Annotated in this window: 94 protein-coding genes and 2 tRNA genes; 52 read left to right on the top strand and 44 right to left on the bottom strand. The window is 34.1% G+C overall.

Annotation, left to right across the window (positions count from 1 at the left end):
* The first annotated feature begins 63 nt into the window (after positions 1-63).
* Positions 64-1,968, top strand: coding sequence for a S9 family peptidase (locus VHP32_02220; protein HEX2786691.1), 1,905 nt, complete (start codon positions 64-66; stop codon positions 1,966-1,968).
* A 280-nt stretch (positions 1,969-2,248) separates the two neighbouring features.
* Positions 2,249-3,331 (top strand): metallophosphoesterase, encoded by a 1,083-nt coding sequence (locus VHP32_02215; protein HEX2786690.1) that lies wholly within the window; start codon positions 2,249-2,251, stop codon positions 3,329-3,331.
* Between the two features lie 27 nt (positions 3,332-3,358).
* On the opposite strand, the gene VHP32_02210 is transcribed toward VHP32_02215, so the two are convergent.
* The 6 genes from VHP32_02210 to VHP32_02185 all read right to left on the bottom strand — a co-directional run bounded on the left by VHP32_02210 (position 3,359) and on the right by VHP32_02185 (position 11,051).
* Positions 3,359-3,709, bottom strand: coding sequence for a hypothetical protein (locus VHP32_02210; GenBank protein HEX2786689.1), 351 nt, complete (start codon positions 3,707-3,709; stop codon positions 3,359-3,361).
* Positions 3,710-3,725: 16 nt separating this feature from the next.
* On the bottom strand, positions 3,726-5,798 hold the full coding sequence (locus tag VHP32_02205; GenBank protein ID HEX2786688.1) for a T9SS type A sorting domain-containing protein: 2,073 nt from the start codon (positions 5,796-5,798) through the stop codon (positions 3,726-3,728).
* Positions 5,799-5,817: 19 nt separating this feature from the next.
* Positions 5,818-6,198 (bottom strand): hypothetical protein, encoded by a 381-nt coding sequence (locus VHP32_02200; protein HEX2786687.1) that lies wholly within the window; start codon positions 6,196-6,198, stop codon positions 5,818-5,820.
* 10 nt (positions 6,199-6,208) lie between these two features.
* A complete protein-coding gene (locus VHP32_02195; GenBank protein ID HEX2786686.1) occupies positions 6,209-7,630 on the bottom strand; it encodes an undecaprenyl-phosphate glucose phosphotransferase in 1,422 nt (473 codons plus the stop codon).
* Between the two features lie 91 nt (positions 7,631-7,721).
* A complete protein-coding gene (recG, locus tag VHP32_02190; GenBank protein ID HEX2786685.1) occupies positions 7,722-9,815 on the bottom strand; it encodes an ATP-dependent DNA helicase RecG in 2,094 nt (697 codons plus the stop codon).
* Positions 9,816-11,051 (bottom strand): YCF48-related protein, encoded by a 1,236-nt coding sequence (locus VHP32_02185; protein ID HEX2786684.1) that lies wholly within the window; start codon positions 11,049-11,051, stop codon positions 9,816-9,818.
* A gap of 186 nt (positions 11,052-11,237) precedes the next feature.
* On the opposite strand from VHP32_02185, the gene VHP32_02180 reads away from it, so the two are divergent.
* The 3 genes from VHP32_02180 (at position 11,238) to VHP32_02170 (ending at position 17,588) form a co-directional block, all read left to right on the top strand.
* The gene (locus VHP32_02180) at positions 11,238-13,619 is read left to right on the top strand and encodes a M14 family zinc carboxypeptidase (protein ID HEX2786683.1); all 2,382 of its coding nucleotides are present in this window, start codon (positions 11,238-11,240) and stop codon (positions 13,617-13,619) included.
* A 79-nt stretch (positions 13,620-13,698) separates the two neighbouring features.
* Complete coding sequence (locus VHP32_02175) at positions 13,699-15,936, top strand: M12 family metallo-peptidase (protein ID HEX2786682.1); 2,238 nt, start codon at positions 13,699-13,701, stop codon at positions 15,934-15,936.
* A gap of 107 nt (positions 15,937-16,043) precedes the next feature.
* Positions 16,044-17,588, top strand: coding sequence for an amidohydrolase (locus tag VHP32_02170; protein ID HEX2786681.1), 1,545 nt, complete (start codon positions 16,044-16,046; stop codon positions 17,586-17,588).
* Positions 17,589-17,598: 10 nt separating this feature from the next.
* Here VHP32_02170 and VHP32_02165 read toward each other — a convergent pair whose 3' ends face one another.
* Both VHP32_02165 and VHP32_02160 read right to left on the bottom strand, forming a co-directional pair.
* Entirely contained in the window at positions 17,599-17,817 is a 219-nt protein-coding gene (locus VHP32_02165) for a hypothetical protein (protein ID HEX2786680.1), read from the bottom strand.
* A 22-nt stretch (positions 17,818-17,839) separates the two neighbouring features.
* Positions 17,840-18,514, bottom strand: a complete 675-nt coding sequence (locus VHP32_02160; GenBank protein ID HEX2786679.1) for a hypothetical protein — start codon at positions 18,512-18,514, stop codon at positions 17,840-17,842.
* 169 nt (positions 18,515-18,683) lie between these two features.
* Here VHP32_02160 and VHP32_02155 point away from each other — a divergent pair, with 169 nt between their 5' ends.
* From VHP32_02155 to VHP32_02145, 3 genes are read left to right on the top strand one after another with little or no spacing between them, the layout of a single operon-like run.
* Entirely contained in the window at positions 18,684-20,432 is a 1,749-nt protein-coding gene (locus VHP32_02155) for a M1 family metallopeptidase (GenBank protein ID HEX2786678.1), read from the top strand.
* Positions 20,432-20,806, top strand: a complete 375-nt coding sequence (gene crcB, locus VHP32_02150; GenBank protein HEX2786677.1) for a fluoride efflux transporter CrcB — start codon at positions 20,432-20,434, stop codon at positions 20,804-20,806. The genes VHP32_02155 and crcB overlap by 1 nt, the downstream gene beginning before the upstream one ends.
* Before the next feature lies 1 nt (position 20,807).
* Positions 20,808-25,118, top strand: coding sequence for a S8 family serine peptidase (locus VHP32_02145; protein HEX2786676.1), 4,311 nt, complete (start codon positions 20,808-20,810; stop codon positions 25,116-25,118).
* 37 nt (positions 25,119-25,155) lie between these two features.
* On the opposite strand, the gene VHP32_02140 is transcribed toward VHP32_02145, so the two are convergent.
* Positions 25,156-25,437 (bottom strand): HU family DNA-binding protein, encoded by a 282-nt coding sequence (locus VHP32_02140; GenBank protein HEX2786675.1) that lies wholly within the window; start codon positions 25,435-25,437, stop codon positions 25,156-25,158.
* A 189-nt stretch (positions 25,438-25,626) separates the two neighbouring features.
* Between VHP32_02140 and VHP32_02135 the strand changes: the two genes are divergently transcribed.
* On the top strand, positions 25,627-26,271 hold the full coding sequence (locus tag VHP32_02135) for a sterol desaturase family protein (GenBank protein ID HEX2786674.1): 645 nt from the start codon (positions 25,627-25,629) through the stop codon (positions 26,269-26,271).
* Positions 26,272-26,468: 197 nt separating this feature from the next.
* Here the strand turns inward: VHP32_02135 and VHP32_02130 are convergent, their stop codons facing one another.
* Complete coding sequence (locus tag VHP32_02130) at positions 26,469-27,770, bottom strand: YCF48-related protein (protein HEX2786673.1); 1,302 nt, start codon at positions 27,768-27,770, stop codon at positions 26,469-26,471.
* A 94-nt stretch (positions 27,771-27,864) separates the two neighbouring features.
* On the opposite strand from VHP32_02130, the gene VHP32_02125 reads away from it, so the two are divergent.
* Positions 27,865-29,538 (top strand): hypothetical protein, encoded by a 1,674-nt coding sequence (locus VHP32_02125; protein HEX2786672.1) that lies wholly within the window; start codon positions 27,865-27,867, stop codon positions 29,536-29,538.
* Positions 29,539-29,548: 10 nt separating this feature from the next.
* On the opposite strand, the gene VHP32_02120 is transcribed toward VHP32_02125, so the two are convergent.
* The 13 genes from VHP32_02120 to VHP32_02060 form a co-directional block, all read right to left on the bottom strand.
* A complete protein-coding gene (locus VHP32_02120) occupies positions 29,549-31,336 on the bottom strand; it encodes a peptidase M61 (protein HEX2786671.1) in 1,788 nt (595 codons plus the stop codon).
* Positions 31,337-31,537: 201 nt separating this feature from the next.
* Positions 31,538-31,987 carry an NUDIX domain-containing protein gene (locus tag VHP32_02115; GenBank protein HEX2786670.1) on the bottom strand — a complete coding sequence of 150 codons (450 nt, stop codon included), beginning with the start codon at positions 31,985-31,987 and terminating at the stop codon, positions 31,538-31,540.
* A 33-nt stretch (positions 31,988-32,020) separates the two neighbouring features.
* Entirely contained in the window at positions 32,021-32,479 is a 459-nt protein-coding gene (locus VHP32_02110) for an SgcJ/EcaC family oxidoreductase (protein ID HEX2786669.1), read from the bottom strand.
* Between the two features lie 16 nt (positions 32,480-32,495).
* The gene (locus tag VHP32_02105) at positions 32,496-32,882 is read right to left on the bottom strand and encodes a VOC family protein (GenBank protein ID HEX2786668.1); all 387 of its coding nucleotides are present in this window, start codon (positions 32,880-32,882) and stop codon (positions 32,496-32,498) included.
* 17 nt (positions 32,883-32,899) lie between these two features.
* Positions 32,900-33,337, bottom strand: coding sequence for a DoxX family protein (locus VHP32_02100; GenBank protein HEX2786667.1), 438 nt, complete (start codon positions 33,335-33,337; stop codon positions 32,900-32,902).
* Positions 33,338-33,417: 80 nt separating this feature from the next.
* On the bottom strand, positions 33,418-33,843 hold the full coding sequence (locus VHP32_02095; GenBank protein ID HEX2786666.1) for a DoxX family protein: 426 nt from the start codon (positions 33,841-33,843) through the stop codon (positions 33,418-33,420).
* Between the two features lie 2 nt (positions 33,844-33,845).
* Positions 33,846-34,652, bottom strand: a complete 807-nt coding sequence (locus VHP32_02090) for a DNA alkylation repair protein (GenBank protein HEX2786665.1) — start codon at positions 34,650-34,652, stop codon at positions 33,846-33,848.
* 13 nt (positions 34,653-34,665) lie between these two features.
* Positions 34,666-35,070, bottom strand: coding sequence for a VOC family protein (locus tag VHP32_02085; GenBank protein HEX2786664.1), 405 nt, complete (start codon positions 35,068-35,070; stop codon positions 34,666-34,668).
* Positions 35,071-35,095: 25 nt separating this feature from the next.
* On the bottom strand, positions 35,096-35,599 hold the full coding sequence (locus tag VHP32_02080) for a VOC family protein (GenBank protein HEX2786663.1): 504 nt from the start codon (positions 35,597-35,599) through the stop codon (positions 35,096-35,098).
* 44 nt (positions 35,600-35,643) lie between these two features.
* Positions 35,644-36,141: a DinB family protein gene (locus VHP32_02075; GenBank protein HEX2786662.1), complete on the bottom strand. Its 498-nt coding sequence runs from the start codon at positions 36,139-36,141 to the stop codon at positions 35,644-35,646.
* 49 nt (positions 36,142-36,190) lie between these two features.
* The gene (locus VHP32_02070) at positions 36,191-36,574 is read right to left on the bottom strand and encodes a DUF1428 domain-containing protein (protein ID HEX2786661.1); all 384 of its coding nucleotides are present in this window, start codon (positions 36,572-36,574) and stop codon (positions 36,191-36,193) included.
* Positions 36,575-36,646: 72 nt separating this feature from the next.
* On the bottom strand, positions 36,647-37,075 hold the full coding sequence (locus tag VHP32_02065; GenBank protein HEX2786660.1) for a VOC family protein: 429 nt from the start codon (positions 37,073-37,075) through the stop codon (positions 36,647-36,649).
* 37 nt (positions 37,076-37,112) lie between these two features.
* The gene (locus VHP32_02060; protein ID HEX2786659.1) at positions 37,113-37,523 is read right to left on the bottom strand and encodes a VOC family protein; all 411 of its coding nucleotides are present in this window, start codon (positions 37,521-37,523) and stop codon (positions 37,113-37,115) included.
* A 181-nt stretch (positions 37,524-37,704) separates the two neighbouring features.
* Between VHP32_02060 and VHP32_02055 the strand changes: the two genes are divergently transcribed.
* Complete coding sequence (locus VHP32_02055) at positions 37,705-38,697, top strand: helix-turn-helix domain-containing protein (protein ID HEX2786658.1); 993 nt, start codon at positions 37,705-37,707, stop codon at positions 38,695-38,697.
* Between the two features lie 129 nt (positions 38,698-38,826).
* On the opposite strand, the gene VHP32_02050 is transcribed toward VHP32_02055, so the two are convergent.
* The gene (locus VHP32_02050) at positions 38,827-39,207 is read right to left on the bottom strand and encodes a VOC family protein (protein ID HEX2786657.1); all 381 of its coding nucleotides are present in this window, start codon (positions 39,205-39,207) and stop codon (positions 38,827-38,829) included.
* Between the two features lie 98 nt (positions 39,208-39,305).
* On the opposite strand from VHP32_02050, the gene VHP32_02045 reads away from it, so the two are divergent.
* Positions 39,306-39,392, top strand: a tRNA-Ser gene (locus VHP32_02045).
* 7 nt (positions 39,393-39,399) lie between these two features.
* Here the strand turns inward: VHP32_02045 and VHP32_02040 are convergent.
* From VHP32_02040 to VHP32_02025, 4 genes are all read right to left on the bottom strand, one after another.
* Positions 39,400-40,602 carry a PQQ-dependent sugar dehydrogenase gene (locus VHP32_02040; protein ID HEX2786656.1) on the bottom strand — a complete coding sequence of 401 codons (1,203 nt, stop codon included), beginning with the start codon at positions 40,600-40,602 and terminating at the stop codon, positions 39,400-39,402.
* A gap of 578 nt (positions 40,603-41,180) precedes the next feature.
* On the bottom strand, positions 41,181-41,417 hold the full coding sequence (locus VHP32_02035; protein ID HEX2786655.1) for a hypothetical protein: 237 nt from the start codon (positions 41,415-41,417) through the stop codon (positions 41,181-41,183).
* A 62-nt stretch (positions 41,418-41,479) separates the two neighbouring features.
* Positions 41,480-41,842, bottom strand: a complete 363-nt coding sequence (locus tag VHP32_02030) for a DUF2085 domain-containing protein (protein HEX2786654.1) — start codon at positions 41,840-41,842, stop codon at positions 41,480-41,482.
* Between the two features lie 131 nt (positions 41,843-41,973).
* Positions 41,974-42,060 (bottom strand) — tRNA-Ser (locus VHP32_02025).
* Between the two features lie 264 nt (positions 42,061-42,324).
* Between VHP32_02025 and VHP32_02020 the strand changes: the two genes are divergently transcribed.
* The gene (locus VHP32_02020; protein ID HEX2786653.1) at positions 42,325-42,735 is read left to right on the top strand and encodes a DUF6232 family protein; all 411 of its coding nucleotides are present in this window, start codon (positions 42,325-42,327) and stop codon (positions 42,733-42,735) included.
* Between the two features lie 177 nt (positions 42,736-42,912).
* Positions 42,913-43,566 (top strand): hypothetical protein, encoded by a 654-nt coding sequence (locus VHP32_02015; GenBank protein HEX2786652.1) that lies wholly within the window; start codon positions 42,913-42,915, stop codon positions 43,564-43,566.
* 2 nt (positions 43,567-43,568) lie between these two features.
* Here VHP32_02015 and VHP32_02010 read toward each other — a convergent pair whose 3' ends face one another.
* The gene (locus VHP32_02010) at positions 43,569-44,255 is read right to left on the bottom strand and encodes a serine protease (protein HEX2786651.1); all 687 of its coding nucleotides are present in this window, start codon (positions 44,253-44,255) and stop codon (positions 43,569-43,571) included.
* Positions 44,256-44,450: 195 nt separating this feature from the next.
* Here VHP32_02010 and VHP32_02005 point away from each other — a divergent pair, with 195 nt between their 5' ends.
* Together VHP32_02005 and VHP32_02000 are read left to right on the top strand one after the other, a co-directional pair.
* Entirely contained in the window at positions 44,451-45,257 is an 807-nt protein-coding gene (locus VHP32_02005) for an energy transducer TonB (protein ID HEX2786650.1), read from the top strand.
* Between the two features lie 141 nt (positions 45,258-45,398).
* Positions 45,399-46,829 carry a glycosyltransferase gene (locus tag VHP32_02000; protein ID HEX2786649.1) on the top strand — a complete coding sequence of 477 codons (1,431 nt, stop codon included), beginning with the start codon at positions 45,399-45,401 and terminating at the stop codon, positions 46,827-46,829.
* Between the two features lie 229 nt (positions 46,830-47,058).
* On the opposite strand, the gene VHP32_01995 is transcribed toward VHP32_02000, so the two are convergent.
* The 4 genes from VHP32_01995 to VHP32_01980 all read right to left on the bottom strand — a co-directional run bounded on the left by VHP32_01995 (position 47,059) and on the right by VHP32_01980 (position 54,604).
* Positions 47,059-49,950 carry a S8 family serine peptidase gene (locus VHP32_01995; protein HEX2786648.1) on the bottom strand — a complete coding sequence of 964 codons (2,892 nt, stop codon included), beginning with the start codon at positions 49,948-49,950 and terminating at the stop codon, positions 47,059-47,061.
* Between the two features lie 128 nt (positions 49,951-50,078).
* On the bottom strand, positions 50,079-52,037 hold the full coding sequence (locus VHP32_01990) for a M1 family aminopeptidase (protein HEX2786647.1): 1,959 nt from the start codon (positions 52,035-52,037) through the stop codon (positions 50,079-50,081).
* A gap of 4 nt (positions 52,038-52,041) precedes the next feature.
* Complete coding sequence (locus tag VHP32_01985; GenBank protein ID HEX2786646.1) at positions 52,042-53,049, bottom strand: DUF1028 domain-containing protein; 1,008 nt, start codon at positions 53,047-53,049, stop codon at positions 52,042-52,044.
* 49 nt (positions 53,050-53,098) lie between these two features.
* On the bottom strand, positions 53,099-54,604 hold the full coding sequence (locus tag VHP32_01980) for a hypothetical protein (GenBank protein ID HEX2786645.1): 1,506 nt from the start codon (positions 54,602-54,604) through the stop codon (positions 53,099-53,101).
* 82 nt (positions 54,605-54,686) lie between these two features.
* On the opposite strand from VHP32_01980, the gene VHP32_01975 reads away from it, so the two are divergent.
* A complete protein-coding gene (locus VHP32_01975) occupies positions 54,687-56,480 on the top strand; it encodes an FG-GAP-like repeat-containing protein (protein HEX2786644.1) in 1,794 nt (597 codons plus the stop codon).
* 143 nt (positions 56,481-56,623) lie between these two features.
* Here the strand turns inward: VHP32_01975 and VHP32_01970 are convergent, their stop codons facing one another.
* The 3 genes from VHP32_01970 to VHP32_01960 form a co-directional block, all read right to left on the bottom strand.
* Positions 56,624-57,031, bottom strand: coding sequence for an EVE domain-containing protein (locus VHP32_01970; protein ID HEX2786643.1), 408 nt, complete (start codon positions 57,029-57,031; stop codon positions 56,624-56,626).
* A gap of 79 nt (positions 57,032-57,110) precedes the next feature.
* On the bottom strand, positions 57,111-57,599 hold the full coding sequence (locus VHP32_01965) for a hypothetical protein (GenBank protein HEX2786642.1): 489 nt from the start codon (positions 57,597-57,599) through the stop codon (positions 57,111-57,113).
* Positions 57,600-57,643: 44 nt separating this feature from the next.
* Positions 57,644-59,863: a UvrD-helicase domain-containing protein gene (locus tag VHP32_01960; protein ID HEX2786641.1), complete on the bottom strand. Its 2,220-nt coding sequence runs from the start codon at positions 59,861-59,863 to the stop codon at positions 57,644-57,646.
* A 294-nt stretch (positions 59,864-60,157) separates the two neighbouring features.
* Between VHP32_01960 and VHP32_01955 the strand changes: the two genes are divergently transcribed.
* Positions 60,158-63,079 (top strand): S8/S53 family peptidase, encoded by a 2,922-nt coding sequence (locus tag VHP32_01955; protein ID HEX2786640.1) that lies wholly within the window; start codon positions 60,158-60,160, stop codon positions 63,077-63,079.
* A gap of 140 nt (positions 63,080-63,219) precedes the next feature.
* Here VHP32_01955 and VHP32_01950 read toward each other — a convergent pair whose 3' ends face one another.
* Positions 63,220-64,581: a serine hydrolase gene (locus tag VHP32_01950; protein HEX2786639.1), complete on the bottom strand. Its 1,362-nt coding sequence runs from the start codon at positions 64,579-64,581 to the stop codon at positions 63,220-63,222.
* 150 nt (positions 64,582-64,731) lie between these two features.
* On the opposite strand from VHP32_01950, the gene rlmN reads away from it, so the two are divergent.
* The 10 genes from rlmN (at position 64,732) to dapF (ending at position 73,902) form a co-directional block, all read left to right on the top strand.
* Positions 64,732-65,847, top strand: a complete 1,116-nt coding sequence (gene rlmN / locus VHP32_01945) for a 23S rRNA (adenine(2503)-C(2))-methyltransferase RlmN (protein HEX2786638.1) — start codon at positions 64,732-64,734, stop codon at positions 65,845-65,847.
* Between the two features lie 52 nt (positions 65,848-65,899).
* Positions 65,900-66,466, top strand: a complete 567-nt coding sequence (locus VHP32_01940) for an adenylate kinase (GenBank protein HEX2786637.1) — start codon at positions 65,900-65,902, stop codon at positions 66,464-66,466.
* 123 nt (positions 66,467-66,589) lie between these two features.
* A complete protein-coding gene (locus VHP32_01935; GenBank protein ID HEX2786636.1) occupies positions 66,590-66,937 on the top strand; it encodes an STAS domain-containing protein in 348 nt (115 codons plus the stop codon).
* Positions 66,938-67,037: 100 nt separating this feature from the next.
* Entirely contained in the window at positions 67,038-67,811 is a 774-nt protein-coding gene (locus tag VHP32_01930; protein HEX2786635.1) for a MotA/TolQ/ExbB proton channel family protein, read from the top strand.
* A gap of 54 nt (positions 67,812-67,865) precedes the next feature.
* Entirely contained in the window at positions 67,866-68,453 is a 588-nt protein-coding gene (locus VHP32_01925) for a biopolymer transporter ExbD (protein HEX2786634.1), read from the top strand.
* A 32-nt stretch (positions 68,454-68,485) separates the two neighbouring features.
* The gene (locus VHP32_01920) at positions 68,486-69,010 is read left to right on the top strand and encodes a biopolymer transporter ExbD (GenBank protein HEX2786633.1); all 525 of its coding nucleotides are present in this window, start codon (positions 68,486-68,488) and stop codon (positions 69,008-69,010) included.
* Between the two features lie 99 nt (positions 69,011-69,109).
* Entirely contained in the window at positions 69,110-69,892 is a 783-nt protein-coding gene (locus VHP32_01915; protein ID HEX2786632.1) for a TPM domain-containing protein, read from the top strand.
* 132 nt (positions 69,893-70,024) lie between these two features.
* Positions 70,025-70,483: a TPM domain-containing protein gene (locus tag VHP32_01910; protein HEX2786631.1), complete on the top strand. Its 459-nt coding sequence runs from the start codon at positions 70,025-70,027 to the stop codon at positions 70,481-70,483.
* A 25-nt stretch (positions 70,484-70,508) separates the two neighbouring features.
* Entirely contained in the window at positions 70,509-73,025 is a 2,517-nt protein-coding gene (locus VHP32_01905; protein ID HEX2786630.1) for a putative LPS assembly protein LptD, read from the top strand.
* 25 nt (positions 73,026-73,050) lie between these two features.
* Positions 73,051-73,902 (top strand): diaminopimelate epimerase, encoded by an 852-nt coding sequence (gene dapF, locus VHP32_01900; protein HEX2786629.1) that lies wholly within the window; start codon positions 73,051-73,053, stop codon positions 73,900-73,902.
* Here the strand turns inward: dapF and VHP32_01895 are convergent.
* Together VHP32_01895 and VHP32_01890 are read right to left on the bottom strand one after the other, a co-directional pair.
* A complete protein-coding gene (locus VHP32_01895; GenBank protein ID HEX2786628.1) occupies positions 73,889-76,045 on the bottom strand; it encodes a glycosyltransferase family 39 protein in 2,157 nt (718 codons plus the stop codon). The genes dapF and VHP32_01895 overlap by 14 nt on opposite strands.
* A gap of 176 nt (positions 76,046-76,221) precedes the next feature.
* The gene (locus VHP32_01890; GenBank protein HEX2786627.1) at positions 76,222-77,433 is read right to left on the bottom strand and encodes a HAMP domain-containing sensor histidine kinase; all 1,212 of its coding nucleotides are present in this window, start codon (positions 77,431-77,433) and stop codon (positions 76,222-76,224) included.
* Positions 77,434-77,537: 104 nt separating this feature from the next.
* Between VHP32_01890 and VHP32_01885 the strand changes: the two genes are divergently transcribed.
* The gene (locus VHP32_01885; protein HEX2786626.1) at positions 77,538-78,536 is read left to right on the top strand and encodes an iron ABC transporter permease; all 999 of its coding nucleotides are present in this window, start codon (positions 77,538-77,540) and stop codon (positions 78,534-78,536) included.
* Here VHP32_01885 and VHP32_01880 read toward each other — a convergent pair.
* Positions 78,533-79,189 (bottom strand): DUF2569 family protein, encoded by a 657-nt coding sequence (locus VHP32_01880; protein HEX2786625.1) that lies wholly within the window; start codon positions 79,187-79,189, stop codon positions 78,533-78,535. The genes VHP32_01885 and VHP32_01880 overlap by 4 nt on opposite strands.
* 54 nt (positions 79,190-79,243) lie before the next feature.
* On the opposite strand from VHP32_01880, the gene mnmE reads away from it, so the two are divergent.
* The 9 genes from mnmE (at position 79,244) to VHP32_01835 (ending at position 89,138) form a co-directional block, all read left to right on the top strand.
* The gene (gene mnmE, locus VHP32_01875; GenBank protein ID HEX2786624.1) at positions 79,244-80,632 is read left to right on the top strand and encodes a tRNA uridine-5-carboxymethylaminomethyl(34) synthesis GTPase MnmE; all 1,389 of its coding nucleotides are present in this window, start codon (positions 79,244-79,246) and stop codon (positions 80,630-80,632) included.
* 159 nt (positions 80,633-80,791) lie between these two features.
* Entirely contained in the window at positions 80,792-81,937 is a 1,146-nt protein-coding gene (locus tag VHP32_01870; protein HEX2786623.1) for a site-specific integrase, read from the top strand.
* Entirely contained in the window at positions 81,934-82,776 is an 843-nt protein-coding gene (locus VHP32_01865; GenBank protein ID HEX2786622.1) for a hypothetical protein, read from the top strand. The genes VHP32_01870 and VHP32_01865 overlap by 4 nt, the downstream gene beginning before the upstream one ends.
* Positions 82,777-82,868: 92 nt before the next feature.
* Positions 82,869-83,147, top strand: a complete 279-nt coding sequence (locus VHP32_01860; protein ID HEX2786621.1) for an excisionase family DNA-binding protein — start codon at positions 82,869-82,871, stop codon at positions 83,145-83,147.
* Between the two features lie 48 nt (positions 83,148-83,195).
* On the top strand, positions 83,196-84,107 hold the full coding sequence (locus VHP32_01855; protein ID HEX2786620.1) for a phage/plasmid replication protein: 912 nt from the start codon (positions 83,196-83,198) through the stop codon (positions 84,105-84,107).
* Positions 84,108-84,248: 141 nt separating this feature from the next.
* The gene (locus VHP32_01850) at positions 84,249-84,863 is read left to right on the top strand and encodes a hypothetical protein (GenBank protein HEX2786619.1); all 615 of its coding nucleotides are present in this window, start codon (positions 84,249-84,251) and stop codon (positions 84,861-84,863) included.
* Positions 84,863-85,069 (top strand): hypothetical protein, encoded by a 207-nt coding sequence (locus VHP32_01845; protein HEX2786618.1) that lies wholly within the window; start codon positions 84,863-84,865, stop codon positions 85,067-85,069. Before VHP32_01850 ends, VHP32_01845 begins: the two co-directional genes overlap by 1 nt.
* Before the next feature lie 677 nt (positions 85,070-85,746).
* Positions 85,747-86,754: an ATP-binding protein gene (locus VHP32_01840; protein ID HEX2786617.1), complete on the top strand. Its 1,008-nt coding sequence runs from the start codon at positions 85,747-85,749 to the stop codon at positions 86,752-86,754.
* Positions 86,754-89,138 carry a S8 family peptidase gene (locus tag VHP32_01835; protein ID HEX2786616.1) on the top strand — a complete coding sequence of 795 codons (2,385 nt, stop codon included), beginning with the start codon at positions 86,754-86,756 and terminating at the stop codon, positions 89,136-89,138. Before VHP32_01840 ends, VHP32_01835 begins: the two co-directional genes overlap by 1 nt.
* A gap of 41 nt (positions 89,139-89,179) precedes the next feature.
* Here the strand turns inward: VHP32_01835 and VHP32_01830 are convergent, their stop codons facing one another.
* Both VHP32_01830 and VHP32_01825 read right to left on the bottom strand, forming a co-directional pair.
* Complete coding sequence (locus tag VHP32_01830; protein ID HEX2786615.1) at positions 89,180-89,431, bottom strand: hypothetical protein; 252 nt, start codon at positions 89,429-89,431, stop codon at positions 89,180-89,182.
* Entirely contained in the window at positions 89,424-90,758 is a 1,335-nt protein-coding gene (locus VHP32_01825; GenBank protein HEX2786614.1) for a DNA polymerase IV, read from the bottom strand. Before VHP32_01825 ends, VHP32_01830 begins: the two co-directional genes overlap by 8 nt.
* A 115-nt stretch (positions 90,759-90,873) precedes the next feature.
* Here VHP32_01825 and VHP32_01820 point away from each other — a divergent pair, with 115 nt between their 5' ends.
* The 10 genes from VHP32_01820 to VHP32_01775 all read left to right on the top strand — a co-directional run bounded on the left by VHP32_01820 (position 90,874) and on the right by VHP32_01775 (position 105,353).
* Positions 90,874-91,542 (top strand): SOS response-associated peptidase family protein, encoded by a 669-nt coding sequence (locus VHP32_01820; GenBank protein HEX2786613.1) that lies wholly within the window; start codon positions 90,874-90,876, stop codon positions 91,540-91,542.
* 353 nt (positions 91,543-91,895) lie between these two features.
* Entirely contained in the window at positions 91,896-93,242 is a 1,347-nt protein-coding gene (locus tag VHP32_01815) for a sigma-54 dependent transcriptional regulator (GenBank protein ID HEX2786612.1), read from the top strand.
* 255 nt (positions 93,243-93,497) lie between these two features.
* On the top strand, positions 93,498-94,583 hold the full coding sequence (locus VHP32_01810; protein ID HEX2786611.1) for an outer membrane beta-barrel protein: 1,086 nt from the start codon (positions 93,498-93,500) through the stop codon (positions 94,581-94,583).
* 24 nt (positions 94,584-94,607) lie between these two features.
* Positions 94,608-94,790, top strand: coding sequence for a hypothetical protein (locus VHP32_01805; GenBank protein HEX2786610.1), 183 nt, complete (start codon positions 94,608-94,610; stop codon positions 94,788-94,790).
* A gap of 101 nt (positions 94,791-94,891) precedes the next feature.
* Positions 94,892-96,586 (top strand): potassium-transporting ATPase subunit KdpA, encoded by a 1,695-nt coding sequence (gene kdpA / locus VHP32_01800; GenBank protein ID HEX2786609.1) that lies wholly within the window; start codon positions 94,892-94,894, stop codon positions 96,584-96,586.
* A 24-nt stretch (positions 96,587-96,610) separates the two neighbouring features.
* Complete coding sequence (gene kdpB, locus VHP32_01795; protein HEX2786608.1) at positions 96,611-98,653, top strand: potassium-transporting ATPase subunit KdpB; 2,043 nt, start codon at positions 96,611-96,613, stop codon at positions 98,651-98,653.
* Positions 98,654-98,658: 5 nt separating this feature from the next.
* Complete coding sequence (locus VHP32_01790; protein HEX2786607.1) at positions 98,659-99,222, top strand: K(+)-transporting ATPase subunit C; 564 nt, start codon at positions 98,659-98,661, stop codon at positions 99,220-99,222.
* A gap of 2 nt (positions 99,223-99,224) precedes the next feature.
* Positions 99,225-100,367, top strand: a complete 1,143-nt coding sequence (locus VHP32_01785) for a sensor protein KdpD (protein HEX2786606.1) — start codon at positions 99,225-99,227, stop codon at positions 100,365-100,367.
* The gene (locus tag VHP32_01780) at positions 100,367-102,127 is read left to right on the top strand and encodes a histidine kinase dimerization/phospho-acceptor domain-containing protein (protein HEX2786605.1); all 1,761 of its coding nucleotides are present in this window, start codon (positions 100,367-100,369) and stop codon (positions 102,125-102,127) included. The genes VHP32_01785 and VHP32_01780 overlap by 1 nt, the downstream gene beginning before the upstream one ends.
* Before the next feature lie 346 nt (positions 102,128-102,473).
* Complete coding sequence (locus tag VHP32_01775; GenBank protein ID HEX2786604.1) at positions 102,474-105,353, top strand: hypothetical protein; 2,880 nt, start codon at positions 102,474-102,476, stop codon at positions 105,351-105,353.
* Here VHP32_01775 and VHP32_01770 read toward each other — a convergent pair whose 3' ends face one another.
* Positions 105,354-107,573 (bottom strand): YCF48-related protein, encoded by a 2,220-nt coding sequence (locus VHP32_01770; GenBank protein ID HEX2786603.1) that lies wholly within the window; start codon positions 107,571-107,573, stop codon positions 105,354-105,356. It abuts the gene before it with no gap.
* A gap of 138 nt (positions 107,574-107,711) precedes the next feature.
* On the opposite strand from VHP32_01770, the gene VHP32_01765 reads away from it, so the two are divergent.
* Complete coding sequence (locus VHP32_01765; GenBank protein ID HEX2786602.1) at positions 107,712-107,963, top strand: hypothetical protein; 252 nt, start codon at positions 107,712-107,714, stop codon at positions 107,961-107,963.
* A 46-nt stretch (positions 107,964-108,009) separates the two neighbouring features.
* On the opposite strand, the gene VHP32_01760 is transcribed toward VHP32_01765, so the two are convergent.
* Positions 108,010-109,452 (bottom strand): hypothetical protein, encoded by a 1,443-nt coding sequence (locus VHP32_01760; protein ID HEX2786601.1) that lies wholly within the window; start codon positions 109,450-109,452, stop codon positions 108,010-108,012.
* A 241-nt stretch (positions 109,453-109,693) separates the two neighbouring features.
* Between VHP32_01760 and VHP32_01755 the strand changes: the two genes are divergently transcribed.
* From VHP32_01755 to VHP32_01745, 3 genes are all read left to right on the top strand, one after another.
* Positions 109,694-109,993, top strand: a complete 300-nt coding sequence (locus VHP32_01755) for a hypothetical protein (protein HEX2786600.1) — start codon at positions 109,694-109,696, stop codon at positions 109,991-109,993.
* Positions 109,994-110,011: 18 nt separating this feature from the next.
* Positions 110,012-115,069, top strand: a complete 5,058-nt coding sequence (locus tag VHP32_01750; protein ID HEX2786599.1) for a hypothetical protein — start codon at positions 110,012-110,014, stop codon at positions 115,067-115,069.
* Positions 115,070-115,125: 56 nt separating this feature from the next.
* Positions 115,126-115,343, top strand: a 218-nt coding sequence (locus VHP32_01745) for a hypothetical protein (protein ID HEX2786598.1), incomplete at its 3' end; no start/stop codon positions are given.

Genomic DNA, 115,343 nt, shown 5'->3' with positions numbered 1-115,343 from the left:
TTGTAACTAATAATGACGATATTACGTTAAAACTAAGTAAATCCTTAAACTTAACCCCAAATTATGTACAAGGTATTACAGATAACTTTATTAATTTTAATAGTATTTATAATGAATGTAAGCTTCAAAGCACAAGCAGTAGTACAAATAAAAGAAATTCCTTTAAGAGATTTTTTCAAAAATCCTGAAAAAACCGGCTACCAGATTTCTCCCGACGGCAAATATTTATCCTATTTAGCTCCCTATGAAAACCGATTAAATATTTTCATAGAAGATTTGCAGACAGGCGAGACAAAAAGAGTAACCAATGCAACCGACAGGGATTTATATAATTATTTTTGGAAAGGGAACAATACAGTTCTTTATGTGAAAGATAACGGCGGCGACGAAAATTTTCAGTTGTATGCTTCGAATATTAATACGGGAGTTCCGAAAAACTTAACTCCGTTCGATAGCGTTCGTGTCGGAATAACCGATGACCTTCCTGAAATCGATGATTATATTCTGATTGAAATGAACAAACGCAACAAAGAAATTTTTGATGTTTACAGAATAAATGTTAATACGGGCGAAATGACAATGGTCGCAGAAAATCCGGGAAACATTTCGGGATGGGTAACAGACCATGAAGGAAAAGTTAGAGTTGCAACAACCACTGATGGTGTTAACACTTCATTATTGTATAGAGAAACTGAAAGTGAGCCCTTCAAAGAAATTTTAAAAACTAACTTTAAGGAAACATTAGCTCCGTTATTTTTTACCTTTGATAATCAAAACATATACGCTGCATCAAATCTTGGAAGAGACAAAGCCGCAATCGTAAAATATGACATTAAAAATGGAAAGGAAATTGAAGAGCTTTATTCACATCCTGAAGTTGATGTTGAAAATCTGAACTATTCACGAAAAAGAAAAGTTCTTACATCAATTCCTTACACAACATGGAAAAGACAGGTTCATTTCCTTGATGACAGAACAAAAGGTGTTTATGAAGATTTATATTCGCAGCTTGGAACTAATTATGAAGTTGTAATAGTGGACTTAACAAAGGACGAAAGCAAATATCTTGTGCGAACCTATAGCGACAGGTCATTGGGAAGCTTTTATTTATATGACTATGAAACAAAAAATTTAAAAGAACTTGCTGATGTAAGTCCCTGGTTGAATGAAAATGATTTAGCTGAAATGAAACCGATTCAATACACATCAAGAGACGGTCTAACGATAAACGGTTACTTAACGCTTCCAAAAGGCGTTGACCCTAAAAACCTTCCTGTAGTTGTAAACCCTCACGGCGGTCCGTGGTATAGAGACGTTTGGACTTTCAATCCCGAAGTTCAGTTTCTTGCAAACAGAGGGTTCGCAGTTCTTCAAGTGAATTTCCGCGGTTCAACCGGTTATGGAAGAAAATTCTGGGAAGATTCTTTCAAACAATGGGGTTTGAAAATGCAGGACGACGTTACTGATGGGGTTAATTGGTTAATCGAGCAGGGAATTGCTGACCCGAGCAGAGTTGCAATTTACGGAGGTTCTTACGGCGGTTATACAGCTCTTGCAGGTCTCACTTTTACGCCTGATGTTTATTCAGCTGGGGTTGATTATGTCGGTGTTTCAAACTTGTTCACATTCATGGAAACAATTCCGCCTTACTGGAAACCGTATCTTGAAATGATGTATGAGATGGTTGGAAACCCGAAAACAGACAGCGCGCAATTTATTGCCACTTCACCCGTATTTCATGCAGATAAAATAAAAGCTCCTTTGTTCATTGCTCAGGGAAAAAACGATCCGAGAGTAAAGAAAAGTGAGTCTGACCAGATGATTGAAGCTATGAAAAAACGCGGAATCGAAGTTGAATATATGGTAAAGGATAATGAAGGACACGGCTTTCATAATGAGGAAAACAGGTTTGATTTCTATGAAACTATGGAAAAATTCCTCAAAAAACATTTGAACAAATCTAACTAATTTATTGTTTAATAATTAAACGGGTTTGCCCAAGCCGTTCCGATTATTCGAGTAACGGCTTTTTTTATGATATAAATTAATAAACTTGAGTACATTTGTCTTAATAATTTTTTCGATAATAACTGTCCTTCAATTAACTTCTTTTTTAGTTTTCAGAAGTTATCTGAAAAGAAAAGGACTTTTAAATAAATTTTTCTGGAAATTTATTTCGATTTTCCCATTCGTTTTTTTCAATCTTCCTTACCTGTATTTAATTTTTTATAGAAATAATTTTTCACTTTTGCCGGGATGGGTTTTTGATTCTTATATACTTCCTTTTTATGTATTTCAGGGAGCAATAATTTTTATCGGACTATATCTTTTAATATTAAAAGTTATAAAAGCTCCTTTTTCTCTTTCGTTATTTTTGCTCAAAAAAATCGGTTCATTCAGAAACTGGTATAATAAAATAACTTCAAAGAAGCAGATTATAAAATATAATGCAGGCAGGAGAAAGTTCATTACAGGAACCACAATGGCAGTTTCAGGTTATGCATTTTTTGCTTCGGGTATGGGTGTCATAAAAAGAAATAAATATGAAATAACCAAAGTTGATATTGCCATACCGGATTTGCCAATCGAGATGAAAGGAACAACTTTCATTCTTGCAAGTGACTTTCACAGCGGACCTTATATGCCGGAAGAAATGATGAAAGAATATACCGATGCTATAAACAGCTTGCAGGGCGATTATATTATTCTGCCGGGAGATTTTACAAATTCAAATATAAAGGAAGTTGTTCCTTTTGCAAAAGCTTTCAGAGATTTGAAAGCCAAGAAAGGAATTTATGGAACTCTTGGAAATCATGACTATTTCTCCGACCCGAATTATATCGCAGAATATATTTTCAACGAAACTCCTATAAAGCTTTTGAGAAACAGCGCAGAGATTCTGAACATCAACGGCAAGCCGTTGTGTCTCCTTGGAATGGAAGACACGCGAGAAAGCGGTGTGAGATTTACAAATGAACTGCAGGCATATATGGATAAAACGCTTTTGACTGCGCAAAATGTAACAGCAGAAAACGGATTTGAATATGGTTCAATTCCGAAAATTATGATTTACCATAAACCGTATTTTATGGATAAAATGTCCGATGCTAATATGGATTTGGTATTGAGCGGTCATACACACGGCGGACAGGTTGTATTGTTTGATGCTATGGGAGTAAATCTTTCTTTGGCTTCAACAGTAAGTCCCTTCATAAGCGGATTTTACAAACACAAAAACTCACAGTTATATGTCTCCCGCGGTATTGGCATGGTCGGGCTTCCCATGCGACTTAACTGTCCTCCTGAGATAACAAAAATCACATTAGTTTAATCTGATTTATTAGTGAGATAAAAGATGTCATTTCCAATCACCACAATAAGTTCTTTTTTTGTTGTCAAGTATATAGCAGTCCATACACATTTTCAAAACCTTCTTATCTGTTGTCAATCTATTGCCTTCTTCATCAGCGAAAATTGACATTCCAATTTCATAACTTTTCCCTGAAGGAATGCTGTCAATATGTGCTTCATATTTATCGTTCACCGTAAGATCCACATTTTTATAACTGAATGCATCAGTATTTTCAATTCTAAATTTCAAACCATCAAAATAAATCTTAGGTTTTATATCGGGTGCACTTTCGCATGACAAAACTGCGAGTACGAGAACAGAAAAAGAAATTATAAATTTTATTTTTAAGTATCTCATATTTTTTTATTTTGATTTACTTCACTAACACCATTCTTTTAGAAACACTTGCATCATCAAGCTTCAAAGTATAAAAATACACTCCACTTGCAAAGTTAACTGCATCCCATTTGTATTCATACTGCCCTGCACTTAATTTCATGTTTACAAGAGATGCAATCTCTCTTCCCGTAATATCATAAATTTTCAATTTCACAAATCCTGTTTTATTTATATCGAATTTTATTTTTGTGGTCGGGTTAAAAGGATTAGGATAATTCTGATGCAAATTAAACGCAGAAGGAATTTGTGAGCTAATTTGGTTTATGTTCACCACGTCAAACAAACCAATTGAAAAAGTTTTCCACTGATTCGGATTTGTTGGCGCATATGCAATCGTTGTTGAGCCTGAGGTTGCTAAGCTTAATCCGCCTTTATTAAAAACCGGTTCAGGTAAATAAGTTTTTCCGCCATCGTTTGAAATTAAAACTTTCAAACTATCAATTGTCTGGCTTGAATATTGCGCATATGAATAATCAAACTTTATTGTATCAGTATTTTTAAGCCCGTAAATTTTGGCGGAAACCAAAGTATCTGTCTGACCTTCATATGAATAAAAATAAAAAGGCATTCTGACCGAATTATTGCCACCCAATTGTGGTCCATTTGAACCTGTGTATCTATCAAAAGTTATAAGCGCATCAGGATTTTTAATCCTCCATCCGGGCGGAGGAAAATAGGATTCAAAGTTTTGCGCAGTAAATTGAGTAGGATAGATAGTATCACTTAAACCGTTTACATAAATTCCGTTACTGAAGCTTAACGGCGCCTCGAAATCGACATCCCGTGGATTGATTGGTTTATATACAACGGGTTTTGCTATGAAAGGTACAGGAATATTTTTCGATTTTGCGGAATTTAAAATCTCACGGTTCGTTTCATTTTGCACAAAAGCCACAATATAAATTTTGCTGTAGTTCCATCCCGGCTGAACATAAAATTTGAATTGATAGGTATATATTCCCGAAACTGTCGGAAGTGTTATTCCGTTAATTCCCGGTACAGCGCTTCTGAAAATATCTATGAAGGTTGAGTCATACCATCCTGATGGCATTGGTATAAACGATTTATATTTTTCGATTACATTTAATTTAAGAGTATAACTTGCCTCCGTGGAGAGATTATAAATATTATTAACAGTAACGGTGCTCATAATAGTATCGCCGCTTGCAAGCAAGCTGTCTGAAACCTGAACCAGAACGGGTGAACCTTCATTGATTCTTGCATTAAATGGTTTAATCAGATTTGAGTCGATTGAATATGGAATTTGAACAAGATGTTTTCCGTCAACGATTGTCGAAGGAACCTGAAAAGTATTGTAATACAACCTCATGGAATCGGACTGCACCGTGTTTGCAAGATATAATGAGTCTGTTCCCGGCGGCGGAACTCCGCGGTGATATTTTATTGAAGCAACGTTATCGGAATTTGATGCAAGAAAAGAATTTAAAAAAATATTGTTAGACGCTGATGAAGGACTTGTTGCGCTTGTGAATTCCTGAAATAAAACTTTTCTTTTAATGCCCGCAAGATAATTCGAGAACTGAAAAAGCGTGTCATTGTTTCTTATGGTATCTGCAGGATATCTGATATATGCATGAACAAGAAACTCTGTTCCCGGAAAAATAACAAGGTTATCGAAAGTAACTTCATATGTCGCTCCGGAAGCAATTGAAGTAATTACTTTTACAGAATCCCAATAATCAAAATTAAAAACTCTAAAAAAAACTGTAACAGCATTTGCGGAATCTGTTGGAGTAGCAGTGAGCCCAAGATTTGTAATATTTAATTTAGGTGCAATTGTATCAGGGCTGTTATCAGGCAAATACGTAGTGCCGGGTTTTATGTTATTGATGGAAGATACCTTAACATCATTTGCTACTCGCCTGCCGGAAGTTAAATTATCGATGTATAAATTATTCCCAAAGTCATTATATGTAATAAACGCCAGAACAACTTCCTCGCCTGAAGATGACTCAGCAATGTCGTTTATCTTGCTTTCTGAAAAAGATATATAGATAAAAGAAACAACCACAAAGCACGAAAGCATTATTACAATGAATTTAATATTAAGCAGTTTTGCTTTTTTCGGCGTAGTCAAAATTTTTAAAATAAAATTTATAAAAGAAATATTCCATTATGGTTAAACATATTAATGATATCGTATCCTTCGGGACAAGCCGTCCTGTCCCGTCGTTATTGGGAACAAAAAATCCTGAAATTTTCAGAATAAACTGCCAGTAAGCATTTTTTGGAATTGTTATCAAATAGCCATTGTCTGAAATTATAATTCCGACAAGCAAGTCCGATATAACCCATCCGACAGAAAACAAAATTATTATGAAAGCAATATTCAGAAACGACTGCATCAAGCCGTCACTTTGATACGTTTTGCTGAAAACATATACCGCAAATATAACATGAATGAAAAAAATTACTACAGCAATCATAATTTAATGATTAAAAGGCATCTTTAGAAAAAAACATTTCTTTGAATGTCTTAAGAATTATTTTAATATCAAAAGTCAAAGACCAATTTTCTATGTAATAAATATCGTAGTCTATCCTTGTCTGAAGCGGTGTATTTGAACCTCTCAAACCATTTACCTGCGCCCAACCTGTGATACCGCATTTAACTCTATGTCTCTCCAAATAGTTCTTGAACGAATCTTTGAGAATATTTATAAAATATTCTCTTTCCGGTCTTGGTCCCACAATACTCATATCACCCAATAAAACATTAAAAAACTGAGGCAGTTCATCTAAGCTGTATTTTCGTAATATTTTTCCTATTGATGTATAACGGTCGTCATTTTTCATTGTCATTTTAGGTCCTTCTTCTTCTGCATCAGTTTTCATTGAACGAAATTTATACATCATAAATTTTTCGCCGTCTAAACCCACTCTTTCCTGCTTATAAAACAAAGGACCTTTAGAGCTTGTTTTGACAAGTATTGCTATCAAAAGCATTACGGGTGAAGATATTATTATTATGAATGCCGAAGTTATAATATCAAATAATCTTTTGACAATTTTGTTCCATATATTTAAAGGAAGAGATTTAAGCTTCATGAACGGGATGCCGTCAACTTCAACTACCTTAAGCTTGCTTGTAATTATTTCAACATAATCCGGTGCAAGCATGAACTCTATATTTATGCCTTCGCAAATTTTTATAAGGTCATAAATATCATCGTGTTCACTTGCCGATAAAGATATTAAAAGCTTTTCTAATTTTAATTGTTTAATTTTTTGAGGCAGCTCTTCATACTTCCCTAAAAGTTTTTTGTTTTTTAATAACGTAACATCTGCGTCTTCTCTTGAAAAATAACCCATAATATTAAACCCTGCAAATTTATCGTTAGAAAACTTTTCATAAATCTCTAATGCCATTTCATTAGTTCCAACGACAGCAACATTTTTAACACCGATATTTTTCTGATACAAGCTCTTCTCTATTTTTAACATTATATATCTGCCCAATGTTATAAGCACAATCGAGAAGAACCAGACAAGCACAAACGTTATTCTTGAAAATTCGAAATCTCTATAAAAGAAAATCATTGCCATTAATATAACAACGGATATAGTAACGCATTTAATAATTGCAGGGAGTTCATCCAGAATGAAAACATTACGGTTCAAACGGTACATCTTTCGCGTTTGAAATACATAAAACCAGACGGGCAAGCTGACTAAAACAAAAATAAAATAAGCCTGGAAATCAGGAAACCCTTTTGTTACTTCAAAATATTTTTCAAAAAAAGAATAGAACCTGAATTCAAATGCGAGATAAAACGCAAGAAAAATTGCTATAAAATCGGATAAAACCGTAAATAATGGAAGAAAAAACTCAACTTTTTTGCTCGAAGTATTTAACATTATTTAAAAACTAAAATAATTTGCTTTATATTCTTATTAGGTGAAAATATTGAGATAATATGAGTATTGAAATGATAAATTTTGGAAAAATTTATGCTATCTTCATAAGATATAGAGAATCCTTGTAATTTGTCATAAAATTATCCCTGATAATTTTATGTTCGGGTTTTCTGAGATAAGTATCACTTTGAATAATTTCAAATGCAATGTCCCTTGCCTGTTGAAGCAGGTCTTTATCCCTTGCTAAATCCGTGCAGGAAAAATTCAATACCCCCGATTGACGTATTCCAAAAAATTCACCGGGTCCTCTTATTTCCATATCTTTTTCTGCAATCTCAAAACCGTTATTTGTTTCACACAAAATATTAAGTCGTTTCATTGTTTCTTCTTCATTTCCTTTTGCAATTAATATGCAATAAGATTGCTCAGCACCTCTTCCTACTCTGCCGCGCAATTGATGAAGCTGTGATAAACCAAATCGTTGCGCTTCTTCAATTATCATTATGGTTGCATTTGGAATATCAATTCCTACTTCAATGACGGTTGTTGAAACCAGAACTTTTATTTTTCCGGTTTTAAAATCTTCCATTATTTCATCCTTTTCATACCATTGCATTCTTCCATGAATCATACCTGTTACATGTTCAGTAAACACATTTTCTTTCAGATGCACAAATTCCTTTTCGGCTGCTTTAAGCTCAAGCTTCTCCGATTCATCTATAATGGGGTATACAATAAATGCCTGTCTGCCATTTTTGATTTCTGTTTTTACAAAATCAAATATTTTTTCTTTATCAGCATCTTTGCGCAAAGCAGTTTTAATTTCTTTTCTGTTTTTAGGCATCTCATCAATTACAGAAACATCCAGGTCTCCATAATATGCAAGTGACAGTGTTCTCGGAATCGGAGTTGCAGTCATTATAAGCACATCGGGATTTAATCCTTTTTCTTTAAGCCTTGCTCTCTGCATAACTCCAAACTTATGCTGCTCATCAATGATAACGAAACCAAGTTTATTAAACTCCACTTTTTCCTGAATCAACGCATGAGTTCCGACTATTATATTTGCGTTACCCGATTTTATATCATTAAGAATTTCTTCGCGCAGTTTTTTCTTTTGTCCTCCGATTAGTAGTACTGTTTTTATTCCAAGCTTTGAAACAAAACTTGAAATAGTCTTATAATGTTGTTCGGCAAGTATTTCAGTTGGACACATGAATGCCGCCTGATAACCATTTTCAATTGCAATAAGCATTGCGTAAATTGCCACAATTGTCTTGCCGCTTCCGACATCACCTTGAAGTAATCTGTTCATGCACTTATCCGATTTCATATCCTCATAAATTTCATTCATAACTTTTTTCTGCGCTCCTGTAAGTTCAAATTCAAGAGCTTCTCTGAAACTCTTATTCAAATCCATTATATCATTGCTGAAGCTTATTCCTTTCTTTTCATTTTGGGTATGCTCTTTTCGCAAAGCCATTATCAATTGGAGATAGAAAAGCTCTTCAAATGCCAGACGCTTTCGTGAGTTTTCGATATCGTTATATTTTAAAGGGAAGTTTATTCTTATAACTGCATCTTTTTTAGATAATAAATTATTATTATCTAAAATATTTTGCGGTAAAGATTCTTCGATAAAATTTTTATTGTTTTTTGAAATAACTTTAAACGCATTAAAAACAATTTTTGCAAGAGAGAGGGTTTTAATCCAGGTTTTTTTTAAGACACAGGAAAGCTCATACACAGGCAGGTATGGATATTTCAAAAACTCAATATCATTTGCGTCATGCTCATTTATAGGAAGATGGTCGCGGTAGTTAAGGCATATGTTTCGTGAGTAATAATTTAATTCAAGCTTTCCGCAAAATATATACTTGCCGTATAACCGGAATTGTTTTGAGCGGAACTCAGTTGCGCCGAAAATAGGAATTTCTATCGTTCCTGTCGAATCTCTCAAAAAAACTTTTACAGGATGATTTAATTTGGAAGGAAGCTTAACCTGAATGACTTCACCATAAACGGCAATAAGCTCATCCGTATCTTTATCGATGTCAAGAATATTAACTTTGCGGATATAAGAGCGGGGAATGAAATTTAAAAAGTCTTCAATGTTTGATACGCCTATTTTTTTGAATGCTTCCGCACGTTTGTCGCCAATACCTTTGATGTATTTTATATCCAACTACTTTATAAGAGTAAATTTTTTAACCTGTGAATATTTTTCTGAACGCAGACGATAAAAATAAACACCTGAAGCAAGATTATCCGAAGAGATGTTGATAAAATAATTTCCTTTTTGTATGAAGCGGTTAATTACACTTCTGATTTTTCTTCCCGATAAATCAAAAATTTCCAAAGAATAATTATCATCAACGGGGACTTCATAGTTAATTTTTGTAAAACCGTTGAAAGGGTTAGGATAATTTTGAGCAAGATTGAAATTATAAATTACAGGAGGAACAGGTATAACCGATGTATCCGGCATCTCTCCGCCGGTAGTTGTTTTCAGAATCCTTCCGTAATAACCGCACGCATACCCAACGGTATCATTAACAAAAAATATCGAAGTGAGAAGATTATCAGTGTAAGGAATTTGTTGAATTTTCCAGTTAATTCCGCTGTTCGTTGTTTTTAAAATAAAGGTCATATATCCTGCAATGTAACCGGTGTTAGCATTCGGAAAATAAACAGACCTGAGTGAGTTTCCCACTCCACTGTTTTGGAAGTTCCAGCTTATTCCGGAATCTGTTGTCTTAAAAATATTACCCGGTAGTCCTACGAAATATCCTGTCGTCTGATTGAGAAAAAAAATTGAGTGTATGTTTTTATCTGTTCCGCTATTCACCTCTTCCCAATTTTCACCCGCATCCAGAGTTCGAAACATTTTTCCCGATAAACCTGCAGTATATCCAGTATTTTCATTTATGAATTTTATTGTGCTAAGAAAATATGAATTGAAAGCGTTATTAGACTCCCAGGTATCACCTCCGTCAATACTCCTTACTACAACACCGGAATCTCCGCATGCAAAAACATTTCGTTCTGTTATTGCATGAATTGATTTAAGTTCAAGAGTAGAAACTGTATTCTGTGTTACCCACGAATTTCCTGCATCAGTTGTTTTTAAAATTCTTCCGCCACTGCCGCAAATATATCCCGTTTGGTTGTTAAGAAAGCTTATTGCTGTTAGCCGGTCTCCGATTATTGTGATTATTCTTGTCCAGTTATTTCCGCCGTCAGATGTTTTTAAAATTATCCCGCCTTCACCGCAAACAATACCATTGTTTTCATCAAAAAAATATATACCGCCGTAAATTATTTCATAAGGAGTGTTCAGCTTTACCCAAGCTGAATCTGCATTTGCATTAACAAATGAAATAATTGACAAAAAAAGTATTATAACGGAATATAATTTCATATATAAATTTATTAAATAACTACGGCTATGACAATCCTATTTTTTAGGATTTCGGGGTCTTTTACAATGAATTTACACAATTAACCCGCTAAATCGGGATTGAATTAGAAACACTTTTTGTTTAGTTTATTTGTTACGCTCTGTAATGAGCGCAAATTTTGTAAAAACATAATATAGAAGCAAAAAATGGCATCAAAAATACTTAAATTAATATTCCTGTTTGTTTTAGTTTTAGGATTAAGTTCCGATATTTACTCGCAGGAAAAATATTCATTCATAAAAATATTCATTAACTCTGATAACGATATAAAAAGTATAAATAAACACGGTTTATTTTTTGACCACGCTTATTTCAATAACAATGAAATGGAAGTTTATCTTTCTGCAGGCGAAGTCGAATTACTGAAGAAATCCGGGGTTCCTTATCAGGTTGTTGTTGAGGACTGGAGTGCGTTTTACAACGAAAGAGTTAAATATGAGAATGCACTATTTAACGGAAACTTTCCTGATAATGTTGAGGATAATACTTTTAACATCAGTCATTCAATGAACGGGTCAATGGGCGGTTATTTGACTTATGACCAGGTTATTGCAAAGCTGGATTCAATGAGAATGCAATATCCGAATTTAATTTCTCAAAAATTTTCAATCGGAAATTCCGTCGAAGGAAGATCGATGTGGACTGTGAAAGTCTCAAGTTCTCCTAACGCTCCAGCCGGTAAGCCGGAAGTCTGGATTCACTCGCTTATACACGCGCGCGAACCGATGAGCATGATGAACATGGTATATTTTGTGTACTGGTTATTGGAAAATTATAATACTGACCCGGTAGCAAGGTATATCCTCGACAACAGAGAATTATATTTTACACCTGTCTTCAACCCTGATGGTTATGAATATAACCGTTCAACAAATCCTAACGGAGGCGGTATGTGGAGAAAAAACAGGAAAAACAACGGCAACGGTTCATTCGGAATTGATCTTAACAGAAATTTCGGAACTTTACAGTATTGGAATTCACCTAATGGCGGTTCAGATACAACAAGAAGCAGTGATACATACAGAGGAACCGCTCCGTTTTCCGAACCTGAAACTCAGAATGCAAGAGATTTTGTGAATTCGAGAAATTTTAAAAATGCTTTATCATATCATACCTACGGAAATTATTACATAAGACCATGGGGATGGCAGGACACACAGACGCCCGATGAAGCAATATTTCATGAGGTATCCGAAGACATGAATCTTCACAATCATTTTACGGTAGGCCGGTCATATAATACTGTTAACTATGGCGTGCGCGGTGTTACTGATGATTGGTATTACAATGATTCGGGTCATGCAAAAATTATTTCAATGACACCGGAAGTCGGTATAGGGTCAGACGGCTTCTGGCCGTCACAGGCAAGAATTTTACCGTTATGCAGACAGAACGTTTGGTCTAACATATATTTTGTGCTTGCAGCCGGAGGTTTTGTTATGCCGACTGCCGCAAAGCTTAATAAAGAAAATTATACTCCCGGTGAAAACGGCTCAATAAAAGTATTCATAAGAAATAAAGGTTTGATGCCGGCTTCGAATGTAAAAGTCGAATGCATTGCATCAAGTCCGGGATTAAATATTACTACCGGAACTTTTAATTATGCAAATATAAATTCGAGAGTATCAGATAGTGTTACGTTTAACTTTACCGTTCCTGCAAATGCTCTTAATAATTCCGCTTATGAAACTGTAATCAGAATTAAGCAAAATAATGATACAAGTTCAGTATATACTATGAAAGTCTGGGTGCCCGTCGGAAACGGAATTGCATCTTATCTTGATAGTGCTGAAAACGGTTTGACGGGAAGATGGACGCAGTCAGGAGGATGGGGAACTACTACCAGCCAATTTGTATCTCCAAATAATTCATTCACTGATAGTCCGACCGGAAATTATGGTTCAAGCAACACGAGAACTTTAACCTTAACGAATCCATTAAATATTTCTGCCAATAAAGTTACCATTGTAAGCTTCTTCAGAAGAAATACAATTGACCTTCTTGATTATGCATATTTCGATGTTTCGGCTGATAACGGCACTACCTGGAGCTCCGCAAAATTTTTCAATGGCACTCAATCAAGCTGGGTTAAAGAAGTTCTTGACATAACTTCACTTGCTAAAGCAACAGCACAGCTTAAAGTCAGATTCTCGCTTGTATCAAATGTCCAGACTAATGCAGACGGTATTTATATTGATAATATCAGAATAATGAATTACAATGCCGTGCCTACTTCCGTCATAGGAAACAATTCGGAAATTCCATTAAAATATAGTTTATTTCAAAATTATCCGAATCCGTTTAACCCATCAACTTCTATTAAATTTGATATACCTAAAACCGGGTTTGTAACTTTAAATGTGTATGATTTGTTGGGAAGACAGGTTGCTCAGCTGGTAAACGAAGTTAAAAATGCCGGGTCATATAATATGGAATTTAATGCATCGAATTTATCGAGTGGTGTATATTATTATAAGCTCGAAACGGCAGATTTTTCAGACACTAAAAAAATGATTTTAATTAAATAACAATTTAGCAGTTCCGCAGGTCAGGGACTGTTTATTAAACCAAACCGGCTTTATGCCGGTTTTTTTTACAGGACAACTTATGATAAAAAAAATATTTTTTATTTTTTCAATTGTTTTTTCAACGGCATTTTTGTTTGTTGTAAATGCCAATGCAAATAATCTTTTTACTTTAAACAATACCGATGCTTCATTAAAAGATAATCTGAGTCCATTTGTTGACAGCCCTGTTATATTAAAAATGGACTTCAATGAATTAAGAACCATCTATTCACAGAAACAATACAGTCTTGATTTGAATATTCCGGTAACCGAGTATCACTCGGTTCGTGTCCACCTCAACAAGTTTGATATATTTGATAAAAACGCACAGCTTGTTGAACGGACTGCGTCGGGAAATAAACCGTTTCAATTAACAAATGGAATCGTATCATATACAGGAGTAATTGAGGGAATGCCAAACTCTCTTGTAGTTCTTAACTTTTTTGAGAACCAGATTATAGGACTGCTTAGAACAGAAAATGATGTATACATAATCGGAAAAATCGGCAATGATTCGGAAATAACAGATAATTATGTAGTTTATCAGGAAACAAAGAAAAAATTTCACAGCGAATTGAAATGCGGCTCCGATGCGCTCGGAGTTCCGGAATCCGTTTATGAATCGATGAAAGAGCTTAAAAAGAGAATGGAACAGACTGACACCGGCTTTGATGTTATGCTTAATGCAAGTGTTGCCATTGATATAGATTTCTTTACTCATAATTGGTATGGTGGAACTCAAAATGCAACTAACTGGGCAACAGCTTTAATGACCGCAGTTTCAGCAGTTTATTTGAAAGATGAAAATGTAAAAATATCTATTGGTTATTTAAGAGTATGGACAACTCAAGACCCATATACTTCGACAAGCGGAATTGCAATGCTTAACCAGCTTCGCTCGGAATGGATTTCAACTCAGGGAGGCGTTCAAAGAGTGATAACACATCTGCTGTCAAGAAGAAATAATATTGATGTAGCAGGCATAGCTTTTCTTAATGTGCTTTGTGACAATACAAACGGATATGGCTTGAGTGCAACCCTTAATGGTCAAATAAATAACATTCCTAATTATTCATATGACGTTGTTGTTGTCGCCCACGAAATGGGTCATAACTTCGGCTCACCTCATACACATAACTGCAGCTGGGCAGGCGGTCCTTTGGATACCTGTGAGTTTATTGAAGGAGGTTGTTTCAGTGGTCCACCGCGTCCTGCAGTTGGAACGATAATGAGTTATTGCGACTTAATCGGAGGTGGTTCCGTCATTCTTGATTTTGGCGAGCAACCGGGTACTTTAATAAGAATCAGAGCTGAAAGCGCGGGATGTATAACAAATGCTAACACAAATATGCTTGTTGCATATCCGAACGGAGGTGAATCTTACAGAACAGGTCAAAATGTTGCTGTCTGGTGGGGCGGCTCTTTAACTGGGAATGTTAATATCGAATATACTTCCAACAACGGAAGCTCATGGAATTCAATTCAGAATAATGTCCCTGCCCAGAACAGAAGCGTGACATGGACGGTTCCGTATATTGCAACAACCACACAGGCAAAAATCAGAATTATCGATGCATCAAACCCTTCAGTTGGAGATACAACAGACGGAACTTTCAGAATAATTCTTAATCTGAATTTTATAAATTTATTGTTCCCTCCGACTTTAACAAAAGTAGAAACCGCTCCGAACAATACTGCAGTTCAGCAGTTCAAATGGTCAAGCTCGGGAACGCATCCATCAATAAGATATGCGTTTAAAATAAGAAAAGGCGGCGCTCCTCCTTCAAGTGATTTGAAGTTTGACAGCGATAACAACGGCACTGATACAGTAGTCAGTTTGCGTAAAAGCCTTCTTGATACAATTGCGCAAAATTTGGGAACTGTGAATGATTCTGTTTTATGCATCTGGAGTGCAGTCGCATATAATGGGTTTGATTCCACAACATCATCATCATTCATCGTAGTGCTGAAAAGAACCGGTGTCGGTATTACACAGATTTCGACTGAGATACCTGATAAATTTGAACTTGGAAATAATTATCCGAATCCGTTTAATCCGTCAACAAAAATAAATTTTGCAATCCCGAAAGCTTCTTTCACAACACTGAAAGTATATGACATAAGCGGAAAAGAAATTGCAACACTCGTAAGTGAATATACGCAGGCAGGTTATTATAATGTTGATTTCAATGCTATGAATATTTCATCAGGTGTGTATTTTTACAGGATACAATCAGGTGAATTTGTCGATACAAAACGAATGCTGTTGATAAAATGACGGAATTATTTTATCAACAGTCCCGCATTTGCGTGAATTTTTGAATTCAACCCGTTCGGTTTAACTGAACGGGTTTTTTTATAATTATTATTTATATTTGTTTTATAATGAAAACGCTATTTAAAAATTGTAAGGTTTGGCTCGGTAAAAATTCTTTTACGAACGAATTCGGCATTGATGATTCAAAGGGAAAAATCATTTACATAAAAGATAAAACCCCAAAACCGGATTTTGAAAACAAAATTGATTTAAAAAATAAGCTTGTTCTTCCATCATTTATGGACGGACATTGCCATTTGTTAAAGGCATCGATTGTTAATAGCGAGCTGAACCTTAGAAACGCAAAAACAAAAAAAGATTTTAAAAAAATTTTTGCAGAGTATAAAACTACGACGGAATGGATTACGGGGGGATATTTTTCCGACTCAGGCATAACGGACGGATTTTCCCCGGATGTAAATTTTCTTGATGCTGTTGCGCCTGATATGCCGGTTTTGATTTCGCGATTTGATATGCATTCGGGATTTGCAAATTCTAAAGCAATTGAACTTTCAGGTTTAAAATCAAAATTAAATGAATTCAAATCCGACGAGGTAGTGAGAGATGGAGACGGAAACTTAACCGGCGAACTGAAGGAAACCGCGCTTAATTACTTATTGAGTTTCATACCGCGCAAATCAATTGAAGAGCTCGCAAATAACGTTAAATCTGAAATAGAAAAACTCCATTCACTCGGCATAACATCTGTTGCAGATATAACATTACCTTTTGACCTCGATGTGTTTGAAGTATTATTGCAAAAAAATGAGTTTAATCTCCGCATAGACTCACGTTTGCCATTCAAAGAATTTCAGAATTTAGAAAATTATAAAAAAAGGTTTATTAAGTTTAATGATTGGATTAAGTTTCAATCCTTCAAAGCTTTTTATGACGGTTCATTGTCAAGCGAAACTGCATACTTCCATAAAAATTATGTTAACCGCAATCATAACGGCTTGCGAATGGAAATAATCAACAGCGGGGAATTTGAAGAGATTGGATTTGAAATTGATAAATCGGATTATCAGATGTCGGTGCACGCAATAGGAGATAAATCCGTGACTGAACTGCTTGATTTTAATGAACAGCTTATTTCAAAAAATGGAAATAAAGACCGGAGATTCCGCATTGAACATGCGCAGCATATTCAGGATAAAGATTTAAAAAGATTTAAAGAGTTGAACGTTATTGCTTCAGTTCAGCCGGCGCATTTGTTTAGTGATGCAAAAACTGCTTCTCAAAAAGTTGAGGATTTAAAAACAACCCATAGATATAAACAGCTTATTGATGAAGGAGCAAATGTTTGTTACGGAACGGACTTCCCGATTGTCGATGAAAATCCGTTTGAAACAATTTATTTCGCAATGACAAGAAAAGCCGAAGGATTCGACAAAGGGTTTTTACCGGAGTACAATATTTCTCTCGATGATTGCATTAAATGCTACACCGAAGAAAATGCTTATGCAAGTTATAATGAAAACAATTTTGGAACAATTGAGGTTGGAAAATCTGCTGATTTTATAATTTTGGATGATTTATTTCAGATGAATGCGGATGAAATCAGAACTGCAAAGGTGGAGCAAACTTATCTTAAAGGTAAAAAAATAAATTGAGCCTTTTTATTCAATCAAGCCATCGAACATTATCATTCTTATCTCTATAATTTATCATCGGCACAGATATTTCGTAAAATAATCTTTCATATCCATACGAAAACCATACATCGATTTTTATTTTAAAATATCCAATATGCTCGAAATAGTAGTCCTTTGTAAAAACTTCAACTAAACTACTTCCGAATTTTATATCTCTTCCAAATCCTTCATCATACAAGAATTCCAAAACTTCATTTCTTTATCTAAGTTTACTTCCTCAGCACTGCTTCCATAACAACAGGTTCTTTCATATTGTATAAATTTTCCATCGGGATATTCCATGTCACACTGTTTCCCTGCAACTGACCATTTGTGCTTATTACCGGATATGGAAAATTTACAGTAGTATGCGCCATATCGTTTTCAAATAATTTTCCTATTTCTTCCCGTAAAGCAGTTCCTGATGTATCATCGTCTCCCGTTTGTTTTTTGGAATAAATAATCCTGAATATAATGCTGTCTCCCTGAGTAATGTATGAAATATTGGAATTCATTGTAGAGCTTGCTTCACGGGAATTAAATAAATTTTGAATTGCATCCACCGAAATGAAATTATATGAAAAATAAATTGACTTTGATGAATCAGGGTTTGTCTGAGCGCTCATATTCGTTAAAGTAATTCCCTGAACGCTGTCAAAATCTTCCCTCATGTCATCAATAAAATTCTCATTGTCATAAATTGAGTCAATTATTTCCTGCCTGCGTGTTGAATCGAATGAAGCCGCAAATGATGTTATCATATCCATAAAAGTCTTATCGAATGTAATTGTCGATGTCTCGTTGCCTGAACCATCCGCATTTATTGTTATTGTTTGCGACAAATCTATGCAGGAATTAAAGGTTAAAAGCAGCAAAAGAAAAAGAGGAAGAATAAATCTTTTCATAAAATTTGTAGTATAAAGTTAGATTAGCTGTAAAAATAAGGAAATAAAATTACAGTTGTTATTTTATTTAAAATGCCTTTTTTGTATTATAATAAACATAATTTATCCCGGATTAACCTAATTTGACTAAGAAAAATTGCCGTTTGATAAAAAAAATCTTATCTCACTGATGAAAAAAATAACACTTTTCCTGTTCATTTGCTTTCTCATTTCCATTAATGTTATTTTATGGACAATCTTTACGCTTAACTCTGTCGCGTATATAAATGAAGACCTTCTTTATAATACTTTAAGAGACATTCAGCAAAAATACTACGAGCTTTCTTATGATGAGAATGACAGAAAAGACGACCCGGCAATTGTAAGACTGCAAAACCAATTTGATGTAATTAATAATAAGATAGAACTTTCATTTGATATACCTAATAAAACCCTTTTTGGGAACGTTACGATGACAGCAGTAAATAATTCGGATACGCTGAATAAGATTTGTATTAATTTTCTTGATAATATGAAAATTAATTTCATAAAGCTTAACGGCAGCAATGCTGTTTATGAAAGAAAAAATGATTACATAACAATTTCAAGCGCAGGACTTGTAAATAAAAATGATGAGTTCAAAGTAGAATTTAATTATCAGGGAACGCCTGAAAACGAGGGATTCGATGCATTTGCATTTAAATACATTAATGATAATATCGCAATATATAATTTAAGTGAGCCGACATACGCACCTAACTGGTGGCCATGCAAAGATTTACCAACCGATAAATTTACAATGGATATGATTCTCACCGTTCCGTCTGAGCTCACGGGGGTATCAAACGGCAAACTAATTAATGACAGTTTGATAAATGAAACAACCAGGTTATTTCACTGGAGCTCCGATTATCCTATTACAACTTATCTTGTTTCAATTGCAATCAGCAAGTATGATTTCTGGGAAGAAAAATATGTCTCACAAGACGGTTCAACAACAATGCCGGTTGTATATTATTCTTTCCCGCAATATACAGCCGAAGCAAAAAAAGATTGGGCGTATACTGTGGACATGATGAATTTTTATTCTAAGACTTTCGGAGAATATCCTTTCTTAAATGATAAATACGGAATGGCAATGTTCGGCTGGGTTGGCGGCGCTATGGAGCACCAGACCGTCTCAAGCATGGGCTACACTTTAACTACAGGAGACAGGCGCTATGAGGACGTCGTTGCCCACGAGCTTGTTCATCAATGGTTTGGTGATGCGATTTCTCCTGCAACCTGGAAAGACATCTGGCTCAATGAAGGCTTTGCAACTTATGGTGAGGCGCTCTGGCAGGAGCACCTCAAAGGTAAACAAGGTCTTATATCATATATGAGAAAGTCAGATTATGGAAGCTTTGCCGGGACGCTTTATGACCCTGAAGGATTTATTTTTGGGGCAACAACTTATGAAAAAGGTAGCTGGGTTTTGCATATGTTAAGAGGAACAGTAGGGGACAGTACATTTTTTAAAATCCTAAGGACATATTATAATGATTATAAATACGGAACGGCAACAACTGAGCAATTCAAACAGGTTTGCGAAACTGTTTCAGGAATGAACCTGACTTATTTTTTTGACCAATGGATTTATAAAGGAACTTCAAGACCCGAATTTGAATATTCGTGGAAAGCTGATGAATTCGACGGACAGGATGTCACAGACGCTTATATGTTGAGGTTGAATGTATATCAGGCGCAGGAAGACTGGCCTGTTTATAAATCGAATCTGAGAATTCTTGTAAAGACTGACAAAGGAAATGAAGAGTTTACATTCTTTAATGACAAAAAAAGGCAAACGTTTACTCAAACGATAAAAGGTAAACCGCTCGATGTTGTTGTTGACCCTGATGGATGGATTTTGAAAAAATTAAAAAAAGTGGATTATAAATAATGACTTACATTGCTCTGATAATAGGCGGTTCTGTGGGAACTCTCTTAAGATATTTTATCGGATATTTTTGTAATACTTATTTTGGAACAACTTTTCCATTAGGGACGTTTTTAGTCAACATAATCGGTTCTTTTCTTATAGGGATTGTCTTTGCGTTATCCGAACCGTTTAGTATGTCTCATAATCTGAGATTATTCTTGTTCACGGGATTATTTGGAGGCTTTACAACTTTTTCAGCTTTTTCGTTAGATACTCTGCATCTAATTCAGGTTCAAAACTATAAATTGGCATTTTTGTATGTCTTTGGAACAAACATTGTCGGTCTCGCACTTGTTTTCATAGGATATTATTTAACAAAAACTCTCCTGAAATAATTTGAAAATAAAATTAATTTTATTTTTCTTTTTTGCATTTTCTATTTTTTCCTCCTCCAGTGCTTATTCGCAGACACAGCAGATTATTGTTAAGCTAAAGAAAGATGCTTCTGCAGAAGTTTTCAATAACTTCGTTAACGAAAATCCCCGTGCGGGAACATCAGACATTGCGCGTCTCTGTGCACAATTAAATATCACAACTTCAAAACAATTATTTAAAAAAATCCTTCCACAGTTAAATGCTTTTGATAATTCAGGAAATTTTGAGTTAGACAGGATTTTTATTTTAAATATTCAACGGGAAAATCTCAGCTCTGCTTTGACATTGCTTTCCGGCTCAAAAGAAGTTGAGTATGTTCAGCTTAATAATCAATTAAAGCTCGAAGTAAATTCAAGCACTGCATTCACTCCTAACGATACATATTACAGTCAGCAATATTATCTTAGAACAACTGGACTGGAAAATGTCTGGAATACAACAAAAGGGGATTCAAATGTCTTAGTCGGTGTTATAGATTCAGGTCTGGATTTTCTTCATCCTGATTTGCAGACTTCATTCAAAATAAATCCAGGTGAAACAGGACTTGATGCGCAGGGACGCGACAAACGCTTCAATGGAATTGATGATGAGAATAACGGCTTTATAGACGATTGGAGGGGATGGGATTTTGTTGATGCTCCGTTTACAGGCGACCCCAGAAGAGGAGATTATTTGAATCCCGATAATAATCCTGAAGATGATAATAAATTTTCTCATGGCACTGCTGTAACAGGTATCATTAATGCGACTTTTAATAACGGTTTGGGCATCTCATCTGTTGCACCTGACTGCAAAGTGCTTGTAATGCGGGCATTTGATGCCGAAGGTCAGGGTGAAGAAGACGATGTTGCAAATGCGGTATTATACGGATTAATTCAGGGAGTTAAAGTGTTTAATTTCAGTTTCGGCGATTATGTCTTTTCAAATATGCTTAGAGACGTTGTAGAGTTTGCATATCAGAATAATGCTGTGATAATAACATCAGCCGGCAACGACGGTGGATTCAGACTGCATTATCCGTCTGCTTATGATGAGGTAATTTCCGTTGCTGCATCTGATGAGAATGATTTCAAGGCAGGTTTTTCTTCTTATGGCGAGACCGTTGATATATACGCTCCCGGCTTTCAGATTCTTACAACGACAAGAACAGGAAAAGGAAGCTCAGAGTTTGGCGGCAACTATGAAAAATTTAACGGAACGTCATTTGCGGCTCCACAGGTTGCAGCAATCGCAGCGCTTTTAATTTCACAGAATAATAATCTTACAAATGAAGAAATCCGCGGACTGCTTGTTTCTACAACTACATATTTAGGAGGACAAACTTCATGGACAGGCAGATTTGCATCAGGTAGAATAAATGCTTTAAATGCCTTAAATAATATTAACTTTACTTCCATAGCACGGATTTTTTATCCCTCGCAGGACTATACTTTCTATGATTCAAGCATTCCGGTTTGCATATCAGCAGCATCACCGTTATTTCAATCTTACTCGCTTTATTACGGCATCGGTGAGCTTCCCGATAATTGGATTCCTTTGCAATCGAATGTTTCTAATCAGGTTTTGAATGATACTGTTTACAACTGGAATACTTCATCGTTAAATGATACTTCATATACTCTCCGGCTTGCGATAAACAGCTCATCCGGCAGAACGATTGAACATCGAATGATTATATTTAAAGATTCGGCGGCTCCGGTAATAACCGATGTTGCATTCGGATTGCTTATTGACAAAAACACTTTTTCGGAATTAATTCTGTTCAATACAGACAAACGCAGTGTTGGAAAAATTTATTACCGACCTGCAAGCAGTTCCGAGCCATATAAACAAATTCTTGCAGACCTCGGAACCCCGAACATCGGATTTGTTTCACAAACGCATTTTGCAATTCTTCCGGGAAACACGCTTGAACAAAATATACCTTATAGTTTTTATCTGGAAGCAACGTCATTAAACGGAAAAACAGTAACTCTGTCGGATAAAGACTTTAATTTTACGACCGGAAACGCTATTAATGTATATGGTTATGATAAAAAGAATTATTCTCTTCCATATTCACAATCGTGTCAGAGAATTATTGACATAAATAACAACGGAAAGCCGGATATTTTTTTAAACGAAATTAAAAATAATCTTCAATTAAATGTATTTGAGCTTTCTAACGGAAGCTTCACAAAAATTTCAAATAATAACTGGACTGATTTTCATATAGCACGTGACTTAGCTGACATTGATAGCGATAATAAATATGAACTGCTTGTCTCCAAAAGCAGAAATGGTATTGTATATAAAGCGCCCGGCAAAAACGAACTGCCGACAAACATAATCTGGTCGGATACAGCGCAAAATAATTTCTGGTCGGCAAGATTTGCAGATTCAGATAATGACGGCAAGACTGAAATCATGGGGTTTGGAACAAACGGTCTGCGCATACTTGAATACGTCAATGGTGATTTTAATCAGACTGCTTCACTTGCATATCACGGCATAATAGAGCCTGTCGCAAATTCACAAAACGTTCTTATTGAGGACTTCAATAATAATGGCAGGAAAGAAATTGTTTTTATAAACACATATTATTTTTCTGGTGATGCTCTCCCTGACCTTGCTCTGAATGTTTATGAAAATACTACCGATAATAATTATCAAAGAGTTTATACTGATTCAATGAGCAGGTTTTTAAAAGGCGATAACATCATTGCGGGTGATTTTGACGGTGATGGTATAAAGGAATTTGCACTTGGGACTGTCAGTAAAGATGGCGAGCCGATTCAATATTATAGCTTGGTTGTTTATAAAGCAAACGGCGGCTCATATCATGTTATGGCTATTCAGGATATTTATAACTATAAGTCTTACACTGAAACTTCAACTCGCGCGGCAAATGTAGATGCAGATTCAAAAGATGAAATTTTAATTAACACAGGAACACATTTTTATATTTTAAAATATAATAACTTAACAACAACTTTTGAACCCATACTCTATAAATCCGATATTAATACTTTCAATCAGATTGCTTATGATTTCGATGCTGACGGTATTAATGAAATAGGATTAAATACCGTTAATGATACTTTATTGTTCTTTCAAAAAAACACGGTATTTGCAGGACCTCCTACACCGCTTAATCTGCGGGGACATAGTGAAGATTCAAACAAAGCAAACATAACTTTTGATGCTGTGCAGGGAGCTGAGTACTATAAGATTTACCGTTCAAATAATGATACTAATTTTATTTTAATTGATTCAACATTTAAACCAACTTACACAGATAATAATGTTTCCAACAAAACCTATTATTATTATAAAGTTTCTGCTATTGATACTTCTTTGACAGTAAAGGAAAGCAATCTGACAAATTCACTTTCGGTTTATGTCCATAATAAATCACGATTACTTTCAGCAACTTATCAAGGCAGCGGATTTGTGTTATTAAAATTTTCCGAACAGGTGCAATATACAATTCCGGATTTCAATAAATTTGTTTTGCAGGACACGGCTTTGTTTCCCGCAAGCGTCGCTGTTAATAATCCCTTTGAATATTTATTAAAATATAACGGTTTGCGTCAGGGAGCTCATAACATTGTTACCAGAAACCTTGTTGATTTATACAACTCACAGGTATCAGAAAACAGCGTTTCATTTGTTGTGAGTGATTCAGTTGTGGATGAGTTTTATATTCAGAATGCCATTCTTTTAAATAACAAACAAATTAAAGTTGAGTTTAATACCGCAGTTAATTTCGGTACAGCAAAAGAAATAATAAACTACAGATTTACTCCTTTTAATATCACTGTAGATTTAATAGGAAGAGATACATCTAATGCGAAAATCATTTATGTGAATCTCGGCAGCGGAACAATCGGTGCAACTGGAAAAAATTATGTTTTAAAAATCTCAAATGTATTTTCCTCGGACGGAATAAAAATAACAGAAGGTCCGGGAAGCACTTTTGGATTTGTGTTTAATAAACAAGATCTTGAAGATGTTTATGTTTATCCGAATCCATTTAAAATTGGTTCAACTGCCGCGATGCTGACTTTTGCAAATCTGACGGTAAAAGCAAAGATAGAAATTTTCGATTTGACCGGAAGATATTTAAGAACTGTTGAAGAGACTGATGGTAATGGAGGTGTTGAGTGGGACTTGAAGGACGACAAAGGCAAAGAAGTTTCGAGCGGAATTTATTTGTTCCGTGCCACCGGGTTTAATTCTGAGAACGTTGAAGTAAAAGAGAAAATCGGTAAGTTTGCAGTAATAAAATAAAAGCCGGTGTTCAGCCGGCTTTAAATTTATCTGCTATTTATTTCCCGCCATTAACAAAACTTGAAAATCCGCTTCCTGCTTTGAATCTTGCAGTCTTCTTTGCTGCAATGTTGATTGTTTCGCCTGTGCGAGGGTTTCTGCCTGTTCTTGCATTTCTCTTCCCTTGAGAGAATGTTCCGAATCCAACAAGTGAAACTCTGTCACCTTTCTTTACGGATTTTTTTACGGAAGTAACAAATGAATCTAAAGCGTCTTTAGCTTGTCTTTTAGAAATTTTTGCTGAAGAAGCCATTTGAGAAATGAGTTGTTCTTTGTTCATGCTATGTATTATTTTTGATTAAGTAATGTAAATACAAAAATAACACGATATTGTTAAAAATGCAAATTTATTAATAATTGCTAATTTTTACCCCCTTACCTGAAGTATTGAGAAGTAATAAAATTTTTGTGTATTTTTATAATTATAAATAAATTATTTTTGTAAAGAATTTTAAGGAGATTTTTTGCAATGGCAAACAGAATGTTTGTTTCGAATAAAGATGAAACCATAAGGTTATTTCAGAACCCTATACTGGAATATTTTTCTCATATACATCCTGCAACACCGTTAATAGTTTTTCTTCCTATTTGTGGTTATATGTACTATCTGGGAATCGGCGTATTGCCTTTCTGGCAAACGATTTTAGCATTTTTCTTCGGAGTGTTGTTCTGGTCATTATTTGAATATGTGTTTCATCGTTTTGCGTTTCACTACCATCCAAAATCCGAAACCGGAAAGAAAGTTCATTTTCTTGTTCACGGTATTCATCATGATTATCCCCGTGACAGCACGCGTCTTGTGATGCCTCTGCTTGTAAGCGCTCCATTAGCTATTCTTTTTTATTGGTTGTTCGCATTAGTATTTGGAGTTTATCATTACAATGTCTTCGCAGGATTTATTTTCGGATATGTATCCTATGACGCTATTCATTATGCAACTCATCATATGAAGATGGCAAGCGGTGTGGGAAAGTTTTTAAAGGAATATCATTTGCGTCATCATTATAACGATGACAATACAGCTTACGGTGTTTCAAATCCTTTATGGGATTATGTGTTCAGCACAGTTCCTAAACATGTGAAGGAAGCAAACAAAGAAGCAGTCAAAGAATAAAATTATTTTGAGAAATTTCAGATAAGTATAAAAACAAAAGCCGGCATCAACCGGCTTTTTTAGTTTTATGGTTAAATTTGTTTTAAGCGTGGGTTATTTGAAATGCAAATACCACAACCAGAACTGCGAACGCAATTACTATTCTCAGTTTTTCTTTTTTTCCTATTTTTTTCATTTTACTGTTTTATTGTTGAGGTTTATTTTATTAAAATCATTTTTTTTGTGTCCGTAAAGTTTTCAGTTGACAACCTGTAAAAATAAGTTCCGCTCGAAAAATTTGAAGCATTAAATCTCACTTCATAAACACCTTGTTGCAGTGTATTATTAATCAATTCCTGTGCCAATTCACCTTTTACATCAAAAACAGCTAAAATTACGCGATTAGTTTCCGTGATGCTAAATTTTATTTCTGTTGAGGGGTTAAATGGATTGGGATAGTTTTGACTTAAGAAATAACCTTCAGGGTGGTTATTTAGGGGCTGAATATCTGTCAAACTACCCCCTCCATTAATAGTTATGTAAATTCTTCCAAGTCCTCCGCAGGCATAAACAGTATCGGAAGAAAGGCAGTAAATATTTTTTATATCAACCGGAGGAAGCATTGATAAACTTTGTGAACCCCAAACTTGTCCTCCGTTTGTTGATTTAAGAACTTTTGAATTTTCACAGCCTACATACCACTCACTTGCAAGAAGTCCGGTATTAAAATGAGAAACGGAAAACAAATCATCAGTCGTAAAACCATTTTGGATTACCCAGTCTGCTCCACCATTTGTTGTGCGGTAAATTAATCCTTCAGCTCCGACCACAATACCGGTATTGGCATCTTTGAACTCGATATCGTAAAAAATCTGATTACCTCCGCCGACTGATTGCGATGTCCAGTTAGTTCCGCCGTTCGTTGTTTTTCTGATTCTTCTGTCAAGTCCGCATATCCATCCTGTATTGTTATTGATGAAATGCAAACCATATAAATCATCCGAACCAAGCGGATAGTCGGAAGGTGAGTCAAACCAAACTGTTCCGCCGTTTGTAGTTTTCAACAGAGTATTGTTTTTACCCGTAATATATCCTGTGTTGTTGGATGTAAACTGAATTGACGTCAGCTCATTAGTGGTTCCTGAGCTAACTGTTCCCGTGAGTCCGCTTGAATACCGGATGATTGTACCTCCTGTTCCGACCATGTAACCTGTATTTTCATTTATGAAATAAACTGCTTTCAGGTCAGAGGTTGTGTAAGTTGATGTCGACCAGTTTGCTCCTCCATTTGTAGTCTTCAAATATTTCCCGCTGCTGCTCACAGCAAATCCGGTGTTAATGTTAACGAAATATACTCCTGTCATTGTTGTAAGATTTCCGTTTGACTGTTGAGACCATTGCGCCTGTGCAATCTGGTTAATCATAAACAATAAAATGATTAGAATTAAAAATCCGATTAATACGGTTTTTGCTTTTGTTTTGTATGTCATTTTCATTCTATACTCCGATTTAAATTTCATAAATAAATTGTCTCAAAAAAGACTTTTATCATAATTAATTATTATATAGATTATTGCATATATATTATATAATATATTGAAATAACAATTATTAATGCTTTCTAAATCAATTTTATTTTATTTTAATGAATTTTCAGCAATTCCTCAGGAAATTCGAAAAAAATTTTATTTTTCTAAAAGCAAACGCATTAATTCTTTCAATCAAAAAAATTTAATTCTTTTAAGAATAATTGAAAACTACCTGGAGAGCGAAGAAGCAGGGACCTTATGGAATGAAACGTTGATATGCAAAAAATTGAAAATAAATATTAGCATGCTGAGATGTCATCGTTCAAGAATACTGAAAGAACTAAGAGAATATTATTTCAAATTTCAAAATAAAGAGACGAATGTTTTTGATAGAGGATTGCTATATTATAAAAATTCGATGGTTCGTGAAGCGAAGAATTGCTTTGACAGGTGCATATCTGCTCTGGAGAAAGAATCTAAAAGCAAAAAACAGTTTGATAAAGCAATTTTATTATCTGAAATTTACGAATTTTATTTTATTTACTATCACAGGCACAGAAATAAAAACAGATTTCGTGAGATTTATGAAAAGTTATCCGGGCTGAATAAATTTGTGTCAAAAAATTGTTATAATAAGAAAACAAAAAATATTTTAAAAATGCGGATGCATTATTGCGAAGCGCTAAGGTATCAGTTTCTTGTTAAAACACAAAAACCTTACCTGATTGCATTAAAAAATTTAGAACATGCATTGAACTATGTTGAAGCAATTAACTATACAAAATATATTTTAAAATTTTTATTTCTGAAGGGAAATCTTGAGCTTGAGGTCAATGGCGTGGATTCGGCAAGGATTTATTATACAAAAGGATTCGAGCTTGCTTCAAAAGAAAATGATGAAAATTTTGAGAATGAAAAAATAATTTTCCGTATAAAATTAATGCTGTTAAACTCATTCACGGATAAAAACCTAATTGAAAATTATATTCAGGAAATGGGGGAATATCATTTTAAAATGGATAAAAATTATGATGCCGACTACATTCTGCATCTTTTGTTTCATTACTTACGCTTTGCGTCAAGCTATGGTGATACGGGCATGTTTAACCGGTTATCGTATGAACTGGTTAACAATCTTTTTATTTATTCCCGTTCGGCAGATGCGTTCTTCAGGCTATATACTTTAAAAGCTGATAAATACATAAGCAATCTGACATACTGGGAAAGCAATAATTATGATTCGGATATAAAAATCAATAAAAACGTTCTTGAAAAATTCAGTTCATTCAATCAGAAAGCTCTCATTAATCTTGATAAGCTTTACAGCATTGACCAGTTATTTTTTATTTATATCACTCAGATAGAGCTTGAATTCTGGAAGTGGAAAAACGGAGATACCGAAAATGCTTTTTATTTCATTAACAAAATAGAAAGGTTAATAAAAAAAGGTCATACGATTTCAAACATTATTTATTTCAACACCCTTAAAATCTGTGTGAGAATTCTTGCCGATACATTTCATATGGACAAGAAACAACTAACATCAAAATACTATCCTGCTATAAAAAATCAGGTAAACATTTTAAAAAAGCGTGAAGATAATTATAATATTTTATATGATTATACGTTGTTAAAGCTTCTCTCACAAAATCTTGAAATAAAAGAAATTACGAAAGAAATTACTGCGCTTTATAACTGGATTAAAAAAGAACGCTATGCACTGATTAGTCATTTACAGAAAACCGGAAGCGCTGCTTGATAAACTAAAATTAATTTTTTCCCATCCAGGCATTTCTTATTTTTTCCTGTTCAGGTGTAATATTATCCATTATCTCAACTTTCTCATCATACATTGTTTTTAGCTTGCTGATTGTCGTGCTTGCTTTTATTAACTCAAACTTTCCCTCACTATTTTTTCGATAAACTTCAACTTCATATTTATCACCAATTTTTTGTTTATTGCCTTTTGGTGCAAGCTTTTCACGTATGTTCATGAAATTAATAACGTCGCCGTTGACTGAATAAAGCTCATCTCCCGCCTGAAGTCCGAGATTTTTTATGAATTCGTTTTCTTCGTCGAGTGCAATAATTATGAACCTGAAAGTTGATTCATTGAAACCCAGATTAAATCCGCCGGCATCGACAACTTCATATGGGGTTGCGGTATATTTTAAACCTATTTTGGAAAAAATATCTTTATAGGGAAGCTTATTATTTCCTCCTACATATGTATTCAAAAACTCACCGACTGCTGGAGAAGTTCTCTGAGTAATCTCCGCAAATAATTCTTCGTCCTTGAACGGTGTGTCTTTCCCGTACTTTGCCATAAGAGAATTAATAACATCCTGCAATCCCTGCTCTCCGTTAGATTCACTTCGGATTAAAATGTCAAGACACAATCCGATTAATGCGCCTTTTTGATATACGTTCTGATATTCCTTTTTATATGTTGTGAGAACGTTCTTGCTCATTTCAGTAAATGCAAGTGTATCATTATATTGTTTTGACTGTTCAAGTTTTTGTTCGACATCGCCAACATAATCCTTTAAATCAATAAGGTCTTCGTAAAGCTGAATGTAATGCGAGTTATATTCGGTAACACCTTCATAAAGCCATAAATGTTCCGACATCTGCGGATTATTAAAATCAAAATTTGCAATCTGTTCTGCATGCAGATTCAATGGAGTTATAATATGGTAAAATTCATGCGAGCTCATGTCACCAAGATAGCCGAGAACCATTTTTTTCTGAGCCGCAGGAGCGTCAGGAAAATAATAAAACGATGAAAGATTATGTTCAAGCGCTCCAGCTATTCCGAACTTATTTGGCTTAGCAGCAAAATAAAATATAAATGAATACCTGTCGGCAGGTAAAGTGCCTCCATAAAAATTTCTATGCGCAGTCAGCAAGTCATCAAGCTCATCTTTCAAATCTGCTGCTTTAATGCCGCCGCCGGGTGAGTAAGCCGATATAAGCACACGGCACTCAGGAAAATAAATGCTTGTTGTATCCGGCTTATTATACATAATCGGATTATCAACGAGAAACTGATAGTTAGGAGCAATTATGACATCAAGGTTTGGTTCCGATACTGTTTTAGTCAAGCTTGTTGAGCCGTAAAAGTCGGACGGCTTTGTAATGTTAAGCGCATATTCTCTTGCAAGATAACCATCGAAATAACCGAAAAATCCGTGATTGTTCAGAACATAATTTTTCCCCGGCTCGATGTTCGTTCCGCCCATCGGATAAACATAATTGTTCGGTAAAGTATCATTAAAGCTCGGATATCCGTTATATGTCAATTTATATAGTGAAGTAGCATTATCAATTTGCCATGAGTTTGTATCGAGACGGGTCACTGTCAGAGCATTTCCCTGTGCATCATATGCCATTACTTCGTTTACATATCTTCCGAAATCGAGAATGCGGTATGTGCCTGGAATCATTTCAGGCAGGCGGAAAATTATTGTCTCTTCATCGATTTTTGGAGTAATTAGTTCGATTTTAAGAACCGGCTCAGTAACATTGACAAGATTCACAAAATATTGATATGTCATATTTTGAGGAACTTGCGCGAAGGCAAAATTGCAAATAAAAAGAAATAATATTAAAAATTTTTTCATAATTGGATTAATCGGTTAAATAAAAAGGGCTGAATGCTCTGATATATAGATTATACTTAGGTTAAGCTATGTAAGTTACCTAAAAAATGAATTTTTCACTATGAATAAATGAGTTTAAAAATAGGTTTCAGATAATTATTTAATATATCCGAGCTCTTTAAAGATTTTTTCATAGTCAAAAGGAGGATAAAGGGGAATATCGCCGTTAAACACGTTTTCAATCGGGACCCATTCCGCATTTACGGTATAAGTATTTTCGACAATCGGGATAATTTCCTGCTCATGAAGTTTTTTGTTTTTCAATTCGCCTGCATAAAGAAAAACTATTTCATGTCCTTTTTTCCCCAGACAGACAAAAATATTTTCAATAACCTCAATTAATTTCAGGTTATCAATTTCACTCCCGATTTCTTCGATGATTTCTCTTCTTATTGCATCTTCATAACTCTCCTGAAATTCAACACTCCCTCCAAGCACACGGAAATAATACTGCTCTTTAACGTTGTCAAAATCTTTTGATGCAAGTATCTTTCCGTTATGATGAAAGATGCACATCGCTTTTACTTTTATGTAATCGTTTTGCAAAATTGTGATTTGAAAAAAACAGGTTTCAAAAAATTATTGTTTTTCTAATTTGGACTTCAGAACCTCTCTTAATTCATCGGTCAGTTGTTTCATTAACTCGGGACGTCCGTGATATGCTGCAGGTGTATTTTGAAAAATTTCAACGAGCCATTTGTCCTGGCGTTTGGCAGCAACTAATGTCTGAATCGCATTTACTTCAGGTATGATGTCATTACCTCCCTGGGGAACCATACTTACCACAGAACGAAGTATCGCAACATCATTGGATAAAAATCTTACTTCCCGGATTTTATAAATAAACGAAGGAACTTTGTGGTTTGAAAATATTTTTTTCATATCGGCTTCGATGACGCTTCGTCCGTTGTGCTGGCTCCCGTCAAAGCCGATGAAATTTGCGTTATTGGAACACAACTCTGCCATTGCTTTCGCATCGTTGTTGTTCCACGCATTTAACAAATTATCATATAAGTCTCTGATTTCTTGCTCGTTCATATTTAAATAAAATAAACTAAAGCTGATAAATCAAAATAAGATTTCCGCAGGTATCTTCGAAGCTCACCATCTCAGGCATTCCTTCCATTCGAGTTGGCTCTCCTCTGAAAACTACTCCAAGGTCTTTCAATCTTTTATATTCTTCCTGAATATTATCAACTTCAAAAGCGGTATAAGGTATTCCAGCATCGAATAATGCTTTTTGAAAAACATTTGCGGCTGGAATTCCCATCGGCTCAAGAAGCAGTTCAGTGCTGTCCTGTTCGTCAGGGGAAACAACAGTAAGCCATTTTGCTCCGCCCATCGGCATATCTTTTTTCTTGACAAAGCCAAGAACTTCAGTATAAAATTTTAAAGCTTTGTCCTGGTCATCGACCATAACGTTGGTTAGTTTAATTTTCATAGCTAATAATAAATTTATTACGCAGGTAAAATAGGTTTTTTCTCTTTAAAGAAAACTGCATCAAGACTGTATTTCCCCGCGCCTATAAATATAAACAAAAAAAATACTGCAGCCAAGCTCATCGGGTGAAACACCCTGCCCCAGGGGTCTAATCTTGATAAATGCTGAAGCATTGCTACAATCATTGTAAATGTCAGAAATACCGATGCTGAACGCGTGAACAATCCTAAAAGAATCAGAATCCCTCCGAAAAATTCAGTTGCTGACGCCATGAATCCCCAAAAAGTCGGAAAGAACGTAATTCCTAAATTACTCATTGCTTCTCCTGTTCGCGTCCACCTTATAGGACCTCCTGAAAGCTTTGGCCATCCGTGCAGAAAAATAAATTCAATTCCTAATATTATTCTTAAGATAAGAATAGGTATGTCTTTGAGGTTGGTGAGAAAATTTTTCATTTGAGCTGTTAATGTTGATAAATAAGGATTGCTTATATAACATTAACGGTGCAGAAAAAGTTCTGTAGTCTTTTGCAAGATTAAACAGATTTCTTTTTAAAGAAAAGCGCATCAAGACTATATTTCCCGGGTCCCCAGAATAATATTGCAATGAATACTGCCATCATGTTTATCGGATTCATAACATTATACCATTGGTCTTGCATTGATAAATGCGTTAACATTGCAATAAACATTGTGAATATCATGAATAGTAAAGTCCATCTTGTAAATAATCCGAGTATTAATAAAATTCCTCCTCCAAACTCGCTTAAGGTTGCCATAAATCCCCAAAAAGTCGGAGCAAAATTAATGCCGATGTTTGACATTGCGCTTCCAATTTGAGTCCACAGTTCAGGTCCGGCTTTAATTTTCATTAAACCGTAGATGAATGCATACGCAATACCGATTGTCACTCTCAAAACTAATGTCCCAATGTCTTTGTTGTTTTCAAAAAAGTTTTTCATAATTATTTATTCAAAGATTTCTTTAAACCCATGTAATGCTCACGTTCTTTTTTGTCAAGATGTTCGAGTGAATATCTAAGTAACGTTCTCGGCATTGACGCAGCATGCTTGTCTAAAAACCTTAAAAGCTTTTGTTTGTTTGCGCCACCGCCTGATGCTCTAAGCATCCAGCCGACTGCTTTATGGATTAAATCTTCTTTATCGTTCAACAGCATTTCTGCTATTTTGTGAGTATCTTCCACATCACCTTGTTTTATAAAATACCCCGTTGCCAGAATCGATGTTCTTCGCTCCCATAAATTTTTTGAACGCGCAAGCTTATATAATATATTTCGCGGTTTATTAAATTCATATAAGTAACCGCCTATAACATACGGTGCGCTTACATCAACCAAATCCCAGTTATTAATTCTATCATGCCGTCGCAGATATAAATCATAAAGCTCTTTTCTTCTGCTTTCAGGAGTTTTTTTCTTTCGTGCCTTCTGGTTCATTATGCTCATTGCGCTTGCTCTCACTTCATGAATTTTATTCTCAAGCATTTTTTCAATTTCTTTTAATGGCATGTCTATGAATTCTTTTGCAAGCGCAAATACTGTTCCCATTCTTACACCAATAAACATGTCACCTTCGCCATACTGACCTTTGCCGGTTTTGAAATAATGCAGATATTGTTTTGCCTGCTCGGGATTGCTGTGTTTCTTTAATCTCTCAATAAAACTCTTTGCAGTTAAATCAACCGGCGTAGTTGGAACTTTTGTGTTTTTTGCTGCCGGCTTTTTTGCTTTTTCACTTTTTAGTTTTGCCATAGGTACTTAAGTGTTATTGAGGCATTTTACTCATATCCATATAAAGAGCATTCCATTTATGTCCGTCCAAATCTGCGAAACCTCCTGTGTACATCCAGCCCTGAACATCCTGCGGCTCGGCAAAAATCGTTGCGCCTGCTTTTCTTGCTCTCTCTGTAATTTCTCTTACTGCTTCAGGAGATTCTGAAGAAAAAGAAAATATTACTTCGGTTCCTTGCTGTGGTGTAGAATCATTTATAAATCTATTGAAAACATCATCTCTGAAAAGCATTACCGCAATTCTTTGATCGCCGACAATAACCGCTGTCATCTGGTCGTTGCTTCTTTGGTCATTAACTTCACAGCCAAGAGCTTCATAAAATTTTCTTGATTTCACCGGGTCTTTTACCGGCAGGTTAATCCACATTTCTTTTGTCATATTGTTTATTAAATTTTAAAATTTGTTACTTACCTTCGTAAGCGTCTTCAAGTGTTTTCAAATCAATTCTTGTCATTTTTATTATTGCTGCCATAACTCTTTCCTGCTTTTTAGTATCTTTATCATTGAATACTTCATCCATCAAAGGTGTTACAAGCTGCCATGAAAGCCCGAACTTGTCTTTTAACCATCCGCAGGGTTGAATCTGTCCGCCGTCAGCAAGCTTGTCGTAAAAATAATCAATCTCTGCCTGGTCTTTGCAGTAAATCATTAATGACATTGCCTCAGAAAGCTTAAAAACCGGTCCGCCGTTAAGTGCAATAAATTTCTGACCATCAAGAAAAAATGTTATTGTCATAATCGAACTTTCAGGTTGTCCTGATTCTTGAGAGCCGGATTTGCCGTAACGTGTAACGGTTTCTACGCGTGAATTTTTAAAAATTGAAACATAAAAGTTTACTGCTTCTTCCGCCTGGTTATCATACCAGATGCATGGAACAATTTTTTGTTCTATTTTTGTGTTTGCCATTTCAATATTCCCTCTTAGTAGTTTATTAAAATTTTAATTTTAGTTTATTCATATTTCATTGCAGGATATCCGAGCAACCTTCTCCAAAGACCCAACTGTCCAATCATATATGATTCACGATGAATCATGAATCCAACTAAGTCATAGTAAGGCATTTTCATTTCACCCATATCAAATATCTCATCTAATTTTTCATCACTGATGTTCATGTAAATTTCTCTGAGAACCGGACTGATTCTTTCCCATTCTTTTTTATATTCATCCATTGAAGGGTATTTTTCATTTTCCTGTAGCCCTTTGTAATCCTTGAATAACTCATCAAATGACGCTTTTAATTCTGATTTGCCGAGTTCTCTTGCCATGTCAAATCTTTGAAACACAAGACTTCCTGCAATCCATCCGGCGTGATTTGCTTTTGTGCCGAGACGGTTATGTGCGTCCTCATCTTTTATATCAACAATTGAGTTTATAAAAAATTTTGTATGCATATCATAGAGAACTATGAACGGATACATCCTCGAACTTTTTGGTTTCGTTTCCATGTCTGATTTTTTAAATTATTTAAAGTTTTACAAAATTTTTTCTAATTAATTAATAATTAACAATTGCTTTGAAACCGCCCATTGACATTCTTTTCATGTCAAAAGGCATTTTATTCATATCCATGCATGCTGCAAGACGCGGGTCCTTCATAACCTTTGCGTTTATTTTATCACGCTGTGCTTTTGATTTGTAAGTGATGAACGAAAAAAACACAACATCACCTTTCTTTGCTTTTGCAAGTTTCGGAAAAGGAACTCCAAATTTTATGTTTACATCATCACCGGCGCATTCACTATAGCTGACTGCCCCATATTCCATCCAGATTTTTCCTGCAAGTTGCGCTAATTTTTTGTATGCAGCAATATTTCTTTTCGGGATTACTAAAACAAATCCATCTACGTAATTGCCTTGAACTTTTTTTGCTTTTGCCATTTTTTGTTTCCTTTATTTTTAGGTTATAAGTTAGTTGATAAATGTAAAGTTATTATAATTAAAAACAAATATTTACTTATTTTGGTTGTAATCATAACTTACCATCCAGTTTATGCCGAATTTATCCGTGCACATGCCAAAATATGCACCCCAAAAGCTGTCTTGAAGAGGCATTGTTGCCTGACCTCCGGTTGAAAGTCCTTTGTAAAATTCGTCTGCCTGCACCTTGCTGTCAGTATTTATTGCAATTGAAAAATTATTTCCGGGATTTACTTTTCCCATTGATGCGGGAGTGTCGCTTGCCATTAAAATAGTATCTTTTCCAATCGGCAGTGAAACATGCATTACTTTTTGTTGTTCGGATTCAGGAATCGGCATTCCGCAATCCATATCTTTAAATCTCATTAACGCGATGAACTCACCGCCGAAAATTGATTTATAAAAATTAAATGCTTCCTCAGCATTATCATTGAATGTCAAATAAGGGTTTACTCCGGGCATTTTCTATTTCCTTTATAATTTAATTTAAAATTTATGACTATGAATTTTGTGGAAATGCGTTCATGTCCATATATGCAATTTCCCACTGATGTCCGTCTAAGTCAGCAAAACTATGCTGATACATCCAACCGTGGTCCTGAGGGTCTGCATAAATTGAACCGCCTGCATCCCATGCTTTTTTCACGAGGTCATCAACTTCTTCTTTGCTTTCGGCATCAATGCAGATTATAACTTCTGTTGTTTTGGTTGAATCTGCAATTTCTTTTTTTGTGAAAGTTTTAAAAAACTTTTCAACCAAGAGCATTACGAAAATATTATCTCCGACAATCATGCTCGTGGCATTTTCATCTGTGAACTGCGGATTAAAAGTAAATCCAAGCTTACTATAGAACTCAATAGATTTCTTTAGGTCTTTGACGGGCAGGTTTACAAAAATTTGTTTAGCCATTTTTAATTTTTATTTTTAGTAAAAGTTGTTTTTAAAATTGAACTATACAAAAATAATATTATTAGCATAATTCCGTGAGGTGTGAATACGGCATTTTAAGGGGTTGAATGCGACAATCGTATTTTTTATTTTAAATTTATACCAAAAACCGTAAAAAGCTCCAATAATGATGAAAAACAGCATCAAACACATTTCCATTTTAATTCCAAAAGGTGAAACAAGCATTTCAAATATTGAGGGGACTAATCAGATTTTAAATCAGGTTAACCTCATGCGCGCGCAAATGAATTTGCCGCCTGCGTTCAAAATTCAGTACGTGGGAATATCAAAAGAAGCATCTCAGAGAGACGGGCAGTTTACCATAAAACCGGATATTTTGATAAAAGATGTGAAGAAAACAGACATCATCATTATTCCTGCAATGTTTGGTGATCAGAAAAAAACTGTTGAAGAGAATAAAGAATTTATCCCGTGGATTTTGAAGCAATATGAACAAGGCGCAGATTTAGTAACTTTTTGCATCGGCGCATTTTTTCTTGCTGCCACAGGTTTGCTCAATGGAAAACAATGCTCAACACATTGGCTTCATGCAAATGAATTCAGAAAAATGTTTCCTGATGTAAATCTTTTAGATGATAAGATAATGACTGAAGACGACAGAATTTATACGAGCGGTGGAGCATATTCTTTTTTGAATCTCCTTGTTTACTTAATTGAAAAATATACCGGTCGTGAAACGGCAATACTGATTGCCAAAGCATTTATGATTGATATAGACAGATATAAACAATCTCCTTTCATAATCTTTCAGGGACAAAAAACACATGAAGATGAACCGGTTAAAAAAGCCCAGGAATTTATAGAAAATAATTTTCAGGAAAAAATTACTATTGAGCAACTTGCTGCAATGCTTGCAATGGGAAGAAGAAGTCTGGAACGCAGATTTAAAAGCGCGACGTCGAATACGGTAACCGAATATATCCAGCGTGTAAAAATCGAAGCTGCAAAGAAAAGCCTGGAATCTTCAAATGAAAATGTGAACGAAGTTATGTATAAGGTCGGCTATATGGACCCAAAAGCATTCAGGGTTGTTTTTAAAAAAGTTACAGGATTATCCCCCGTTGAATACAGAAATAAGTATAATAAAGAAATTTCAGTTTATTCAAGAAATTAGATATGTAAAGCATATAATGAAAATCAAGCAAATATGGCGAAGTAGAAATTTCAAGAACGACAAAAAACACAAACAATGAAATCATTCATAATGTTATGCCCGGTTAAACATAATTAAAAAATCATTTTCTTAATTATCTTTAACAACCGACAAAACATTTCCCGCAGGGTCTTTAAACCAAGCTATCATGAAACCATTGTCGTGGAAAATTCCTTTTTCATCTGTCTTAATGTCTCCGCCATATTGCTCAAACTTTATGCCAACCTTATTTAACTCACCGACTGTTTTCTCAACATCACTAACCGGAAAATTAAGCACTGTAAAAGTTGCCGGTTCATGATCGGGTTTTACATACATCCAGATTTTATTGCCGTTACCGATATTTACGTTCAATACATTTCCGTCCATCTCTTCCGAAGCTTCCAATCCCAGGGTGTTCGAATAAAATTCTTTTGCTTTTTTTATATCGTTAATTGAATAGCTGCTGACCGCCTTAATTTTTTCTAACATCGCTTATAATTTATTTTTGTATCACTAAATAATAATAACAAACTTCTCCGTTTATGAGTTGCAGAAAAATTTTGTTATGAATATTATTATGTGTATCAGGAGAGATGGCAGAGTGGTTGAATGCGCTGGTCTCGAAAACCGGTATGGATGAAAGTCTATCTAGGGTTCGAATCCCTATCTCTCCGCAATTTATTATCCATTTTCACTTGCAGGGACAATCCTCATAATTCTGTCGCCGCCGGCGCGTCCGGGTCCGTATGGGTCTGTAACCGATGTTATGAAATAAATATATCCGTCAGGTCCCGTTGTAATATCACGCAGTCTTCCATACTCACCCTTAAACATAACTTCGTGCCCCTTTACGTTTCTTCCGTCAAGCTCAACCCTTATTATGCATTCACCTCTTAAGTTTGTGAAGAAAAAATTATTTGCCCATTCGGGAAATTTATCTCCTGTATAAAACATTGCTCCTGAAGGAGCAACTGCGGGAGTATATTCAAGTAACGGCGGTTCGGTTCCCTGCAATGATTCTTTATGGTGCACAAGAGGCCAGCCGTAATTTTTCCCCTTTTCAACAATGTTCACTTCATCGCCTCCACGCGGTCCGTCATTGCCGGACGGTCCGTGTTCTGTCTGAAACATCAATCCCGTTCCCGGCTGAAAGTCCATTCCTTGTGCATTCCTGTGTCCGTAACTAAAAATTTCAGGTCGTGCATATGGTTCACCTGAATATGGATTATCCATTGGTATGCTTCCGTCGTCATTATATCTCAAAGTTTTTCCGAGTAAGTCCTGAACGTTCTGGCTTCTTTCAACGTCCCCTTTTTCGCCAAGTGTTACATAAAGCTTTCCGTCAGGACCGAATCTCAATCTGCTGCCAAAATGTCTTCCGTTATTATTTGACGGAACTCCCGGCATTATTATAAGTTCATCTGTCAATCCGTTGGGAGTGAGTCTGTATCTTGCAATGCGTGTCATGTTGCTTGTGCCGTTGTTAACAGCATAAGCCAAATATAGCCATCCGTTATTTGCAAAATCAGGATGCAGTTCTATGTCCATCAATCCGCCTTCCTGCTGAACGTGAACTTTTGGAACACCGGCAATCGCTGCAGAGAGGACACCATTCTCAACGATTCTTATTGTTCCTTCTTTTTCAGTGACGATAATTCTGCCGTCAGGCATAAACTGAAGCGCCCAAGGGTTTTTTAAACCTTCCACGACTGTCTCTACTTTATAATCTTGCTGAGGTGTAACTTCTGCAATCGGCTGAACATCATCCTTTACAACTGTGACAGGTCCGCTTCTGAACCACGAAAAAATATCATAAATGAACAGCACATATATTGCAAAACCGGCGACAAGTATTAAAACTCCCAAACCTATTTTCTTACCCATTATTGCTCCTATTTAACCTCTTTTGGTTTATACGATACTAAACAAAAATAGATATTTTCAGGTTCAAGTATATTATTGTAAACCGCGGTATTTGACAATTCATAACCGAGATATTTGACAATAATTAGGGAAAAAAAGGTTTAAAAACAGTGTAGATTTGAGCCGGGGATGCATGACCGGAATTGCTTCGGCTTTTATGGGTCAGTCATATACAAGAACCGAACGTGGGTAGTTTATATGGCAAAAGGAACGTCGCGTGATACCGACTGGCAGTTAATATAAGACCCGGTTTAAGCCTGAAAAATAAATTTTGTCATTTATCGAGGTTTGTTTAAAAACAAATAAATTTTAAGGGGTGTATAAAAAGAATATTTATTTAAAATGATTTGTTTTTAAACTATTGCCCACTGAAAATTAATCATAAAATATAATTTGTGTCAATTAAGTCGGGTTTCAATTTGATTTCTGAATTGAATTTGCCGTGTGGTTTGTCAAATATCGAGGTTCAATATAATATAAACAAAACCCGGCGTTAACCGGGTTGTTTCAAATAATATATTGCGTAAAACTATTGTTCCTTAATTTCCCATACCAGACATACCTATTCCTGCAATGCCTGCGATTATATTGGCAAGTATTCCAACTCCGATGCCGATTAGAGCAGCGTAGCATGCAGTCTTTGCAGATTGCGGTTGATCGTTTTTCTTCACAAAATAAAGAATAATACCAACAAGCGGAATACAAAATGAAATGATTGTCAGAGGAGCACCTAATTTATCCTCTTTGGGTGGCATACCTGTGTTTGTGTCGTTCATTTGATTTTTGTTTAAGGTTTAAAGATGATTTTTTATAAGACTACTAAAACTTTTTTTATTAATCAATTAAATAAACGAAGTATTAGCAGCGCTATTCCTTTTCCAATCAATGAACAAAGCGACATCGCTCCTACTCCGCAGGCAATACCTGTGAACAGGCGGAGGTAATTATTGCTCTCGCGATTTAAGTAATGCTGTGTCAATCCATCAATGAATGCAGGCAGAATCAAAGCGACCGTTATCCATATATTAAGATAAAATATTCCAAGTGTAAAAAAGGGAAAAGTTAAATATCCAATATACATTCCCGTGCATCTTGCGCAGACCGGAAACTGCTTTCCTCTGAAAAAAAACGATCGGTGCGGAAGCCGGTGGCATGTAACGAACTGGAGCTTGTTTTGTCTTATATCCGATATTAACTGCATTTCTTCAAAAATTGTCTAATGGCACAAATTACTTTTTGAATTTATAAATTGCAACATTGTTATAAGGGTAGTAAAAAAGCAGAAGTAAAAAGGCAAAAATATGAATTGCTAAAGAAAGTAACAGATGAGAGCAGAGAGTAAGGGATTCGAACCCTTGAAAGCTTTGACACTTTACACGCTTTCCAAGCGTGCCTCTTCAACCACTCGAGCAACTCTCTGAATATTGGTTGTTGGTGAAAACACCAACAACGGCAAATAAACCCCCTCTTGAGAGGGGTGGCTCCGACTTGTCGGAGACGGGGTGTGTGAAGTCATTCCCACGGAGCCCCTTTATGGTCACGCAGGAATCCCCAGTATTTATACAAAAATACCTAACCCCGTTTTCAGAGACAAGGCAAACGCAAAGATTGATAATTGATAAAAAAAGACAATATTATTATTTTAAAAATACTTCTGAACTATAATAAAATTTTGGCATATATATGACAGAATATATATATTATCAAAAAGACAATGTTACAATTACTTCATCAAGAATCATAGTAAATCAGATTATTTATTTAATTAGAAACATTTCCTCTGTAAGTTATGGAGTAAATACAAAACATAAAGAAAAAAATACCATATATAAATTATTATTATTCGGAATAGGGTTAATGGTTATGTCGATTGGAGCACCTATGGTAGGAAAAACTGTTGAATCTGCATCTTGGGTAATTATAGGAACAGTAATATTTTTGTCAGGATTTTTAATTAAGGAAAAAAAACAAGAAATAGTAACTCATTATATTACAATTGATACAAATTCCGGTTCAAAAAATATTTTTTCTTCTTCAGACAAATATACTGTAGATAAAATAATTGAAGCCATAAATCAAGCAATAATAAATTAAAATAAACTAACGGCACTATAGCATTATCCCGTTTGTAGTTTTCATAATCGCGGTTGATGATTATCCCCCAATAAATACACTTTTCTTACTTTCAATGCATAACTCATTCAGCTTTCATTAAGCTATTTCATTTCCATCTTATTTTTTTAATATTATGCCAAATAAAAGGTAACTGCAATGCCAACAGAAGATTCTGCTTCGGAAAAGAAAGAAACAGCAAAAGAGAAAAAAGGAGTCAGTGAATGGGTGCTGATTGTTGTGCCGTCAGTTATAGCCCTCATTGGTGTATTTGTCGGAGACTACTTAAATTTTTCAAATACGGAAGCCGCTTATAAAAACAAACACCTGCAGGAATTAAGAGAAGAAAGTTTTATCCAGTTACACGGGTTGGAAAAATCATACTTAAATAATTTGTTTCAACTTAATACACACATTCTTTTGAGCAATTATGATAAACTATTTAATGATAGTATTGATGAAAATAATGTTGATTTTTTAAAAGAAAGTAATGATAATGATATGAAAACGGAGGAGTTTCAGAATCAGGTATTGGAGAATAGAAAAACATTGAATGAAGTAATAGGGAAAATAAAAATATCATACATTATAGACGACAATCTGAAACCATTAATAGACAGCCTGGATAAATCCCATGGATTTAATTTGGATGAAATTTTGGAGTCTAAATATGATGGTAAAAAAACAATCAGTGAAGATGAAATGCTGGAAGATGCACAAATGATAAAAGGTTTCTTAGAAAGTCATATTAAAGTTCATTTCACCAACATTTACCCAAAACTGATGGAACAAATCAACGAAGGAAAAAAATAAACTCACGGCACGATGGCGTAGTTCCGGCTGTGATTTTCGTAATCGCGGTTGCTGATTATTCCAAGTAGATAACCTTCTTCATCAACGAGTGCTCCTCCCGAAAATCCTTTATATAAATTGGCATCGAACACAACCTGCGGAATGTAATTATAAAACTCATCTGAAAGCGGCTGGTTTATGATTTCCGTCAATGTCCCTGTCTGGATGAAACATGTATCGCCGCCAAATCTTCCGAGCGAATATACTGACTGTCCGGGATGCATATCCGTCATGTCGCCAAACGGGCGCACTTTGATCGGCTTGTAATAATCATAAATGTCATCATCTCTGACTTTCAGCAAAGCCAAATCCCTTTCGGGGTAAGTTTCAATAACCTCGAGACTAAATCTCTTATGTATCGTTGAATTATAAATGCGCAGATTAGTTGATTCGTTTATTACATGATAAGCTGTCAGCAAATGCCCGTCATCATTTATCAGCACACCGCTTCCGCCCATTGTAAAAGACTCATCGTCGCTCCATTTTCTCTCTCCGAGCACGGTAACAATTGACGGTGATGCAAGATTAAATACATCATCAATGTCTTCCGGTGAATTTTCGTATGAATTAAGATATTGCGCATTTGTAATTTCTGAGCTGAACGTAAAAGACGTCAATATCAAAATTAAAAGTATAATAAAATGTTTCATAAATTTTGATATACTACTTAAACATCAAATTGGATATACAGTTCCTTTTTCAAATTTAACACACCCCGTAGCTTTTTTACACCCCCTCCCAAAGAGGGGATTATTATAATGAAATTTTATCACTTTCGAACAAATGAACTTTTTGAAACTGCTAATGTATAAATAGAAAACTCCATAAATTAAAAACAAAGGATTATGGACAACATTAAACTTCTTAACGTTCCTTACGGTGCATCAGAGCTGAAAGCCGTTGCTCCGAAATATACATTCAGAGGATTTATCTCTGCACTGGTAATTTATGCACTAGTTGCCGGAGGCATAATTTTAAAAGGATACATTGATTCAACTGCTGAAATTCCTGAGGTGAAAGACAATGGACCTGTAGTCATATATCTTGATGATATGCTTCCGCCAAGCTTAACCGAGCCGGAAAAACCGGAAGAGGTTAAACCGCAGCAAAATGTTCCGTTGAAAGATGATGAAGCAATGACGCCGGAACCTGTTAAACGGGATGATGCAGAAATTCAGACTATTAAGACACAACAGGAATTAAATACTGTTCCTGATAACGTATCGAAGGATGGTGAGGAGGGTGTTGCCAATAATAATACAGGAACAGTAGTAGAAAGACCTGAGACACCTGAAGTTCCTGAAGAAGTAATTAAACCTCCTGTTGTTGAGGATTTAAGCGGTAACTTTACTGTGGACAAGGTTCAGAAATCACCGAACGCATTGAACTTGGCTCAGATTCAGGGAAGAATGGAATATCCTGAAATCGCTGTTGAGCAAGGTATAGAAGGCAGGGTTACTGTGAAAGTCCTTGTTGACAGAAACGGTAATGTTATAAGAGTGGGAAGCATGACAGGTAATTCGATTTTTTATGATGAGGTAGAAGAAAAGATAAGAGACTTAAACTTTGAACCGGCAATAAAAAACGGTCAGCCCGTAAATTGCTGGGTAATGGTTCCGTTCACATTTAAGCTTAGCAATAAGTTTAAATAAAAAGTACCGTAAGAGGATAATTTAGTAATTAATTTGTAGTATAAACCCCGGTTTATGAAAATGAGCCGGGGTTTTTTATTTTCCTTTTTAAGTATATTATTAGAAAATATTGCAATATTTTTGTCACAGCTATTGCAATAATTGGACAACTCCCTCAAAAAATACAACGAAGAACGAATAAAATTCTGGGATAACATTTATTCCAAAAATCCCCGCGGAAATTTTTTCTCAAATTCATATCACAAGAGATTAGTTGAGATAATTAATTTCATCATTCCCGAAAATGCTAAAGTTCTTGAAACCGGCTGTGGAACGGGGGATTTGCTTGCAAAGATTAACTCAAATAATAAAACAGGCATAGATTTTTCAGGTGAAGCAATAAAAATTGCTAAAACAAAATATCCTGATATTAAATTTATTGAAGCGGACGTTCAGAATTTTGATTTTGCAGGTTTGAATCAAAAATTCGATTACATAATTCTTTCTGATTTAGTGAATGATTTGTATGACATTCAGAAAGCTTTAGAAAACATCCGTCCGGTTTGTAATGATAATACAAAATTAATTATAAATTTTTACAGCCGGGTCTGGGGATGGACATTGAAGCTTGGTGAAATTGCCGGATTAAAGAAAAAAAATCTTGAACAAAATTGGATTACCGTTACTGATATAAAGGGACTTCTTGATTTATCGGGATTTGAAATGATTAAATCGTGGCATGAGATTTTACTCCCTGCAAATATTCCTTTGCTTAATCCTTTTTTTAATAAATTCCTTGTAAGAATTTTTCCCTTCAATCATTTATCACTGACAAATTTTGTGATTGCCCGTCCTAAGCCAAAAGCTAAAAAAGAATATTCAGTCTCCATTGTTGTTCCTGCCCGAAATGAAGCGGGGAACATTAAAAACATTCTTGATAGAACAAATAAGCTTGGAAAAGAAACCGAGTTAATTTTTGTAGAAGGCAACTCGACCGATAATACTTATGAAATCATTCAAAAAGAAATTCATTCATACAATAAATTATCTGTTACTCTGATAAAACAATCGGGAAAAGGAAAAGGCAACGCTGTGCGGGAGGGTTTTAAAATTGCAAAAGGGGATTTGCTAATGATTCTTGATGCAGACCTGACAGTACCGCCCGAAAAACTTTCTAATTTTTATGATGCGCTTGCATCGGGAACAGGGGAGTTTATTAACGGAGTGCGACTTGTTTATCCTATGGATGAAAAGGCAATGAGATTTTTTAATTTTATGGGTAATAAATTTTTCAGCGCTGCATTCAGCTGGCTTTTAGGTCAGCCGATTAAAGACACACTTTGCGGAACAAAAGTTTTATTTAAATCTGATTACGAAAAAATTGCAGCACAAAGGAGTTACTTCGGCAACTTTGACCCCTTTGGAGATTTTGATTTAATTTTCGGTGCTGCAAAATTAAATCTCAAAATGATTGACCTGCCGATACGTTATAAAGAAAGAACATACGGGGAAACGAACATTCAGCGGTGGAAACACGGGTGGTTGTTATTCAAAATGGTTTTCTTCGCAGCAAGAAAAATAAAGTTTAAGTAAGAGAATTTGTCATCCCAGCGGAGGCTGGGATCTAAGCAAATATCTGCTAATTTTATAAAAGCTTAGTTTCTATAAACTTTATTGAAAGATTAAAATATAGAATACAAATCATTTATCTTTGGATTCCCGCCTGCGCGGGAATGACATCAATCAGAATACAAAAGAAAAGGGGCTTCCGCCCCTTTTATTAACCATTTTCAGTTAATTTTGCTTTTTTACTTTTGCCTTTTCATTTCACTAAAAGCATTCTCTTAGTATTTGTGAATTCATTTGTTTGCAATCTATAGAAGTAAGCACCGCTCGATAAGCTACTTCCGTTCCAGGTATATTGATAATTTCCCGGTTGAAGTTCCTGATTTACAAGCTGTGAAACCAATCTTCCTGTTATGTCATAAACATTCAATGTTGCAAAAGTTTGTTTTGCGATTGCAAAGTTTATTACAGTTGAAGGATTGAAAGGATTCGGATAATTCTGAGATAAATCAAACTTGTCAGGTATAACCGAAGAAATTTGCTGAATGCCTACGTTTATGGTTCCGTATTTAATCTTTGCAAGATTTGCATTTGCAAGAAGGTCAACCAAGGTTGTTCCTTTAAGAATTGCAAATGAAACGATTGTTTCTGCACCGGCATTGAGATTAAAGGGTCCTGCTGAAACAACAATCGCATTTAATCCCGGTCCCATAGGCGTCGAATTTACCCCATTGCTCATTGCCTGCCATTTTTCATCCGTTGTAAATCCGTTTATAATGTCAGTTCCGTTTATCGGCTTGAAATTCAAAGTCTGCTCGGTCAGCAATGATACACCGAGATAAGGAAGCGTAACATTTGAATTAAAAGTATATCCTAACTTTGATTCGGTATTTACAGTTGAAGTATTATTTCCGATTACTCCGCCCGGCTGGAAGAAAATATATGTTCCAGCATAAAGATTTGTTAAGTTGACTCCGCTGGTGTTTCGAACCCTGTATCTTAAAATAATATAATTGGCATCGGTTGCTGCAGAAAAAGCAAAGCTTCTTGCATCTACCTCAAGACCAATCTTGTTGCTGCCTGCTCCGTTATCATTAAAGAATCCGCGTCCATCCTGGGATGAATAATCACCGGGTCTTTTTAAATCATATCCTGTTAATCCTACAAAATCAGTATCAGAAACGTTACCTGCTGCCGAGCTTCTGCAGTTGTCCATAACTTTAGTATTGCTGTTTGCGATCATTAATCCGCCTTCAAATATATTATTTCCCGTTACTCCTTGGATAGTCAATCCGTTACCGTAAGGTTCTGATTTTTTACCGATAGCTCCGTCTTTTGTTAAGGACAATAACATATTGTTCACATCATGTGTAACCCATCCGAGACGGAATTTAATATTAATTGCAGACGTATTGAAATCTGTATATGTGCTTGATGATGCAGATAATCTGAATGTAACTGTTTTATCAAAAGGACAGCTCGGTTTAGCTTTAACAATAAAAGTATTGTTTAAGCTTGTTGAGAAGGTCGAATATGCTCCGATGTTTCCGACATAAATTGAATCTTTGACAATTTCTACATCCGGGTCTGTTGTCGTTAATCTTATTGAACAGTCATTCGCTCCCTGCCAGATATTTTTCATATTAAGCTGAATCGTTATCTGTTCGTTTATTCCGAAGCTTTTATCATTATTTCCCAAAAGAGAATCGCTTGAAGAGCTCGAAAGAATTGAAATAATAGGCATGTCAGTCATTGCCTTTAAAGCGTTAACTCTGCCCGTTCCGAGCAATCCAACAAAAGAAGGATTCAGATGATAAATACTGTCAACAGTTGATTTTAATCTGTCAACAACCTGCTGTGGTGCCCAGCTTGGATTTTTTGATCTTATTAATGCAACAGTTCCTGCAGTTACAGGTGATGACATCGAAGTTCCGCTGAAAGCCGCATAAGTATCATTCCATAATGTGCTGACGATTCCATCTCCGGGAGCGGATATATCAACCGAACTGTGAAAATTTGAGAAAGATGCTTTCAGGTCTGCTGAATTTGTTGCCGCAACTGAAACAGCATTATCATATGCTGCCGGGTATCTCGGTGCATTTGTATTCTGGTTTCCTGCCGATGCGCATACAATCACTCCGTTTGCCCAGGCATTTTGAATCATATTATTAGTAGTTCCGCTAAAAAATGAACTTCCGAAACTGCAGTTAATTACTTCAACGCCCATTTGCGTGCAGTAATATATACCCTGGTCGGAATTATAAATTAAGCTTGTTCCGCCTTCTCCGCTGAAATCATCATCATCACCATGCTTTGAAATTAAAAGTTTGCATTTGAACCCGATACCTGCACCGTGAACTCCGTTATCAGTAACCTGTGAAGCACAGCCGGATACGTGCGAACCGTGGTTGCAGTTATTGCCGAATACATTCGGGTCATTATCCATTGCCGAACCGTTTCCGATAAAGTCCCATCCGCGCCAGTCATCGATGTATCCGTTATTATCATCATCAATTCCATTAACCGGGTCAGCATAATTATATTTTATGTTTGCCGCGAGGTCAGGATGGTCAAGGTCGCTTCCGCTGTCAACGATTCCGATGACAACATTAGTATCACCTTTTGTAAAATCCCATGCGCCGAATGATGAAATTTTTCCTATGTGATATTGAGCATTTGTGTTCGGATCGTTCGGAATATAATCCATTTCATAAACCATATCTACATCAGCAAATTCGAGAACGTCACTGTTTTCCTCCATTATTTTTTCAGCAAGAACATAAGGGTCAACATTCGAGTCATATTTTATTGTGTAAACATTCTCAATGTCTTTTACATTTTTGAAGCTTGCTTTCCTACTTTCAGAAATTTTGTATCTTTCTTCGCTTAAAGACACGTTATAATCATTTATTATGTTATCAAGCTTTGATATGCCGAAATGTTTTCCGTCTGTATCAACATTCAAATATGTTTTGAACTTCAGAATCACTTTGCCTTTCTGGTAAAGCGCATAAGTATTTGTTGTTAAGTCTGTTCTTTTAATAACTTTGTCATTAACCATCTCGTAACGGTAATTTCCGTTTTTTGGTCCAAAACTAAAAAAAGCAAGACATAACAAACTCATTAGAGTAAAAAGTTTGAATTTCATATAGTTTTAAATTTAATTTATTTCTTCAGGGGTTTATAATTCTTCACTTGTCCATAAAATTTAGGAAATATTTATCACATTTTATCTCCAAAATTTCATATTATTAACTCTGATTTCGGGAATAAAGTTTACTTTATAAACGCCATTTTTCGGGAATCTGAGAAGGTTAATAGCCCGAAATCATCAAAAACTTCAATATTGTAATAATAAATTCCAGTGGGCAGATTACCGATGAAAAATTCAGTTGTATGAAAACCTTCACGGCGATTTTCATTTAACAGAATACCCACAATGCGGCCTGTTACATCAAATAAACTTAACTTTACTCTGCCCGGCTGTTTTAACTCAAAATCTATTCTTGTGGAAGGATTAAAAGGATTCGGATAGTTTTGATAAAGCTTATACGATACGGGAATTACCGGCGGTTCTGTGTTTATGTCTTTTAATATTAGATTATCAGGGTCGAATTTATATGAACGGGGTTTTTGATTAAAATTAAATGTGAAAACCTGATTTTTCTGATTATTAAAAACTTTAACTGTAGTATCTCCGTTGTCAAATTGAAAAAATATTTCTACGGGCATTGTGAAGAATAGAGGATTTGTAATTTCCTGAATTTGATTTATGTTAAAATTAGTCCTGTATGTGTTTTCAGTTTGTTCAATACTCCAGCTTAAATCATACTTCGGATAACCTTCGCCGTATATCCATTGGTTGAAAAAATAATCGAGATTGGTTCCTGAAACCATTTCCGCAACATTTTTAAAATCTGATGTTGTTGCAGATTTATATGCAAGCAATGAATCGTTGGCATAAGTTTTTATCGTTTTGAAAAACAAAGAATCTCCGAGAACACCTCTTAGCATATGTAAAACTATACATCCTTTTGCATAACTTCTATCACCGTTAAAAATCTCAGCAACGCTGTTTGGTTCTTGAACATAAATGCTTCCTACCGCGCGCCGCGCATCTATCATAATCTGGGAAATATCGTTCCTGTAATATTCTTTTCCATAGGAATGTTCGCCCCAAAGTGCAGCTCCGTAAGTTGCAAAGCCTTCATTGAGCCATATTTCTCTCCAATCTTCGCAGGTTATTTTATCTCCGAACCATTGATGCACAAGCTCATGCGCAATGACCGATTCAATAAATGTTCCCATAGACGACATTGTCTGATGCTCCATTGCCCCACCCCAGGTAATTTGCGCATGCCCATATTTTTCATTTATAAAAGGATACTCACCGAATACGTTTGTATAAAATCCGAGCATCAGAGGGGTTTTGTCAATATTTGGCTTTACTGAATTAAAGTTCGACGGATAAATGTAATTAACAATCGGAAGGGAATCACCTGAACTGTATCTGAAATAAATATCATATTTTGTATAATTTGTCACGGCAAGCGAAATCAGATACTGTGCAATGGGATATCTGTTCGACCATTTATATGTATTTGTGCCGTCTCCGTTGTTTAATGTTTCAACAAGCAATCCGTTTGAACCGGCAATCAGTTCACTTGAACATTTTACCCACACATCACTTGAATCAGCTTTGTCTGAAGGAGTATTTTTGCAAACAAACCAATCCGATGCGCCGAACGGTTCCGATAAAGTCCATATCAAAGGAGCACCGCTTTGAGTTGAAAATACAAAGCTTTCATTATCAAGCGGCGGCAACCCGTGATAATAAACAGTTACGCTGATGTTTTCGCCAATGCTTACAGAATTTTTTAAATCGATGAAAATTTTATTCGAGTTATGCGTCCAGCTAACTTTGTTATTGTTTTGAATAACTGAATCAACAGTGAGTCCGTTTGTTAAATCCAGAAAAACCTGACTGAGAGAATTTTTCAATGAAGTTGCATTAATCTGCGTGTATGCGTTTATGCTGTTTGGATTGAGATTGATTTGAATAAAAAGCTTATAATAAGTTGCATCTATGTTTGTATCGCCTTTATATGTTCCTTTGCCGTCTGAAAGCAGATGAGAATACTTCCGCATCTCTTTTTGCGCATACTCACGGTTGTAAGACTGTGTGTATGCATTAGCTGAGATAAAGAGAAAACAAAGTAAAATAAAAAACTTCATAATATTATTTCACTAAAATCATTTTTTTAGAAATAACCGTTCCGTTTGTAATTAAGCTGTAAATATAAATTCCGCTCGGACGATCGGAGGCATTCCAGCTGATTTGGTAAACACCTGCTTCAAGTTTTTCATCCAATAATTTTTCTATAAGCTTTCCGTTAATATCATAAATGTTTAATTTTATGTTCTGCCCGTTTAGTTGTGAAGGGATGCTGAGTTTTAGTGTAGTAACGGGATTAAAAGGATTCGGATAATTATTAAATAAATCAAATCTTCCGGGAATTTCATTTTCGAGTTTAACGATTTGAGAAGGATTCCACATGTTGAACAACACCTGAAGCGAATCAATCGGGTCGCGGTTGGTCGGCGTATTATTAACTCTTAAATCAAGATACAAGCTTCCGAGAGTATCCTGTGTTCTGCCGACTCTTAAAAATGCAGAAATGGAAGATTTATTTAGCGAAGCGCATCGTGTATCTGCACCGATAACTTTAGCTCCCTGTAAAGCAGCCATTAATTTTTTTGCCAGACTCCCCGGTTCGCGGTTAAATCTTGCTTCCATCGAATCAAGAATCTGCTGACCAAGCAAAATGTTTCCCTGAATCATATATGTCGGACCCGTAATATGATTTTTATAATTCAGGCAGTTAACTCCCGTATATCCTGCTCTTTGTGATGTGGTAGATTTAACAATTCCATACTGACGTATAGTCGGGTTATTGCTGACATCATGAGCAATTAATGAATCAATAATCTGCTGAGGTGATAATCCCATAAGAAACAAGCTCCGCGCATAATTCTGGTTTGCGGCAACATACGATGCTTGAGAATGAATCACGCCTTTACCCGGATGAACGTCGCTTAGTATAATACAATTAGCAACGCATGATGCGCCTGCGCTTCCGACTTCACCGGTTACGGGGTCCCAGGCGCAGATTGAAAATGTATCCTGGGAATATGCTAAATGAAAATTTAGTAAAAAGAAAATTATGAGAAAGGAAAAAGTTTTCATAAACGGAATGTTAGTTGACTCAAAATAAATAATTCCGCTGTTTAAATCACTATCGGTATTCTTCTGCCTTTTTGCTTATCCACGCCGAGTAATCAAAACTTTCGGAAATATTAGCGTCTTTGGCTGGATTTTTTAACAATTCAAAATCATTTTTGAACTTACTCAAGACCTTCTTTTTAGATTTGTTATCCTTCTTTGAAATGAATCTCGTTAAAAACTGAATGAAAACTTTTTCAGAAATGTCAATCTCTCTTGATTTGCTTAAATGATATTTTGTGTTTTTAATAAGATATTTTAAAAGTTCATAATTATGAAGCTCAAAATGAACAAGCAAATTTAAAATGCGTGTTTTTATGAGTATGTCTTTTCTTAATTCATTTATATCATGATTTAAAATTACATTGCAGAATTTAAGCGCCCTTTCGAATTCATTTAATTCAATCAGGGTAACTAAAGACTTGTAATAAAATTCCAACTCAAAATCCCGGTCAAAAATTTTTGAATTAGATGCAATCAAGTTAAACATATCATCTATGGTGTTCAGCAACTGATTATTATCAAGCACGTTTCGGTTATTTAAAAACTCAATATATTTAAGTGTCACTTTAAAATTTTTTTCAGCTTCACGCTCATTCAATTTTAAAGAGTTAAGCTTATCAAAAACTTCTTTATATGTTTTAAAATCTTTTTGATAAATTGCATTAATTATGAGATTCTCAAGACACGCCTGTTTTATGTTTATTATGGAATCCCGGAAAGAATCAGGGTGATTTTCGACAATTTGAAGACGTTTTTTATTGAATTCGGAGTTTAACTCTATATTATTTTCTATCCTTGCAAGAAAAGCGTTTAAAAACCAATAATACTCTTTTGCCTGTATTGTCAATGCGGCGGATTCGTTAGAAAGCAAATAATGGTTCTTAAGTTCGTTAATTTTTTTGTGAGTAGCTGCATTCATTGAATACCGTTCGGTTCTATAAAGATTTGAAATTTCCCGCGTTAGTTTTGAATATGCAGTAAGGTTCTCAATTTTTTTGATTGCCTGTTTTTCTTCCTCATAATAGTCAATTTGTTTATGCTTTAGATAATCTTTCATCTTTACAATTATCCGTTCGAGTTTAAGAATATCGATATAACTTCCGTATTTTTCATATTTAAGCGCAGTGTCTTTTAAAACTTTATAGCTTTTGAAATATTGCTCAAAGAGCCCTTTTCTGTATAAATACTTTGTCTTAAAAAAATTTAAGCCAAGCTCATAATCGCTTGAAACATCGGAATAAAAATTAAACATGCTTTTAAAAATCTGGTTATATAAATAATTTTTGGTGAAGGTCAGCTGTTTGATAAAATTATCTTTTTTAAATTTTTCTTTAATTTTGCTTTCGTCATACTCATTTCCGTTTTCTGCCTGTCTTTCAATTTCATTAAATAGTTTCAGATAATTCATATTTTCTTTGCGGTTTCCGGATTGCAGGTTGCTGTAAATCTTAAAATAACGTTTTTCGCTTTTGGTCATTGATTTTATTATCTCAAAAAGGTCTTCTGATGGCTTCATAGAAGTATATGTTTAAAATTGATTCTGAATAAACTTAGCTTTTAAATATACGTTAAATTCATATAAAAAATAAACTTTTATCATGAAAAAAATAATACTTAGCATTTTAGCAGTATTTGTATCAGTTAACATATCATACTCACAATATTTCACAAAAGTTACAACGGGGCAGTTTGTAAATGACGGGGGCGCATCGCGCTCGGTGAATATGATTGATTATGACAATGACGGTGACCTGGATATTTATGTTACCAATGGTCTTATAGGCGGACAAAACAATTTTTTATATAAAAATAACGGTAACGGAACGTTCACAAAAGTAACTGATATTGTAATTGTTCAGGATGGAAGAAGGTCGGACGGAAGCAGCTGGGCTGACATCGATAATGACGGTGACCTTGATATGTGTTTTGTAAACTGGAGCGGAGCAGGTAATAATTTATACACGAACAACGGCAACGGGACATTTACATTTTTGAATACAAATCCTGTTTCAGTAACCGGAGGTTATTCCGAAACTTGTTCATGGGGTGATTATGATAACGATGGCTTGGTTGATATTTTTGTTTCAAACAGCGCAGGCGCGAATCACAAAAATTTTTTATATAAAAACGCAGGTGCAGGAAATTATGTCCGTATTGATACAGGAATTGTTGTGAGTGAAACCGGAGCATCACGTGGAGTGAATTGGGTTGACATCGACAATGACGGTGACCAGGATTTATTTGTTGCTAATGAAGAAAATCAGTTTAATTATTTATACAAGAATAATGGGGCAGGATACTTTACAAAAGTTACCAATACGGTCATAACTGCCGAAGCAGGAAATTATTGGAGCGGCAGCTGGGGTGACTATGACAATGACGGTGATGAGGATTTATTTACAACAAACTGGGGTGGCGTAAATTCTTTATATCGAAACGACGGAAATTTTACTTTTACAAAAATGACAGGTGATACATTAGTAAATGACCCCGGTTATAACGCGTGCAGTGCGTGGAGTGATTTTGATAATGACGGCGACATCGATATTTTTGTTACGCAGGCATATGGTCCTGTGGGAGTAAAACTTACAAATCGTCTTTATAAAAATTTATTAAATGAAACGGGTAAATTTGAATTTCAAAGAGTTACAGGAGATGCATCGGTAAGCGACAGCGGTTATTCATATGGTTTCAGTTGGGGTGATTTAAACGGTGATGGTTTCGTTGATTTGTTTGTTGCAAATACTTTTGGTGAGAATCAGAATAATTATTGTTATATGAACAACGGCAACTCGAATGCAAGGGTTCAGATAAGGTGTATCGGAACTACATCAAATAAAGCAGCCATCGGGACAAAAATAAGAGTTAAAGCAAACACGTGGGGGAAACCAACCTGGCAAATGAGAGTCATCGAGGGGCAAAATGGTTATTGTGCTCAGACATTATGGCAAAGCTTCGGATTGTGGGTTGCAACAACTATTGATTCAATAGTTGTTGAATGGTCCTCAGGAAACAGAAGCGTATTTACGAATGTAGCTATCAATAAATCATATACTATTACTGAAAACGGCGGCATTGTAAATATTGAAAAAGAATTTAATTATAATAATCCTTCGGATTTCAGATTGGAACAAAATTATCCAAACCCGTTTAATCCGGCAACGACTATTGAATTTACAATCCCTTCAGATGTCAAAGGTCAGATGTCAAAGGTGAAATTAAATGTATATGACTTAACAGGAAAATTAGTTGCAGCTTTATTAAATGAAAATTTATCGGCAGGAAGCTATGAAGTGAAATTTAACGCAGGAAATCTTTCAAGCGGAGCTTACTATTATAAACTCGAAACCGCATCGTATGTCGAAACGAAGAAGATGATGTTGATTAAATAAGCAAAAGGCAAAAGTAAAAAGGCAAAAAATAAATCCAGTGAAGTCATTCCCGCGTAAGCGGGAATCCCAGTATTAAAAATTCATCGATGACGCCTTTGTCAAAAAGGGATTTTTTACTTTTGCTTTTTTACTTTTTACTAAAATTACTTCTCACTCATTTTAAAAAAATCATCCCAGAAGTCATCAGGAACGGGCATGACCGATAATCTTGGTTCACGAGTGAGACGAAAATCTTTATACTTGGAATTGGCTTTTACTTCAGCAAGAGTAACGGGGCGTTTTAATTTTTTCAAGGGCTTAATATCGAAGACGACATATTTCTGGTCGTCTTCTTTCGGGTCGGGATAAGAATTTGTAGTCACCTCGCCGATGCCTACGATTTGTTTTTCATCACCTGTATGGTAAATAAAAGCTTTATCACCTTTTTTCATCTGACGGATAAACATTAATCCCGCAGGACTGCCAACGCCATCCCACGTAGTTTTTTTATCTTTCACTAAATTATCCCACGAATAAACTGTAGGTTCGGTTTTTAAAAGCCAATATGCCATATGCTGTGAATTGTTAATTGTGAAATGTGAATGTTATTTGAAATTCAGCAATTAAATTTTAATTTTATATTTTTAAAAATTACCAAAACTTTTTATAAGAAAACTTACCTAAATACTTTCCGTTTTTCGTAAATGCTGTTATTGTCAGATTATTTTCAGAAAGCTCTATCTCTCGAATTTGCTTATCATTTGAAAAAATAATTTTATTGTCAGTTATACCAAATTCATTTTCAGGTTCGCCCCATTTAGCTTCTACTATTCCCCATTCATCAAGCCAGGTAGCATAAACAAAACTGTCGGTACTGTCAATCATTAAATACCCTATATCTCCATTTCTAATCCCTAAATCACTATAATAAGTAAAATTTATCATTAAATGATTTTTGTTCCACTTACCCCATTCAAAATTCACAACAGTTATTGTCTCTACAGTCACACCTCCTATGGTATTTGTTATACTTGATTGCCAACCACCAACCAATTTGTTAAATACATCTCTGTCTGATTGAGCTTTAATATGAGTTGCAAATAAAAGAACAAAAATGAATGTCATAAAAATTTTTTTCATGTTTTACTTCTTTTCACTATTGACAATTGACAAATGACAATTCACTATTCACGTATTGTCAGCTTCGCGTATTTCAAAACAATTTTTTTCAAGCCGATGTCTTCGAAATATATCTCTGCCTTCTTATCGAGTCCTGCGCCCTGTGTACTGATAACTTTTCCTTTGCCGAATGATTCGTGTTCAACAATCGTTCCTTTGTGAATATCAGGAAACTTGTCGTTCTCAAATTCCTCTTTCTCTGCTTTTTTCTTTTTGCCGATGTATAAATCATATTGAATCGCGCGTCCTGATTTTGCTTTTGAAACAGGCGCATACTCCATTCTGTTTTTTAAGCTTTCATGTTTGATATGCTTATCAAAAATTTCAGGAGAGATTTCTTTTATGAATCTTGACTTGGTCTGATATGAAGGTGTCCCGAATTTATATCTCGTATTTGCAAACATAAGGTAAAGCTTTCTCATTGCGCGTGTTATTGCAACATAAAACAATCTGCGCTCTTCTTCAAGCTCTTCTTCAGATGTAATTGAATTGCCTACAGGGAATAATCCCTCTTCAAGTCCGGTTATGAATACAACAGGAAACTCTAATCCCTTTGCCGCGTGAATAGTCATCAATGTAACTGCATTTTTCTGATTATCAAGTGTATCTATATCGGCTACAAGCGAAACTTCCTGCAAAAACCCTTCAAGCGAAGCATTGTCAACCGTGTCGGAATACTCTGCAATTGCCGAAATTAATTCTTCTATGTTTGCAATTCTTTCCTCGGCTTCAAAAGTATTTTCGGATTTTAAGTTCCGTATAATTCCTGTGTGGTCAACAATTCCGCGTGTAAGCTCAAGCAAGCTCATTTCATCTTTCAGATATTTAAACTTCGATATGAAATTATTTACTTCAGTTAATCTGTTGCGGATATTTGAACTGAACCCCTGATGCTTTTCGAGCGTATGCAGAACCTCATAAAGCTGTATGCCTTTCTCATCACCTATTGCAACGAGCTTATCCACGCTTGTTTTCCCGACTCCTTCAGCCATTCCCAGCACACGCAGAACAGATTCGTTATCAAATGGATTTGCAATGATTTTTAGATAAGCGAGAATGTCTTTAATTTCTTTTCGCTGATAAAAGCGGATGCCGCCGACGATTGTATACGGAATTTTCTGCATCCGCAAAGCATCTTCGAGCGTTCTTGACTGCGCATTCGTGCGGTATAAAACTACAAAGTCTTTATAATTATATTTCGATTTATGAATTTCATCGAGAATATTCTTTGCGACTTTTAATGCTTCATCTCTATCTGACATAGATTCCGTTAAATGAATTTCTTCACCTTCCAGGTTTTCAGTCCATAAAGATTTATCAATTTGTTTTTTATTTTTTTTGATTACATCATCTGCAAGCTGGAGAATTTTTTTTGTCGAGCGGTAATTCTGCTCAAGACGGAATAAATTTCTTTCCGTGAAGTCCGTTTCAAAATCAAAAATATTTTGTATCTCAGCTCCGCGCCACTTATAAATCGACTGCGCATCATCACCAACAACGGAAAGATTTTTATGTTTTTGAGATAATGCTTTTATAATTAAATACTGCGCCTTGTTTGTATCCTGATATTCATCGACAAGAATGAACTTAAATCTTTCCTGATATTTTTCGAGCACATCGGGATTGTTATTGAACAATTCAATCGGTTTTGTGAGCAAATCATCAAAATCCATTGCATTGCTTCGTTTGAGGCAGGGCTGATATTCATTATAAACTGTCAAAACCTTCCTCTCAAAGTCTGATTTTGCAAATAAAGAAAATTCCGCTGGGTTTATGAATTTATTTTTAAGATTGCTGATTGTGTGCTGAACCGCTCTCGGATTGGTTGAATCTTGCGAAACATTATTTGCATTCATTATTCCTTTGATAACATTCAAGCTGTCATCAGAATCATATATTGTAAAGTTTCTATTGAATCCTATTCGCTCCGCTTCGATTCTGAGCAGCCGCGCAAAGATTGAGTGAAACGTTCCCATCCATAGCTTGTCTGCGCTTCCGGGATTTAATTTTGAAATACGCTCGCGCATTTCGCTTGCAGCTTTGTTGGTGAAAGTCAAAGCAAGAATTTCAAACGGACTGACTCCGCTGTCGAGGAGGTATGCAATTTTATATGTGAGAACTCTTGTTTTTCCGCTGCCGGCACCTGCGATAATCATGTTAGGTCCTTCTATGTGCTCAACTGCCTGTCTCTGCTGCGGATTTAACTCATCTAAATTAATACTCATTAAAATTATAAATTAAACTGACTTACGTCTTAAACTTGTTATCTGAAATGTGATTTATTAAAAATACTCATTTAAAAAATAAACTTATAGAGAAAAGATTTTTATTGTCATCCTGAACGAAGTGAAGAACCAATAAGTAAACGTAAGGGTATTCATCGCTTTACTCAGAATGACACTTTAGGGGGTTCTCTCCCAAATTTAGCTTTTTAAATTGCTGAAATTTTATATAAATTAAATCCGATATGAAATTAATTAACCTCAAAACCTCAACCTCAAAAACACTCTTATATTAACATGAAAAATTATATTCTTTCCTCTTTGCTATTAATAATAGTAGTCGGATTATTTTCGTTTTCAAATAAACCAGATACAACGGTTTCCACTAAGGAAGTTTATTTCAAAATGCCTGAGGGCATTTCACAGAATGATTATGTTCCAAATACCATCATATTTAAATTAAAAGAAAGCATAAGGAACGGCTCGGGAAATGATTTCATCGGAAGTCCCGTTGTGAACTATGCGCTTTCACAGCTAAGTTCAGAGCGTGTTGCAAAAGTATTTCCCGGAAAAGAAAAACCTGAATCTGATTTCAGCATTCACGGCGAAAAGCTTGCCGACCTTTCTCTTATATATATAGTAAAATATAATTCTCCGGTTGCTCTTGAAAATGCAATTAACGATTTATATGCAACAGGTGAAGTTGAATATGCACAACCATATTACATTCAGAATCTAGATTTTACTCCGAACGACCCGAGCTTGGGCTCGCAGTATTTCATAACCAAAGTTGCATGCCAGCAGGGATGGGACATTCAGCAGGGTGATACAAATGTTTATATAGGAATCGTTGACAGCGGCTCTGACTTAGACCACCCGGACTTATCGGCTAACATTAAGAAAAATTATGCAGACCCGATAGACGGTGTCGATAACGATAACAATGGATATGTTGATGACCTGAATGGATGGGATTTTGGTGGTGCCGATTATAATAACATTGTTGGCGACAACAATCCTAATTGTTTAGGGAGTAATACAAATCACGGCTCACACGTTTCAGGTGATGCAAGCGCAGTAACAAATAACGGAGTCGGCGTTGCAGGTCCGGGATTTAAATGCAAGCTTCTCATAGTCAAAACTTCTGCCGATAACGACACTCGCGGACCCGGCGGAACAGCTTATATTTTAAAAGGATATGAAGGAATTGTTTATGCTGCCGACAGGGGCTGCGCAGTGATTAACAACTCATGGGGCGGAAGCTTTGCAAGCTCTTTTGAGCAGGATGCGGTTACTTATGCAACTATAAATAAAAATGCTCTGGTCGTTTGCGCAGCAGGCAATGATAACTCAAGCGCACCGCATTATCCGTCGGCATTGAAATACGTTATCAGTGTTGCTTCTACAAATTCAACTGATACACGCTCATCTTTTTCTAACTACGGAACGACTATTGACGTATCAGCTCCGGGTTCAAGTATTTATTCCACATTATATAACAATGGTTATGCAACTTTTGACGGAACATCAATGGCTTCACCAATTGCTGCAGGCGTTGCCGCAATAATTAAATCTCAATTTCCTTCATATACTGCTTTGCAGGTTGGTGAAAAGCTCAGAGTAACCTGTGATAATATTAACGGAACGAATCCATCTTATGCCGATATGCTGGGCAAGGGACGTGTGAATATGTTCCGTGCGTTAACGGTCAATTCACCATCAATAAGAATCACTGACTACACTGTAAGTGACGGCAACAATAACGTTCCTCAGCCGAATGATACATTAAGAATTACCGGAACATTCAGAAATTATCTTGATGCCGCTGCGAATGTATCTGTTACAGTTTCAACCACTTCAACTGCAGTTACTATTCTTAGCAACACTGCAACACTCGGGGCGATGGCAACAATGGGAACCGCAAATAATAATTCTTCACCGTTAAGAATCAGAGTCAACTCTAATGCTCCTGCAAATTCTAATGTGGTTCTGAAGCTTGTTTATGCTGACGGTGCATATTCCGATTTTGAATATATATCTGTTATAGTCAATCCAAGTTATTTCACAATGAACGGAAATAAAATAGCAACGACAATCAACAGCAGAGGAAATTTTACTTACAATAATTATCCGACAAACACACAGGGAATCGGTTTTACATATAACAACGGCAGCAATCTGAACTTTGAAGGCGGCTTGATTATGGCAACTGCAAATAACAAAGTTTCTGATGTTGTGAGAGGTGCAGACCCAAATACACAGAATTCCGATTTAACAAGTGTAATTCCTTTTACAATAACAACTCCGGGAACGGTATCGGTTCAGGATGGCAGTGCGCAGTATAATGACAACGGCGCCGGTGGTAATAAGATTGGTGTTACCGTTGACTTCAGGTCTTATGCGTTCAACACTCCTGCGGATGACGATTATATAATTTTTAAATATAAAATTACTAATACAAATGCTTCGGCAATTTCAAATTTTTACATCGGTATTTATTCCGATTGGGATGTCGGCACAAACGGCGATTTGAATAAAGCAGATTATGATGCCGTTAATCAGCTTGGTTATATATGGAGAACGGATAACAATCCTAATTCTTATGTTGGAATGTCTCTGCTTACAGGAACAAATGTTAACTACTGGGCGATTGATAATGACAACGCAGTTGCAGGAAATCCTTGGGGTGTCTATGATAATTTCACCGATATAGAAAAATGGCAGGCACTTTCTTCAAATATCGGAAGACAAACCGCAGGCGGAACCGGAACGGGACGCGACGTATCGCATGTTCTCGGAGCAGGACCTTTTTCGATTCCTGCGAATTCAAGTATTTATGTCGGGTTTGCTCTTGTTGCCGCTGAAAATCTGAATGACTTAAAGACAAATGCCGCAAATGCAAAAATAAAATATGCATCAGTGCTTGGCATTTCTTCAAATGAAAATTTAATACCTGAAAAATTCCAGCTTCATCAGAATTATCCTAATCCGTTTAATCCATCAACGACAATAAAATTCGGATTAGCTCAAAATTCTTTTGTGAAAATTTCTGTTTATGATATGCTCGGCAGGGAAGTCGCGCAGTTGGTGAACCAAAGATTAAATGCAGGAACTCATGAAGCAAGTTTCAATGCGTCGAACCTAACAAGCGGAACGTATTTTTACAAACTCGAAACAGAATATTTTACGGAGACTAAGAAAATGTTGCTAATAAAATAAAATTTTGTGTCATTCTGAGCGCAGCGAAGAATCCCACTCTATTTAATTAGATTTTTAAAAAACAAAAAGGATGCTTTAACAGGCATCCTTTTTTGTTTGCTTACATGTTATTTGGAGGAAACATGAAAATTATTTATAAATTATTTTTTAATGCCCAGCATTTCTTGTCCGCCCTGAAATAATATCATTTTTGTAACGTTTCCGGAATCATCTTTAATAAAAGTAATATCTGCTTCTACAATTTTGAGAAAAAATTTGTTTTCGGCTTCAGGAAACATTTCAAATTCACCCTGTCCGGTTGCCTGTCCATAAATTTTTCCGTCTCTTGTTCTTACTTCAATCGCAAAATCAGGAGCTAACTCATATACACCTGTATATTGTTCATAAATTGCAGGGTCAACCGTGACTTCTACTTTTACAGGCTTCTCTTTTATTATAACATCTTCACCAAATATTATTCTTGTAATTTCAGGTCTTATCTCATTTAAGTCGGTCATGTCATTATTACAAAGAATTATAACCGATGTTGTATCTTGAATGAACCTCTGTATAACAGAAGTAAATCCCGGTATGCGTCCCGCATGCCAGATTCTTTTGTGTATAACACTGTCATATTTTGGTTCGTCAATTATTATTCCATATCCGTAGTTCTGCTTACCCGGTGTGAACATTTGTTGTTTCGATTCCTCGTTCAGGATTTTATTACCGTATAAAGCCATATCCCATTTTAGCATGTCATCGACCGTTGAGGAAATACTTCCGGCTGCACCGGCATATTCAACTTTCATGTATTCAGCACGGATTATTTTTTTATCTTCGTCCATAGTATAACCGGTCGCGAACATTACGTCTGTAGTGTCGAATACATCAAAGGCTGAGTGGTTCATTCCAAGCGGAGTAAAAATCGTTTCCTGAACAAATTCTTTATAAGTTTTTCCCGAAGCTTTTTCGATTATGTCTCCAAGAATTAAAAATCCGGTGTTTGTATATTTCATTAAAGAGTCAGTTTTGAATTCGAGCTCTCTTGCATACATAGTGTCTAAAATCTCTCCGACCGTTTCATACGAAATTAAATTTGTCATTACGGAAGGGTCGCCTGTATAACTTGGAATGCCGGAAGTATGATTTAATAAATTTCTTATTGTTATTTCATCCCCATATTTATATGAAGGATAATATTTTGAAAGTTTGTCATTTACCGAAAGCTTATTCATTTCCTGAAGCTTTAAAATCAATGCTGCAGTAAACTGTTTTGTCATGGAGCCGACAAGATATTTCAGGTCGGGATTATTGTGCAAATGTTTTTCAATGTTTGCAAAACCGTAAGATTTTTTGAAGGTTGGAATTCCGTTTTTAGCAACAAGAACCGTTCCCATAAACTCACCGCGTTCATATCTTTTTTGGAGATAATCTTCCAGCTTTGTTTTATAATCTTGAGAAAATACGGAAGTTGTTTGCAAAAAAAGGAAAGAAATAAGTAAGAAAAATATATGCTTTTTCATTATGGATTTCATAGGGAAAGAATTAAATTTATTTAATGATTGTTATAATGGTTGTGACGGAAAAACTCTCCATAAGGTTTCATACTTAAATTATATTACTTAAAATTAACTTAATAGAAGTTATTTTTATGAAGTATCCTTTTAATATAATTGAAAAAGAAAAATCTAAAAGATTATACGTTGCCGGAGCTGACCAAGCTTTTTAAGCACGAAGGCATCGAACCTTATCGAGCAAAACAGGTTTTTGAGGGCATTCATCTGCATTTGGCTGAGAATATCAATGACATAAAAAACATTCCCATTTCTCTGAAAGAAAAACTAAATCCGGAATATGAAATTGGAAACCTTAACTGCCTGCATGTCGATGATTCGATAAAATATGCCACAAAGAAATTTTTGTTTGAAACTCAAGACGGCAATAAAATAGAAACGGTATTAATCTCAGAGGATGGCAGAGATACTGTCTGCGTTTCGACTCAGGTCGGATGTAACGTAGGATGTGAGTTCTGCGCTACGGGTAAAATGGGATTTTCAAAAAATCTAAAGCCTTCCGAAATTGTTGACCAGGTTTATAATGTCTGGAAGATTACAGGAGTGAAGCCAACCAATCTTGTTTATATGGGAATGGGTGAGCCATTTTTGAACTATGAAAATATGCTTAACTCTTTAAAAATTTTAACATCCGAATTTGGAATAAATTTATCATCACGCAAGATTACAGTTTCGACGGTTGGATTTAAAGCTCGTATCAAGAAATTCGCAGATGATTTAATGCATTCTGAAAACAAAGGCATCAAAAACGTTAAGCTTGCGTTATCTCTTCACTCAACTGATAACGGCATTCGTGAAGCAATTATCCCAACGTCAAAAAAGAATACACTTTCGGAAATATATGAGGAGCTGATTTACTTTTATAGGACTACAGGTAATAAAATAACTTATGAATATATTTTCTTTGAAGGATTGAACGATACCGAAAATGATTTAAAACGGCTTACGAAACTATCGGGAATGATTCCGAGCAATATAAACATTATACCATTTCACCCCATAGGCTTTAAGCTAAATAAGCCGTTAGACATATTTAATAAGAAAAAAGAGGCAATTTCATCCCCAAAAGATATTGATAACTTCCTTTCAAAAAATAAATTATTTGATTTTATTGAAAGGCTCAGAAAAAACAAGGTAGTCGTGAATCTTCGTTCTTCGAGCGGTGTTGATATAAATGCCGCCTGCGGACAGCTTGCGGTTACGAGTTCAAAATGAATCTTTCTAAGAAAATATAAAGTTTAATAATTATACAACATATACAATATAAATGGAACCATTAAGAATACATCGTCTGATAATTTTTGGTCCTTGCGGGGTCGGAAAAGGAACGCAGGCAGAATTGGTTGCAAAAAAATTAAACCTTAAACATTTTTCAACCGGTGAAATTTTGCGTCAGGCAGTTGCCGAAGGGACAGAGCTGGGTAAAAAAGCAAAAGCTGTGATGGATTCCGGCGCGCTTGTTTCAGATGATATAATGATTGGCATTGTAAAGGAAGCGCTTGCAAATCCTGATTCGGCAAATAATTTTATACTCGATGGGTTTCCAAGAACGCTCGCTCAGGCAGAGGCTCTCGATAAAATTTTTGATGAGCTCGGATATGATAACATAAACGTAATTTCTTTAACAGCAAACGAACAGGAATTAATTGACCGTCTCTTGAAAAGAGGCAGAAGCGATGATACTGAAGAAACTGTTAAACACAGAATTAATGTTTATAATGAATCTACCGCTCCAATCCTTGCGCATTATGATGGGAAGTATAACATAATAGAGGTGGACGGTGTCGGAGACATTGAAGCAATAAATGAAAAAATATTAAAATATGTAGCTTAGTGTTTCATTAAATTGTTAAGTAAGTTTTAAGAAAACATCAATAAAAATACGTTAATTCTATAGGTTTTCTCAATTGCAATTTAACTTTTAAACTAATATTTTAGCAAATTAAATTATAAAATTATGTCAAAAGTTAAGGTCACGGATTTAAATGATAAAGGAATCATTATTTTAAGCCCAAAAGGCAATTTTGTTGGCGGTGATGAAACCGATGAACTTCGTGATGCTATAAAAAAGCTTTCCGATGAAGGAAATACGAAGCTTATAATTGATTTAGGCGATGTATTGTATTTAAATAGCACCGGACTCGGTGTTTTAATTTCCGCTCACACTAATTATGCAAAAAGAAACGGTGAAATTAAGCTTTGCCAACTCAACAAAAATATTGAAAATTTATTCGTAATTACCAAACTATCTCGAATTTTTGATGCTTACCCAACCCTCGAAGAAGCAATTGCGGCGTTTAAGTGAATTTTATATCAGTGAAATAAGTTAGACTTTAGTAGCATTTTAAATCAAGCTTACATAAATTAATAATTAATAAAACAGACAACCGGGAGGATAAATCTCAATGAAACAATCCGTTTTTATTACAACGCTTTTAGTAATCGCTATCGTTGTATCATGTATTATTTACTTTTTAGTCTTTGGAAACGCAATGAATTTTAAGCCGGACGCTCCAAACGTTCCTGCTAACATCATGGGAGCCATCTATCTCGGCGGACCTGTAGTTATAATTTTGATGACACTTGCTATTATGGTTATTACCTTCACAATAGAAAGAGGTCTTTCTTTAAGCAAAGCTAAAGGAAGAGGTCCGATTGAAACCTTTTTGAAAAAAGTTCAAGGTTACTTAACCGAAGGTAACATTGAAGCTGCTATCGAAGAATGTAATAAACAAAAAGGTTCCATTGCAAACATTATCAGAACAGGTCTGGAGAGATATCAGGTAGTATCGCTTGACCCAAACAAAGATAAAGACGAAAAATTACAGGAAGTTCAGAGTGCCATCGAAGAAGCAATGATGCTTGAAGTTCCGCTTCTTGAAAGAAACCTTGTTGCTCTTTCAACAATCGCAACGGTTTCAGTGCTTGTGGGTCTTTTCGGAACGGTAGTTGGTATGATTCGTTCATTCCAGGCGCTTGCAACAGCAGGAACTCCTAACGCTGCAGAACTTTCAGCAGGTATTTCTGAAGCTCTTATCAACACTGCAGGTGGTCTATTTGGAGCTATCGTCGGAACTCTTTCTTATAATTTCTATACCACAAAAGTTGGTAACCTGACTTATATGATTGATGAAGCAACATATAATATGCTTCAGATTTTGGCTATTAAGTCTAAATAATAGGCATTTTCAATGCATTTTGAAACTTAAAGTTATTTTAAAAGTTTAATTTATATGTTAAAGAAAGCAAGAAGTACAAAGAAACCCGGCATTAACATCGACATGACACCGCTTGTGGACGTTATCATGCTTTTGCTCACGTTCTTTATGTTGACGGCAACATTTAAGGCGGCAGAATCCGAAGCTGTGGAAGTTTCCCTCCCGAAATCGATAAATACAGATTCCACACGTCTTCCGGAAACGGACATTATGATAATTACACTAACAAAAGAAGGCGATGTTTTTCTGGATGTAGATAACTATAAAGTCCGTCAGACGGTATTTGGCGACCCGTTTGCAATCGGAATGTATCATCCGGATTCAACAACGACAAGTGAAGTATTGGAAACCGGGAAAGTCGGTAACAAGGAATTCAAGCGAACTATAAAAGTGATGAACAGGGCACAGTTTGAAAAAGCTATGTCTGATATGAGGGTCACACTTTTGAACTTAACAGAGGGCAAGCAGGATTTCAGAATCGTTGTAAAAGGTGATAAGGATACTGACTTTGGAGTTGTTCAGGATTTAATGGCTTCACTGAAAGAAACAAAGAATACAAGATTTGCACTGGTTACGGATTTGAAATCCGAAACCATACAATAAATAATTTTATAAACTTTATAAATTAAAGTATTATGGCTGGTGGCGGTTTTGATGCTCCGGAACCTTCGGGGGGACGGGGAAAGAAAAAATATCACAAAGGCAAAAAGCTCGGCGTTAGAATAGACATGACTCCGATGGTTGACGTAATTATGCTTCTGCTTACTTTCTTTATGTTGACCACAACGCTTGCAGCACCTCAGGTTATGCAGATTAATTTGCCAAAAGGTGAAAAGAGTGACATAGTAAAAATTGATGCAGGTAATGTTTTGTTTATCAGAGTTTCAAGTCAGGGAAACATTTATGTATCTCAGGGTACTTCTGCGGGCAGTGAAACAGCACCTCAAAGAACAGAATTTAACAACTTAAGAACAACTCTTGAATCTTATTATGCAGGGAATCCTAATCTTGTGATGCTCCTGAAATTCGACAGAAAAATGAAATACTCATTGATGGTTGATATTCTTGATGAAATTAACAGGGCAAAGATTCAGAGAAAATACAGCTTCCTGCCTATGGAAGAAGCAGACTTGGTGATTGTAAATGCTGCAGGCGGTTAAATAAGGTATTTTTTCTAAAAGCATAAAGCGATTTCGGATAACGGAATCGCTTTTTTTTTAATCATTTTTAAGCAATTTTAGTAAAGTAAATTATATTCTTTGATAAAAAACATTCTCATATCACTATTTATTCTTTTTATTGCCAATTCTGCTTTTTCACAAGGAAGCCAAAGCGTTCCAATCACACAATTCAAACAGTATGTTGAGGACCAAACGGGGACTCTGACTCAACAGCAGCTCAGTGAGCTTCGTAAGAAGCTCGAAGCATTTGATAAGCAGACGTCAACACAGATTGTTGTTTACGTGATTTCATCTCTCGATGGAGAAAGCCTGGAAGATACTTCAATGCAGCTTGCGGAAAAAAATAAAATCGGCAAGAAAGACAAAAACAACGGCGTGTTGATGCTTGTAGTTAAAGACGATAGAAAAATAAGAATAGAAGTCGGTTATGGTCTTGAAGGTGCGTTGACGGATGCAATATCATCTCAGATTATCCGTAAAGATATTACTCCGTATTTTAAGCTCGGACAATATTATGAGGGCATTAACAGCGGAGTTGATGCAATCATAGCTGTTACAAAAGGAGAATACACTGCTGATAAAAAAAGCAGTAAAGACGATGATGGCAGTCCGCTTGCACTGTGCGGTATACCGATTTTTATCATTATAGTTTTTATAATAATTTTCTTTTTAATAATCGGTTCAATTATAAGAAGAATATTTGGGTTCGGCAGAAGCGCAGTATTCGGAAACAGAAACAAAAGCAACTGGTATTGGGGTGGCGGCGGATTTGGAGGAGGAAGCAGCGGTGGTTTTGGTGGTGGTGGATTTTCTGGAGGAGGCGGTTCGTTCGGCGGGGGCGGCGCTTCAGGAAGCTGGTAATCTCAATTTGCAATATGTAATTAGTAATGTGTAATTATTAATTTTTTTGTTTGATAGAGACGCAATACTCTGCGTCTCCTTGATTATTAAAGTCATTCCCGTGTAAGCGGGAATCCGATTAGTGAATAATAATTGAAAAAAAATTATCTTAAAGACTTTTTAGCTGAAGAAGATTTTGAAAAAATCTCTTCCTGTATTGCCGAAGTTGAGAAAAAAACTTCAGGTGAAATTCGTGTCTGCATAAAGCGTAAACGCGGACTTTTTGAAAACGGAAAAGACACACGCGAACTCGCGATAAAAGAATTTGCGGGGCAGGAAATGCATAAAACCATTGATAAGACCGGTGTGATGATTTTCATACTTCTTGATGAACATAAATTTGAAATCATTGCTGATGAAGGTATTAACTCAAAAATATCCCGGGATAAATGGGATGTAATTACAACTGCGATGAGCACAGAATTTGCTCACGGTAAATTTGCCGAAGGAATCTGCGATGCAGTTGAATCTATAGGGCTCACTTTAATTCTTGAATTTCCTCGAAAATCAGATGATAAAGACGAACTTTCAAATGAAATTATTGTAAAATAATTATTGTTCTTGTTATAACTAAAAGTTGAGATATTTCAAACTTATATATTATATCTTTTTTCTTATTTTCTTCAATAATATATCCTATTCCCAAACTGACACTCTCACAACAGATACTTTAAGTACTATTGCTGATTCTGTTAATACTTCACTCGATTCTCTCAAAGCATCTTCTGACATTGATGCAATAATAAATTACTCCGCATCTGATTCCGCCGTATTCGATTTAAAAAACAACAAGCTTTATTTATACGATAATGCCGAAGTTACTTATAAAGATTTAAAAATTAATTCAGGTATTATCATAATCGATAGGGAAACGCAGGTGATGGAAGCAATCGGTTTGCCTGATACGGTTACGCAGGGAGAATTTACTCAATTACCGTTGATGTTCGAGGGCGAAACAAAATATGAAGGCTCGATAATTAAGTATAATTTCAAAACCCAGCAGGGAACTGCGTCTATGGGATATACCGAAGCAGACATGGGATATTATTACGGAGAGAAAATAAAAAAAGTTAATGATGAAGTTTTCTTTATAAAAAACGGTGTTTATACTACCTCAACAAATCGTGAAGACCCGGAATATTATTTTACTTCACCCAAGATGAAAGTAATTCCCGATGATAAAATTATTGCGCAGTCGGTTTTTCTTTATATAGAAGGTGTGCCTGTTTTCTGGATTCCATTTGCAGTCTTCCCCGACAGGGGAGGCAGAAGCTCGGGTATCATTCCGCCAACTTGGGGGGATGATGCAACTTACGGACAGTATATTTCAAAGTTTGGATATTTCTGGGCAATAAATGATTATATGGATATAAACGGGCTGCTGTCATATTTTACGAAAGGAAGAATAGATGTATCATCAAGATTCCGGTATGCTCTGAAATATAATTTTTACGGTAGTGTGGATGCGGGGTATTCAAGAATTCGTCAGGGCGAAGATAATGATCCTGACCGTCTTTCATCTGACCAGTGGCTGCTGGGTTTTATTCACGATCAAACAATTGATCCTTCAACGAGAGTTTCTGCAAACATGACTTTCGTAAGCGGAAGACAATATTATGATAACTCAACTAATAATTTAAACGAACTGCTCCAGCAGAATATAGTTTCAAACTTCACGTTGTCTAAATTTTGGGAAGGAACTCCGTTTTCATTAACGGTTAATTATAACCGCGATCAGAATCTTATCACAAATAATGTGCGGGAGCTTCTTCCTTCGGTTAGTTTTACTAATACAGAAACATTTCCATTCAGAAAAAACCTTAACTCACTATCAGGCGGAGATTTTTATGAGTTCTTTTCCTATTCATATAATGCTTCATTTATAAATCGCAGGTTAAAGCTGAATATTCCGCTTACACCTGACATTGATAGTACCGTGAGAGACAATCGACTTGGTGCACAGCAAATCGTTAACCTGAACTATGCTCCACCTTCAAGCTATTTTAATTTCCGTCCGTTTTTTAATTATACGGAGCTTTGGTATAACAAGTCCATCACAAAATCATTTAATCCTGCTGATAGCGTGCTTACAACAAATACAATTGAAGGTTTTAAGCGCGCAGGATTTTTCAGAACCGGGGTTTCAGTTAATACAAATTTCATCGGAATATTCACTCCCAAAATTTTTAATGTAACCGGAATCCGTCATACAATTACTCCGTCACTGACATACAGCTACAGACCTGATTTTTCAAATCCTTCTTATGGATATTACGGAACATATATAAATGCGCAGGGGCAAACCGTTAAGTACTCATTTTTTGAAAGCGAAATTTTTGGAGGAGCACCGTTCGGAGAAGAGCAGGCAATTAGTTTATCGCTGTATAATTTATTTGAAATGAAAACCAGAGTTAATGATACAACCGAAAATAGGTTTAAGCTTATTGATATTACCGCATCGGTTGGATATAATTTTGCTGCTGATTCATTAAAGTTTTCTGAAATCCGCACGGACTTCAGAACGGAAATCGGAAGCATATTAAATATAGCGGGGGGAGCTTCATTTAACTTATACAAGTTTGACCCTAATTCTCAGCAACGGGTAAACACGTTTCTTTTTAATACTGACGGAAATTGGTTTGATGTGACAAGCTTTAATATAAACCTTGCAACCTCATATAACTTTGATTTTACAAGCAGAAAAAAAACAAGCAATGATTCTCTTGTGCAATCTGATTCCGATGTTGATTATTATATGCCTTTTTCAGGGACATTAAATTATAATTATTCTGAAAATAAATTTAATCCGCTCTTCCCTTTCAGAAGTTCAAACCTCAGCGGTGGTTTGCAGTTTAACTTAACAAAAAACTGGCGTTTTACCGTTGCTGCAAGCTATGATTTTTTAAACAGACAGATAGGCGCGCCTTATATTACAGCATACCGCGATTTGAATTCCTGGGAAGCAAACTTTAATTGGTACCCGACAGGATTTTATAAGGGTTTTCGTTTCGAGATAAGAATAAAAGCTCCTGAGCTTCATGACATTAAAATTACCAAGCAAACGAGCACACGAGGAGTGTTCGGGGATTTTTAATTTTAATTTTGGGTCAAAATTTATTATGGTAAATAAAGACGATATTCAGCTTTACTCCGGCGCAGGAAATGATTTTTTGATTTTAAATAATCTGGATAACAAATATTCCGATTATTTAAAAATAGTTTTGGAGTTAATGTCACAGACTGAATATTCAAAATTTGACGGTGTGATTTTTATCGAAAAGAGCAGCATTGCCGATTTTAAAATGAATTATTATAATCGTGATGGAACTACTAACTCTCTTTGCGGTAACGGGCTTAGATGCACCGGTCAGTATGTTAAGGACAATTCTTTCACAAATAAAAATGAGCTCACGGTTGAATCTGTTGGTAATATTTATAAATTAGCTTTTCTTGATAACGGGTTGGTATCTACTTATTTTCCTTCGCCAAAAGTTATAAATCCTGAAATAAATTTAAAAATTAATCTTGATAAGTGGCATCAGGATTTAAAATGTTCATATGTCGATTGCGGTTCACCGCATATTGTAATTTTCGTTGAAGACCTGAATATTAATAACAAAAAAATCACTTCACTTGATGAAATTGATGTTATAAATTTCGGAAGATATTTGCGTTATCATAAAGATTTAATGCCTGAAGGAGCAAATGTTAATTTTGTAAAAATTATTTCTGTTGAGGATGGCTTAGTTGAATCCCGCGTTTACGAAAGGGGAGTTGAAGATGAAACTCTGGCAAGCGGTACCGGCTCAATATCTGTGGGAATTACCTGTTTTATAACGAAAGGGATTAATCCTCCAATTAACATAAAGACGCGTTTAGGTGAAACATTAATCGTCGATTTTGAATTTATTGAGGATAAAATATCGAAGATTATTTTAACAGGAAAAGCTCAGAGGATTAAAAATAAGTAAATACCCAATTCAGGACATGGTCTGCCTGATAGCGTTGAGAGAAAATATATTGCAGACTGTGTGTTAAAGTAATCCTAACAAACTCTGATTTTTTTGCTGCTATTTTATTGTAATCGGAATCAGGAAACATTGCAATAATGCTTGCAAGCGGCATTGAATAATTTACCGAATCAATCTCTGTAACCGCAAATTTTTGTTTTGATTTATTTGTATCTGCCTTCAGTTCTAAATTTTGAGTAGTTGTTATAATAGTATCTTTCATAATAGTTCTCTCTCTTTTGTATGTCTCACTTCCGCGATAAAGAAGTAATTCATTATTCGTTTTTGAGTCCAGAACACTCAGCTCAAGATTATAAATCCCTCCATCGAAAGGAGACTTTCCGTATTTACGCGAATACATCAACAAGGCAAAAGGTTTCAGAACAATAATATTTTTTATGTAATTATTCTCAATAATGTTTTCGATATTTCTTTCTGAAAATATTCTGCTTGAAATTGTATAGACGGATGAGTCATTGTCGGGATTAACTATTTTTATTAAAGATTTATATCTGTCAAATTCAAATTCTTCAAAATCTATACTGTCAAGCATTCCCTTATCTGCTGCAGTCCATTCCAATGTAACTGTTTGAGGGTTAAGCCCGAAATTAGTATTGTCAATTGCAAAATTTAATAAACCGATTATCTGTCCGAAGTTAATGAGGTTTGGATTATCCTTTGGAGAATTTATTTTGCTTGCAAAAGATGATACGGATGAATCATTAAGGTTCGAAGTCTGCTCTTTTAAATAAAAAATCTGGTAATCGCCGATTTGTTCATTGCGCAAACTCAGCTTTTTTAGTTTATCGGTGTATCCGTCACTCCTGACAATCGCGGTGTTGATATTATTTTTTTCAAGATAATTTTTTATTTCAAGAATATTCAGTTCCTCGTCAGTGAGTTTATTTTTTTTCTTTTTTCCTTTTTCCTGCTGCTTGGCAAGCGGAAAAATGCCCTGCACAATTTTATCGGGGTCATTTGATAAAGATTTTATAGCCCAGATATCAAGATAACCGGGGTCTTCTTCAAAAAAAACTTTCTCGTTTTCAGATATGGATTTGCTTTGTATTAAACCTTTCAAAAGATATCCGACTTCAAAAGTATCCTCGCGGTATGGCTGCGGAAAATAGAAACACCAGATTACGTTCACAACAACAAATGATGCGAGCACAAGTGATGTGAACAGTTTCCGGAATTCAAGTGACTGCTTTACTGCAAGCGGTATAAACAGAATTGCGTTTATTACGATATAGCGTGAAATCATGTTAGTCCCGCCGGTGCCAATAAGTCCCTGAGCCATTAACAAAAGCAATTGTATCAAGTTGAAAATCACAAAAAGTTTTTCAGCGGAAAGCCCCCTGCTTTTTATGTTTTCATATATGACTTTAAATGAAAAAATCGTAGTAAGCGGGGCTATATAAAATATAAAGGTTGGATATTGAACAAGTTTTTGCAAAAACCCTGCGTTATTAAACTGCTCATATATTTTTGCAGTTTCACGCATAAAAAAAAGTGCATCACCGTTATCAAAATAATTTTGCAACAGCCACCATATTATGGTAGTAAGTGAAATGCAGGATATTATAAAATTCTTTGCAATAATTTTATAATTAAACTTGTGTGCTGTTATTTCTTCGGAAGGAAATTCCTCATAGATACTTTTGCGTTTTGGAAAAAACGATACAAGCAAAGTTAAAATTATAAGTGTAAAGCTGAAAAGCCAGCCCTCATAGCGGAATCCGTTGCTAAATGCAAACATCACAGCACTTAATACGAGATTGCGGGATAAATTATCGTGATACCATTTTATAAAATAATAAATCCCTGCAATAATAAAACAAAAGTATGTTGATTCGGGAAGTCCCGACATGCTGAGCCATGCCTGAAAAGGAAAGACACAAAAAATAACCGAAGAAATTATTGCGGTTTGTTTATTAAACGACAGCTCAACAACTTTGTAAAAATAATAAAGTGATATTGCAGAGAAAATGACGCTTACAAGTCCGGCGGCAATCATAATATCCTTAATGAAAAACATGAATAAACCATTTAACCAAAAGTGAGGAGAGAGCCATACACCTGAATAAATTTTTGGCTCCTTCATCCATTCATAGGAAATTACCGTTCTTGAAAAATCGTCTGCCGAAAGCCAACGGTAACCTGACTCAATAAGTATGAATTGAAAAAGAAATTTTAACAGCAGAAGTAGTAAAATAATTAACGGAGTGCTGTTATATACTTTTAATAATATTTGTCTGAACTTTTCTATACTTATTAAATTTAGTCGGTATCTAATTTAATCCTGAATGTTGCACCGCCGCCGGGAGCTGATTCAATCAAATTAAGCTTGCCCCCATGATAATCTTCAATGATTCTCTTCGATAAGCTCAACCCCAATCCCCATCCTCTCAGCTTTGTTGAATATCCCGGTCTGAACACGTCTTTCTTGTTTTTCATATCAATACCTTTACCATTGTCGGAAACATCGATGCAAATTTCTTTTCCGTTCTTTGAAACATTAAATTTTATTATACCTGTAGGTTTATTCATTGCATCAAGCGAGTTCTTCATTAAATTTTCAATTACCCATTCGAATAAATCTTTATTTACTTTTACTTCAACATTATCAGGAGAGTTAATTTCAATTTTTACTTTTTTGACAATCTGTCCGTCAGGAGCTTTGAGCGATGGAATCCTTTTTTCAAAATAATCACTGACTTTCTGAATCAGATTTTTAAGATTTTCTTTTTCAAGAACCGGCTGTGAACCGATTTTTGAGAACCTTCCCGCAATCTTGTTAAGCTTGTCTAAATCGTTGCTGATTTCTTTTGTGATTTCAGAAAGCTCTTCGGTTTTTGGTTTCGCGTTTTTCAGCATCTCAAGCCATCCCATCAATGACGTCAGTGGTGTTCCAAGCTGATGCGCAGTTTCACGCGATAGTCCAACCCATATATTGCTTTGTTCGTTTTTCTTAATGTATGAAAATCCGATGTAACCGAGTAATAGAAATAAAACTGCAATTAAAATCTCTACATAGGGCAGAGCTTTCAATGCGCGAACTAAATTCGATTCGCCAAAATGCACAACGTTTAAAATTATTGTATCCTGAATTGCAACTTTTATCGGGCTGTTAATTTCATCCATTTCTTTTGCCATTCCAAGCAGATAAAGGGTATCATTTTTTGATAATTTTTTCGCTGAATCCAAATCCACATTTTTCATAAATACTACGGTCCTGTGGTCTTTATCTGTAGCAATAACAGGGAAGTCGATTTGCAGAATTACTTCGTTGAATATAAAATCATACTCGACATTTTCACTTTCATCGTTTGCAAGATACTCAAGTGATTTTGCATAAAGCCCTGCAATCTGCTTTTCGCGGTTCTGAATTTTTTTAACAATACTTTGCGTATATATAAGGAGGAAAATCGCGATTACGACCCCCACCAAAAATAACGCAATCTTAATATTAAATGACCTGAATTTATTCATTCGTAAGTATAATTTACATCTATATTATTAAAAAATGAGGTCATTTCGGCATATATTTGCAGGAAATAGAACGAGAATAAACATATTTTTAATTTAAAAACTATTTGAACAAAATTTTTCTTTTATTTCTACTCTTTATTGCACTGATTGTATCCATAGTTTTTTCAATTTCAATCGGTAGCGTAAGCATTCCATTTTCGGAAATTTTATCTGTGTTCTCATCCGGTGATGAAACCTATAAAAAAGTTATTCTTGATATTCGTTTGCCGAGAGTTCTGAATGCAATCAGCATCGGAGCAGCGCTTTCTTGCTCGGGAATAATTTTGCAGTCATTATTAAAAAACAATCTTGCCGAACCCGGCTTGCTTGGAATTTCTGCCGGTGCCGGACTCGGCGCAATAATTGTTTTTATGCTTCCGTTCACATGGACCTATTTTTTGCTTACACCCGTATCATTTATTTTTGCTCTTCTCGCAACCATGCTTATCTTTTTAATTTCAAAAGGGTTTAGTTTTAAATATACTAATTTCATATATTCTAATAAAATCATCTTGGCAGGAATTGCAATAAATGCTTTGCTTTCATCCATCAACGGATTCCTCATGATTTTATCAGGTGAAAGTTTATCGCAAATAATTTTTTGGCTTAATGGCGGACTTTCGGGAAGAGGTTGGAATGAATTTTATTATACAATTGGTTTTATAGTTATTGGACTGATTTCAGCGATATTATTATCGAAGGATTTAAACATTCTCTCGCTTGGTAATGAAATTTCTTTATCTCTCGGACTTAATCTAAAATTTGTTCAAAAAATTTGCATAATTGTTGCATCGGTTCTTGCTGCATCTGCTGTTTCAATTGCAGGAATTATTTCTTTTGTGGGACTTATAGTTCCTAACATTGCAAAGTTATTAATCGGTGAAGATTACAGGTATTCAGTGCCATGTTCGATTTTGCTTGGCGCAATTTTTTTAGTTGTTTCGGACACACTCGCACGAACTTTGATTTCACCAACCGAAATTCCTGTCGGCATAATAACGTCATTCATCGGAGCTCCGGTTTTTATCTGGCTGATTTTGAGAAGAGAAAAAACACAGAATTAGTACAAAGGATGGAGAAATTTTTTGTGTTTTGTGAAAGTAGATTTTACTCTTTTGGAAAAAGTAAGATACAGGAAGAATATTAAATCAAGTGATGCACGGCAGAAAAAAAATAAAAACATTAAACTCTTTTTATCTTCATATTCCATATTATCTTTTAATCCCATACTATCAATTATCAATGAATAATTAACTGTGATTATGAATGAAATAATTATATCAATTATACAGTAGATTTTAAATAAAGATGGAATAAGTTTATCTTTAGTAAAATAAATAATTGAAAGGAAAAGCCGTAATATTATGTTAACGATTAGTAACCAGAATATAATGGTATGTGAGGTGGTGTCATCAAATTTGTTAAAAACTCTTTCATAGTTGATTATATAATTGTCTAAATTGAAAATATTTCGTATCAATAAGAAAATATTTAAGAGATAAAAAATAAGTAACCATCCGTCAAGTCCGGTATAATCTGTTTGCTGGTTTATGTAATTTTTAATCCCACATTTTTCACAAATAAAAAACTTTTGATTTAGTTCTTCACTGGAAAGGGTTTTTCTTTTTTTACATTGTCCGCATTTAGAATTGCCGCCATATGTATCAGCAAGTATTTCTATTGTCTGTACGGGATAATTAGGTTTTTTATTCGGCACTTATTTAATTGCTTTAATGCGATAAAATAATAAATTTACATTAAAAATAATCTATTGAAATCTTCTGTCTATGATACTATCTGTGCAATTTCGACTCCGGCAGGTGAAGGAGGAATTGCGGTTATCCGTGTTTCGGGCTATAAAGCATTCGAGACTGTTGAGAAAATATTTTTTAAAGATTCACAAAGAGAAATTCCCGTTAATATTTCTGAATTTAATTCGCATTCAATTCATTACGGATTTATCTTTAATGAAGAAGAGCAGTTGGATGAAGTTTTAATTTCAATTTTCAAAAATCCAAATTCTTTTACCGGCGAGGATATTATAGAGATTTCCTGCCACGGAGGGTATTTCATTGCAAACAAAATTATATCATTGCTGAATAAATTGGGAATCAGACCTGCCGAACCCGGAGAGTTTTCAAAACGTGCTTTCTTAAACGGCAGAATTGATTTATCTCAGACAGAAGCCATTGCAGATTTAATCCGTTCTAAAACAGATTTAGCGCATCATTCTTCACTTAAACAGCTTGAAGGTTCTTTGTCGGAATATGTTCAAAAAGTCAGGCAGGATATTTTGAATATTACTTCTCTTGTCGAACTTGAGCTTGATTTTGCCGAGGAAGACGTTGAATTTGTTTCTAAAAAAGAAGTAAAAGAAAAAATCGGAAATGTAATTTCCGAACTCAAAAACATTGCTGATTCTTATATAACAGGCAAAGTAATTAAAGAAGGCGTTAACCTTGTAATTGCAGGCAAGCCGAACAGCGGTAAATCATCTTTGTTCAATCATCTGCTTAAAACAAACCGTGCAATAGTCAGCGAAATTGCCGGAACAACGCGTGATTACCTCGAAGAAAATTTAATAATTAACGGAATCTTGTTTAAGCTTGTCGATACGGCAGGTTTGCGTATTTCAGGTGATGTAATAGAAACAGAGGGAATAAAGCGAAGCTTTGAAAAAATCAAAGATGCAGATTTGGTTTTGTTCTTGATTGACTCTTCATCAGGTGAAAATGAAATCGAAGATACTTTGAAGTTCTATAATGCAAACTTAAAATCAGATAAATCGATTTTAGTCTTTACAAAGAGTGATATTATACCGAAGTCATTCCTGCGAAAGCGGGAATTCCAATATATTTCTGTTTTTGATAATATATCGATTGATATATTGAAGAACGAAATGATTGATAAACTCCATTTAAATAATTTATCGGTAAGTTCAAATAATTTAATCATCACAAACCTCCGTCACAAATTATGCCTTGAAAACACAATTATGTCCCTCGGGAATGCAATTAACTCAATTGATTCAAATATGTCGGGAGAATATATTTCGCTTGACCTTCGCAACGCTCTCCATCATCTCGGAGAAATCACCGGCGAGTTCACAAATGATGAGGTACTTCAAAATATTTTCCAGCACTTCTGCATCGGAAAGTGAAGTAAGATAACAAAGGAAAACAATAGCCAATTAACAATTATATATGTAAAGACTTATGAAATATTTTTCTTTCTTATCATTTCTCAACATTTCCCTTTTTATTACACCTTTTTACACCTATATTACACTTTAATTAAAGAAAGTGTAAAAAGTGTAAATATGAAAATTTATCTTAGAAAAAGACCTTTGCAAAATGGTCTAATAAGTCTATACTTAGAGTATTATAAAGGGTATTCAAAATCTTCTGATGGTAAAATCAAACATCATAGGAAAAAAGAGAATCTTAATTTATATTTACATTCAAATCCCAAAAATTCTGCGCAGAGAAATGAAAATAAAGAAGTAGAGTTTAAAGCAAGTAAAATTTTAACTTTAAAACAAGCTGATGTTATAAATAATAAATTTGGCTTCGATAGTGAAATTAAATCTAAAATTACTTTAATGGAATACTTTCTAAAACTAACAAACGAGAGGGAAAATTCCAAAGGTAATTATGGAAATTGGAATAGCACTTCAAAACATTTAATGAATTTTTTAACTCAATACTATAATCCGGATACATTTCTATTAAAAAATGTAACACCGGAATTAGTTAATCAATTTAAGGAATTTTTATTAAACATAAAGACAAAATCTAATACAGATTTAAGTGATAACTCAAAACATTCTTATTTTAATAAGTTTAAAGCATGTGTGAGACAAGGATTTGAAGAAAAATTAATAAAAGAAAATCCGTTAAGAACTGTAAAAGGAATAAAAGCAGGAGAACCTGTAAGAGAATATTTAACATTAGAAGAAGTGAAGAATCTTGCTATTACTGAATGTAGATATGACCAATTAAAAAAGGCATTTCTTTTTAGCTGTTTAACTGGACTTCGGTGGTCTGATATTCAAAAATTAAGATGGTCAGAAATTCAATCTGAGAATGGTAATTTTAAAATAATATTTAAACAACAGAAAACAAAAGGGTTAGAGTATTTAGATGTTCCAAATCAAGCAATAAAAATATTAGGAGAATTTGGCGAGTTAAATGAGAGAGTATTTAAAGGATTAAAATACAGCTCATATATTAATGTCGAATTGACAAAATGGTGTTTAAAAGCCGGTATTACAAAAGACATTACCTTTCACTCAGCAAGACATACATTTGCGACATTACAATTAACTTTAGGAACTGATATTACAATTGTTCAAAAATTGTTAGGTCATAAAAATCTTTCAACTACAATGATATATGCCAAAGTTATAGATGTGAAAAAAAGAGAAGCAGTAAATAAAATTCCCGAAATCCAATTAATTGCATGAAATCATTTTTTGAAGCTATATTAAACTTCATTAGTTATGAAGAATATCTCCAACTAAAAGAACCTAAAATATTACATTATTTTTATAGGTATTATGTTAATTTTATCCCGGCATTTGATGTTCATAAAATTGATGATGTTAAGGAATATTTAAGTTTCTTAAATAATGATTTAGGATTAGATTTAAATTTATCAATTGAGTTTTTGCTTAGTATTAAATCAGATTATAAAACGTATATAGCTGATATTTCAATTAATGAAACCGATAAACAAAAATATAATTCTGAATATTTGGAAAAATTATATGCGAAAAAAAATAAATTACCTCATCTTAACACAGTTCAACAAACTTTGATTCACGGATATGATTTAGGTTTAATATATGCAGAAAGTGCAAAAACAAAAAAAGATAAAGACTACATTAAAAAAGAATATCATTGGGAATTTTTTGAAAATCGCATAAAAGATGTAAATAAATTCATTTCTTATTTAGATATAGAAATTGAAAAATTAACTTTATTAAACAAGGACAATGACTTATCAAATAATACTCATCAAAAACCATTAATTAATCTTCCATATAAAAAAGAAACAATCAATAAAATTAAATGGAAAGGGACTGAATCAGAATTGACATATCTAATAGAGAAACTTGTTGAGAAAAAATTTATATCTTCATTACACCCTTATTCCGATTTTAATAAACATTTTTGCAAAGAAGATGGAAAGAGATTTAATTTTCATCAATCAAAACAAAATTATTTAACCACAAGAGAAACTAAACCAAAATCCGCTTATAAAATTGATGATGTGATTCCTCCTAAGAAGCCCAAAAAATAATTATCTTTTTAATCCTTTATAACTAAAGCCCACTAAATATTTTTTTATTTCCTTTATCGTGATATTTGTAACAAGAATTTAATAATACAAATATGACAACTCAAAACATTTCGGACAAAATTATCAATATTGAGAAATTGCTCTCGGAACAAGCATCGAAGCCTTTTAATTTAATTGAGGCATCTCAATATTTATCAATTAGTAAATCATATCTATATAAATTAACCTGCGCAAATAAAATACCATTTTATAAACCAAATGGTAAAAAAATTTATTTCGACAAAACAGACCTTGACAAATGGATATTTAGGAATAAGAACAAATCAATTGAAGAACTTAATAAAGAAGTAACCAAAATACTCGAAAAATAAAACGCAGGTCTTTTAGTTTATATGATTTAGTTATCAATAACTGATAATATGTATGATACTATAAAGATGTATAAATTATCCTTAGAATCAATTAATGAAAGATATTTGACTGAATTAAGAGACGAATATAATTATTCAACTGGAGAACTGGTCAGAAAAGGGAAATTGGATAATTTATTTATAAATAAGCATAAATGGGGAGTTCAAATAAAGGGGAGCATTTGTAAATATTATTATGGGAATAACCTTCAAACACTTACAAAAAATGACACCAAATTTGCTTTTGAAAAATTAAACGACCATTTACATTTTAACACAGGTAATTCAAAAATTACACGTTTAGACTTTGCAGAGAATTTTATTATGGAAAAACCAATAGTTAATTACCTCAATTTGTTCAGTGAGTTACAAAGATTTCAAATGATGCGATTTTCAAATAATGTTTATTATAATACATCAGATAAAAAAATAGCAGTGTATGATAAAATTAAAGAAGTAAAAGGAAAAAAAGGAGATATTCCATCGAAAATTTTTCTTCCTTCTGATAATGTTTTGAGATACGAAATAAGATTATTGAGAAGAATAAAAAAAGTTTTTGGAAAAGAAATTTTTCAAAAAGATTTAACGAATGAAGTGGTTTTTAATAATTTATTAAATTTATGGAAAGACTTGTATTTCAAAATCTCTAAAAAACCAATAATTAAAATTGATGACATGACTTTCTCAAATACAAAACAGTTTTTTAATTATCTCATTTATTTAACCTGCGAAGAAAAAGGAGAAGAAAATATATTGAAATTGATAAACACAAATAAAGAAAATTTTACCAATAAGGTTGCATATTCTCGATGTAAAAGCGCAGTCCGGCAAAAGTTAAAAAATAAAAATTTTTGCAAGGATAATGAGTTAATTAATGAGCTTAATGAAAAAGTTTTAGAAACTGTATTAAAATATAAATAAGTAATAATATACTATTTTCTTTTATTAGTATAAACTTTTTCTGTTTATTCTTTTATTTATTCATTTTTAACTATTAGGTTTTTTAATTCTCTAAGGATTTAGGTTTCAGAATGAAATTTAGATAAACATATAATTTAATAAATGCCAAATACAAGCAAAGGAATAGCAACTGCTGAAGGTAGTCTTAAATTAAATATTAATAAAATGTTTAAAGACGGTTGTTTTCAGTCGGGAATTAATTATGGAAATGTATCTTGGACTAATGGAAGTAGTATAGGATATAACACTTGCTTTAAAGAAACTGAGAAATATATAAGACTTAATTATACGATTACTGATTACTACGGTAATAAAATAAAGAAAGATTATTCAATTAATTTATGCGGATTAGATTCAAATTTAGGTAAAGGAATAGTTTATTATTTTGTGTGTCCGGTTACATATAGATTATGTAGAATATTATATAAAGCATACGGAAGTGAAATTTTTAAATCTCGTTTTGCATACAGAAACAGGATTTATTATAATTGCCAAACAGTAAGTAAAAGGGACTATGCGCTTCAAAGATATTTTGACTTAAAAGCAAGATTTGACAAGTTAGTCGAGAATAATATACGAGAAAACTATAAGGGAAAGAAAACAAGGTCATTAAAACGATTAGAGAATTTGAAAAATAAAGTAGAATATTTTGATTATAAGAGAATGTTACTTTTTGAAGAAACAGTTAATAAATTTAGAAATAAATATAAAGATTAATGGAAAAAGAAGATTATAAAAAATCATTAAATCTTAAAACTCTCAACGATTTAAGGAAATATGTATTAAATAATTGGTTAAAAATTGCTGAATCTGATAAAATTGAACATAAAATTATTGCTTTAAAAGAATTGGGAAAATATAGTTTTACTCCATCTAATTCTTTTAGCGCAGGGTATGAAAGAATTTTTAATAATGAAAATTGAAGTGAATCCGGACACCTAAAAAGTTTTTTTTAGCCCTTAAAGGAATTTTGCAAGGTCTATAAAAAGAATGTATGATTGCAAAATTAATTTTTTTCCGTTCATAAAGAACTTTAATAAATATTCGACTGCAACCGTATTTAACGATTAAATACGGTAAATATTTAGTAGTTCCTTAAAAGCTTATGTCTTCTTATAAAAAGCGCAGGAATGATAATTTATACTTCATAATAATAATTTTTTACTCACCCAAAGAAATTTTTTAACATCAAAATAAATTCGAAAACTTGAAAGCGGAATGAATACGGAAACACTTTATTTTAATTATCCAGAAAATTTGTTTTAAACTTTCATTCAGATATACGAATTTTGCGTTTAAAAGCCCCTACAAGCCCATTGAATAACCAACCTTATAAGATTATGGTGAAATCTGTTAGAAACTGTAAAAAATGTAACTTTTTGTAACATTAGGTTCAATATGAAAACCTACAATAACCAACATTTGTCATATTCATTAACGCCTCCATTTATTAGCGTTGTTTTAAATTGAAAATAGGAAGATTTCGATATAAATTATTAAATAATCTTTCAACATTTTAAATAATAAATTTATACATAGGGATAAGATTTAATATTTTTTATAAAATAATTTTTTTAACGGTATTTCCCTAAAAAATAAAATGACAACCTCAGATATAATAAAGAAATTAATAATTGCTTTTAAGAACAAAAATGAAGATGATTTTTATAAATTAACTTCAGAATATATAGAGCTTGAGGAAAAAAAGAACCATAGAGTATTAGCAAGTGAAATTAAAGAAATTATTTCAAAAGGAAATTTTAATAATAATGGTAAAGGTACTCATTATAAATCAATAATACCAATTCCAAGAGATTCTGAAAAAGGTTTTCCATTATTAGAAATTAAGAAATATGATAATTTTTGGGAACAATTGATAATTAAAGATGATACATTGGAATCTTTAAAAAATATTGAAAATGAATTTAATCAAAGAGAAATTTTATATACTTATAACTTAAAATATAAAAATAAAATACTTTTTTGTGGACAACCCGGCACAGGTAAAACATTTACTGCTCAAATATTATCTACAGAATTACACTTACCATTGATATATGTTAGATTTGATTCAATTGTTTCCTCATATTTAGGTGAAACTGCTACGAATTTGAGAAAGGTTTTTGATTATATATCAAACGATATATTTATTGTATTATTTGATGAATTTGACATTATAGGGAAAAACAGAGATGACCATTATGAACATGGTGAAATAAAAAGAGTTGTAAATAATTTTTTGCAAATGATTGATAATTTTAGTGGAGAAAGCATAATCATAGCTTCAACCAACCATCAACATATATTAGACCCTGCATTATGGAGAAGATTTGATGATGTAATTTATTTTGATTTACCGGATAAAGAGTTAAGATTAAAACAAATTGAGTTATTTTTAAAGCCTATAAAAAAAGAAAAAATTAATTTTGATTTCTATGTTAATAAAACAGAAGGACTTTCTCCTTCTGATATAAAGCTTATGTGTATAGAAGCTATGAAGTATTCAATTTTAAACAATAGTAAAGAACTAACAAATCAAGACTTAAAACATTCATTGAAAAAAATAATGAATAGAAAAAAAATTAAGTTAGGAAATTTTAAAAAGTAATGGCACAATATGAGCATTTAAAGTTTCTACCACTTCTGCCGGAAAACCAACGTAAAAAAAGAATTATAAAAAAAGGATTTTCGCCTTATCCCTTTCCACAAGATAGGGATAAACAAGAATTTTTGATTGAAAATATTGAAAGTTCAAATTCAATTATACATTCCTATGAGGATTTAAAATCTAAATATAAAGATAAAATAAACCCAAATCTAATATTTAAATTAATAATTAATCATAAAATTGATTACAATCTTTTCAAACAAGAATTAAATAAAATGGGAATTAATGTTTTAAATATTACCGATAACGAAAAAGGTTATTGGATAGTATTTAGTGATGATGAAAGTCTTTATCAGTTTAATTCAAGATTGGAAAAATATTCAGAAGGTTCTTATTCATTCTTCAATGTAATAGATTCATTAGAAGATATTAACGCTGAAGATAAAATCGGTGAATTTTTAAAAAATAAACCAATTGAAAAAAATGAAAGTGCATATTTGAATATTGAATTATGGAGAATGGAAGATGAAAAAATTGACAGATTTTTAACTCAAATTCAAGAAACATTTAAAGAGAAAGAATTTAAACTATTAGATTCATTAATTACAAACTCCTTTGTCTTAATAAGAGTAAAATTAAGTTTGGAAGTTTTTAAGGAGATATTAAATTTTAAAGAAGTTGCAAAAATTGATAGACCATTTATTAAAGAATTTAATCCAATACAAAATAAAACTATTGATATAAATGATATTGAAGTAAAAGTACCTGAAGAGGACGCATGTGGTATTCTTATTATTGATTCTGGAATAATTTCTAATCATCCATTACTTCAAAATGCAATTAAGCATGAAGAAAATTTTCAAGATGGTGAAATAGAGACACATGATACAGTAGGACATGGTACGGCTGTGAGTGGTAATTGTCTCTATGGTGATATCGATAAATGCATTGATGATAAAGTTTTTTCAGCAAGTAATTATTTATTTTCTGCAAAGATAATGTACGCAGAGAAAATGGGAAATGTAATCATGAATGTGTCTTATAGTCAAGATAAATTGTTTGAAAATCAATTTTTAGATATTGTTAATTCTTTTTTAATAAAAGATGAATATAAAATTAAAGTTGTTAATATTTCAATAGGGAATACTTATGAAGTTTGGAATGGAAATTTAAAGAAACAATTTCCATTAGCATCATTAATTGATGAAATCTCATTAAGATTCCCTAATGTTATTTTTGTTGTTTCAGCAGGAAACTCAGACCCATTAACGTATTTTGATTCTTTAAGTGATATTATTGATAATTATCCAGATTATTTATACGACAATTCTGATTTCAAAATCATTAATCCAGCGACATCATCTCTTTCATTAACTGTAGGTTCTTTAGCTCCAACACCAAAAATATTGAATAGAAATGATGGAGATATTTGGCATCCAATTGCGAATGAAAAAGAACCATCACCTTTTACCAGAACAGGCGAAGGAATTAATAAAGCTATTAAGCCTGAATTGGTAGAGTTTGGAGGAAATATAATTTGTAATGAAATAGCAGGTAACATCACTGTTAATATTGGTTCTAAATTAACAGTATTGTCAAATGAAATTAGTTCAGAATTATTTAGATTCGATTCTGGTACAAGTTTTTCTGCGCCTAAAATATCAAATACTATTGGTAAAGTAGGAAATCATTTTTTAAATTCTTCATCTAATTTTATTAAAAATATTATATTACAATCTGCAAATGATAAATTTGACTTAAATTTTAAAGGTTCGGAAACAGAAATTAAAAAGAAAAAATTATTTACTATTGGATATGGACTTCCAAATTATGAGGATGCTGTTTTTTCTACAAATAATAAAGTTGTACTTTATGATGAAAATGAAATCGGATTGGATAAGGTTCTATGTTATAGTTTAAATTTACCTGAAATATTTAATAATACTAATGGGAATAAAAGAATTTCTATTGTTTTAACCTTTAATCCAATAACACGGGCAACGAGAGGAGATTCTTATTTTGGTAATGTAATGGAATTTAGATTATTTAATGGTATAGAATCAGATATAGTTTTAAAAAATAATTCAGTAATTGAAAATATTGATGATGAAACCGAAGAGATAATTTCAAGTACTTCGGCTTTGAAATTAGAACCTACGTCAAATGTTAGAAGTTGTACTTGTCATCAAAAAGGTACAAAAACATTTCCAAGAAAAAAAATACTAAATCCTTTAACGCTAATACTGTTTAATAAAAATAAATGGATTACAGATGAAAATTACAAACAAAAATTTTGTATTTCTTTAATGATAGAACATGAAGCTGAAATTGATTTATATTCTGAAATAAGAAATGAAGTTCAAGTGAGAACAAGAATAAGATAATAATTATTTATTATTTACAAAAAGAAATGTTATATATAAATCTAATAAAGTATATCCCAATGAATTAAAACCCATTTTAAATCGGTATGATTGAATTGAAGTTCGCAAAGGAAGTTTTGTTCTGCACATTTTAAAGTATAATATGAAAATTTGTTCTCGCCTTTCATTTCTTTCCAATAAGAAATTTGTTCACTGACTTTATAAACCGTATTACCAAATTTAAACTTTAATATTTTTATTTTAGTATCAAAGTAAGCAACAACTTTAACAGGTTCATTTTCCGGTTTATACATTGTTTGGTTTCTCCTCGTATTTATTCAATCCTATACGGATTGCATTTTCACCGTAACGCTCTTTAATTTTATCTATAGCTAAAAATGGAAGATTTTTATAATGCTCAAACATATCGTAATTATATGTTTCATTATCGGTTTGCAAATCATACACACAAGCTCCGACTTGCCGGACTGCGCAGGTAGGATTTTTGATAATTCTATGATAAAGAACTAAAGCATATTTTAATAATAATCTTTCATCATTTGTGTATAATGATAAATTCGACATTTCAACATCATACATAAGATTGTCATATCGTAAAACAATTAATAAACCTTTCGCAGTTAATTTCTTTGACCTTAATTTTCTGCATAAATATTCAATGCTTCTGCGGATTTCTGCAATGATTTCAGGTTCATACGCAGTTGCGTTGTCTCGACTGTGCTGGGTCATTAGACTTTTTTCGTGTCCTCTCATTTCCAAAGCGTGAAAAATTTCAGTTGTATCTTCTCCACGTGCCATCCGGTAATAACAAATACCATTAATGCCAAATTCTTTTCTTAATGTATATTCACTCGCATTCGCTAAATCTCCGATAGTATTTATCTTATAACCATTCAATCGTTTCTTAATTCTATTTCCAATGCCCCAAATTTTTTCAGCAGGTAAATCATACAAAATTTTTTCTTTATTCTCGTGTGTTATTAAAGTTAATCCGTTTGGTTTTTGCAGTTTGGTAGCAATCTTTGAATATGTTTTATTATAACTTAATCCAATTGAAGTAGTGAGATTTTCCATATTCCATATTTCCTGCTTAATCGTTATTGCTAAATCTAATGCTTGTTTCCAAGTCTTACAAACAGGGCTTAAATCCACGAAACACTCATCTATGCTGTATTGCTCAAGGCATTCCGGAGGAACGAAATTATAAATCATTTTCTTAATCTTATTCAGGATTGCTTCATACTTTTGACCGTAGCAATTTATTAAAATAAGTTCAGGGCATTTCATACGGGCTTCTAATACACTCATAGCTATATCTATGCCCAATGCTCTCGCTTCATAATTTGTAGTCATTACTATGCCCTTATAAGTGCTATCAGAAACGCTAATAACACCTACGGGCTTTCCTTTGTATTTAGGATTGTCCCTTGTTTCAACCTGACAATAAAAGCAGTCTAAATCAAAATGAATGAAAAATCGGTCTTTATGTTCTTTTAAAGCCAAGTTAAAGTATTTAAGACAAGGGAATGAATACAAGGGCATCATACGGACACGCTTATAGGTTTGATGAACTAAATCATTTTCACGTGGGACAAAATATGATGAGCTTAAATCTTGCATATCCTTAATAATTTATGGTATAATATAATGAATAATTAAATACATAAATGATAAATTTTATCCCTTTATCATTTATGGTATTTTGCTAATTTCTCTAAAATAAAAAAGTTAATAAATGTGTGGAAGATTTGAAAATTTAATCAGCACTGAAGCACTTGTAAAAAGTTTCAGACTATACAGACAATTGCAATTAATTAATGCAATAAAGGATAAATTTCCTAAACAATATGATGTAAGACCTACAAATGATATAATGATTATCAAAAAATCGGGAGATGAATATGTAATTGATACAATGAGATGGGGCTTTAAATTAAAAGTAAATCCTGCAATGATGAATAGTAAAGTTGAGGAAATTATAAAGGGCAGAGCGGCGGACTATTGGCAAAAGCTATTAGATGAAAACCCTTGTTTAATTGTTATGAATAGATTTTTTGAGTGGAAAGAAGAAAAACAACCTGCGTTTACACCTACGGGAAGAAAGACTACAAAAAAAGTAAAACAACCATACGAGTTTAAATTTAAAGACAAAGATATTTTCTTTTGCGCAGGTTATTATAGGCGTGAATCAGATGGGACATATTCCTGCACGTTAATAACAACTTCCGGCAATTCAGTAACAAGAAACATTCATCCAAAAGACCGTATGCCTGTGATATTGGATTATCAAACCGGAATAGATTTTTTAAACGGAAGTATTGAGGATAAAATTGAGTTTTGTTTGCCATATCCGGATGAAATGACATTAACACAACCCTGCGAAATACCAACTTCAGAGCAATGATATTTACACTTTATTTACACCTTTTAAAAAATTTACATTCCTTAATACCTTATTTATAATATACTTAGAAATTCACTTCACATTCTGCATCGGGAAGTAGTTCACAATTATTCAAAAATTTATTGAAATCCGCAGCAAAAATTAGTTTTTATAAATTAATTTTTTCAAAAACTAATAAGATTTTTTAATTTTTTACCACTGTTTTACTACCAAAAGCTATAAATTCTTTACAGTAACAAATAATGGTAACAAAAATGAATGTTAATTTCCCAATTTAAGTTCAAAATATACTAAATTATTAGTCTTCTTTATAAATTTTATATCCTTAATTTTTGTAAAACCATTTGTTATATATGATTTTATTAGTAGATGACGAAGTTAATATAAGAATTCTTCTTGAGAAGATTTTAAAGCTTGAGGGATTTGAAGTTGTTTCAGTTGAAAACGCGACTGACGGATTAAAAAAATTAAAGAATAAATATTACCCACTCGTTATTGCCGATGTAAAACTTCCCGATGTAAACGGCATCAAGCTAACAAAACAAATCAAAGAAGAATATCCCGATACCGAAGTGATTGTGATTTCCGCTTTCGGTTCAATTGAAGATGGGGTTGAAGCAATGAAGAATGGCGCATTTGATTATATAACTAAGGGAGATAACGAGGATAAAATAATTGCAACAGTCAAGAAAGCACTTGAGAAACATGAATTAAGAACTGAAATAAAAAATCTTCGTAGTAAAATAGAAGCGAAAGCTTCTTTCAATAATATTATAGGTAAGTCAAAAGAAATTTCGGAGGCAATTGAGCTTGCAAAAAAAGTTGCTCCCACTGATACGACTGTTTTAATTTTAGGTGAAACCGGAACAGGAAAAGAATTATTTGCTGAGGCAATACATTATGCAAGTAAACGTAAAGATAAATCTTTTGTAACGATTAATTGTAGCGCAATTCCAAAAGATTTACAGGAATCTGAATTGTTTGGTTATAAGAAAGGTGCGTTCACCGGAGCACTACAGGATAAGAAAGGATATTTTGAAGAAACAAACGGAGGAACGATTTTTCTTGATGAGATTGGAGACATGAGTTATGAAACGCAGGCAAAGTTATTGCGTGTAATTGAAAACGGAACATATAACCGTGTCGGAGACTCGCAGCAGAGGCATATTGATGTCAGGATAATTGCAGCGACAAATAAAGATTTGCTCCATGAATCCGAAAGAAATAATTTCAGAAATGATTTATACTATAGAATTTCACCTTTTGTCATTTATCTGCCGCCTTTGCGGGAAAGAATTGACGACCTTGAATTACTAATAAAATATTTTCTTACTTATTATTCAATGAAGCTTTCAAAAGAAGTTTCACATATTGAACCTTCTGCAAAAGATGTTTTACTGAAATATCAATGGAAAGGAAATATACGAGAACTTAAAAATGTAATTGAACGTGCCGTTATATTAACTTCTGATAATACAATAAAAAAAGAAAGCTTGCCAAATGAAGTTTTAGAATACAAATTAAATCCATCCGATATTACTGAATTAACCGATAAAAACCTCACTCTCGAAGAACTTGAAAAAATTCATATTAAAAAAGTTCTTGAAGATTCCTCACACAATAAAACTATTGCCGTTAAACGTCTTGGCATTGGTACAGCAACTCTCTACCGAAAGCTCAAAGAATACGGTTTAGAATAATCTCATTTCCATTTTTACACATCATTTTAAATTCTCATTTTGAGAATTTTCTCATTTTGACATAAGTTAATTTCTTCTAAACTTCATATTAACATGATGTTGGTTATTGGCACGTCTATTGGAATAATATATTATAAAAACTTTTTATGGAAATAATAATCTCACTAATTCTCGGATTCATTTTGTTTGCAGTGCTTTTTAAGCTGATAGATTTAACCGATAAAATTTAGATAAGAGGAGAAACATAATTTTAAAATGAAAACTACAAAATTTATTTTAGGTTTTTTTATGTTCATTTTTTTAACTACTAAAACAAATGCGCAATTTATAGATGCCGGTAACTTGAAAATTTCAGGTAATGTCGAAGCATATTATGAAAAAGATAATGACATTAATCAGGCAGTCAGCAAATTTAGCGGGACGGCACCATTTACTGATGAATCTCGTCTTGACGTTGCATCATTAACAATCAAGTATGATGATGCAAAAAAATTAAGAGGAATTTTTACTGTGCAATTTGGTGATATTCCCGATTATAACTGGGCTCCTTATGAAAAAAGATTTATTCAGGAAGCAAACGTTGGGTTTTCACCTGCTGAAAATTTATGGATAGACGGTGGATTTTTTTTAACTCATATAGGTGCAGAAAGCGCAATTCCTAAATCTAATTATTTGACTTCAATAGCACTTCCGACTTATTTCGAACCGTTTTATCAAAGCGGCTTAAAAGTATCCTATATTTTTTCAGATAAAGTTAATGCAGCGTTATTTGTTTTGAACGGATATAATCAACTGGATGATAATAATAAAAATAAATCATTCGGATTGCAGATTGGAATAACTCCAAACAGCCAAACTGCTATTACTTACAATAATATTTTAGGTAATGAACAGCCACCTGGATCAGTCTCAAAAATAAGATTTTATAATAATCTTGTATTCAAATATATATTTAACAATAAATTTGAAATATTAACAGGGATAGATTTTGCAATTCAGGGAAAAAGCAAGATTTCCGATTCGACTGCTTCAGCAAGCTTATTCGGTGCGCTGCTTTCAATGAAATATACTATTAATAAAAATTTCAGTGCAACTATCAGAGGTGATTATTTCAGCGATCCTGATGGAGTTTTATCAGGTTTATTCCTGAATACAAACGGAGCATTGGTAGGATTCAAAGGCACAGGTGTAACCGCGGGAATAGAATACAGACCCGTTGGTTACGGTTATGTCAGATTGGAATCACGCTATTTAATGATGGGAGATGATGTAAAAATATTCGATAACGGAAACAAAGATTACAAAATAGAAGGTATCTTTACTTTAGGTGCTGAATTTTAATTAAATAAATTTTTAAATAAACAAATGAACATCTTATTTATAATTCTTTTTCTTGGCTTGGTTGCCGCATTATCAATCCCTATAAGAAAGTACCTTATATGGGGTGCTAATAAAAATAACCCAAAACCATTAATGGTTTTGTTTTTAACCGTAGCAATTTTAATGTCAGCATTTTTCAAAATGCTCGATGTATTGGAAATAATTTAAACATAAAACAATGTTAATACTATTTATAATATCAATTTTAGTATTCTTTTACTTAATGTATGCTCTTTTAAGAGCTGAAAAATTTTAATCAATTTTTAATCATGGATATATTATTCATCATAATTTTTCTTTTATTACTGATTGGGTTAGCAATTCCATTCGGAAGATATATATCAAAAGTTTATAAGGGAGAAAAAACATTTCTTGATTTTTTGCTAAATCCATTAGATAATCTTCTCTATAAAGTTTCCGGCATAGATTCAAAAAAAGAAATGGATTGGAGAGATAATTTAAAAGCTTTCCTGACCATTAACCTTATCTGGTTTATCTGGGGAATGATAGTTTTGTTAACACAAACATGGCAGCCGTTCTGGAATCCGGATGGAATGCAGAACATTGAGCCGTATCTTGCCTTTAATACTGTTATCAGTTTTGTAACAAACACAAATCTTCAGCATTATTCGGGTGAAGTTTCATTATCATATTTCACACAAACAATGTTAATCGGATTTTTGCAGTTTGTATCTGCCGGCATAGGTATGGCGGTACTTGCAGTAATGTTCAGAGCATTTGCAAGTAAGTCAACAAACTTGACCGGAAACGTTTATTTTTATTTTGTGCGTTCATGCACAAGAATTTTACTGCCTATAGCATTTATCGGAGCAATATTTGTAATGCTCAACGGTACTCCCGCAACATTTGAAGGAGCTAAGCAAATTATAACGTTGCAGGGTGATACGGTATCTGTTGCTAAGGGTCCCGTTGCTTCGGTTGTTTCAATTAAGCAGCTCGGAACAAACGGGGGAGGATATTTCGGAATAAATTCCTCACATCCGTTTGAAAATCCGAATGCATTGACTAACTGGCTGGAAAACTTTTTTATTCTGATAATTCCGATGGCTATGGTTTTTGCTTTTGGTTTTTATTGCAATATGAAAAAGTTTGCTTATGTGATATTTGCGGTAATGCTCATTGGCTACCTGGCATTTTTAATTCCAACTGTATCGTATGAAAGCGCAGGAAACCAACTAGTGTCGAATATGGGCGTTGTTCAACCGCAGGGAAATATGGAAGGAAAAGAAGTGCGTTTTGGCGGAACGCTTGGCGCATTATGGGGCATTTCCACAACCTGTACATCGAACGGTTCGGTGAATGCAATGCATGATAGCTTTATGCCGCTTTCAGGAATGTTCCTTATGCTTGGCATGATGGTTAACGCTTTCTTCGGCGGTGTTGGTGTGGGATTTATAAATATGTTCATCTTTATTGTGATAACGGTATTTATAGGAGGACTTATGATAGGGCGAACGCCTGAATTGTTTGGTAAAAAAATTGAAGCGCGTGAAGTAAAACTTGCAATTATGATTGCAGTCCTGCATCCGCTTTTGATTTTAACCGGAACGGCAATAGCGTCATACGTCGCGGCGCATAATGCAGATATCGACTGGCTGAATAATCCATCGTACCATGGCTTTTCGGAAATGCTTTATGAGTTTACATCTGCATCCGCAAATAACGGTTCAGGATTCGAAGGACTTGGAGATAATACACCATTCTGGAATATTTCAACTGGGGTGGTAATGCTTCTTGCAAGATTTATTCCTATAATATTTCCGTTAGCAATCGCGGGTTTTATGGCACAGAAAAGATATATACCTGCATCCACAGGAACGTTAAGGGTTGACACTGCTGTATTCGGAATAACATTGTTTGCAGTAATTATAATAATAGCAGCACTAACATTTGCCCCGGCATTAATATCAGGACCGGTAGCGGAATTTTTAACATTCTTTTAAAAAGTTAATTGTATGACATCAGAAATTAAAACATTAAGAAATAAATCAGTCTTCGATAAGGAATATATCAGCGAAGCATTGAAGTTAGCTTTCATCAAGCTTGACCCGAAGCAGATGGTAAAAAATCCGGTTATGTTCACGGTTGAAATCGGAACAGTTGTAATGCTTATTCTGACAATATTGATTGCATTAAATCCGCAAATGCTGGAAGCGCAGGGAAGCATTGGTTATAATTTATTAATAACATTAATACTATTTGTTACTGTATTGTTTGCAAATTTTGCGGAAGGACTTGCCGAAGCAAGAGGCAAAGCACAGGCAATGTCTCTAAGAAAAACACGTGAAGAAACCATTGCAAATTATCTGTTAGATGACGGAAGCTTCAGACAAGTTCCTTCATCGGCATTGAGAAAAGGTGATATATTTGTAGTACGTACAGGTGAAATAATTCCAATGGATGGTGAAATCATTGAAGGTATTGCAACCATTGATGAATCGGCAATTACTGGTGAATCTGCTCCGGTTATACGTGAAGCAGGCGGTGACAGATCGGGAGTTACAGGCGGAACGAAAGTTTTATCAGATGAAATAAAAGTTAGAGTTATCATCGAACAGGGAGAATCATTTCTTGATAAAATGATTACGCTTGTCGAGGGCGCAAAACGCCAGAAAACACCGAATGAAATTGCACTGGTAATTTTACTTGCAGGATTTACGATTGCATTTTTAATCGTAACCGTTACGCTTGTTCCATTCGGTTTATACAACAATGCAAATATTTCAATTGCGGCGCTTGTGTCTTTGTTTGTTTGCTTAATTCCAACAACAATCGGAGGGTTGCTTTCCGCAATAGGTATTGCAGGAATGATTAGAGCTTTGAAAGCTAATGTTATTTCCAAATCAGGCAAGTCGGTTGAAACTGCGGGAGATTTAGACACAATTCTTTTGGATAAAACAGGCACGATTACAATAGGCAACAGAAAAGCTACAAACTTTTATAAAGTTTCTGATATTCCTAACGAGGAATTTATTTCTGCTTGTGCATTGAGTTCAGCTTCAGATGAAACCCCTGAAGGAAAATCCATCGTTGAGCTGACACAACAAAAGGGATATAAAATCCCTTTGAAAGAAGATATTAAAAATATAATTAATTTTTCTGCACAGACAAGAATGAGCGGAGTTGATTTGAATAACGGCAAGCAAATTAGAAAAGGTGCAATCGATGTTATGAGAGATTTGATAAGTAATTCAGGAAACTCAATTCCTCCCGAGCTTATGAGAATCGTAAAAGACATTGCTGAAAACGGAGGAACACCTTTAGCAGTTGCAATTGACGGTAAAGCTGACGGAGTAATTCAGCTTGAAGACATAATTAAGACAGGTATTCAGGAAAGATTTGAACGTCTGAAAAAAATGGGAGTGAAAACCGTTATGGTTACAGGTGATAATCCTTTAACTGCAAAGTTTATTGCGAACAAAGCAGGTGTGGATGACTTCATTGCTGAAGCAACTCCTGAAGATAAATTGAGATACATTCAGAAAGAACAAAATGGCGGGAAACTTGTTGCCATGATGGGTGACGGCACAAACGATGCTCCGGCGCTTGCGCAGGCAGATGTCGGTGTTGCTATGAACTCGGGAACGCAAGCAGCAAAAGAAGCCGGCAACATGGTTGATTTGGATAATGACCCGACAAAATTAATTGAAGTAGTTGAAATCGGAAAACAATTGCTTATGACACGAGGAAGTTTGACAACGTTTTCAATTGCAAACGACGTCGCAAAATATTTTGCAATCATTCCTGCGTTATTTGTCGTTGCTATTCCCGGAATGCAGGCACTTAACATAATGGGTTTGCAAAGTCCGCAGTCTGCAATTTTATCTGCTGTGATTTTTAATGCGATAATAATTCCTTTGTTGATTCCTTTGGCATTAAAAGGAATTAAGTACAGACCAATCGGAGCTGAGAAACTGCTTGGCAGAAATTTATTTATTTACGGACTTGGTGGTATAATTGCCCCGTTCATTGGTATAAAAATCATAGATATTTTAATAAATTTATTTTAAATGACATGTTTAAACACTTAAAACAATCGCTTATTCTAACCATATTTTGTATTTTAATATTCGGAGCATTATTCCCTATGTTAATAGTAGGTATTGGAAAAATATTCCCCAATCAATCAAGCGGATTACCTTTGTATAAAAACGGCGAAATAATCGGCTATGAAAACATCGGACAAAGTTTTAACAAAGATAAATATTTTTGGGGAAGACCTTCGGCGGTTGATTACAATGCAGCAGGTTCGGGTGCTTCAAACAAAGGACCCTCGAATCCTGAGTATTTAACTCTTGTGCAGGAAAGAATTGATACTTTTTTAGTTCATAATCCGGGAATAAATAAATCGGATATCCCGTCCGAACTTGTGACAGCTTCGGGTTCGGGGCTTGACCCGCACATAACTCCGCAAGGAGCATATGTGCAAGTTAAAAGAGTTTCGGCAGCAAGAAATATTTCTGAAGATAAAGTTAAACAGATTGTACAGTCAAACATTGAAAAACCTGCATTAGGATTTATCGGGCAGGAAAGAGTTAACGTTTTAAAATTAAATCTTGCATTAGATGAGTTAAGATAATTGTGTTAGAGAGCAAATTTAATAAAACGGAATCAGTAGATAATTTTCTTGAGCTTCTCAAAAAATCCAAAGAGGGAAAGCTCAAGATTTATATCGGTATGGCAGCCGGAGTTGGAAAGACATATAAAATGCTTCTTGATACAAATGCCTTGATTAATAATGGAGTTGATGTTGCAGTCGGTTATATAGAAACGCATGGAAGACCTGAAACGGAAAGATTATTAAAAGGAATTCCTTTGCTCGCGCGCAAGAAAGTTTATTATAAAGGTAAGGAATTTGAAGAAATGAATCTTGATGCAATTTTGCAGAGACAACCTGAAGTAGTCGTTGTAGATGAGCTTGCGCATACAAATGCGCCGGGAAGCAAAAATGCAAAACGATATCAGGATGTTCTGGATATAATTAATAGCGGAATTAGTGTTATAACTGCTGTGAACATTCAACATATTGAAAGCTTAAACTCTATTATTGAAGAATTTACAGGTGTTAAAGTTTCGGAAACTGTTCCTGATAATTTCATTAACTTAGCAGATGAAGTTGTAAATATTGACATAACCGTTGATGAACTTATAGACCGTCTTGAAGCAGGAAAAATTTATAAGCGGGATAAGATTGTTACCGCTTTAAATAATTTTTTCAAAAAGGACAATCTTTTACAATTACGTGAGCTTTCGTTGAGAGAGGTTGCCAATAAAGTTGAAAGAAAAATTGAAAGTCAGGTTCCTAAAAATGAAAAACGCTCATTCGAGAGAATTCTTGTGTGTATAGGAACTAATTATAAGCTGAATGAAAAACTTTTAAGGCAAAGCTATAGATTTGCGGAACGTCTCGATTGTGCTTGGTATGTTTTATTCGTAGAAACAAATAAAAATTCTTTCGAAACAGTTGACCTTGAAACACAAAGATACTTAATAAATAATTTTGAACTTGCAACAAAGCTTGGTGCAGATTCTTCGGAACGGATAAAATCGGAACAAATAGCAGAAGCAATAATGGATTTTGCAAAGCAAAACGACATTACAAAAATTATTATAGGTAAACCACGAAATAAATCTTTTTTTAAGAAGATAGGCGAAGAAGATATATTAAAAGAACTTGTGAATAATCTTGAAAATTCTAATTGGGATTTGGAGATAGTTGCCTAATGAAACTCAAAAATAAAATATTATCAGGTAATTATATTATCGGGTTTTTCTTTGTTGTTGTCAGCATATCTGCAATTTATATAATAAATCATCTCGTTTCGTCTTCGGATAATATATTAAAAGATAATTTTAAAAGCGTAATCGCAATTCAGAAAATGATTGATGCAATTGACGTTATGGATAATGCGATTGCAATTCAAAACTCAAATAATGATAGTTTAAAAAGCATTGCGATAAAAGAATTTGAAGATGCTAAACAAAAATTTGATGAAAATTTCTTTATTCAAAAAAATAACATAACAGAACCGGGTGAAGGTGATTTGGTAAATAATGTAAATATTAATTATAGTAAATATTTATCTGATTATAGTAATTTAAAAAGCAATTTAACCTATGATAAATACATATCGAAGCTTCATCCTGTTTACAGGAACATAAAAGCAGATTGTTATAAATTGCTTGAACTAAACGAGAATGCTATTGCAAATAAAAATGAAAAATATAAAGATTTTTCAGCATCAGCAGAGATTTTTATAGAGGTTATTATTATTGTCTCAATAATTCTATTAATTTTATTTTTGTATCAGGTGCCGTCTATAATTATTAATCCTCTTAAACAGTTAAATACAAAAGTAAAAGCAATAACTAATAAAAAGTATTCTGAACGTATTGAAGTTAAGTCCAATGATGAGATAGGAGAGCTTTCAAAATCATTTAACGAAATGGCTTCTAAGCTTGAAGAATTTGAAAAGCTTAGTATGGAAGTTCTGATTTCTGAAAAGAAACGAACTGACCATATTGTAAAAAGCATAAACGATGGAATAATTGTTCTTGACGAAAAAGATAATGTAATTTTAATAAATTACATTGCTTCAGAATTGCTCAACATAAAAGAAAAAGATATTCTCGGTAAAAATTTTAATGAACTTGGTAAATATAATAATCTTGTAAAAAATATTGTTGATAAGATTGAAAATTCCGGCGGTAAATATCTGCGGATAGTTTATCGTGATAAAGAAGAATATTTTATTAAAGAAATTACAGATATAAAAGATGAAGCAACTAACAGAAGCTTAGGAAAAATTATTTCATTAAAAAACGTTACAGGTTTTAAGGAAATTGACGAAGCGAAGAGCGGATTTATTGCAACAATTTCGCATGAATTAAGAACTCCTTTATCTGCTATGCGCATGAGTTTGAGATTGCTTGATGATAAACGCATTGGTGAACTGAATATCGAACAAAGCAAACTTATCCACATGATGCAAAATGAAGTAAAAAGATTATTAAAACTTGTAACAGAACTATTAAATCTTGCAAGAATTGAATCAGGTAATGAAATTTTCAAATATCAGGAAATCGGCGCAGAAGATTTAGTAGAAGCGGCAATAACTCCTGTATTGCTTCAATCAGAACAAAAGAATATTAGCCTCGATATAAACATTGCAAAGGATTTACCGAATTTATTAATTGATGCAAATAAAATTGCTTGGGTGCTTATTAATTTTTTGAACAATGCAATACGATATTCACCTGATGGAAGTAAAATTTATATCAAAGTCAGGAAGGACAACATTTTTTTAGAATTTTCCGTAAAAGACAACGGTCCCGGTATTGATAAAGAAAATGTAGATAAAATCTTTGATAAATATTTTCAGGTCAATCTTAAAAACCTTGAGATAAATCAAACAGTGGTTACGGTCTTGGACTTGCAATCTCAAAAGAGTTTGTTGATGCTCACGGCGGCAATATATGGGTAATGAGCGAACTTGGAAAAGGCAGCACTTTTTATTTTAATCTGCCAATTAAGAAAAGTAGTTAATTCATTTTCCACTCTTTTACCACTACAATTTCAAACTCTATTTTAAACCCTTGTAATTTCATTACTTGTCTTTTCACGTTACATTCTGCATCGGGAAATAATTATGAGGTTTTGAATACTTTGGACTTTGTTGTATCAAGTATTTGCTTGTGAAACTATTAATTATCAATTTAAATGCAAAGTTTGGGATGTGAACTGCAATTACAATTTATAAATAAATAACTCAAAACTTATTATTTGATTTTTTACTTTTATCTTCAAACTTCAATAGGTTTAATAGAAATTTGCAGATAATAAAATCCAGGATTTCATTTGATATAAATTCTCTTTTATCAAATGTAATTCACAGAAATTTTTTACTAACTCAATTAATCCATTCAAAGCAATTCACTTTAATCACTGCCCCATCAGGATTTGGTAAAACGCTTCTTATTGCCCAATTTCTTAAAAAAGAGAAAATAAAATTTTCGTATTATGAGTTGTCTGAGAGTGACAAGAATCTTTATGTGTTTTTGCATTATTTCTTATACTCAATAAACGATAACCCGGAGAAATTTAAAGAAGAAATTAATCTGATAGAAAGTAATAAATTAGCATTGTCAAAATATACTGTCAATAACTATCCTTTAATTGAGAGCATATTATCAGGGATATTTGAGAAAATTGCTATACCTCCAAACCAAATGTATTTTTGTTCAGTAATTGAAAACATCGATTTGATAAAAAAAGAATTATGGTTTAAATCTTTTATAAAAGCAGCCTCCAAATTTGCTAAGAGTAAAATAAAATTTATATTTACCGGAATCCATATTCCTGAAAGTCTTTTTATTCCCTCTATATTAAATGGTCAGTTTTCTTTAATTGATAAAAATGATTTTGAATTATCAACCGAAGAAATAAATAATTTTTCTGATGTGGTCTATAATCATAAAAACTCTATTGAAGAATGCGAACAAATAAAAGAATTAATTGGAGGATGGATTTCGGGTTTGCATCTTTTTTTCCACTCCGGTTTTTCCAAACCTCAGAAAAACTTTACTAATCGGAAAATTATTTTATTTGAGTATTTTAATTCGGAAATTCTCAGCAATATTTCTTCAAATGAAAAAGCTTTGCTGTTTAAGTTATCTTTTCTGAACGAGATTAATGAAGATATTCTGAAACACCTTATCAAAAACGCTAAAGGGTCAGAGACATTGCATCTACTTAGTAAAAAAATTCCGTTTTTAGCATACGAGGAAGGAAACAATTATTTTTATTTCAGCGGATTATTTAAGGAATTCCTTAATAAATTTTATAACGAAGAGGAGCCGGCAAAAAACAAAAAAGACTTTTTTAATAACTGTGCAAAGTATTATGAACGGAAAGAAAATTATGATGCTGCCTTTGAATTTTATGAAAAGTCCGGGAATCACAAAAAGTTAATTGAGATAATTACTGAAAATTCTTTGCAAATGTATAGGAACAGTGAATTTTATATTGTAAGCAAATGGATAAATACATTAGACAAAAAAATATTATTTGATAATAAAGAGGTTTTATATATTTATGCATTGTTGTTAAAAAACTATCTTGAAGAACGTGAAAAATCTAATGAATTATTTTTGATGTTTTTAAAAAAATCAAAGCCGGATAATTTTACATATTATAAAGCGATTGCTCATATTGCTGAAAATTTTATTTATTTAAAAAATTACAATAAGGCGTCGGAAAATCTGAAAAAATATTTAAAAAAAGCTCCGCAAAAATTTAAACCGATATTTTTGTTCCGGCTCCACTCCGTTAACTATGCTCAATATAATTTTGAAAAATGCAGTTCTTATTTGCAGGAAGCATTGGACATATTATCGGGTATTAAAAATAAAGACAGTGATAATATTTCCTTGAGAAACAGTATCTTAAATGCCTTAGGAAATATTTTCTTTCTCAAAGGGAATTTTCATAAATCCATTCATTTCTATAATCAGGTGCTTGAATTTATAAGCAATGAATATAACAAGTTTGAAACCCGTCTTAATTTATGTGAGGTTAACTCAAAGCTTGGGAATTTTGAAAATGCTTATGGTATTTTAAGTGAACTTGAAAGACAGGACTCGCTTTCTCAACTACCGGAGCTAAGAAATAAACTTAAACAAAACTTTATGCTTCTTAAATATGAGGAAGGTAAATTAAATGAATCTTTGGAGATTGCAGATGAGCTCTCGGCATCATCTGATGGTCCGGATGAAAATACTCTTCTTTTAAAACTTAAGATTTATTTTATATTAAACGACAAAACAAAAATTAAAAATAATCTGCATAAAGAGGAAAAATTTTTCAAGAATAATGAAATTTTGAACCTTGAATTTCAGATACTAAAAAACTTGTTCATAAATAAATTTCAAAATCTAAAGTCTTTGTTAGATAAACTCAAATCATTTGGGCTTGTTCTCAAGGAAATAGAACTGTATTCGATAATAATTTTTTATCTTATACGAACCGGAAGGCATAAAGCCGCAGAAGAATATTTAAACATTTTGCAAAATCTGAATTCAAAAACGAAATATACTAACATAATGAATTCATTTTTAAGTAATGATAGAAGTTTATATGACACGATTATGAAATTGAAAATATACCCAAAATATTTTAATGACTTATATCTTGAAATTCACAATAACCAATTTGATTTTTATGACATTAAGGTAAAATATTTCGGAGTTCCGGAAATTTATTTCAGAGGTGCTAAATTGGCCGATACTCACTGGAAGAGAAACAAGTTTAAGGATATTTTTTTATATTTATATTTCAATATAAGTAAAAGGATAAGCAAAGAAGAACTTCTTGAAAGGTTTTATCCGGATGCCGATAAAAACTATGCAGATAATATATTTCATCAGTTTTTATCTAATATGCGCTCAGTTTTTTCAGAAATGGATAATAATGCAAAACTTGAATTTATTCTTTATAAAAATAAAATTTTTGAATTAAATCCAAATTATATTTTTACTTCCGATGTTAAAATTCTGGAGAAAATAATCAAAGAAATAAATACCGGTGAGAATAAAAATCTTTCTTATTTAAAAAAGAATTATAACGAACCTTTTATGAAAAATTATTATGATGAATTTGCCGAAAATCAAAGAGAATATTATGCAAATGTAATTTCAAAACTGTTGAAATAATCATTTGAGTAATACCATTTTTCTCGTTTCATTGAATTTTCCTGCCTCAAGTTTGTAATAATAAACCCCGGAAGATAAATTATTTCCATTAAAAATAATTTTATATGTGCCGGGTTTTAAGCTTTCATTAATAAGAACTGCTATCCTCTTTCCTCTCAAATCATAAATTGATAATCTTACTGTCTCTTGCTTTGCAATCTGAAACTCAAAATTAGTAAAAGGATTAAACGGGTTCGGATAATTTTGTCTCAGGTAGTAATTTGAAATTTCAGAAACGTGTTCCTTTATGTTAACAGATATGTCGGAATTTTTATAGACTTGAATGGAATCTGTTAAATTATAATTGTTTCCCGCCATCCCGCCGGGTGCAAAAATTCTAACCGGTGTTACAGCGTTTATGTCAGCGCCTGGAAACGTTATTTCAAAACCATCAATTCCGGTATGACAAATTGGAAGTAATGCATCATCCAAAGGCTGGTATGTATCATCATTGAAAACGTATTTAAAAGCTCTGTCAAACGGAGGAATGTTATCATGATGCACAACTACATTGCCTCCGACAAAAACTGCGATTCCTGCAGACTTAAAAGCCATTCCTCCGTGAGCAAAAACTCCGCCGATTGGATAAGGTGCTCCCGAATCCCAACTTATGTCATTAACTCCTCCCGCGTTGTATGTTATTTTCCCTTTAAAAGTCTTACTGCTGAACTCGGTATCATGTTTTCTGCCCCCTACATATACAAGTTGTGAATCATTCATTGATACGAGCGCGCCTTCAGATAAATTTTTATTTATAGGAGTACTTAAAAACCATTTATTTATTTTCGAATTAAAAAAATAAACATTGTTTGAAACAGAATCCGATAATGATAATCCTCCGGCGATGAATCCAAACTGGTTTTTTGTTGTTGCGCTTGAATTAAATATTTCTGCAAGCGGCTTGGGAAGAGTATCTCTCAATTCCCAGATTCCGACTGTCGGCGCAACTCTGAGCTTATAAGTTTTATTTGAGATTTCATAATTAAACTTGCTGTTGTTGTCCTTATAAATAATGCCGTTTCTTCCGCCGGTAAATACAGAAGTATCTCTCAGGGGCTCAGCAATGGAATATAAATTATTCGGTGTTATTCCCTTTCGCCTGTTCCATTTTGCGCCGCCGTTTGTTGACCATAGATAAACGCCATTGTCTCCGCATGCGACAAGGTTGAGCGAATCTGAACTTTGGATGTTTCTTAGCTTATAAGTTATGCCGGATGTCTGAAAGCTCCAGTCCATTCCTCCGTTTGAAGAATATAAAATTCTTCCCGAATCTCCTACAACAATAACTTTCGTTGGTGTAAGCATCTTTATTGAATACAAAGCTTCATTTGTTCCGAGCGTGCTGAAAAGAGTCCAGTTAGTTCCGCCGTTTGTTGTTCTTCCGACTTTGCCGTCCGTTCCGCAAACCAAACCTGTTGAAGAATTTATGAAATCAATTGAATTCCATGTTGCAGTGTTGAATGAAATTAGACTCCAATTTGTACCCTGGTTTGAAGTTTTGCCAATTTGATTTGCTGTTCCACAGATAAACCCAATAGTATCATTCACAAAATCCAGTCCGTAAAAAGTTTCTGAACTCGAAAGCATTGGAGTCCAGGTAGTTCCTCCGTTAATTGTTTTATATAATTTATTTGAATCACCCGTGCAGCTTGCCCATCCCGTAAGTGTATTAATGAATTTCAGATTATATGTTTTTTTATAACTACCCGGAAGATTAACATTTGTCCAATCCAATCCCATATTTGTCGTCCTGAAAATTCTGTTTGTATCTCCTGCCGCATACCCGGTATCCTTTGAGGGAAAAACTATGTCAAATATTGTATCTCTCTGCGCAAATTTTATTTCATTCCATCCCGGCTTAAACCCTCCTGCATAATAAATACTGTCTCCGATTTTAAATCCTGCTCCGTTCATTAATCTTTCCGGCAACGGAGGCATTTCATCTATTACTCCTATCGATGCTTTCAAACGTAATACTCTTCTCGATATAGAATCATTCACAAGACCTCCCGGCATAATTATGTATTTATTGGTATCGCTTGCCGAGGTAAAAGCTATAACAGGAAAACTTGCGGCAGGTGATGGAAGTGATGCATTTAATATAAACCAGTTATTACCGGCATCGCCAACAAAGCCATAAGCAAGACACATAATTAAAAAATACAGTAAAGTTTTTTTCATATAGATATAAGAGAAAATTTAAATTTTTTTCAGTAAGGTTTTAACAAAAAATCGGTAAGGTTTCCGGTAAGGTCTGAGAATACTTTTGATATAGAATTCGATAACGGATTCAAAAACAAAAGTAAAGGAAACCAAAAAATGATAAAGAATTTAAGACTTTTTTCAGCAGCTTTTTTAACCGCTCTCTACCTCATAATTTCATTATCTGCATCAGCAGAAACCTCAACAAATAGCAATAAAAACAATCAGTTAACTTTATCTAACACAGAATGTGATACATGTATTTGCCCTTGCCCATGGGATGACCCAAATACCCGTGACGACGACACCTGCAGCTGCACAGGTGACGGAAGCGGCGGACCATACGATCCTCCTGATGATGATGAATAATAACGATTTGATGAACCAACTAAAAAGCGGGCAACACCCGCTTTTTTTATTTCAATTTTGTAATCTTTTCTAGAAGCCAATTATAATAAACAATATTATTTTTATTTTTTTCCAGGTTCTTTAATAATTTATTCTTTTTAAATAATTTATCAGATTTATTGCGAGAATTTAATTGTAGCTTTGCAAGCTCGTTCAGAATCAATATGTAATTCAAAGTATCTATTTTGTATGCATCAGTTATTTCAGTATGTGAGTTATAAAATTTTTGTATGCTTTCAATCTGTGAAATAACATTTTCATTATTACCCAATTCGTATTCGGTTCTTAGCAGCATTTTCTTTGCGTTTGTGTAAATATAATAATCTTTAAAATTTACCAAAGTTAAATAAAACAAAGATTTTTCATAATTCTTTAATTCATAATATAATTTACCATAAGAATAGTTTTTAACATCGTCCCTGAATTCAGGTTTAATTTTATTTTTATAATTATCTATGAATGTTTTTGTCCACTCAAATTCCTTGGCAGACAATCCTGATTGAATAGCTCTCACAAAATTTATATGATTTATATAAAACTTACTCAGCAGTTTATTTTTCTCTATATATTTATAGATCTCAAAATTTTTTCTTGAATAAACTGAACGAAGTCCGGGGGTTCTTAAACCTACATAAGTGTAAATATTAGATAAATCTATTAAAGGTCTTAAAATGTTTTTCTGTGCATATTTTGAATACACAATATGTTCTAATTCATCCAATAAATTTTTATCTAAGGTCAGTTGAATTCTTAGCTGGAGATAATTTCTATATAGCTCGGGTTCATTTTCCATTATAAAGTCTTTATTGGAATTTATGTACTTATCAATCTCATTAAAAAAAGTGAAGTGATAAGAAACATTTTTATTCACACCTTCTACCGAAGTCATTGATTCATACAAATAAATTTTCTTCAATACGAACTCAAGGTCAAGCATGTCGGATTTTTTTTGAAAAATTTCTTTCTTTTCTTTTATGCTTTTGTGAAATAACAGTTCGAATCTTTCACACAAAAGCCGCGTGCGGTTTTCATAATACTGGTCAACTTCCGAACGGTCTTCCTCATTCAACAAATCTATTTCTTTATATAACCTGTCAAACTTATCCTCAACTCTGTTTTTTCTTAACTGTTTTAAGAGCTTGAGATTATAATCTATTTTATCATCTTCAAGCTCTTTTTGTATGGCAAATTTATCTATGTGTTTATTAAAATCGGAAATCAGCTTGCGAATGCTTGTATCCTTGAACGGCTCGCCTGGATACATAAAGGCAGAAAGGTCTTCCCGATTCAGTTTATTCTTATGTATCAGATCGTAATTTTCTTTAATGAATTGGAATAATTTTATAAGGCGTGGGAGCTTATTGAAGTATGGAGAGTTTATAAAATCTTCAAATTTGGATAATTCCTCGTATGGAAGAAGCTGTAGATTTATGTCTAAATTTTTCTTCAAATGAATTTTATTCCCCCGTTAAAATTCACAAACTGCCATCTCCCTCCCGTAAAAATAGCTAAAATATTAAGTTTTTCAACTGCCAAAATGAGAAATTTACAAAATTAGAATTCACAAACTCAATTTTCATTCTTTGGAAATGGAAAATAATAATCTTAAACTTGCTTAACGGAAACCAACACTTGAAAATAAAATTCCAATAATTGAGATGAATATACCTTCAAAGAATGCATTATTTCTTATGAAACAATTACTTAACTTAACAACCGGAGTTAAAAAGCATTTAAACACTTGGCCTTTAAGCAACGGTCCTACCCCTGATAGCATCGCAGAAGTTACAAGTCACATAAAAAACCTGACTGATGAAATTACTGTAAGAGAAAATGAACTCACCGAAAAGAGACGCGAACTGAATAAGTTTATTAATGAGCATGCAAAGACAATGTATGTAAAAGTTCGTGATCAAATATACAGCATTCACGGCAAGCGTTCTGAAAAATTAAAAGACTTCGGACTAAAAAGTTTAAATAATAAAAATTAAAAAAATAAACAAATAAAAATGAAAACATTAAAACTTCTTTGTCTTTTGTTTGTTGCCTTTCAGTTTTTGGGGATTAATTTAACTGATGCAAATGCTCAATCGGTAACAATTAAAATGAAAAGACCTCCGTTAAACCAGCTTGGCATTGCGGATTTATATAACATCGAGCTTGCAAATAATACTAATGAAAGAGTTGAGTTTTATCTCTTTGGAACTCTTACGGAATCTAAAACCGGTATGATTGCCACTGCAACAACAGTGCCCATAACACTTGGTCCGAAAGAAAGAAAACAATTTAAGGCAAGTGACTTGCCTAAAACGCCTGACATTTCCTATCCTAATTCGGATAACAGGTATAAGGAAGCATTGATGCGAAAAGGTTCTTTGCCCGATGGTAATTATACCATTTGTGTAACTGCAAAACAAACCGGCACAAATGAAGAAATAGGAAATGACTGCATTGAACAGGAAATATTAATTCAAAGCGAAATTGAAATATCTTTATTGACTCCGGATAATAAAACTCAGATAGGACCTGATGAACCTGTAATTTTCAGCTGGACAATCTTAGGCGGAAAAACGGATGGTCCTTATAAAATTAAAATTGTTGAGATAAAGGGAAATGAGTCACCGGATAATACAATGCTTAAGAACAAAGCATTTTTTGAAAAAGAAGAAATCCGTACACAAATGTTTCAGTATCCGTCATCAGCTCCGAAGTTTGTTGAAGGGAAAAGTTACGCATGGCAAATTATTTCTGGAAAAATAAAAAGTAATATATTTTTATTAAATCTTGGTTCACCAATATCCGATGAATATAATTTTATAAGGCAAGATTTACGGTCAATAAAAACACCTGAAGCTGAAATTGAAAAAATTATTGAAAAATTTAAACGGGAAAATTCTGGAGTTAAGCTGCCTTTTATTTTAAGTACTGGTCCTGACAGAACAGCAGGACAGCCGTGCACTAATGGCGGTTTTGAAATGAATGATTTTAGCTCATGGAATACGGGTATATCAGGAAGTAATTCAGGGGGATTGCCTATAGGAACCGGGTTAAATTTAAATAGTACAGGGAATGTTGCCGCTACATACACAGGAGGCTTTAATGCTGAAACTTTTTGGGGAAGGCATATAATTCTACCCGATGGAAATTGGGAAACAAGTACAGGTCTTGATCCAATTCTCGCTCAATTAACTACACCATATAGTCTTCCTGTTGTTGCCCCGGGAGGAAGCACACGTTCATTAAGATTAGGAAACCCAAAAACAGGTCTTGGAGCAGAAAGCATAAGCCAAACTTTTTTAGCTTCAAGCCAAAATTTTTCATTTAGCTATGCAATAGTATTACAGGAAAGCCATTCAGGCGCCGGAGGAGCAATAAACGGCAGTGAATCTTTTCTTTTAGTACGAATATTGGATATGAGCGGGAATGAAATATATCGTCTTGAAGAGGTCGGAGCACCGTCTAATCCTTTTGTATCATTCGGAACACTCCCCAGCAGCACATTTATTTTTCAGAATCAAAATTATAGTATTGGTCAGAGAATTTTTTATAGAGATTGGTCATGCGTCAACATAACGCTCCCTCCTGATGTTGTCGGACAAAATGTTACAGTCGAATTTATAACCGCTGATTGTTCTGGAGGAGCTCATTGGGGATATGCGTATATTGATAATGTCTGTTTAGGATGCTCAGGCTCAGGTAATAATAACGGCTCAAACGGTATCAACAACATAACCGGGAATTGTGTACCATTACAAATCTGTGGTTCATATCAGCCGCCCGTATTGAACGGAGTTTCAGGAACTCTTCAATCAATTAATTTGCAATTCTATCAAAACGGCACTCCTGTTTCGGGATATGGTCCATTTACTCCGGTTATTAATGCATCAAATCAAACATATTGTTTCAATATAAGCCCGTCTGATTTTCCAACTCCTCCTAATCCTGATGGATTTGACGTTGTTACAACAGTAAATTTTAGCTTAAACGGTGGAACAGTTCCTGTTTCTTCAGGTTCATTATCAGGTTTCGTTGCAGGTCAAAATAATGACTTCTTTGTAAATTGTTCGAATCCTTGTGATTCACTTTTAGTAACTGCACAAGCTAATGCAGGAGGTGATTGCTGCTGGACTATTAACCTGATTAACAACCAAACAGCAATAGGAATAAACGGGGTACAGTTTTTAACTGAAGCTCCAATAACATTTTCAGGTTATCCTGCCACGCCTCCTAATTCACAATGGCAGTATCAGAGTTCAAGTCCAACAAATTTATCATTAGTTAACGTATCGGGAAATAATCTTTCTCAGGGGCAGACTAATAATTTCATAAATTTCTGCCTGAATAATTATGTTACAACACCGCAATCAGTAATTGTAAATTGGAAGCATAATGATTCAACAGTGTGTACAGATACATTGAAGCTTAATTGCCAGAGAGACTGCATGCAATTAAACGTTGACAGTGTATATTGCTTCGGTAGCGGATACAACATTAATTTTTCATTCTTAAATCAGGCAGGATTTGATATACATACTCTTGAATTAACTCCGGTAACCCCGGGCATATTAATTACTCCTGCCCTTATAACTTTAAGTCCTGATGTAATCACCGGAAATACTTCCGGAATGCAGACAATATCCGTATCAAATGCAGACGATTTATCGGAATTATGTTTTGTAGTCAAAGCCATCGGACCTGAAAATTGCTGTTTCTGTATAGATACTATTTGTGTTCCTGTTCAATCTTGCATCTGTTCTGATGTCGATGCAAGTGCAAGCTATGTAGGTCCCGGATGCTTATGGAATGTAACTTTGAATAATAATTATTTACCAAATTACTTTACAGGTGTAAGTCTCGATATATTAACATCAGGTGTAACTTATTCAGGCACAATCACTGCGCCAACAGGATGGATGTTAAATAATCCTTCACCATTTACAACTGTAACATATAAACCATTGCCGTGGACAAATAGCGGAAAAATTCCTGGCGGAACAACAACACCGTTAAGTTTTTCATTAGCCGGATATACATCATCTCCGACAACTATAGTTGTTAATTGGTTGACCGCAAGCGCGGCTGGAGATTCAATTGTTTGCCGTGATACTCTTATTTTAAACTGCACTCCACCGCCTTCAAACAATGGATGCCTTGGAATCTTCAATGATTCATTATGGTGTAATGCTGACGGGACGTTTGGGTATCAATTCCAGGTGTTCAATGCAGTTACAGGATTCACTGCCGATGGTTTTGCACTATCACCTCTTCCGGTCGGTTCTGCAACATTTAACCCGGCCATATTCCCGGGATTAAATTTACCTTCATTGACCAGTTCAAGTAATTTAAATACAACAATTTCAGATATAAATCCGGGAGAACAATTGTGTTTCAGAACAACTATGTATGATAGTATTTATTCTATAAACAACCAGACATGGTCAACACTATGTTGTCACTTCGATACATGCTATACTATGCCGGTTTGTGGAAGTGTCGGACACGATTCATGTAAATGCGGACAATGGTTAGAACCATGGGATGACATTTCGGAACAAATAAAATTAACAGTTGGTAATGCTGCCGGTAGCGCAACATATTATGTTGACTGCAATTATAATCTATCAACCCCTGTAGGTCCATTACCTGCAGGAAGTACAGTAACGCTTCAAGCAAGCTATCAATGTAATCCATATACATGCGCTTCTGTTTATGATTGGTATTTAGTAAATACAACAACATCCCAGACTATTGCATCGGGTTCTGATGTTTCAATGCCAATTAATTTTGCTCCTCCCGCTAACGTCGCAGCAACCTATCACTTTGTTCTTATTCCGAATTGCGGAACTAACAATTGTGATACTTGCGGGTTTTATTTTACTACTACTACCGGACCCACTCCTTGCAATTGCTCGCTTGGAAGCTGGAATTCAACAAACAACTTAATAAGCTATACAACTGGCAGCACACCGATGAATGTTTCTATGAGTAATGGAGCAATGTATACTGTTAACCATAACAGCAGCGTTACAATAACTCCATCTTATAACTGTCCACCAAATTGCGGTCCGGTTAGTTACTTTTACAGAATAAATAACGACCCGGTTGTTTCAGGTCCATGGACAATAACAAACATAACTTCAGTAAAAGACATGATGATTTTTGCAAAATGTGGGGATAGATTCTGTGATTCAATGAGAATATCAATAAGACCAAGTCAACAACAGGGATGTAACTGCGGAGTTAATAATCCTTTTACAGGAAATATAACAATCTCAAACCCAACTACTAATACGCAGCTTGCTTGCGGAACTAATAGCGGAGCTACATTTGCATCCGGTAATTATACTTTTCAAGCTCCGTCCTTTCAATGTCAGGGTGTTCCTCAATGCAATCCTGTATACGGAGCCACACTTATACGAAATGGAGTTATAATAGCTGACAATCAGTTACTTCCCGGCAATACTTTTGCCGCGAACCTCCAGGGACCAATTGTATTTAACCAAACGGTTCCGTACACAGTCAAATTCAAAGTTTACTGTAACGGTGTTTTATGTGACAGCTGTCAAGTAAGCTTCAGAGTCGGGACAACAATTATTAATCACACCGGTACGGTCATAAGTAGAATTCGAGACCGCGTAATTAATCCAAACACCGGCGTATCTCCGACAATTTTTAACCCTGTAAACACGTTGACCCCAACGTTTACTTTTAGTAATGCAAATACAGGAGTTTTAAGATTAGTTGAACTTGCTCCGGGAACATCGAACAAGATTGATTTCAAAACTTTAAATGATGCTGAAGGTATTTTTGAGATTCCTGTCAACAATGCTAACAAGGTCGAGTTTCCTCCGGAAGTGAAGTCTCTTAAAAGCGGAGCGAAATATTTATGGGTATTGTACAGCATAGATGAAAAAACTTCAGATGTAGATGTGCTTGAATCAGGGTTATTCGTCGCAGGTATGAATGATAGATATGATGTTATAATTGGCAAATGTGAAGACTGCGGCAAATGTGATTTATGCTTTGAGTATAATGGCGAGTGTTATTGTATCACAAAGAAAAAATAGAACTTATAAAATTAAGCCCTGATTTTTTCATCAGGGCTTTCTAAATAAACAAAAATATGAAAACAAAAATATTTTTTTTAATATTGATTTCGATAACATATGCTTCTATTTCCTATTCACAGGTGGCTGTTACGCTTCAGCAGCCGCCTCCGTTTCAGTTTAAGGCAGATAACCTGTGGAAGGTAACACTCACAAACACAGGCGCATCCGTTAATGTTTATCTTTTCGGAGAAGTTGTAAATGCATCTACAGGACAAAAAGTTGTTGAAGGGAG

The sequence above is a fragment of the Ignavibacteria bacterium genome (assembly GCA_036262055.1).
Taxonomy (GTDB): domain Bacteria; phylum Bacteroidota; class Ignavibacteria; order Tepidaquicellales; family Tepidaquicellaceae; genus DATAJP01.
This window is presented reverse-complemented; position numbering and strand designations above follow the sequence as displayed.

Coding starts and splice junctions, on each gene's coding strand:
- VHP32_01855 (HEX2786620.1), top strand. CDS start 83,196: ATGTATGATACTATAAAGATGTATAAATTATCCTTAGAATCAATTAAT.
- VHP32_01830 (HEX2786615.1), bottom strand. CDS start 89,431: ATGTATAAACCGGAAAATGAACCTGTTAAAGTTGTTGCTTACTTTGAT.
- VHP32_01815 (HEX2786612.1), top strand. CDS start 91,896: ATGATTTTATTAGTAGATGACGAAGTTAATATAAGAATTCTTCTTGAG.
- VHP32_01990 (HEX2786647.1), bottom strand. CDS start 52,037: ATGAAGTTTTTTATTTTACTTTGTTTTCTCTTTATCTCAGCTAATGCA.
- VHP32_02220 (HEX2786691.1), top strand. CDS start 64: ATGTACAAGGTATTACAGATAACTTTATTAATTTTAATAGTATTTATA.
- VHP32_01850 (HEX2786619.1), top strand. CDS start 84,249: ATGCCAAATACAAGCAAAGGAATAGCAACTGCTGAAGGTAGTCTTAAA.
- VHP32_01865 (HEX2786622.1), top strand. CDS start 81,934: ATGAAATCATTTTTTGAAGCTATATTAAACTTCATTAGTTATGAAGAA.
- VHP32_02110 (HEX2786669.1), bottom strand. CDS start 32,479: ATGAACGAGCAAGAAATCAGAGACTTATATGATAATTTGTTAAATGCG.
- kdpA (HEX2786609.1), top strand. CDS start 94,892: ATGGATATATTATTCATCATAATTTTTCTTTTATTACTGATTGGGTTA.
- VHP32_01840 (HEX2786617.1), top strand. CDS start 85,747: ATGACAACCTCAGATATAATAAAGAAATTAATAATTGCTTTTAAGAAC.
- VHP32_02040 (HEX2786656.1), bottom strand. CDS start 40,602: ATGGGTAAGAAAATAGGTTTGGGAGTTTTAATACTTGTCGCCGGTTTT.
- VHP32_02070 (HEX2786661.1), bottom strand. CDS start 36,574: ATGGCAAAAGCAAAAAAAGTTCAAGGCAATTACGTAGATGGATTTGTT.
- VHP32_01780 (HEX2786605.1), top strand. CDS start 100,367: ATGAAACTCAAAAATAAAATATTATCAGGTAATTATATTATCGGGTTT.
- VHP32_01890 (HEX2786627.1), bottom strand. CDS start 77,433: ATGAATAAATTCAGGTCATTTAATATTAAGATTGCGTTATTTTTGGTG.
- VHP32_02160 (HEX2786679.1), bottom strand. CDS start 18,514: ATGAAAAGATTTATTCTTCCTCTTTTTCTTTTGCTGCTTTTAACCTTT.
- VHP32_01765 (HEX2786602.1), top strand. CDS start 107,712: ATGATAAAGAATTTAAGACTTTTTTCAGCAGCTTTTTTAACCGCTCTC.
- VHP32_01820 (HEX2786613.1), top strand. CDS start 90,874: ATGTGTGGAAGATTTGAAAATTTAATCAGCACTGAAGCACTTGTAAAA.
- VHP32_02180 (HEX2786683.1), top strand. CDS start 11,238: ATGGCATCAAAAATACTTAAATTAATATTCCTGTTTGTTTTAGTTTTA.
- VHP32_02135 (HEX2786674.1), top strand. CDS start 25,627: ATGGCAAACAGAATGTTTGTTTCGAATAAAGATGAAACCATAAGGTTA.
- VHP32_01955 (HEX2786640.1), top strand. CDS start 60,158: ATGAAAAATTATATTCTTTCCTCTTTGCTATTAATAATAGTAGTCGGA.
- VHP32_01770 (HEX2786603.1), bottom strand. CDS start 107,573: ATGAAAAAAACTTTACTGTATTTTTTAATTATGTGTCTTGCTTATGGC.
- VHP32_01995 (HEX2786648.1), bottom strand. CDS start 49,950: ATGAAATTCAAACTTTTTACTCTAATGAGTTTGTTATGTCTTGCTTTT.
- VHP32_01920 (HEX2786633.1), top strand. CDS start 68,486: ATGGCTGGTGGCGGTTTTGATGCTCCGGAACCTTCGGGGGGACGGGGA.
- VHP32_02125 (HEX2786672.1), top strand. CDS start 27,865: ATGCTTTCTAAATCAATTTTATTTTATTTTAATGAATTTTCAGCAATT.
- VHP32_02035 (HEX2786655.1), bottom strand. CDS start 41,417: ATGAACGACACAAACACAGGTATGCCACCCAAAGAGGATAAATTAGGT.
- VHP32_01960 (HEX2786641.1), bottom strand. CDS start 59,863: ATGAGTATTAATTTAGATGAGTTAAATCCGCAGCAGAGACAGGCAGTT.
- VHP32_01810 (HEX2786611.1), top strand. CDS start 93,498: ATGAAAACTACAAAATTTATTTTAGGTTTTTTTATGTTCATTTTTTTA.
- VHP32_01940 (HEX2786637.1), top strand. CDS start 65,900: ATGGAACCATTAAGAATACATCGTCTGATAATTTTTGGTCCTTGCGGG.
- VHP32_02100 (HEX2786667.1), bottom strand. CDS start 33,337: ATGAAAAATTTTCTCACCAACCTCAAAGACATACCTATTCTTATCTTA.
- VHP32_02170 (HEX2786681.1), top strand. CDS start 16,044: ATGAAAACGCTATTTAAAAATTGTAAGGTTTGGCTCGGTAAAAATTCT.
- VHP32_01835 (HEX2786616.1), top strand. CDS start 86,754: ATGGCACAATATGAGCATTTAAAGTTTCTACCACTTCTGCCGGAAAAC.
- VHP32_01930 (HEX2786635.1), top strand. CDS start 67,038: ATGAAACAATCCGTTTTTATTACAACGCTTTTAGTAATCGCTATCGTT.
- VHP32_02155 (HEX2786678.1), top strand. CDS start 18,684: ATGAAAAAAATAACACTTTTCCTGTTCATTTGCTTTCTCATTTCCATT.
- VHP32_02205 (HEX2786688.1), bottom strand. CDS start 5,798: ATGCTTTCGTGCTTTGTGGTTGTTTCTTTTATCTATATATCTTTTTCA.
- VHP32_01970 (HEX2786643.1), bottom strand. CDS start 57,031: ATGGCATATTGGCTTTTAAAAACCGAACCTACAGTTTATTCGTGGGAT.
- VHP32_01935 (HEX2786636.1), top strand. CDS start 66,590: ATGTCAAAAGTTAAGGTCACGGATTTAAATGATAAAGGAATCATTATT.
- VHP32_01825 (HEX2786614.1), bottom strand. CDS start 90,758: ATGCAAGATTTAAGCTCATCATATTTTGTCCCACGTGAAAATGATTTA.
- VHP32_02130 (HEX2786673.1), bottom strand. CDS start 27,770: ATGAAATTTAAATCGGAGTATAGAATGAAAATGACATACAAAACAAAA.
- VHP32_02075 (HEX2786662.1), bottom strand. CDS start 36,141: ATGGAAACGAAACCAAAAAGTTCGAGGATGTATCCGTTCATAGTTCTC.
- VHP32_02120 (HEX2786671.1), bottom strand. CDS start 31,336: ATGACATATCAATATTTTGTGAATCTTGTCAATGTTACTGAGCCGGTT.
- VHP32_02085 (HEX2786664.1), bottom strand. CDS start 35,070: ATGACAAAAGAAATGTGGATTAACCTGCCGGTAAAAGACCCGGTGAAA.
- VHP32_01805 (HEX2786610.1), top strand. CDS start 94,608: ATGAACATCTTATTTATAATTCTTTTTCTTGGCTTGGTTGCCGCATTA.
- VHP32_02020 (HEX2786653.1), top strand. CDS start 42,325: ATGACAGAATATATATATTATCAAAAAGACAATGTTACAATTACTTCA.
- VHP32_01975 (HEX2786644.1), top strand. CDS start 54,687: ATGAAAAAAATAATACTTAGCATTTTAGCAGTATTTGTATCAGTTAAC.
- VHP32_02050 (HEX2786657.1), bottom strand. CDS start 39,207: ATGTTAGAAAAAATTAAGGCGGTCAGCAGCTATTCAATTAACGATATA.
- VHP32_01845 (HEX2786618.1), top strand. CDS start 84,863: ATGGAAAAAGAAGATTATAAAAAATCATTAAATCTTAAAACTCTCAAC.
- dapF (HEX2786629.1), top strand. CDS start 73,051: ATGGTAAATAAAGACGATATTCAGCTTTACTCCGGCGCAGGAAATGAT.
- VHP32_02195 (HEX2786686.1), bottom strand. CDS start 7,630: ATGTTAAATACTTCGAGCAAAAAAGTTGAGTTTTTTCTTCCATTATTT.
- VHP32_02030 (HEX2786654.1), bottom strand. CDS start 41,842: ATGCAGTTAATATCGGATATAAGACAAAACAAGCTCCAGTTCGTTACA.
- VHP32_02200 (HEX2786687.1), bottom strand. CDS start 6,198: ATGATTGCTGTAGTAATTTTTTTCATTCATGTTATATTTGCGGTATAT.
- VHP32_01965 (HEX2786642.1), bottom strand. CDS start 57,599: ATGAAAAAAATTTTTATGACATTCATTTTTGTTCTTTTATTTGCAACT.
- VHP32_02095 (HEX2786666.1), bottom strand. CDS start 33,843: ATGAAAAACTTTTTTGAAAACAACAAAGACATTGGGACATTAGTTTTG.
- VHP32_01895 (HEX2786628.1), bottom strand. CDS start 76,045: ATGAAGGAGCCAAAAATTTATTCAGGTGTATGGCTCTCTCCTCACTTT.
- VHP32_02010 (HEX2786651.1), bottom strand. CDS start 44,255: ATGAAACATTTTATTATACTTTTAATTTTGATATTGACGTCTTTTACG.
- VHP32_01860 (HEX2786621.1), top strand. CDS start 82,869: ATGACAACTCAAAACATTTCGGACAAAATTATCAATATTGAGAAATTG.
- VHP32_02185 (HEX2786684.1), bottom strand. CDS start 11,051: ATGAAATTATATTCCGTTATAATACTTTTTTTGTCAATTATTTCATTT.
- VHP32_02015 (HEX2786652.1), top strand. CDS start 42,913: ATGCCAACAGAAGATTCTGCTTCGGAAAAGAAAGAAACAGCAAAAGAG.
- VHP32_01980 (HEX2786645.1), bottom strand. CDS start 54,604: ATGAAGCCATCAGAAGACCTTTTTGAGATAATAAAATCAATGACCAAA.
- VHP32_02140 (HEX2786675.1), bottom strand. CDS start 25,437: ATGAACAAAGAACAACTCATTTCTCAAATGGCTTCTTCAGCAAAAATT.
- VHP32_02090 (HEX2786665.1), bottom strand. CDS start 34,652: ATGGCAAAACTAAAAAGTGAAAAAGCAAAAAAGCCGGCAGCAAAAAAC.
- VHP32_01985 (HEX2786646.1), bottom strand. CDS start 53,049: ATGAAAACTTTTTCCTTTCTCATAATTTTCTTTTTACTAAATTTTCAT.
- VHP32_01950 (HEX2786639.1), bottom strand. CDS start 64,581: ATGAAAAAGCATATATTTTTCTTACTTATTTCTTTCCTTTTTTTGCAA.
- crcB (HEX2786677.1), top strand. CDS start 20,432: ATGACTTACATTGCTCTGATAATAGGCGGTTCTGTGGGAACTCTCTTA.
- VHP32_02210 (HEX2786689.1), bottom strand. CDS start 3,709: ATGAGATACTTAAAAATAAAATTTATAATTTCTTTTTCTGTTCTCGTA.
- VHP32_02060 (HEX2786659.1), bottom strand. CDS start 37,523: ATGGCTAAACAAATTTTTGTAAACCTGCCCGTCAAAGACCTAAAGAAA.
- VHP32_02105 (HEX2786668.1), bottom strand. CDS start 32,882: ATGAAAATTAAACTAACCAACGTTATGGTCGATGACCAGGACAAAGCT.
- VHP32_01925 (HEX2786634.1), top strand. CDS start 67,866: ATGTTAAAGAAAGCAAGAAGTACAAAGAAACCCGGCATTAACATCGAC.
- VHP32_02175 (HEX2786682.1), top strand. CDS start 13,699: ATGATAAAAAAAATATTTTTTATTTTTTCAATTGTTTTTTCAACGGCA.
- VHP32_01790 (HEX2786607.1), top strand. CDS start 98,659: ATGTTTAAACACTTAAAACAATCGCTTATTCTAACCATATTTTGTATT.
- VHP32_01755 (HEX2786600.1), top strand. CDS start 109,694: ATGAAACAATTACTTAACTTAACAACCGGAGTTAAAAAGCATTTAAAC.
- VHP32_01750 (HEX2786599.1), top strand. CDS start 110,012: ATGAAAACATTAAAACTTCTTTGTCTTTTGTTTGTTGCCTTTCAGTTT.
- VHP32_02065 (HEX2786660.1), bottom strand. CDS start 37,075: ATGCCCGGAGTAAACCCTTATTTGACATTCAATGATAATGCTGAGGAA.
- VHP32_02080 (HEX2786663.1), bottom strand. CDS start 35,599: ATGGCAAACACAAAAATAGAACAAAAAATTGTTCCATGCATCTGGTAT.
- VHP32_02005 (HEX2786650.1), top strand. CDS start 44,451: ATGGACAACATTAAACTTCTTAACGTTCCTTACGGTGCATCAGAGCTG.
- VHP32_01870 (HEX2786623.1), top strand. CDS start 80,792: ATGAAAATTTATCTTAGAAAAAGACCTTTGCAAAATGGTCTAATAAGT.